109 protein-coding genes, 1 tRNA gene and 1 pseudogene (1 of these 111 only partly in view) are annotated in these 110,737 nt (G+C 72.0%); 57 read left to right on the forward strand and 54 right to left on the reverse strand.

Translation table 11 applies throughout. From position 1 onward, the window contains the following. Positions 1-812 (reverse strand): annotated as a pseudogene (locus ACGFIE_RS26595) (hypothetical protein); the annotation flags it as partial. 588 nt (positions 813-1,400) lie between these two features. On the opposite strand from ACGFIE_RS26595, the gene ACGFIE_RS26600 reads away from it, so the two are divergent. Then, positions 1,401-3,206 carry a glycoside hydrolase family 6 protein gene (locus ACGFIE_RS26600; protein WP_393299499.1) on the forward strand — a complete coding sequence of 602 codons (1,806 nt, stop codon included), beginning with the start codon at positions 1,401-1,403 and terminating at the stop codon, positions 3,204-3,206. A 127-nt stretch (positions 3,207-3,333) separates the two neighbouring features. On the opposite strand, the gene ACGFIE_RS26605 is transcribed toward ACGFIE_RS26600, so the two are convergent. From ACGFIE_RS26605 to ACGFIE_RS26625, 5 genes are all read right to left on the reverse strand, one after another. Further along, the gene (locus ACGFIE_RS26605) at positions 3,334-3,720 is read right to left on the reverse strand and encodes a hypothetical protein (protein WP_363679799.1); all 387 of its coding nucleotides are present in this window, start codon (positions 3,718-3,720) and stop codon (positions 3,334-3,336) included. A gap of 115 nt (positions 3,721-3,835) precedes the next feature. Further along, the gene (locus ACGFIE_RS26610) at positions 3,836-4,144 is read right to left on the reverse strand and encodes a hypothetical protein (RefSeq protein WP_393299502.1); all 309 of its coding nucleotides are present in this window, start codon (positions 4,142-4,144) and stop codon (positions 3,836-3,838) included. Positions 4,145-4,158: 14 nt separating this feature from the next. Next, the gene (locus ACGFIE_RS26615) at positions 4,159-5,817 is read right to left on the reverse strand and encodes a sodium:solute symporter family protein (protein WP_393299504.1); all 1,659 of its coding nucleotides are present in this window, start codon (positions 5,815-5,817) and stop codon (positions 4,159-4,161) included. Between the two features lie 199 nt (positions 5,818-6,016). After that, entirely contained in the window at positions 6,017-7,141 is a 1,125-nt protein-coding gene (locus ACGFIE_RS26620) for a hypothetical protein (RefSeq protein WP_393299507.1), read from the reverse strand. An 11-nt stretch (positions 7,142-7,152) separates the two neighbouring features. Further along, complete coding sequence (locus tag ACGFIE_RS26625) at positions 7,153-7,752, reverse strand: hypothetical protein (RefSeq protein WP_363679791.1); 600 nt, start codon at positions 7,750-7,752, stop codon at positions 7,153-7,155. A gap of 351 nt (positions 7,753-8,103) precedes the next feature. On the opposite strand from ACGFIE_RS26625, the gene ACGFIE_RS26630 reads away from it, so the two are divergent. From ACGFIE_RS26630 to ACGFIE_RS26660, 7 genes are all read left to right on the forward strand, one after another. Then, complete coding sequence (locus ACGFIE_RS26630; RefSeq protein ID WP_393299510.1) at positions 8,104-10,521, forward strand: nitrate- and nitrite sensing domain-containing protein; 2,418 nt, start codon at positions 8,104-8,106, stop codon at positions 10,519-10,521. Continuing rightward, a complete protein-coding gene (locus tag ACGFIE_RS26635; protein ID WP_363679787.1) occupies positions 10,521-10,943 on the forward strand; it encodes a roadblock/LC7 domain-containing protein in 423 nt (140 codons plus the stop codon). Before ACGFIE_RS26630 ends, ACGFIE_RS26635 begins: the two co-directional genes overlap by 1 nt. After that, the gene (locus ACGFIE_RS26640) at positions 10,933-11,322 is read left to right on the forward strand and encodes a DUF742 domain-containing protein (protein WP_393299513.1); all 390 of its coding nucleotides are present in this window, start codon (positions 10,933-10,935) and stop codon (positions 11,320-11,322) included. Before ACGFIE_RS26635 ends, ACGFIE_RS26640 begins: the two co-directional genes overlap by 11 nt. Beyond that, positions 11,303-11,905, forward strand: a complete 603-nt coding sequence (locus tag ACGFIE_RS26645; protein ID WP_363679783.1) for an ATP/GTP-binding protein — start codon at positions 11,303-11,305, stop codon at positions 11,903-11,905. Before ACGFIE_RS26640 ends, ACGFIE_RS26645 begins: the two co-directional genes overlap by 20 nt. Positions 11,906-12,055: 150 nt before the next feature. After that, positions 12,056-13,093, forward strand: coding sequence for a lactonase family protein (locus ACGFIE_RS26650; protein ID WP_393299515.1), 1,038 nt, complete (start codon positions 12,056-12,058; stop codon positions 13,091-13,093). Positions 13,094-13,262: 169 nt separating this feature from the next. Further along, positions 13,263-15,017: a substrate-binding domain-containing protein gene (locus ACGFIE_RS26655; protein ID WP_393299518.1), complete on the forward strand. Its 1,755-nt coding sequence runs from the start codon at positions 13,263-13,265 to the stop codon at positions 15,015-15,017. A 212-nt stretch (positions 15,018-15,229) separates the two neighbouring features. Beyond that, positions 15,230-16,714 carry a sugar transferase gene (locus ACGFIE_RS26660; protein ID WP_393299520.1) on the forward strand — a complete coding sequence of 495 codons (1,485 nt, stop codon included), beginning with the start codon at positions 15,230-15,232 and terminating at the stop codon, positions 16,712-16,714. A gap of 10 nt (positions 16,715-16,724) precedes the next feature. Here the strand turns inward: ACGFIE_RS26660 and ACGFIE_RS26665 are convergent, their stop codons facing one another. Then, entirely contained in the window at positions 16,725-17,855 is a 1,131-nt protein-coding gene (locus ACGFIE_RS26665) for a PP2C family protein-serine/threonine phosphatase (protein ID WP_393299523.1), read from the reverse strand. 57 nt (positions 17,856-17,912) lie between these two features. Here ACGFIE_RS26665 and ACGFIE_RS26670 point away from each other — a divergent pair, with 57 nt between their 5' ends. Continuing rightward, complete coding sequence (locus ACGFIE_RS26670; RefSeq protein ID WP_393299526.1) at positions 17,913-18,602, forward strand: MarR family winged helix-turn-helix transcriptional regulator; 690 nt, start codon at positions 17,913-17,915, stop codon at positions 18,600-18,602. A gap of 33 nt (positions 18,603-18,635) precedes the next feature. On the opposite strand, the gene ACGFIE_RS26675 is transcribed toward ACGFIE_RS26670, so the two are convergent. Further along, a complete protein-coding gene (locus tag ACGFIE_RS26675; RefSeq protein WP_393299529.1) occupies positions 18,636-20,309 on the reverse strand; it encodes a SpoIIE family protein phosphatase in 1,674 nt (557 codons plus the stop codon). Between the two features lie 118 nt (positions 20,310-20,427). Continuing rightward, a complete protein-coding gene (locus tag ACGFIE_RS26680) occupies positions 20,428-21,666 on the reverse strand; it encodes an ROK family protein (protein ID WP_393299532.1) in 1,239 nt (412 codons plus the stop codon). A gap of 77 nt (positions 21,667-21,743) precedes the next feature. Between ACGFIE_RS26680 and xylA the strand changes: the two genes are divergently transcribed. From xylA to ACGFIE_RS26695, 3 genes are all read left to right on the forward strand, one after another. Further along, positions 21,744-22,931: a xylose isomerase gene (xylA, locus tag ACGFIE_RS26685; protein WP_363679767.1), complete on the forward strand. Its 1,188-nt coding sequence runs from the start codon at positions 21,744-21,746 to the stop codon at positions 22,929-22,931. A 9-nt stretch (positions 22,932-22,940) separates the two neighbouring features. Continuing rightward, positions 22,941-24,365, forward strand: a complete 1,425-nt coding sequence (gene xylB, locus ACGFIE_RS26690; protein ID WP_393299535.1) for a xylulokinase — start codon at positions 22,941-22,943, stop codon at positions 24,363-24,365. Between the two features lie 84 nt (positions 24,366-24,449). Then, complete coding sequence (locus ACGFIE_RS26695) at positions 24,450-25,868, forward strand: MFS transporter (RefSeq protein ID WP_393299537.1); 1,419 nt, start codon at positions 24,450-24,452, stop codon at positions 25,866-25,868. A gap of 107 nt (positions 25,869-25,975) precedes the next feature. Here the strand turns inward: ACGFIE_RS26695 and ACGFIE_RS26700 are convergent, their stop codons facing one another. From ACGFIE_RS26700 to ACGFIE_RS26720, 5 genes are all read right to left on the reverse strand, one after another. Then, the gene (locus ACGFIE_RS26700) at positions 25,976-27,646 is read right to left on the reverse strand and encodes a glycoside hydrolase family 13 protein (protein ID WP_393299791.1); all 1,671 of its coding nucleotides are present in this window, start codon (positions 27,644-27,646) and stop codon (positions 25,976-25,978) included. Positions 27,647-27,741: 95 nt separating this feature from the next. After that, positions 27,742-28,788: a LacI family DNA-binding transcriptional regulator gene (locus tag ACGFIE_RS26705; RefSeq protein WP_393299539.1), complete on the reverse strand. Its 1,047-nt coding sequence runs from the start codon at positions 28,786-28,788 to the stop codon at positions 27,742-27,744. A 66-nt stretch (positions 28,789-28,854) separates the two neighbouring features. Next, positions 28,855-29,823, reverse strand: a complete 969-nt coding sequence (locus tag ACGFIE_RS26710; protein WP_363679759.1) for a carbohydrate ABC transporter permease — start codon at positions 29,821-29,823, stop codon at positions 28,855-28,857. 1 nt (position 29,824) lies between these two features. Continuing rightward, positions 29,825-30,871, reverse strand: coding sequence for a sugar ABC transporter permease (locus ACGFIE_RS26715; RefSeq protein ID WP_363679757.1), 1,047 nt, complete (start codon positions 30,869-30,871; stop codon positions 29,825-29,827). A 70-nt stretch (positions 30,872-30,941) separates the two neighbouring features. After that, the gene (locus ACGFIE_RS26720; protein WP_363679755.1) at positions 30,942-32,288 is read right to left on the reverse strand and encodes an ABC transporter substrate-binding protein; all 1,347 of its coding nucleotides are present in this window, start codon (positions 32,286-32,288) and stop codon (positions 30,942-30,944) included. A gap of 250 nt (positions 32,289-32,538) precedes the next feature. On the opposite strand from ACGFIE_RS26720, the gene ACGFIE_RS26725 reads away from it, so the two are divergent. Continuing rightward, entirely contained in the window at positions 32,539-33,312 is a 774-nt protein-coding gene (locus ACGFIE_RS26725) for a peptidoglycan DD-metalloendopeptidase family protein (RefSeq protein ID WP_363679753.1), read from the forward strand. A gap of 52 nt (positions 33,313-33,364) precedes the next feature. Here the strand turns inward: ACGFIE_RS26725 and ACGFIE_RS26730 are convergent, their stop codons facing one another. From ACGFIE_RS26730 to ACGFIE_RS26750, 5 genes are all read right to left on the reverse strand, one after another. Then, on the reverse strand, positions 33,365-33,859 hold the full coding sequence (locus ACGFIE_RS26730) for a TspO/MBR family protein (protein ID WP_363679751.1): 495 nt from the start codon (positions 33,857-33,859) through the stop codon (positions 33,365-33,367). A 156-nt stretch (positions 33,860-34,015) separates the two neighbouring features. Further along, positions 34,016-34,159, reverse strand: coding sequence for a GPGG-motif small membrane protein (locus ACGFIE_RS26735; RefSeq protein ID WP_007464364.1), 144 nt, complete (start codon positions 34,157-34,159; stop codon positions 34,016-34,018). Beyond that, on the reverse strand, positions 34,150-34,926 hold the full coding sequence (locus tag ACGFIE_RS26740; protein ID WP_393299542.1) for a metallophosphoesterase: 777 nt from the start codon (positions 34,924-34,926) through the stop codon (positions 34,150-34,152). Before ACGFIE_RS26740 ends, ACGFIE_RS26735 begins: the two co-directional genes overlap by 10 nt. A gap of 10 nt (positions 34,927-34,936) precedes the next feature. Further along, on the reverse strand, positions 34,937-35,212 hold the full coding sequence (locus ACGFIE_RS26745; RefSeq protein ID WP_363679747.1) for a hypothetical protein: 276 nt from the start codon (positions 35,210-35,212) through the stop codon (positions 34,937-34,939). After that, complete coding sequence (locus tag ACGFIE_RS26750; RefSeq protein ID WP_363679745.1) at positions 35,209-35,856, reverse strand: nucleotidyltransferase family protein; 648 nt, start codon at positions 35,854-35,856, stop codon at positions 35,209-35,211. The genes ACGFIE_RS26745 and ACGFIE_RS26750 overlap by 4 nt, the downstream gene beginning before the upstream one ends. 119 nt (positions 35,857-35,975) lie before the next feature. On the opposite strand from ACGFIE_RS26750, the gene ACGFIE_RS26755 reads away from it, so the two are divergent. Next, positions 35,976-36,731 carry a dTMP kinase gene (locus ACGFIE_RS26755; RefSeq protein ID WP_393299794.1) on the forward strand — a complete coding sequence of 252 codons (756 nt, stop codon included), beginning with the start codon at positions 35,976-35,978 and terminating at the stop codon, positions 36,729-36,731. Here ACGFIE_RS26755 and ACGFIE_RS26760 read toward each other — a convergent pair. Beyond that, positions 36,716-37,408, reverse strand: coding sequence for an SDR family NAD(P)-dependent oxidoreductase (locus ACGFIE_RS26760; RefSeq protein ID WP_393299544.1), 693 nt, complete (start codon positions 37,406-37,408; stop codon positions 36,716-36,718). The genes ACGFIE_RS26755 and ACGFIE_RS26760 overlap by 16 nt on opposite strands. Positions 37,409-37,512: 104 nt before the next feature. Between ACGFIE_RS26760 and ACGFIE_RS26765 the strand changes: the two genes are divergently transcribed. The 4 genes from ACGFIE_RS26765 to ACGFIE_RS26780 all read left to right on the forward strand — a co-directional run bounded on the left by ACGFIE_RS26765 (position 37,513) and on the right by ACGFIE_RS26780 (position 41,862). Beyond that, the gene (locus ACGFIE_RS26765; protein ID WP_393299547.1) at positions 37,513-38,529 is read left to right on the forward strand and encodes an NAD-dependent epimerase/dehydratase family protein; all 1,017 of its coding nucleotides are present in this window, start codon (positions 37,513-37,515) and stop codon (positions 38,527-38,529) included. A gap of 75 nt (positions 38,530-38,604) precedes the next feature. Then, complete coding sequence (locus tag ACGFIE_RS26770) at positions 38,605-39,519, forward strand: MurR/RpiR family transcriptional regulator (protein ID WP_363679738.1); 915 nt, start codon at positions 38,605-38,607, stop codon at positions 39,517-39,519. Further along, a complete protein-coding gene (locus ACGFIE_RS26775) occupies positions 39,516-40,472 on the forward strand; it encodes an N-acetylmuramic acid 6-phosphate etherase (RefSeq protein ID WP_363679736.1) in 957 nt (318 codons plus the stop codon). The genes ACGFIE_RS26770 and ACGFIE_RS26775 overlap by 4 nt, the downstream gene beginning before the upstream one ends. Before the next feature lie 400 nt (positions 40,473-40,872). After that, positions 40,873-41,862 (forward strand): sigma-70 family RNA polymerase sigma factor, encoded by a 990-nt coding sequence (locus tag ACGFIE_RS26780; protein WP_363679734.1) that lies wholly within the window; start codon positions 40,873-40,875, stop codon positions 41,860-41,862. 71 nt (positions 41,863-41,933) lie between these two features. Here the strand turns inward: ACGFIE_RS26780 and ACGFIE_RS26785 are convergent, their stop codons facing one another. Continuing rightward, positions 41,934-42,911, reverse strand: coding sequence for an NlpC/P60 family protein (locus ACGFIE_RS26785; protein ID WP_393299551.1), 978 nt, complete (start codon positions 42,909-42,911; stop codon positions 41,934-41,936). 525 nt (positions 42,912-43,436) lie between these two features. On the opposite strand from ACGFIE_RS26785, the gene ACGFIE_RS26790 reads away from it, so the two are divergent. Continuing rightward, on the forward strand, positions 43,437-43,919 hold the full coding sequence (locus ACGFIE_RS26790) for a DUF6232 family protein (protein ID WP_393299554.1): 483 nt from the start codon (positions 43,437-43,439) through the stop codon (positions 43,917-43,919). 16 nt (positions 43,920-43,935) lie between these two features. Here ACGFIE_RS26790 and ACGFIE_RS26795 read toward each other — a convergent pair whose 3' ends face one another. Together ACGFIE_RS26795 and ACGFIE_RS26800 are read right to left on the reverse strand one after the other, a co-directional pair. Next, positions 43,936-44,262 (reverse strand): DUF3817 domain-containing protein, encoded by a 327-nt coding sequence (locus ACGFIE_RS26795; RefSeq protein WP_007464337.1) that lies wholly within the window; start codon positions 44,260-44,262, stop codon positions 43,936-43,938. 28 nt (positions 44,263-44,290) lie between these two features. Further along, a complete protein-coding gene (locus tag ACGFIE_RS26800; RefSeq protein WP_393299556.1) occupies positions 44,291-44,725 on the reverse strand; it encodes a hypothetical protein in 435 nt (144 codons plus the stop codon). Between the two features lie 129 nt (positions 44,726-44,854). Between ACGFIE_RS26800 and ACGFIE_RS26805 the strand changes: the two genes are divergently transcribed. From ACGFIE_RS26805 to ACGFIE_RS26815, 3 genes are read left to right on the forward strand one after another with little or no spacing between them, the layout of a single operon-like run. Next, positions 44,855-45,193, forward strand: coding sequence for a DUF6158 family protein (locus ACGFIE_RS26805; RefSeq protein ID WP_393299558.1), 339 nt, complete (start codon positions 44,855-44,857; stop codon positions 45,191-45,193). Next, a complete protein-coding gene (locus ACGFIE_RS26810) occupies positions 45,193-45,519 on the forward strand; it encodes a hypothetical protein (protein ID WP_363679726.1) in 327 nt (108 codons plus the stop codon). Before ACGFIE_RS26805 ends, ACGFIE_RS26810 begins: the two co-directional genes overlap by 1 nt. Before the next feature lie 48 nt (positions 45,520-45,567). Beyond that, entirely contained in the window at positions 45,568-46,107 is a 540-nt protein-coding gene (locus tag ACGFIE_RS26815; protein ID WP_393299561.1) for a DUF1360 domain-containing protein, read from the forward strand. Between the two features lie 64 nt (positions 46,108-46,171). Here the strand turns inward: ACGFIE_RS26815 and ACGFIE_RS26820 are convergent, their stop codons facing one another. The 3 genes from ACGFIE_RS26820 to ACGFIE_RS26830 form a co-directional block, all read right to left on the reverse strand. After that, positions 46,172-46,366 (reverse strand): hypothetical protein, encoded by a 195-nt coding sequence (locus tag ACGFIE_RS26820; protein ID WP_363679722.1) that lies wholly within the window; start codon positions 46,364-46,366, stop codon positions 46,172-46,174. A 41-nt stretch (positions 46,367-46,407) separates the two neighbouring features. Continuing rightward, a complete protein-coding gene (locus ACGFIE_RS26825; protein WP_393299797.1) occupies positions 46,408-46,641 on the reverse strand; it encodes a hypothetical protein in 234 nt (77 codons plus the stop codon). A gap of 260 nt (positions 46,642-46,901) precedes the next feature. Continuing rightward, entirely contained in the window at positions 46,902-47,996 is a 1,095-nt protein-coding gene (locus ACGFIE_RS26830) for a 3-deoxy-7-phosphoheptulonate synthase (RefSeq protein ID WP_393299564.1), read from the reverse strand. Positions 47,997-48,270: 274 nt separating this feature from the next. Here ACGFIE_RS26830 and ACGFIE_RS26835 point away from each other — a divergent pair, with 274 nt between their 5' ends. Beyond that, positions 48,271-48,489: a hypothetical protein gene (locus ACGFIE_RS26835; RefSeq protein ID WP_393299566.1), complete on the forward strand. Its 219-nt coding sequence runs from the start codon at positions 48,271-48,273 to the stop codon at positions 48,487-48,489. Here the strand turns inward: ACGFIE_RS26835 and ACGFIE_RS26840 are convergent. Continuing rightward, complete coding sequence (locus ACGFIE_RS26840) at positions 48,456-49,205, reverse strand: phosphodiesterase (protein WP_393299568.1); 750 nt, start codon at positions 49,203-49,205, stop codon at positions 48,456-48,458. The two genes, ACGFIE_RS26835 and ACGFIE_RS26840, sit on opposite strands and share 34 nt — an antisense overlap. A 107-nt stretch (positions 49,206-49,312) precedes the next feature. Here ACGFIE_RS26840 and ACGFIE_RS26845 point away from each other — a divergent pair, with 107 nt between their 5' ends. From ACGFIE_RS26845 to ACGFIE_RS26860, 4 genes are all read left to right on the forward strand, one after another. Continuing rightward, complete coding sequence (locus tag ACGFIE_RS26845) at positions 49,313-50,605, forward strand: M16 family metallopeptidase (protein WP_393299571.1); 1,293 nt, start codon at positions 49,313-49,315, stop codon at positions 50,603-50,605. Beyond that, positions 50,602-51,945 carry a M16 family metallopeptidase gene (locus ACGFIE_RS26850; protein ID WP_393299574.1) on the forward strand — a complete coding sequence of 448 codons (1,344 nt, stop codon included), beginning with the start codon at positions 50,602-50,604 and terminating at the stop codon, positions 51,943-51,945. The genes ACGFIE_RS26845 and ACGFIE_RS26850 overlap by 4 nt, the downstream gene beginning before the upstream one ends. Positions 51,946-52,126: 181 nt before the next feature. Further along, positions 52,127-53,152, forward strand: coding sequence for an aspartate-semialdehyde dehydrogenase (locus ACGFIE_RS26855; RefSeq protein ID WP_393299577.1), 1,026 nt, complete (start codon positions 52,127-52,129; stop codon positions 53,150-53,152). A 158-nt stretch (positions 53,153-53,310) separates the two neighbouring features. Next, a complete protein-coding gene (locus ACGFIE_RS26860) occupies positions 53,311-53,751 on the forward strand; it encodes a PPOX class F420-dependent oxidoreductase (RefSeq protein WP_393299580.1) in 441 nt (146 codons plus the stop codon). A gap of 18 nt (positions 53,752-53,769) precedes the next feature. Here the strand turns inward: ACGFIE_RS26860 and ACGFIE_RS26865 are convergent, their stop codons facing one another. Next, positions 53,770-54,351 carry a nucleotidyltransferase family protein gene (locus ACGFIE_RS26865; RefSeq protein ID WP_393299583.1) on the reverse strand — a complete coding sequence of 194 codons (582 nt, stop codon included), beginning with the start codon at positions 54,349-54,351 and terminating at the stop codon, positions 53,770-53,772. 144 nt (positions 54,352-54,495) lie between these two features. Between ACGFIE_RS26865 and ACGFIE_RS26870 the strand changes: the two genes are divergently transcribed. From ACGFIE_RS26870 to ACGFIE_RS26890, 5 genes are all read left to right on the forward strand, one after another. Continuing rightward, positions 54,496-55,194, forward strand: coding sequence for a TMEM175 family protein (locus tag ACGFIE_RS26870; protein ID WP_363679702.1), 699 nt, complete (start codon positions 54,496-54,498; stop codon positions 55,192-55,194). Between the two features lie 90 nt (positions 55,195-55,284). Continuing rightward, positions 55,285-55,701 carry a CBS domain-containing protein gene (locus ACGFIE_RS26875; RefSeq protein ID WP_234582109.1) on the forward strand — a complete coding sequence of 139 codons (417 nt, stop codon included), beginning with the start codon at positions 55,285-55,287 and terminating at the stop codon, positions 55,699-55,701. A gap of 288 nt (positions 55,702-55,989) precedes the next feature. Beyond that, positions 55,990-56,361, forward strand: a complete 372-nt coding sequence (locus tag ACGFIE_RS26880) for an SCP2 sterol-binding domain-containing protein (RefSeq protein WP_363679700.1) — start codon at positions 55,990-55,992, stop codon at positions 56,359-56,361. Further along, entirely contained in the window at positions 56,361-58,421 is a 2,061-nt protein-coding gene (locus tag ACGFIE_RS26885) for a glycogen debranching N-terminal domain-containing protein (protein WP_393299588.1), read from the forward strand. Before ACGFIE_RS26880 ends, ACGFIE_RS26885 begins: the two co-directional genes overlap by 1 nt. Before the next feature lie 103 nt (positions 58,422-58,524). Beyond that, entirely contained in the window at positions 58,525-59,277 is a 753-nt protein-coding gene (locus ACGFIE_RS26890) for a lysophospholipid acyltransferase family protein (protein WP_363679696.1), read from the forward strand. Positions 59,278-59,386: 109 nt separating this feature from the next. Here the strand turns inward: ACGFIE_RS26890 and ACGFIE_RS26895 are convergent, their stop codons facing one another. The 6 genes from ACGFIE_RS26895 to ACGFIE_RS26920 form a co-directional block, all read right to left on the reverse strand. After that, entirely contained in the window at positions 59,387-60,100 is a 714-nt protein-coding gene (locus ACGFIE_RS26895; RefSeq protein ID WP_393299591.1) for a hypothetical protein, read from the reverse strand. Between the two features lie 71 nt (positions 60,101-60,171). Continuing rightward, positions 60,172-60,885, reverse strand: coding sequence for a response regulator transcription factor (locus ACGFIE_RS26900; protein WP_266245576.1), 714 nt, complete (start codon positions 60,883-60,885; stop codon positions 60,172-60,174). Further along, entirely contained in the window at positions 60,858-62,021 is a 1,164-nt protein-coding gene (locus tag ACGFIE_RS26905; protein WP_393299798.1) for a hypothetical protein, read from the reverse strand. Before ACGFIE_RS26905 ends, ACGFIE_RS26900 begins: the two co-directional genes overlap by 28 nt. Positions 62,022-62,064: 43 nt before the next feature. Further along, positions 62,065-63,243, reverse strand: coding sequence for a sensor histidine kinase (locus ACGFIE_RS26910; protein ID WP_393299594.1), 1,179 nt, complete (start codon positions 63,241-63,243; stop codon positions 62,065-62,067). A 118-nt stretch (positions 63,244-63,361) separates the two neighbouring features. Continuing rightward, complete coding sequence (locus ACGFIE_RS26915) at positions 63,362-63,757, reverse strand: VOC family protein (protein WP_363679688.1); 396 nt, start codon at positions 63,755-63,757, stop codon at positions 63,362-63,364. Positions 63,758-63,847: 90 nt separating this feature from the next. After that, a complete protein-coding gene (locus ACGFIE_RS26920) occupies positions 63,848-64,318 on the reverse strand; it encodes a hypothetical protein (protein WP_393299599.1) in 471 nt (156 codons plus the stop codon). A 163-nt stretch (positions 64,319-64,481) separates the two neighbouring features. Here ACGFIE_RS26920 and ACGFIE_RS26925 point away from each other — a divergent pair, with 163 nt between their 5' ends. Next, on the forward strand, positions 64,482-65,501 hold the full coding sequence (locus ACGFIE_RS26925) for a hypothetical protein (RefSeq protein WP_393299602.1): 1,020 nt from the start codon (positions 64,482-64,484) through the stop codon (positions 65,499-65,501). Between the two features lie 6 nt (positions 65,502-65,507). Here ACGFIE_RS26925 and ACGFIE_RS26930 read toward each other — a convergent pair whose 3' ends face one another. From ACGFIE_RS26930 to ACGFIE_RS26945, 4 genes are all read right to left on the reverse strand, one after another. Further along, entirely contained in the window at positions 65,508-66,401 is an 894-nt protein-coding gene (locus ACGFIE_RS26930; RefSeq protein ID WP_393299605.1) for a septum formation family protein, read from the reverse strand. A 133-nt stretch (positions 66,402-66,534) separates the two neighbouring features. Next, positions 66,535-67,047: a DUF3592 domain-containing protein gene (locus ACGFIE_RS26935; RefSeq protein ID WP_393299608.1), complete on the reverse strand. Its 513-nt coding sequence runs from the start codon at positions 67,045-67,047 to the stop codon at positions 66,535-66,537. Positions 67,048-67,112: 65 nt separating this feature from the next. Further along, entirely contained in the window at positions 67,113-67,490 is a 378-nt protein-coding gene (locus ACGFIE_RS26940) for a hypothetical protein (protein WP_393299611.1), read from the reverse strand. Then, on the reverse strand, positions 67,490-68,413 hold the full coding sequence (locus ACGFIE_RS26945) for an oxidoreductase (RefSeq protein ID WP_393299614.1): 924 nt from the start codon (positions 68,411-68,413) through the stop codon (positions 67,490-67,492). Before ACGFIE_RS26945 ends, ACGFIE_RS26940 begins: the two co-directional genes overlap by 1 nt. Positions 68,414-68,510: 97 nt before the next feature. Here ACGFIE_RS26945 and ACGFIE_RS26950 point away from each other — a divergent pair, with 97 nt between their 5' ends. Together ACGFIE_RS26950 and ACGFIE_RS26955 are read left to right on the forward strand one after the other, a co-directional pair. Continuing rightward, entirely contained in the window at positions 68,511-69,080 is a 570-nt protein-coding gene (locus ACGFIE_RS26950; protein ID WP_393299617.1) for a TetR/AcrR family transcriptional regulator, read from the forward strand. A gap of 72 nt (positions 69,081-69,152) precedes the next feature. Next, positions 69,153-69,842 (forward strand): hypothetical protein, encoded by a 690-nt coding sequence (locus ACGFIE_RS26955; RefSeq protein ID WP_393299620.1) that lies wholly within the window; start codon positions 69,153-69,155, stop codon positions 69,840-69,842. Here ACGFIE_RS26955 and ACGFIE_RS26960 read toward each other — a convergent pair. Beyond that, positions 69,790-70,095 (reverse strand): hypothetical protein, encoded by a 306-nt coding sequence (locus ACGFIE_RS26960; protein ID WP_393299623.1) that lies wholly within the window; start codon positions 70,093-70,095, stop codon positions 69,790-69,792. The two genes, ACGFIE_RS26955 and ACGFIE_RS26960, sit on opposite strands and share 53 nt — an antisense overlap. 268 nt (positions 70,096-70,363) lie before the next feature. On the opposite strand from ACGFIE_RS26960, the gene ACGFIE_RS26965 reads away from it, so the two are divergent. After that, a complete protein-coding gene (locus ACGFIE_RS26965; RefSeq protein ID WP_393299626.1) occupies positions 70,364-71,641 on the forward strand; it encodes a hypothetical protein in 1,278 nt (425 codons plus the stop codon). On the opposite strand, the gene ACGFIE_RS26970 is transcribed toward ACGFIE_RS26965, so the two are convergent. Further along, positions 71,621-72,655, reverse strand: a complete 1,035-nt coding sequence (locus ACGFIE_RS26970) for an NAD-dependent epimerase/dehydratase family protein (protein WP_393299629.1) — start codon at positions 72,653-72,655, stop codon at positions 71,621-71,623. The genes ACGFIE_RS26965 and ACGFIE_RS26970 overlap by 21 nt on opposite strands. Before the next feature lie 110 nt (positions 72,656-72,765). Here ACGFIE_RS26970 and ACGFIE_RS26975 point away from each other — a divergent pair, with 110 nt between their 5' ends. Further along, the gene (locus tag ACGFIE_RS26975) at positions 72,766-73,119 is read left to right on the forward strand and encodes a hypothetical protein (RefSeq protein ID WP_393299631.1); all 354 of its coding nucleotides are present in this window, start codon (positions 72,766-72,768) and stop codon (positions 73,117-73,119) included. Between the two features lie 155 nt (positions 73,120-73,274). Here the strand turns inward: ACGFIE_RS26975 and ACGFIE_RS26980 are convergent, their stop codons facing one another. From ACGFIE_RS26980 to ACGFIE_RS26990, 3 genes are all read right to left on the reverse strand, one after another. Beyond that, positions 73,275-74,213, reverse strand: coding sequence for an SMP-30/gluconolactonase/LRE family protein (locus ACGFIE_RS26980; RefSeq protein ID WP_393299634.1), 939 nt, complete (start codon positions 74,211-74,213; stop codon positions 73,275-73,277). A gap of 235 nt (positions 74,214-74,448) precedes the next feature. Continuing rightward, positions 74,449-74,928, reverse strand: coding sequence for a hypothetical protein (locus ACGFIE_RS26985; protein ID WP_393299637.1), 480 nt, complete (start codon positions 74,926-74,928; stop codon positions 74,449-74,451). A 245-nt stretch (positions 74,929-75,173) separates the two neighbouring features. After that, positions 75,174-75,246, reverse strand: a tRNA-Arg gene (locus ACGFIE_RS26990). Between the two features lie 158 nt (positions 75,247-75,404). Between ACGFIE_RS26990 and ACGFIE_RS26995 the strand changes: the two genes are divergently transcribed. Next, complete coding sequence (locus ACGFIE_RS26995) at positions 75,405-76,100, forward strand: hypothetical protein (protein ID WP_393299640.1); 696 nt, start codon at positions 75,405-75,407, stop codon at positions 76,098-76,100. 60 nt (positions 76,101-76,160) lie between these two features. On the opposite strand, the gene ACGFIE_RS27000 is transcribed toward ACGFIE_RS26995, so the two are convergent. Continuing rightward, the gene (locus tag ACGFIE_RS27000) at positions 76,161-77,258 is read right to left on the reverse strand and encodes an alpha/beta fold hydrolase (protein ID WP_393299643.1); all 1,098 of its coding nucleotides are present in this window, start codon (positions 77,256-77,258) and stop codon (positions 76,161-76,163) included. Positions 77,259-77,370: 112 nt separating this feature from the next. Then, positions 77,371-77,787 (reverse strand): HPF/RaiA family ribosome-associated protein, encoded by a 417-nt coding sequence (locus ACGFIE_RS27005; RefSeq protein ID WP_363679644.1) that lies wholly within the window; start codon positions 77,785-77,787, stop codon positions 77,371-77,373. Positions 77,788-78,092: 305 nt separating this feature from the next. Between ACGFIE_RS27005 and ACGFIE_RS27010 the strand changes: the two genes are divergently transcribed. The 3 genes from ACGFIE_RS27010 (at position 78,093) to ACGFIE_RS27020 (ending at position 81,795) form a co-directional block, all read left to right on the forward strand. Beyond that, entirely contained in the window at positions 78,093-78,869 is a 777-nt protein-coding gene (locus tag ACGFIE_RS27010) for a single-stranded DNA-binding protein (protein WP_393299646.1), read from the forward strand. 281 nt (positions 78,870-79,150) lie between these two features. Continuing rightward, positions 79,151-80,260 (forward strand): cobalamin biosynthesis protein, encoded by a 1,110-nt coding sequence (locus ACGFIE_RS27015; protein WP_393299648.1) that lies wholly within the window; start codon positions 79,151-79,153, stop codon positions 80,258-80,260. Then, a complete protein-coding gene (locus tag ACGFIE_RS27020) occupies positions 80,257-81,795 on the forward strand; it encodes a cobyric acid synthase (protein WP_393299651.1) in 1,539 nt (512 codons plus the stop codon). The genes ACGFIE_RS27015 and ACGFIE_RS27020 overlap by 4 nt, the downstream gene beginning before the upstream one ends. Positions 81,796-81,809: 14 nt before the next feature. On the opposite strand, the gene ACGFIE_RS27025 is transcribed toward ACGFIE_RS27020, so the two are convergent. Continuing rightward, a complete protein-coding gene (locus ACGFIE_RS27025; protein ID WP_039908933.1) occupies positions 81,810-82,211 on the reverse strand; it encodes a rhodanese-like domain-containing protein in 402 nt (133 codons plus the stop codon). A 506-nt stretch (positions 82,212-82,717) separates the two neighbouring features. Between ACGFIE_RS27025 and ACGFIE_RS27030 the strand changes: the two genes are divergently transcribed. From ACGFIE_RS27030 to ACGFIE_RS27050, 5 genes are all read left to right on the forward strand, one after another. Next, entirely contained in the window at positions 82,718-83,380 is a 663-nt protein-coding gene (locus ACGFIE_RS27030) for a uridine kinase (protein ID WP_393299801.1), read from the forward strand. A gap of 67 nt (positions 83,381-83,447) precedes the next feature. Beyond that, entirely contained in the window at positions 83,448-84,593 is a 1,146-nt protein-coding gene (locus ACGFIE_RS27035; protein ID WP_393299654.1) for a M48 family metallopeptidase, read from the forward strand. 36 nt (positions 84,594-84,629) lie between these two features. Further along, a complete protein-coding gene (locus ACGFIE_RS27040; RefSeq protein WP_393299804.1) occupies positions 84,630-85,973 on the forward strand; it encodes a dipeptidase in 1,344 nt (447 codons plus the stop codon). A 66-nt stretch (positions 85,974-86,039) separates the two neighbouring features. Beyond that, entirely contained in the window at positions 86,040-86,246 is a 207-nt protein-coding gene (locus ACGFIE_RS27045; RefSeq protein ID WP_007464240.1) for a hypothetical protein, read from the forward strand. Positions 86,247-86,333: 87 nt separating this feature from the next. Beyond that, on the forward strand, positions 86,334-87,926 hold the full coding sequence (locus tag ACGFIE_RS27050; protein WP_393299807.1) for an ATP-dependent DNA ligase: 1,593 nt from the start codon (positions 86,334-86,336) through the stop codon (positions 87,924-87,926). A gap of 46 nt (positions 87,927-87,972) precedes the next feature. On the opposite strand, the gene ACGFIE_RS27055 is transcribed toward ACGFIE_RS27050, so the two are convergent. Next, positions 87,973-88,794, reverse strand: coding sequence for an SURF1 family protein (locus ACGFIE_RS27055; RefSeq protein WP_393299657.1), 822 nt, complete (start codon positions 88,792-88,794; stop codon positions 87,973-87,975). A 172-nt stretch (positions 88,795-88,966) separates the two neighbouring features. Here ACGFIE_RS27055 and ACGFIE_RS27060 point away from each other — a divergent pair, with 172 nt between their 5' ends. Beyond that, positions 88,967-90,370, forward strand: a complete 1,404-nt coding sequence (locus ACGFIE_RS27060) for a cobyrinate a,c-diamide synthase (protein ID WP_393299660.1) — start codon at positions 88,967-88,969, stop codon at positions 90,368-90,370. Then, the gene (locus ACGFIE_RS27065; protein ID WP_363679631.1) at positions 90,367-90,936 is read left to right on the forward strand and encodes a GNAT family protein; all 570 of its coding nucleotides are present in this window, start codon (positions 90,367-90,369) and stop codon (positions 90,934-90,936) included. Before ACGFIE_RS27060 ends, ACGFIE_RS27065 begins: the two co-directional genes overlap by 4 nt. A gap of 9 nt (positions 90,937-90,945) precedes the next feature. Here ACGFIE_RS27065 and ACGFIE_RS27070 read toward each other — a convergent pair whose 3' ends face one another. Beyond that, positions 90,946-93,075, reverse strand: coding sequence for a transglycosylase domain-containing protein (locus tag ACGFIE_RS27070; protein WP_393299662.1), 2,130 nt, complete (start codon positions 93,073-93,075; stop codon positions 90,946-90,948). 122 nt (positions 93,076-93,197) lie between these two features. Here ACGFIE_RS27070 and cobC point away from each other — a divergent pair, with 122 nt between their 5' ends. From cobC to cobA, 3 genes are read left to right on the forward strand one after another with little or no spacing between them, the layout of a single operon-like run. Then, a complete protein-coding gene (gene cobC, locus ACGFIE_RS27075) occupies positions 93,198-94,277 on the forward strand; it encodes an Rv2231c family pyridoxal phosphate-dependent protein CobC (protein ID WP_393299664.1) in 1,080 nt (359 codons plus the stop codon). Next, a complete protein-coding gene (cobT, locus tag ACGFIE_RS27080) occupies positions 94,277-95,356 on the forward strand; it encodes a nicotinate-nucleotide--dimethylbenzimidazole phosphoribosyltransferase (protein WP_393299810.1) in 1,080 nt (359 codons plus the stop codon). Before cobC ends, cobT begins: the two co-directional genes overlap by 1 nt. 40 nt (positions 95,357-95,396) lie before the next feature. Next, complete coding sequence (gene cobA, locus ACGFIE_RS27085) at positions 95,397-96,662, forward strand: uroporphyrinogen-III C-methyltransferase (RefSeq protein WP_393299667.1); 1,266 nt, start codon at positions 95,397-95,399, stop codon at positions 96,660-96,662. Positions 96,663-96,796: 134 nt separating this feature from the next. On the opposite strand, the gene otsB is transcribed toward cobA, so the two are convergent. Then, positions 96,797-99,406, reverse strand: a complete 2,610-nt coding sequence (otsB, locus tag ACGFIE_RS27090) for a trehalose-phosphatase (protein WP_393299670.1) — start codon at positions 99,404-99,406, stop codon at positions 96,797-96,799. After that, positions 99,403-100,803 (reverse strand): trehalose-6-phosphate synthase, encoded by a 1,401-nt coding sequence (locus ACGFIE_RS27095; protein WP_363679622.1) that lies wholly within the window; start codon positions 100,801-100,803, stop codon positions 99,403-99,405. Before ACGFIE_RS27095 ends, otsB begins: the two co-directional genes overlap by 4 nt. Positions 100,804-101,232: 429 nt before the next feature. Between ACGFIE_RS27095 and ettA the strand changes: the two genes are divergently transcribed. The 4 genes from ettA to ACGFIE_RS27115 all read left to right on the forward strand — a co-directional run bounded on the left by ettA (position 101,233) and on the right by ACGFIE_RS27115 (position 104,788). After that, positions 101,233-102,909, forward strand: a complete 1,677-nt coding sequence (gene ettA, locus ACGFIE_RS27100) for an energy-dependent translational throttle protein EttA (RefSeq protein WP_363679620.1) — start codon at positions 101,233-101,235, stop codon at positions 102,907-102,909. Then, the gene (locus ACGFIE_RS27105; RefSeq protein WP_007464226.1) at positions 102,909-103,355 is read left to right on the forward strand and encodes a thioesterase family protein; all 447 of its coding nucleotides are present in this window, start codon (positions 102,909-102,911) and stop codon (positions 103,353-103,355) included. The genes ettA and ACGFIE_RS27105 overlap by 1 nt, the downstream gene beginning before the upstream one ends. After that, positions 103,352-104,071: a hypothetical protein gene (locus tag ACGFIE_RS27110; protein WP_393299675.1), complete on the forward strand. Its 720-nt coding sequence runs from the start codon at positions 103,352-103,354 to the stop codon at positions 104,069-104,071. Before ACGFIE_RS27105 ends, ACGFIE_RS27110 begins: the two co-directional genes overlap by 4 nt. 132 nt (positions 104,072-104,203) lie before the next feature. Beyond that, on the forward strand, positions 104,204-104,788 hold the full coding sequence (locus tag ACGFIE_RS27115) for a YbjN domain-containing protein (protein ID WP_363679616.1): 585 nt from the start codon (positions 104,204-104,206) through the stop codon (positions 104,786-104,788). A gap of 33 nt (positions 104,789-104,821) precedes the next feature. Here ACGFIE_RS27115 and ACGFIE_RS27120 read toward each other — a convergent pair whose 3' ends face one another. The 3 genes from ACGFIE_RS27120 to ACGFIE_RS27130 all read right to left on the reverse strand — a co-directional run bounded on the left by ACGFIE_RS27120 (position 104,822) and on the right by ACGFIE_RS27130 (position 107,992). Then, positions 104,822-105,211, reverse strand: coding sequence for a globin (locus tag ACGFIE_RS27120; RefSeq protein WP_363679614.1), 390 nt, complete (start codon positions 105,209-105,211; stop codon positions 104,822-104,824). 108 nt (positions 105,212-105,319) lie between these two features. Beyond that, on the reverse strand, positions 105,320-106,699 hold the full coding sequence (locus ACGFIE_RS27125) for an MFS transporter (RefSeq protein ID WP_393299678.1): 1,380 nt from the start codon (positions 106,697-106,699) through the stop codon (positions 105,320-105,322). 234 nt (positions 106,700-106,933) lie between these two features. Then, on the reverse strand, positions 106,934-107,992 hold the full coding sequence (locus ACGFIE_RS27130) for a mechanosensitive ion channel family protein (RefSeq protein WP_393299813.1): 1,059 nt from the start codon (positions 107,990-107,992) through the stop codon (positions 106,934-106,936). Positions 107,993-108,258: 266 nt separating this feature from the next. Here ACGFIE_RS27130 and ACGFIE_RS27135 point away from each other — a divergent pair, with 266 nt between their 5' ends. Beyond that, on the forward strand, positions 108,259-108,795 hold the full coding sequence (locus ACGFIE_RS27135) for an HNH endonuclease (protein ID WP_354860605.1): 537 nt from the start codon (positions 108,259-108,261) through the stop codon (positions 108,793-108,795). 34 nt (positions 108,796-108,829) lie between these two features. Here the strand turns inward: ACGFIE_RS27135 and ACGFIE_RS27140 are convergent, their stop codons facing one another. Next, complete coding sequence (locus ACGFIE_RS27140; protein ID WP_393299681.1) at positions 108,830-110,416, reverse strand: DUF6194 family protein; 1,587 nt, start codon at positions 110,414-110,416, stop codon at positions 108,830-108,832. A 54-nt stretch (positions 110,417-110,470) separates the two neighbouring features. On the opposite strand from ACGFIE_RS27140, the gene ACGFIE_RS27145 reads away from it, so the two are divergent. Then, a protein-coding gene (locus tag ACGFIE_RS27145; protein ID WP_393299684.1) for a TioE family transcriptional regulator crosses the window boundary here: on the forward strand, positions 110,471-110,737 show its start. The gene runs 513 nt beyond the window's last position; 267 of the gene's 780 nt are visible here — the first part of the coding sequence; it begins with the start codon at positions 110,471-110,473; its stop codon lies beyond the right edge, outside the window.

Here is a 110,737-nt window from a genome sequence, read left to right on the forward strand (position 1 = left end):
CGTTCGTCGTCCTTGGACTCCCAGCCCTTGTCGGAGCCGTACTCGTCGCCCTCGTCGGAGCCGTGCTCGTCCTTGGAGCCGTGCTCGTCCTTGGATTCCCAGCTCTTGCTGTCGTCGTCCTTGGACTCCCAGCCCTTGTCCGAGCCGTACTCGTCGCCCTCGTCGGAGCCGTGCTCGTCCTTGGAGCCGTGCTCGTCCTTGGACTCCCAGCCCTTGCTGCCTTCGTCCTTGGACTCCCAGTCCTTCTTGCCCTCGTCGCTGTCGTCCGCGTCCTGGGCGTGCTCCTCGCCCTTCCAGTCCTTGCTGTCCTCGTCGCCGTAGGCGTCAGCGGCAGCGCCGCCGCCCTGGCCGCCGGGCTGGGCGTCCTTGTCGTCCTTGCCCTGCTCGTCCTTGGACTTGTCGTCCTTGCCCTGCTCGTCCTTGGACTTGTCGTCGTCCTTGCCGTGCTCGTCCTTGCCCTGCTCGTCGCCCTTGTCGTCCTTGCCGTGCTCGTCCTTGCCCTTGTCGTCGTGGTCGTAGGAGTCCTCCTCCTCGCTCCACTCGCCGCGGTCCTCGCCCCGGTCGTCCCGTGCCGGCTTGAGCTTGACCTTGCCGGTGACCTTGGACCACACGTACGCGTGCTCCTGCCGATCCGGGCAGATCTCGAGGAGCTTGACCTCGTCGCCGGCCTTCACGACGTGCGGCTTGGCGTAGACCTTGCCGTCCTCGTCGTGGTGCCCGTCAGCGAACGCGATCCCCGGCGCGAACACCAGGAGCGACGCGCCACCGAGTGCGGCGCCCGCAACGACCTTCCCGAGCATCTTCTTAGCCATGACCTGCGTCACTCCATCCCTGTTGTCCTGAGCCCGGCGACAACCGAGCTAAGACCGACGTTAGACGGTTTCATGACTTATGAAGTGAAAGATTCGCGTTTTGACCTTTGCTGGTGGTAAGCGGCGATGGGGTGTTACGCGGCTTTCTCCCGCTCGCGGTGCCGTCTCAGGCACTGCGCACCGTTGCGGGCGACAGGCGGTGTTGCCGACCGGCAGTGCTCGACCCGCAGGGCTCATCCGGTAACGCGCGGCGGGTGCCGCTCGCGCCGGCCGGGGGTATCGTCCGAGTTGAGGGTGGGCCGCGCATCGAGCCATTGCCATGGAAGCGCTCCCATGCAAGAATCGGCGCACGCGGTTCGGGGAGCCACACCGCGCAGGCAGGGCGTCGAGGGCATCCGGTTCGCCGGACGACAACCGGCCGTCATCGGTCGGCCTCGCGCCGGCCAATCACCACCACCACCACCGCCCGTCCGGGTCGGGCACCCCCCAATGAATCCCGTGGCGCCGGAGGCCGTCCGTGCAGGACACCTACCGGGCCGTCTCGCCGGGCCGTACGTGAGCCCGGTCTCGCCCAAGGAGATCAGTGGCATGAATGTGTGGAGAAGGCTGTCCGGCCCACGCCGGACCCTGGCGCTCGCCGGGGCGGGTGTCCTGGTCGCCGGCGGGCTGGTGACGATCCCGGTCACCGCGGCGCAGGCCGCGACGCAGTGCGACATCGCGTACACGACCAACGACTGGCAGGGTGGCTTCACCGCCAACATCAGCATCAAGAACCTCGGCGACCCGATCAATGGCTGGACGCTGGGCTGGACGTTCCCCAACTCCAGCCAGCGGGTGCAGCAGGGCTGGTCGGCCGAGTTCAGCCAGTCCGGCAGCCAGGTCACCGCCCGCAGCCTGTCCTACAACGGCAGCCTCGCGACCGGCGCGTCGACCACCCTGGGCTTCAACGGCGCCTGGAGCGGCAGCAACCCGAAGCCGACCTCGTTCACCCTCAACGGCGTGGTCTGCAACGGTGGCGGCGGTAACCCCACCACGGCTCCGCCCACCACGGCCCCGCCGACCACGGCCCCGCCGACCACGGCCCCGCCCACGACGGCTCCGCCGACCACGGCCCCGCCGACCACGCCCCCTCCGGGCACCAAGGTCGACAACCCGTACGCCGGTGTGAAGGGCTACGTGAACCCGGAGTGGAAGGCCAAGGCGGACGCCGAGCCGGGTGGAAGCCGCGTCTCCAACAACCCCACCGCCGTCTGGCTGGACCGGATCGCCGCCATCAACGGCACTCCGAACAGCAGCTCGAACGGTGCGTTCGGTGTGCGGGAGCACCTGGACGAGGCACTGCGCCAGGGCGCCGGCTACATCCAGTTCGTGATCTACAACCTGCCCGGCCGTGACTGCTCCGCGCTCTCCTCGAACGGTGAGCTGGGCCCGGACGAGCTTCCCCGGTACAAGGCCGAGTACATCGACCCGATCGCGGCGATCCAGTCCGACTCGAAGTACCGGAACATCCGGATCATCAACGTCATCGAGATCGACTCGCTGCCGAACATCGTGACCAACACCTCGGGTCAGCCCGGCGGCACGGTCATGTGCGACACGGTCAAGGCCAACGGCGCGTACGTCAACGGTGTCGGCTACGCCCTCGCCAAGCTGGGCGCGATCGGTAACGTCTACAACTACATCGACGCCGGTCACCACGGCTGGCTCGGCTGGGACTCCAACTTCGGCCCGACCGCCGACATCCTGAAGACCGCCGCGGTCGCCTCCGGCAGCACTGTCAACAACGTTCACGGGTTCATCACCAACACCGCGAACTACTCGGCGCTCACGGAGCCGTACTTCAAGGTCACCGACAACGTGAACGGCCAGACGGTACGGCAGTCCAAGTGGATCGACTGGAACTTCTACGTCGACGAGCTGTCCTTCGCCCAGGCGTTCCGTAGCAAGCTGATCTCGGTGGGCTTCAACTCCAACATCGGCATGCTGATCGACACGTCCCGCAACGGTTGGGGTGGCTCCGCCCGGCCGACCGGCCCGGGTGCGACCACCAGCGTGGACACGTACGTCAACGGTGGTCGGATCGACCGCCGGGCCCACGCCGGCAACTGGTGCAACCAGGCCGGTGCCGGTCTCGGCGAGCGGCCGCGGGCGAACCCGGCGACGGGCATCGACGCGTACGTCTGGGTGAAGCCCCCGGGCGAGTCGGACGGCTCCAGCAAGGAGATCCCGAACAACGAGGGCAAGGGCTTCGACCGGATGTGTGACCCGACGTACGGCGGCAACGCCCGCAACGGCAACAACCCGTCGGGCGCCCTGCCGGACGCCCCGATCTCCGGAGCGTGGTTCTCCGCGCAGTTCCAGGAGCTCATGCGCAACGCCTACCCGGCTCTCTGAGCGGGTAGCTCACGCACCAACCCGCCGCCGGCAGTAGGTGAGGCACTGCCGGCGGCAGGTTCCCCCGGGGTCCCCGGTCCGACCGTCACGGTCGGACCGGGGACCCCACCCCCGTTCCGTACCCGGTTCAGGGCACGATGCGCTCGATCGCCGCGCGGCCCTGCTCGGCCAGGTCGCGGCGGGCCTTGTCCAGGTTCTCCGGGGTGAGGTCCTGGCCGCGGGCCATCACCAGGTCCTCCGGCTCCCAGGGCTGCTCCGCCCCGGTACGGATGTTGTCGCCGCCAGCGCCGGTGCCCGTTCCGGTCGCGCCGGTGCCGGCGCCGTACGGGTCCCCGATCAGGTCGTCGGTGTCCGGAGCGAGGTCCTCCGGCCGGTCGCGGGGCTCGGTGAAGGTAGGCGTGTCACGGTCGGGCCCGCCCCCGGTCCGCAACTGCGGGACGGTGCTGTCGTCGTCCACCGCAGCTGCCGTTTGCGGGCTCTCCTCCAGCGGCGGTCGGCGGTCGCGATCGGTCATGGTGCTGCCTCCTGTGTCCGACACGTTGCCTGATCCCCCTGGCGTACCCCGTGCGTCCGCGCCCATGCGCGCGCCGGCGCCGCCCGCGGGGACGGCGCCGGCGGCGGGCCTGGCGTCAGCTGTCGGGCTGCTGCTCGTTCGGGTTCGGCGCCTCGGCCGGGCGCACCCACTGCCAGAGCAGCATCAGCAGGCCGAAGGCGAGCATCACCAGACCTGCCCACAGGTTGATGCGGACGCCCTCGGCCTTGTCGATCTCGGCCCGGCTGTCGAAGACGCCGATAAGCGACACGATGATCCCGTACGCCACGAAGAGGCCACCGATCACCCGACGGATGTCGAACAGTCGGGCGGCGGCGGAGCGGCGCTCCTCGGCCTGCGTCTCGTCGATCAGCGGGTCCTGCGCCGGCTTGCCGTCGTTGCTCATCTGCCGACTCCTTTCTAGAAGACCGGGATGTAGAAGAGGGCGGCGAGCGCGACCGCGATCACGCCGAGCAGCACGGGGGAGCGGTACCAGACGGCGTCGCCGGCGAGCACGTCACCCTTCAGGTCGACGCCGCCCAGCCCGTAGACCAGCCCGCGCAGTTCCTCGTCGCGCTTCGCGGTGGTGAGCGGGGTGAGGATCGCGGCGACCACCGCCACGGTGACGAACGCGATGCCGGCGCCCCAGAAGCTCTCCTCCAGGTCGGAGTTGAAGCCGATCACGCCGCCCTTGTAGAGCAGGTAGGTCGCCAGCGAGGCCAGCGTGCCCAGCAGCAGCGACCAGAAGCCGGCCAGCGCGCTCATCCGCTTCCAGAACATGCCGATGATGAACGTGGCGAACAGCGGCGCGTTGAACAGCGAGAAGAGCGCCTGGATGTAGTTCATGATGTTGCTGAAGCCGGACGCGATGAACGCCGTCCCGATGCCGATCACCACAGCGGCGACAGTCGCCCACCGACCGATCCGCAGGTAGTACTCGTCGGACCTGCCGCGGCGGACGTACGCCTGCCAGATGTCGTACGTGAAGACGGTGTTGAAACCACTCACGTTGGCCGCCATGCCGGCCATGAACGAGGCGAGCAGGCCGGTGACCGCCACCCCGAGCACGCCGTTGGGCAGCAGATCCCGCATCAGCAGCGGGATCGCGTTGTTGTACTGCAGGTCGCCCTTGTCCGCGCCGAGCCCCTTCACCGTCACCAGGGCCACCAGGCCCGGGATGATCGTGACCAGGGGGATGAACAACTTCGGGTACGCGGCGATGATCGGCGTACGCCGGGCGGCGCTCATGTTCTTCGCCGACAGCGCGCGCTGCACCTCGGCGAAGTTCGTCGTCCAGTAGCCGAACGAGAGCACGAAGCCGAGGCCGAACACGATGCCGAGCCACTGCGCGCCGAGTGGGTTGTCGGTGCTGCCGGTGTCCTGCCAGGCGTGCAGACCCGCCTCGCCGAGCTTCGAGTCGCGGACCGCGTCCATCAGTCCGCTCACCCCGCCGACCTTGACCAGGCCGATCACGGTGACCGGAATGAGGCCGGCCAGGATGACGAAGAACTGGAGCACCTCGTTGTAGATCGCCCCGGACAGACCACCGATGGTGATGTACGCCAGCACGATCGCCGCGCCCACCACGATCGCGGTCCAGAGCGGCCAGCCGAGCAGCGCCTGCATGACCAGGGCCAGCGCGTAGAGGTTGACGCCGGCGATCAGCACCTGGGCGACGGCGAAGCTGAGCGCGTTCAGCAGGTGGGTCGGTCGGTTGAAGCGCAGCCGAAGGTACTCGGGCACGCTGCGGACCTTGGAACCGTAGTAGAAGGGCATCATCACGATGCCCAGGAAGACCATCGCCGGCACCGCGCCGATCCAGTAGTAGTGGACCGTCATGACGCCGTACTGGGCGCCGTTCGCCGCCATGCCGATGATCTCCAGCGCCCCCAGGTTCGCCGAGACGAACGCGAGGCCCGTCACCCAGGCGGGCAGGGAGCGGCCGGAGAGGAAGAAGTCGACGCTGGTCCGGATCGCCCGCCGGGCGGCGAAGCCGACCCCGAGGACTGTGACGAAGTACAGCGCAAGAATCAGGTAGTCCAGCCCGTTCATATTGAGCCGCAGACCGCCGCCGTCCATCCCGTCACCCCTCGTCCCGACGTTGGCACTGGTTTCGTGCGCGCGCCGTATTACCCACTACGCGAGGTTTCACGCCTACGCGTCCGAAGCGGCGCGTTCGCGCCCCCTCGCGCGGCTCGGCCGACGGTGTGCGTCACCCGTCAGGACGCCGAAGGGCGCCCCGGCCGGTAAGCCGGAGCGCCCTCTCGATCGTGTCGCCTCAGCGACCCAGTACGCGGTCCAGGAAGTCCCGGTAGTTGCGGACGGCCATCCGCAACTGCTCGGTGTCTGCCGAACCGGCGTCCTGCCACCCGCCCAGGGTGTTCTTCTGCGCGGCCAGTGCCGAGGCGAGAGCCTGGATGGCCTCCTCGACCAGGGCCTGCGCCTCGCCGGCCGCAGCATGCGGATCGTCGACGAAACGCAGCTGCACGTCCCGCCAGCGGTCCCGGAAACCCTGCGCGGTGTCCCCGTCGAGGAGCGTTGCCGGCTCGGCGGCGACTGTCGAACCGGCGGGCCGCGACGTCCCGGCGGACTCCAGCGAGGCACCGGTGGCCTCGGTGGTGACCGGTTCGGCGTCGGCGTCCGGGTCGACCATCTCCGGCGACGCGCTGCCGTAGCCGGCCGCGCCCGCGGTCGCCGCGTCCGGATCGCCGGCCCAGTCGGTCAGGTCGCCGCGCCGCTCGGCCGCGCCGTCCGTGCTGTCCGCGGCGACGACGGTCCGTGAACCCGTGTCGGTGTCCGCTCGCCGGTCGTCGACGTCCAGGCCGGCGGCCTCGTCGGTTGCCGGCGCGGCGTCCCGGTCGGTCTCCGGGCCGCCGTCGCGGCGGTGCAGCTCAGCGGTGGGGTCGGCGCGCAGACCCTCCCGCTCGCCGTCCTCGGCGCCGTCGCCCGGTTGGGCGGTCCGCTCGGCCCGCGGGTCCGGCTGGTCCTGCGGGTACGGGCTCGCCAGCGCCGACGCCGCCACCGCGTCGGCCACCGTGGTGGCGCCGAACGCGGTCGGGAGCGGCCCCGGCTCGTGGAAGCCACCCTCGTCGTCGGGCCGGTTCGGGCGCTCGGTGTCCTCGCCCCGCTGGTCGTCGGCCCACCCGCTGTCGGCGCGGTCGTCGGCGGCAATCCGGTCGTCGTCGGCCCGGTCGTCGTCGGCCCGGTCGTGCAGAGCGCCCGGGTCGGTGCCGTTGGCGCGCTCGTGGTCGGTGGTCGGGTCGTCGAACGTGCCCCGGTCGTCCAGGGCATCCTCGGGTACGTCCGAGCTGGCGGCCCGGTCACCGGTCGGCGGCACCGGCACCGGGGCGGACCGGACAGCCTCCGGATGGTCGTTGCTCACCTGCTGCTCTTCGTGGCGCATCGGTGGCCTCCTCAGCGGCTCGTGGCGTCGTGCGGAGTGTCCGGGTGGGAACCCTGTTCGGGCGTGCGCTGACCGACCGGCTCCTCACCGAGCAGGTCGGCGAAGAGGGCCCGGTAGTGCACGACCGCCTGGCGCAGCTCCTCGGTGCTCGCCTCCCCCCGGGAGTTGCGCAGGTGGATCTCGTGCGCGTCCCGGTAGTTCGTCAGCGTGCGGGCATGCTCGACGGAGAGGTGGGCGATCTGGTCGGAGAAGTCCCCGGTGGGGTAGCCCTGCTCCTCGATGAGCCGGGTGACCAGTTCGTCCGCGTCGCCCACGGTCTCGCTCGGCGAGTCGATGAAGCGGATCTGGAGCTCTTCCCAGGCGGCGGCGTAACGGGCCCGGGACTCCGGGCTGAGCGGGGTGAGCGTGAGCTCGGCGTGCCGGCGTTCCCGGTCGCGCAGCTCGCGCTCCGCGGCGGACCGGCTGTCCTGCTCCTGCACCACCCGGTCGTACTCCGGCCCGAACCGGCTGCGCAGCGCGCGGCGACGGCCGATCGTCCGGACGGCCACGGCGAGCGCCGCGACGATCACCAGCACGACGAGCACGATGACGATTATCTGCGTGGGCGACATGGCTCCTCCTTCGTCACCTGGTATTCCCTCCCCGCACTGATCGCCAATCCCGATCCGGGGCACTTTCCTCGCCGATCCCGATCCGCTGTCGCCACATACCGGCGAAAACCTGACTCATTCCAGATGACACCCCTGGGTGGTGAGGCACGACGGGCTCCGTCGTGCCGGTGGACGCGCATGTCGCAGCGTCGATGTCGGCGCGACGGGCGGTAGTGCAACCGGGCGCGATTACGTATCCTGCCCAAGGCGCCCGCGCCGGTGCCCGGCCTGACGACCGGGTGCGCGACCGGCGAGCGCGTTGCCCGGCGGTGCCGGCGCCCCTCCTGCCACCCCTGTACGGGCGAGGTCTGATTGAGAACCCGCGACTGGCCGATCCGCTCGAAGCTGACCGCGTTGGTCGTCGCTCCGGTGACCGCGCTCCTCGCGCTGTGGATCTTCGCGACGACGCTGACGTTCGGCCCCGCCCTCAACCTGCTCTCCGCGCGCACCCTGCTGTACGACCTGGGCCGCCCCGGCGAGGCCGTCGTCACCGAGCTGCAACGGGAGCGTCGGCTGTCGGTGGTGCAGCTCGCCGGCACCACCGAACTGCCCGCCCTGACCGAGCAGCGCCAGCGTACCGATCGGGCGGTCGCCGAGCTGCGTCGCCGGGTCGACGGAGAGGCGTTGCGCGACGCCGCCGACGACCTGTTGGAGGACCGGATCGACCGGCTGGTCGCCGCCCTGGCGGCGCTGCCGACCGGTCGGGACTTCATCGACGACGGTCTGATGGACCGCGCCGGCGCCCTCGGCCTCTACAGCGGCATGGTCTCGGCGGCCTTCCAGGCGTTCTCCGCGATGGCGAACCTGAGCGATCCGGCCATCAACCGACAGGCGCTGGCCCTCACCTCACTGGGCCGTTCCCGGGAGCTGCTCGGCCAGACCGACGCCATGCTGGCCGGCGTGCTGACCGCCGGAAAGTTCGCCGAGGGGGAGCACGCCCTTCTCGTGCAGGCCATCGGCAACCAGCGGTGGCTCACCGAGAGCGCGGTGGCCGACCTGCCCGAGGCCGGGCGCGCCGCGTACCAGCGACTGACCGAGGGGCCGGCGTTCACCAGTCTGCGCGCCATGCAGGACGCGTTGATCGGGGCGAACAGGTCCGGTCGGCCACCTGTGGACGCGGCGTCGTGGCAGGCCAGCCACGACGCCGTACAGCAGCAGTTGCGCGACTTCGAGCTGGCCGAGGCCGACGGGCTCACCGACCGTTCGGTGCCGATGGCCGTCTGGATCCTGGTCCGGCTGGCCGCCGCCGGGGTGCTCGGGCTCGCCGCCGTGGTGGTCTCCGTGCTGGTGGCGCTGCGGGTCGGCCGCACCCTGGTCCGGCGACTCAGCGGGGTCCGTACCGTCGCCCTGGAGTTGGCCGAGCACCGACTGCCGGACGTGGTGACCCGACTGCGTCGCGGCGAGCAGGTCGACGTCGCCCGGGAGGCCCCACCCCTGGAGTACGGCAACGACGAGATCGGCGAGGTCGGACGAGCCTTCACCGAGGTGCAGCGCACCGCCGTCCAGGCCGCCGTGGACGAGGTCACCCTGCGTCGGGGGCTCAACGAGGTGTTCCTCAACATCGCCCGGCGCAGCCAGGGCCTGGTGCACAGGCAGCTGCACCTGCTGGACCGGATGGAGCGTCGCGCCGAGGACCCGGACGAGCTGGCCGAACTGTTCCAGGTGGATCACCTGGCGACCCGGCTCCGCCGGCACGCCGAGGACCTGGTCATCCTCGCCGGGTCCGCGCCGGGTCGCGGGTGGCGCAACCCGGTCGCGATGGTCGACCTGGTCCGCGGCGCGATCAGCGAGGTCGAGGCGTACGACCGGGTGGACATCGCCAGCGTGCAGCCGGTCGGCGTGCTGGGCCGGGCGGTCGGCGACATCATCCACCTGCTCGCCGAGCTGGTCGAGAACGCCACAGCGTTCTCCCCACCGGACACCCGGGTGACCATCACCGGGGAGCAGGTGGCCAACGGGTACGTCCTGGAGGTCACCGACCAGGGGCTGGGGATGTCCGCCGCCGCGGTGGAGAGCGCCAACACCCGGCTGGCCAGCTCGCCCGAGTTCGATCCGGCGCAGAGCGCCCGACTCGGCCTGTTCGTGGTGGCCCGGCTGGCCGCCCGGCACGCCGTCCGCGTACGGCTGCGGCCCTCCGAGGCGGGCGGCGTCACCGCGGTGGTGCTGATCCCCACGGACCTGGTCACCACCGAGCCGCCGGCCGGCCCCGACCCCGCCACGCTGGCCGCCGCGCCCAGCGACAGGCGTCTGGCCCGACCCGCGCGCCGAGGCGCCGTGCCCCGGCCCCGCGCCGGCCGCACCAGCGCGGCCGCGATCGCGACCGATGACCTGCCCACCCTCGCCCTGCCCACCGGCCCGCAGCCCGACCGCCCGGGTGCCGATGCGTCGGTAGTCGACGGCGAGTCGCCGTCCGACGGAACGACGGACGACCTGGAGGGGCTGCCCCGCCGGGTGCGACGGCGTACCCCGACGGCCCTGCCCCGGTCCACCGTCGCCGACGCGCCGACGCCCCGATCGCCGGAGGAGGTCCGCCGGGTCATGGCGGCCCTCCAGGCCGGCACAGCCCGCGGCAGGGCCACAGTCGTCGCCCCGGGCTCGGCCGCGCGGGGCGACGCGCCCGGCACGGCCGTCCCGGCGAGCCGGCCGGATGCGACCCCGGCCGCGGCTGGCCCGGCTCCGGCGCCTCCGACGGCCTCCGAACCTCCGACCGCGACTGAGAGGGACGCCTAGTGCGGCAAACGACGAAGCAGAGCGACAGCCTGGACTGGTTGCTCGACGAGCTGGTGCAACGCGTACCGGCCGCCCGGGAGGCCGTGGTGCTCTCCGCCGACGGGCTGCTGCTCGGCGCCTCGGCCGAGCTGGAGCGCTCCGACGCCGAGCACCTCTGCGCGCTGGCCGCCGGCTTTTCCAGCCTGGCCCGGGGTGCGAGCCGACACGTGGACGGTGGTCCGGTCCGGCAGACCGTGGTGGAGATGGAGGCGGCGTACCTCTTCGTCACCGCCGCCGGGCAGGGTGCCTGCCTGGCCGTGGTGAGCGATGCCGACGCCGACATCGGCCTGGTCGCGTACGAGATGGCGATGCTCGTCATTCGGGTGGGGGAGAACCTCACCGCCGCCGCCCGACCGGCGACGGATGCCGGTGATGCGGACTGAGCCGCCCGGCCCCCAGCACGAGTGGCTGGACGGCGACGCGGGCCCGGTGGTCCGCCCGTACACGCTCACCGGCGGCCGGGTGCGCTCGGCCGTCGACGGGTTCGACCTGGTCGCGTTCGTGCTGGCCGGCGCGGACCTCGACCTGGCGGCCCACCCGCAGCTACCGCCGGAGCATCGGCGGCTGGTCACGCTGGCCGGTCGGCCGGTGTCGGTGGCCGAGCTGGCGGCCGAGCTGGACCTCGCGGTCGGAGTGATCCGGGTGCTGCTCGGCGACCTCCTCGCCCAGGGGCTGGTCGCGGTGCACGAGCCGCCGGCCGGCAGCGACCTTCCCGACGACGACATCCTCAAGGCGGTGGTCAGTGGACTCCGTGCGCTATGACCAGGCGGGCACCTCGGTCACCGTCCCGCTGGCACTGAAGATCCTCATCGCTGGAGGCTTCGGCGCCGGCAAGACGACGCTTGTGAGCGCGTTGAGCGAGGTTCGACCGTTGCAGACCGAGGAGGTGCTGACCGACGCCGGGCTCGGCACCGACGACACCTCCGGGGTGGAGGGCAAGTCGACCACCACGGTGGCGATGGACTTCGGCCGGATCACCATCAACGACGACCTCCAGGTGTACCTGTTCGGCACCCCGGGCCAGGACCGGTTCTGGTTCCTCTGGGACGAGTTGGCCTTCGGCGCCCTCGGCGCGGTGGTGCTCGCCGACACGCGGAGGCTCGCCGACTGCTTCCCGTCGATCGACTACTTCGAGCAGCGTGGCATCCCGTTCGTGGTGGGTGTGAACTGCTTCGAGGACGCCCGTCGGTTCGACCTGGAAACCGTACGCCGGGCGCTCGACCTGGATCCGGACGTGCCGATGGTGCTCTGCGACGCCCGGGACCGGCAGTCCGGCAAGCTGGTGTTGATCTCCCTGGTCGAGCACGTTGCCCGCCAGCGCGGTGAGCCGGTGCCGGCCGCCTGAGCCGGCTCCGCCGCGCGGGCGGCGGGCGGGGTGTCGTCCGTGCCGACGGGGATCCGCCTGCCGATCCGGCCCGCGGAAAGCCGGTTAGCGCGTCGGCTTCGTGGGCAGCTCTGGTTGGATCTACGGAGAATGCCGGCGGAGGGGTGCAGCGTGACTGGTCAGGGCGAGATCGTCCACATCGGGGGTTACACGGCGCAGAGCGGCGGGCGGGGCAGCGGCATCGTCGCCGCCCGCCGGGACCCGGCGACCGGGTCCCTGACTCCCCTCGGCACGGTGGCTGTCACGCCGTCGCCCTCGTTCCTCGTGCGGCACCCCACGCGTCCGGTGCTCTACGCGGTCAACGAGTTGACCGACGGGGAGATCAGCGCCTGGCAGGTCGGGCCGGACGGCGCGCTGGAAGCCCTCGGCAGCCGGTCGACAGGCGGCGCCGAGCCCTGTCACCTGGCCGTTCTGCCCGACGGTGAGCACCTGGTGGCGGCCAACTACGGCGGCGGCAGCGTGGCGGTCTTCCCGCTCGACGCGCAGGGCGTGCCCGGCGAGCGCACCGATCTGGTGGTGCACGAGGGGCACGGCCCCGACCCGGAGCGCCAGGACCGGGCGCACGCCCACATGGTCTCTCCGGGCCGGGGCCGACAGCCGCTGCTGGCGGTGGATCTCGGCACCGACTCGGTCTACCGGTACGACCTCGATGGCGCGAGCGGGCGGCTGGTGCCGCGCGGTCCACGGATGAGGACGACGCCCGGCGCCGGGCCCCGGCACCTGGCCCGCCATCCCGACGGTCGGCGCTGCTATCTCGTCGGCGAGCTGGACGGCACGGTGACCGCGTACGAGCTGACCGACGACGGGGCGCTGCACCAGCGTGGGCGGGTCGAGGCGAGTGAGCGGGCGGGCCACGTCCAGCCGTCGGAGGTAGCGGTCGACCCGGACGGCCGTTTCCTCTACGTCGCCAACCGGGGGGTCGGCACCATCGCCGTCTTCCACCTGACCGGCGAGCTGCCCGAGCTGGTGGCCGAAGTGGACACCGGTGGTGAGTGGCCGCGACACTTCGCGCTCATCGGGGAGCACCTGTACGTCGCCGACGAGCGGGCGGACATGGTGCGGGTCTTCCGTCGGGACGCGAGCACAGGCGTGCCGGCCCCGGTCGGCGAGCCCGTGCCGGTGGCGAGCCCCACCTGCGTGCTGCCCTGAGTCGTCGTTCAGGCGGCGGGGCCCGGACGTGAGGCGAAAACCGATTTGGCAACGCCGTGGGGCCAGCTCGTCACCCTCTGTTGGCAATCGGTGATCAACTGTTGCTCCTGCGTAACTTTAGTCCGAACGGATGTGGCAGAGACGGCACCTAATACGCAAGATGGTCAGCGTGTCAGCAGGCCGCCATCGCATGCGTTCGAAACTCCACCTCGCAGCCGCCGCCGCGACGGCGACGGTTCTCGTCGTCACCACCGGCGTCTGGTTCGGCTATAAGGAGCTGATCCAGCCCAGTTGTTCAGGGGAGATTCGACTCGCCGTGGCGGTCGCCTCCGAGCTGGCGCCCGCGGTGGACGCCGCCGCCTCCCAGTGGGTCAAGGACGGCGCCGCGGTCGGCCCCACCTGCATCCGGGTTGACGTCTCGGCGTCCGACCCGGTCGACGTGGCCGCCGTGGTGGCCGCGAAGCACGGCGCCGTGCTGGCCGGCGTCGGGCAGGCCAGCGGCACGGCCGTCACGCCGGACGTCTGGGTGCCGGACTCTTCGACCTGGCTGCTGCGGTTGAAGAAGGACGCGACGGCGTTCGCGCCTACCAACGGCGCCTCCATCGCCCGCAGCCCCGTCGTCGTGGCGATGCCCGAGCCGGTGGCGACGCGGCTGGGCTGGCCCAACGCCAAGTTCACCTGGACCGATCTGCTCAAGCAGGTGAACAGCAGCAAGCCGCTGCGTACCGGCATCGTCGAGCCGACCCGGGACGCGGCCGGACTGTCCGGCCTGCTCTCGCTGACCACGGCGGCCAGCGGCGCGGGCGGGAACGCCCAGCGCAACACCGTCGGCGCGCTGCGGGCGCTGGCCACGGGTCGCTCCTCGCTCCGCAACGACCTGATGGCCCGCTTCCCGACCGCCACCGACCCGACGTCCATCGCGAGCGCGCTCGGTGCGGCGGCGCTCTCCGAAGAAGACGTGATCGCCTACAACAGCAAGAAGCCTCCGGTGCCGCTCGCCGCGCTCTACCTGGAGCCGGCCCCGATGCCGCTGGACTACCCGTACGCGGTGCTGCCCGGCATCGAGCCGACCAAGGCGGCCGCGGCGAAGGTGCTGTTCGAGCTGCTCACCGCCCCCAAGTTCCGCGACCGCCTGGCGGCACAGTCGCTGCGCGGTCCGGATGGCAACTGGGGCGCCGGCTTCAACGCGCCGCAGGGTGCCCCGAGCCCGGCCGGCGGCGCGTCGACCGCCCCGGCGGCCGGCGGCACCGCGGCGGGCGGTCTGGACCCTGCCGCCATACAGCGTGTCGTCTCGAGCTGGTCGATCGCCACCCAGTCCGGTCGGATGCTCGCCGTCATCGACGTCTCCGGCTCGATGAAGAACGGGGTGCCCAGCGCCAACAACCGCACCCGGGAGGAGGTCACCGTGGACGCGGCCCGCCGCGGCCTCGGGCTCTTCGACGACTCCTGGTCCATCGGCCTGTGGACCTTCTCCACCAAGCTGGTCGGCAACCGGGACTACCGGGAGCTGGTCCCGATCGGGCCGCTCTCCGGCCAGCGGGCGCAGTTGGAGGGCGCACTCGCCACCGTCAAGCCGTCCAGCGGTGACACCGGCCTGTACGACACCCTGCTGGCCGCGTACCAGGCGGTGCAGGAGGACTGGCAGCCCGGCCGGGTCAACTCGATCGTGCTGTTCACCGACGGCAAGAACGAGGACGACAACGGCATCAACCAGCAGCAGCTGCTCGCCAAGCTCAAGCAGATCGCCGACCCGGAGCGGCCCGTGCAGGTCATCATGATCGGTATCGGCGAGGGCGTCAGCAAGACCGAGCTGGAGTCGATCACCAAGGTGACCGGCGGCGACGTCTTCGTCACCAAGGACCCGAGCGAGATCGGCAGCATCTTCCTCACCGCCATCGCGCGCCGCCCCCCGGCGCCGCGCTGACCGGCCGCCGAGCAGGAGGAACCCGCCGTACCGCGTCAGCGCTACGGCGGGTTCCTTTATGGCCGCCGGGTTGAAGAAAAGTGACGGCAATACGTCGGAAGCAATCGGCCGTCATAGTTATCAAGGCAGGATGGCGACGTGTTCCGGCATCGTCCGTCCGCCTCCGGCCCGACTCGTCGGCCGGGGCCGTCCTGAGCAGAGTGGGAGGGCCGGTGACCGCGGCGACACTGTTGACCCCCGCCAGCACCTCGGCCACGCCGGAAGGTCCGCCCAGCGGGCTGGTGGCGCGCGCCGACGAACGTTCCTACGTCCGGGTCCTGGTCGTGCTGGACACCACCATCCTCATCATCGCGCTGTTCATCGGGTACGTCGGCCGGTTCGGTGACGACGAGCCGGTGGGCTCCGAGATCCCGTACGTGCTGGTGGCCCCGGGGTTGGTCCTCGCCTGGCTGATCTCCCTCAAGGCGCTCGGCTGCTACGACGACCGGGTTGTCGGCTACGGGGCGGACGAGTACCGACGGGTCAGCTCGGCGAGCCTGCGGCTGGCCGGCGCGATCGCCATCGCCGGCTACATCGCCGACGTCGGCGTCTCCCGTGGTTTCCTCGGCATCTCGTTCGCGGTGGGCACCGTCGGGCTGGAGGTGACCCGGTTCGTCGTGCGCAAACGCCTGCACCGGGCCCGATCCAAGGGCGCCGGCTGGTCCCGCAAGGTGCTCGTGGTCGGCGACACGGCCCACGTCCTGGAGTTGGTGCACACCCTGCGCCGGGAGCCGTACGCCGGCTATCAGGTGGTCGGCGCGTGCATCCCCGACGCGCTGCTCGCGCCGGTGGCGCAGCGGCTCGGTGACGTGCCGGTGGTGGGATCGTTCCGGGGCATCCCGGAGGCGGCCACCGCGATCGGCGCGGACACCGTCGCGGTGACCGCCTCGGGTGAGCTGACGGCGACCCGACTGCGTCGGCTCGGTTGGCAGCTGGAGGGGACCGGCGTCGACCTCGTCGTGGCACCCGCGCTTACCGATGTGGCCGGCCCGCGGATCCACACCCGTCCGGTCGCCGGGCTGCCCCTGATCCACGTCGAGGCGCCCGAGTTCCGGGGTGCGCGCAAGCTGGTCAAGGGGTTCGTCGACCGGTCGGCGTCGTCGCTGGCGTTGGCGCTGCTGCTGCCGCTGATCGCGGTCATCGCGTTGGCCATCAAACTGGACAGCCGGGGGCCGGTGCTGTTTCGGCAGGTCCGGGTGGGTCGGGGCGGTCAGGAGTTCGGCGTCTTCAAGTTCCGGACGATGGTGGTCAACGCCGATGCGCTGCTCGCCGAGCTGGCAGCTCGCAACGAGACCGACGGCCTGATGTTCAAGATGCGCGACGACCCCCGGGTGACCCGGGTCGGTCGGCTGCTGCGCAAGTGGTCGCTGGACGAGCTGCCGCAGCTGGTAAACGTGCTGCTCGGCCAGATGAGCCTGGTCGGGCCGCGCCCGCCGCTGCCCTCGGAGGTGGCCCGCTACGACGGTGACGTGGCTCGACGGCTGCTGGTGAAGCCCGGCATGACCGGGTTGTGGCAGGTCAGTGGCCGGTCCGACCTGAGCTGGGAGGACGGCATCCGACTCGACCTCTACTACGTGGAGAACTGGTCGCTCGCCGCCGATCTCACCATCCTCTGGAAGACCGCCGGCGCCGTGCTGAACAGCCGCGGCGCGTACTGACCGCCGCCGTTCACGCCTGCGGGCCGGTCCAGTCCAGGCAGACCACCACGGCGTCGTCGACGAGGTCGCCGGCCACGAAGGCGCGCAGGTCACCGATCAGCGACCGGACGGCGTCCAGCGGCTCCATCGGGCCCGTCCGCCGCAGGAACCGGTCCAGTGCCGTCTCGCCGTAGCGCACGTTCCGCCCGGTGGCCTCCACCACGCCGTCGCTGACCACGAAGAGCCGGTCGCCGCGTTCCAGCGTGAACGTCTGCTCGTGGTAGTCGGTCGCCTCGAACATGCCGAGCGGGAACTGCGCCTCCAGCGGTTGCTCGGTGACCTCCCCGTCGCGCAGCAGGACGAGCCGTGGCGAGCCGGCGTCCACCACTGTCATCCTCCCGGAGCGCAGGTCCAGCTCCATCAACAGCACGGAGAGGTGCCGCTTGCCCCGGTACTCGTCGTAGATGGCCTGGTCGGCGAGGGCGGCCTGATCGCCCAGATCGAGGCCGGCCCGGCGGGCGTTGCGCAGCGCGTGGGTGGCAAGCGACGTGAGCAGGGACGCCGCGACACCCTCGCCGGTTCCGTTGACCGTGGAGAGCCAGAGCTTCTCGCCGTCGTCGGACCAGTCGAAGCTGTCTCCCCGCACGGCGTACGCCGGTTCCAGCTGGCCGGCAAGGCTGAACGAGGGCCGGATCCGGCTGCGGCCGGGGAGCAGGTCCCACTGCATCTCGGCGGCCAGCGTGAGCCGCTGGCTGCGTCGCGCGACGCTGTAGACGTCGGTGCCGGGGGACACGGCGGCCAGCTCGTGCGCGAGCGCGGTGGCGATGTCGGCCAGCTCGCCGAGCACGGCCGGGTCGTCGGCCACCGGCGCCAGGCGCAGGACGCCCCGGCGTTCGCCGCGCATGCTCACCGGCAACCAGGCGGTGCCGTCGACCAACAGGGGCGACTGGTGGTCGAAGGACCGCCAGGCCGGGTGCCCGGCCCCCCGGAGAGAGTCACCCTCGGTGAGTGGCAGCAGCTCCGAGAGGCGGTAGTCGACCTGGTACAGCTCGGTCTCGGTGATCCCGTACGCCTCGGCGAGGATCTTCCCGATGCCGTCCACGAGGCGGTCGGCGGGTGTCTCGTTCAGGCCACGTCGTGCCCGATTGACCGGTTCGCTCATCAGGCCTCCTTGATCAAAGCTCGACCACCAGTGGCTTCGGAGTATTCTCGGGCCACCATGGACGAGAAACATGGTCCGCCGGACCCTGCGACAAGTATGGCCGCCGCGTTGGACGCGGCGGCGGAAGCCCTGCTGGGCGTCTGGGATTCCGCCCGCGAGGCGACCGCCAGCCGGGTCTCCGGAGCCCAACTACGGGCTGTGATGGTGGTCGAGCAACACGACGGGATCAACCTACGCCGGCTCGCCAACCGCCTGGACATGTTGCTCAGTTCCGCCAGCCGGCTCTGCGACCGCTTGGTCGCGGCCGGCATGCTGGAACGCGAGCCGGGGCGCTTCGACAGGCGCGAGATCTCCCTGCACCTCACCCCGGAGGCCCGTCGACTCCTCACCGAGCTGCGCGCCGACCGTCAGGAGCGGATCGCCGCCGTGCTGGCGACGATGACCCCGGCCGGCCGTGCCGCGCTGGTGGACGGGATGCGGGAGTTCGACGAGGCCGCACGCCGGCAGCGGACGCTGAGCGGCTCGGCGCCGGACGACGGGGACCGGCCCCCTGGCCGGGGAGACCTGCCGGACGACGGGGAGCCGCAGGATCCGGACCGGCCCGCCGGGCCGGCGCGGGACTCGTCGGAGCACCCGGAGCGGTCGACCCGACAGGTGTGGCAGAGCGGGCCGACCGGCCCCGAGCGGGCGGTGGGCAGGCCGCACGACTGGCCCACCGGCGAGCCGCCGGTGGCCCGAACCGCCTGACTCGCCCCGCCGCCGTCGACAGGTCCGCCCGACTCAGGTCGGCGTCGACGCGCACACCGCCAGCATGGCGACATCGTCGTGAGTCTGCCCGCCCAGCCACTCGTCCACCACCCGGAGCAGCCTGTCGACCAGGGCGGCCGGAGGAAGCCCGGCCGCCGCGGCGAGCGCGGCGCGTAGCCGGTGCTCGCCGAACTTCTCGACGTGGACCGGGCCGCCGGTCGCCTCGGTCACCCCATCGGTGTACGCGAGGAGCAGGTCGCCCGGGTCGAGGTGCACCCGGGCCTCGGCGAACCGGGCGTCGACAAGTGCGCCGACAGGCATCCCGCCGACCGGAACCGGGACTACCGAACCGGCGGCGGTGACCAGCAGCGGCGCCGGGTGACCGCCGCCGGCGATCCGGATGTCCACCCCGGCCGGCCCGCGCTCCAGCGACCCGAGCAGCAGAGTGGTGAGCTGGCTGCGCCGTGCCGCGTCGGGCGCGTCGAACAGCGTGCGGTTGAGCAGGTGGATCAGCTCCAGCGGTCGCTGCTCGACCAGTCGTAGGGTCTGCAACGACTGGCGGACCCGGCCGGTCAGCACGGCCGCCCCGACGCCCCTGCCGGACACGTCGCCCACCGCGAACAGCGCGCCTCGCGAGTGCGGAAAGACCTCGTAGAAGTCGCCGCCGATGCGCAGCGTGTCCCCGGCGGCCCGGTAACCACCGGCCATGCCCACACCGGGCACCGTCGGCAGCTCCGGCGGGAGCAGGCTGGTCTGCAACACCCGGGCCAGGTGGGCCTGCTCGCCGTACAGCTCGGCGGCGGCCAGCGCCGCGCCGGCCCGCGCGGCGAACTCGCGGGCCAGCTCGACGTCGCGTGGGTCGAAGCCGGCGCGGCCGGCACGGCGGACCAACACCAGCGCGCCGGCCGACCCCCCGGGACCGGGCATCGGGCTGACCAGCACCGTGCCCGGCCGACCGAACCCCTGTGGAAGCACGGCGGCAAGGTCCGCGACCTCGGTGTCCGGCCAGGGGCTCGGCTCGGTGGGCACACCGTCGAGCGCCTCGTCGAGGCCGGGGACCGCGGCAATCAACTCCGGGCCGGCACGCCCGGTGACCGGGGCCGGCTCACCGTCGGCGTACCGCGTCCAGCGCGGGTGCGGCTCGGCCGGCGCGGGCGGCCGGAGCAGCGCCACGGCGGCGTCGGCCAGGTACGGCACGGCGAGGGTGGCTGTGGTGCGCAGTGTCTGGTCCCGATGCAGGGACAGCCCGAGCCGGCTGCCGGCCTGGGCGAGGAACGCGGTGCGGGAGCGCTCGGCCAGCAGGGCGTCGGTGCGGGCGTGCTCCTCGGTGACGTCGCGGACGTACCAGGCGTACCGGCTGCCGGCGAGCTGCCGTCGACCGCCCCGCAGGCGCCGGCCGTGGTGTTCGGCGTCGAAGCTCTCGGTGCCGTCGGAGACGGCCCGGGCCAGTGCGGTCACCGGGCACCGGGACAGCTCGACGCCTGCGACGATCTCCGGGAGCAGGTGGGCCGCCCGGGCGTTGACGAGGGTGACCCGGCCGGTCTCGTCGGTCGTCAGCACCGCCTCGGCGAGCCCGTCGAGCAGTTCGCGGGCCAGCGGCGAGTCGGCCGGCAGCGCACCACCGGCGCTCTGGCGGGTCGGTCGGGGCGGGGGCTGCCCGTCGCCGTCGACCGGACCGGCGAGGCCGCCCCGTCGGGTCGTGGTCACCGCCCGACGCCGGCCCGCGTCTGACGACCTGTACGCATGCTGCTCCTGCACTCCTCGCCTGCGGATCGTTGCCCGACGGCAAGCGTACCGAGCGGCACCGGGGCAAGCCCAGAGCGCGTCAGCCGGAGCGGCCCAGCCAGCCGGCGGGCCGGGCGACGATCCGCCGGACCACCGATTCGGCAGCGCCGACGGCGGCCGCCTCCGGACCGAGGGTCGAGGGCCGGACCGTGACCGGTGACCACGCGGCGGTGAGCACCCGGGCCGCGATCTCGGCGAGCACCGGCGGGCACAGCCAGGGTGCCAGCGGGGCGTACCCACCGCCGAGCACCACGGTGTCCAGGTCCAGCAGGTTGACCACGCTGGCGACCGCCACCCCGAGGGCCGCGCCGGCGTCGTGCAGTGCCCGCAGCGCGTCCGGGTCGCCGGCCTCGGCCAACTCGGCCAGCCGCGCCGTCGCGGTGTCCGCGGGAAGCTCCGCCCGCAGCAGTCCGGCGGCGGCAACTATCGCCTCCTGGCCGGCGTACTGCTCCAGGCAGCCACGACCGCCGCAGCGGCAGGGCCGCCCCTGCGGGTGGACCGGGAAGTGCCCGATCTCGCCGCTCCAGCCGCGCACCCCGCGGAACAGGGCACCGTCCAGGACGATCCCCGCGCCGATGCCGACCTCGCCGGAGATGTGCAGGAAGCTGGCCGGGCCGGGCGGCCGGGAGTGCAGCTCGCCGAGCGCCGCGAAGTTGGCCTCGTTGTCCACCACCAGGGTCGGTACGCCCGGCACCTGGTCGGTCAGGGCCGGGTGGCCGCTGAGCAGTTCGGGGACCGGAACGTCGCGCCAGCCGAGGTTCGGCGCGAGCCGGACCAGCCCGGCGTCGTCCACCAGGCCGGGTACGGCGAGCGCCGCCCCAGCCAGGGTGAGCCCCTGTCGGGCCGCGTCGGCTCGGGCCTGCCCGGCCAGGTCGACGAGGCGGGCCAGTGCGTCGGCGGGGGCGACCGGGCGCAGGTCGGCCCGGTGCACGGTGCGGTGCCGGACCTGCCCGGCGAGGTCGACGACGCACACCGTCAGGTAGTCGACGTTGACCTCCATGCCGAGTCCGGCCGGGCCCTGGTCGGCCAGCACCAGCCCGCGGGCCGGTCGGCCGGCGCCCGCCCGGGGCGCCGGGTCTGCCTCGCTTACCAGTTGACCAGCGAGCAGGTCCTCGACGACCGCCGAGACGGTGGCCCGCGTGAGGCCGGTGGCGGTGGCCAGGTCGGCCCGGGACGGGGGACGGTCGGCGGCGGCGATCCGGCCGAGAACCAGGGCGAGGTTGAGCTCGCGGAGGCTGCCCTGACGGGCTGCGCCGGCCGGGGCGTGGGTGGGGCTCACCCCTTGACAGTGCCATAGGGCGGGCAAATAATTCAATCGCTGAACAAATAGCTGACACCACCACCCGGAGGTAGCTCATGGCACCCCGTCCCACCCCCGCCGACAAGTTCTCCTTCGGGCTCTGGACCGTGGGCTGGCAGGCCCGCGACCCGTTCGGCGACGCGACCCGTCCCGAGCTCGACGCCGTCGAGGCGGTGCACCGGCTCGCCGAGCTGGGCGCGTACGGCATCACCTTCCACGACGACGACCTGATCCCGTTCGGGGCCGACGCCGCCACCCGCGACCAGCACATCGCCCGGTTCCGCAAGGCGCTCGACGAGACCGGCCTGGTGGTGCCGATGGTCACCACCAACCTCTTCACCCACCCGATCTTCAAGGACGGCGGTTTCACCAGCAACGACCGCGACGTCCGTCGCTTCGCGCTGCGCAAGGTGCTGCGCCAGGTCGACCTGGCCGCCGAGCTGGGCGCCAGCACCTTCGTCATGTGGGGTGGCCGCGAGGGCTCGGAGTACGACCTCGCCAAGGACGTGCGCGCCGCCCTGGACCGCTACCGCGAGGCGGTGGACCTCCTCACCCAGTACTCCATCGACAAGGGCTACGGCCTGCGGTTCGCCCTGGAGCCCAAGCCCAACGAGCCGCGCGGCGACATCCTGCTCCCGACCATCGGGCACGCGCTCGGTTTCATCTCCCAGCTGGCCCACCCGGAGCTGGTGGGTCTCAACCCGGAGGTCGGCCACGAGCAGATGGCCGGGCTCAACTACGCCCACGGCATCGCCCAGGCGCTCTGGCAGGGCAAGCTGTTCCACCTGGACCTCAACGGCCAGCGCGGCATCAAGTACGACCAGGACCTGGTCTTCGGCCACGGTGACCTGATGAACGCGTTCGCCCTGGTGGACCTCCTGGAGAACGGCGGCCCGAACGGCGGCCCCGCCTACGACGGCCCCCGGCACTTCGACTACAAGCCCTCCCGCACCGAGGACATGGACGGCGTCTGGGCTTCCGCGGCGGCCAACATGAGCACGTACCTGCTGCTCAAGGAGCGGGCGGCGGCGTTCCGCGCCGACCCCGAGGTGGTCGAGGCGCTCGCCGCCAGCAAGGTCGGCGACCTGAACACGCCGACGCTCAACGAGGGCGAGGGCTACGAGGAGTTCCTTGCCGACCGGTCCGCGTTCGAGGACGTCGACGTGGACGCGGTGGCCGAGCGGGGCTTCGCCTTCGTCCGGCTCAACCAGCTCGCCGTCGAGCACCTGCTCGGCGCTCGCTGAGGCCCCGCCATGCCGTTGGTCGCAGGCGTTGACTCGTCCACCCAGTCCTGCAAGGTGGTCATCCGGGACGCGGAGACCGGCGCCCTGCTCCGGCAGGGCCGGGCACCGCACCCGGACGGCACCGAGGTCGACCCGGAAGCCTGGTGGGAGGCGCTGCGTAGCGCCGCCGACGAGGCCGGCGGGCTGGCCGACGTCGCGGCGATCTCGGTCGCCGGCCAGCAGCACGGCATGGTCTGCCTCGACGAGGCGGGCCGGGTGGTCCGCCCGGCCCTGCTGTGGAACGACACCCGCTCCGCCGACGCCGCCGCCGACCTGATCGAGGAGGCCGGCGGCGGCGCGGCCGGACGACGGTTCTGGGCCGAGGCCACCGGCAGCGTGCCGGTGGCGAGCTTCACCATCACCAAGCTGCGCTGGCTGGCCCGGCACGAGCCGGAGCAGGCCGCCCGGGTGGCGGCCGTCTGCCTGCCGCACGACTGGCTGACCTGGCGGCTGGCCGGTGCGTCGGGGCTGGCAGCGCTGCGGACCGACCGGGGCGACGCCAGCGGCACCGGCTACTGGTCCCCGGCCACCGGCTCCTACCGTCCCGACCTGCTGGAACGGGCCTTCGGTCGGCAGCTCGTCGTGCCCGAGGTGCTGGGCCCGGCCGAGTCGGCCGGCACGCTCGCCGACGAGCTGGGTGGGGGCGGCGCGCTGCTCGGCGCGGGCACCGGTGACAACGCCGCCGCCGCGTTCGGCGTCGGCGCCGGCCCCGGTGACGTGGTCGTCTCGATCGGCACCTCCGGCACGGTGTTCAGCGTGGCCGACGTGCCGGCCGCCGACGAGAGCGGCGCCGTGGCCGGCTTCGCCGACGCGTCGGGCCGCTTCCTGCCGCTGGTCTGCACGCTCAACGCCGCCCGGGTGCTGGACGCCGCCGCCACGATGCTCGGTGTCGGCCTGGACGAGCTGGCCGATCTGGCGCTCTCCGCGCCGGCCGGCGCGGACGGGCTGGTCATGGTGCCCTACCTGGAGGGTGAGCGGACGCCCAACCGTCCGCTGGCCACCGGCGCGGTGCACGGGCTGACCCTGCGCACGTCGACCCCCGCGCACCTGGCCCGGGCCGCCGTGGAGGGCATGCTCTGCGCGCTCGCCGACGGCCTGGACGCGCTGACCGCGCAGGGTGCCACCGTCCGCCGGGTCATCCTCGTCGGCGGCGGGGCACGGTCGGCCGCGGTCCGCCGGATCGCACCGCAGGTCTTCGGCTGCCCGGTGGTCGTCCCGCCCGCCGGGGAGTACGTCGCCGACGGCGCCGCCCGCCAGGCCGCATGGGTCGCCCTGGGTGGTCCCACGCCGCCGCAGTGGGAGGTCAAGGGCACCGAGGAGTACGCGGCGGAGCCCGTCCCCGCCGTCCGTGAGCAGTACGCGGCGGCCCGCGGACTGGTCCTCGACCGCCGCTGACACCTCGCAGTCGACGCGGGTGGGAGCCGACCGGCACCCACCCGCGTGGCGACCCCGTCGTCGGAGTCTGGTTGGCTGCCGGTCATGACGGTGACCAGGGGCTGGCACGGCCGGGGCGGCGGCCGGACGCACCGGCTGTACAGCGTCGTGGTGTTCGTGCTGCTCGCCTCGCTGGACAACGTGGCGATCGGGCTGGTCCCACCGCTGTACGGGCCGATCTCCGACGCGTTCGACGTGTCGGGCGGGCTGCTCGGCCTCGTCACCGCTGTCAGCTTCCTGGTCAGCGCGGTGGCCGCGGTCGGCTGGGCGTACGTCGGCGACCGCACCAACCGCAAACCGCTGCTGATGGTGGGCACTCTGCTCTGGGCGGCGGGCACCGGAGGCAGCGCGCTCGCCGACGGCTACCTCATGTTCCTGACCGCCCAGCTCGTCGCGGCGGTCGGTCTCGGCGCGGTCGGCTCGGTGGGCTTCTCGGTCGTCACCGACCTGATCTCACCGACCCGGCGCGGGCTGGTGATGAGCTTCTGGGGGCTCTCCCAGGGCGTCGGCACGCTGGCCGGGACGCTTGTGGGTGGGCTGCTCGGGGCGACCGACTGGCGGCGACCGTTCTGGGTGCTGACCGGCGTGGGCGTGGTCGCCACAGTCGCGTACCTGTTCACCTACGACATCCGGCGCGGCCAGAGCGAACCCGAGCTGGCCGGCGCGTTGGACACCGGCGCCGAGTACGACTACCGGATCAGCCGCGCCGATCTGCCGCGCATCCTGGCCCGGCGGACCAACAGGTGGTTGATCCTGCAGGGCCTGACCGCGCAGGCTGCCTTCGGCTCACTGGTCTGGCTGCCGAGGCTCTTCGCCGAGCGGGCCGAGGCGCAGGGCTACTCGGAGTCGACAGCGGTGGTGGTGGGCAGCGTCTTCGCCACGCTGTTCCAGCTCGGCGGCGTGCTCTCCATCGTCGGCGGGCTGGTCGGCGACGCGGTGCAGCGGCGTACCCCTCGGGGTCGGGCACTTGTCGCGGCGGTCGGCATCCTGGCCGCGCTGCCGTTCTACCTGGTGCTGTTCTTCGTTCCGGTGACCATCGACGTGCCCGACGGCGGCAGTGCGGGCGCGGTCGTCGGCGCGGTGCTGTCCAGCGTGGTCACCGAGCCGTCGGTCGGTCTGAGCCTGCTCACCGCGGTGGTGGCGCTGGCGCTCACCTCGGCCAACTCGCCGAACTGGTTCGCGCTGATCGCCGACGTGAACCCGCCGGAGCACCGGGGCACCGTCTACAGCCTCGGCAACCTGGTCAACGGCGTCGGCCGGGCCGCCGGCAACGGGGTGGTCGGCGTCGCCTTCCAGGGGCTGCGCGCGGCGTTCCCGCCACCGCTGAACTTCGCCGTCGGGCTGGCCGCGTTCCAGCTCTTCTTCATCCCCACCGGCGTCATGTACTGGCTCGCCTCGCGGACCTCGCCGGCGGACATCGACGACGTGCACGACCTGCTGCACACCCGCGCCGACCGTCTCTGACGCCGCACTGCGCCCTGATCCGGGCAACATCAGGGAAAGTGCTGCCTCGGGCGAGCGTGAGGGGGCCAACATCCCTGATGTTGGCCCCTCACGGACTCGGGTCAGAGTCAGCGCAGCCAGACCGTCACGTCGGTCGGGACCGCGTTGTCGTCGTCCAGGGGTGCGCTGGTGGCGAGCACCTCGGCGCCGGCCGGAACCGGCACCGGCGCGTCGCCGAAGTTGGTAAGCACGGTCAGCTCGCCGTTGCGGAAGGTGAGCGTCTCGTCGCCCGAGGACAGCCACTCCAGCGTGCCCCGGCCCAGGCCGTGGGCGCGGCGCAGCCGCAGCGCCGTGCGGTACAGCTCGTACGTCGAACCGGGCACGTCGCGCTGCCGGTCCAGCGCGTACTCCGCCCAGGACGGGGGTTGCGGCAGCCAGCTGGCGTCGGTGGGTCCGAAGCCGTACGACGGGGCGTCGGCCTCCCACGGGATCGGCACCCGGCAGCCGTCGCGGCCCCGCTGGGTGTGCCCGCTGCGCGCCCAGGTCGGGTCCTGCCGGGCCTCGTCGGGCATCGTGGTGTGCTCGGGCAGGCCCAGCTCCTCGCCCTGGTAGAGGTACGCGGAGCCGGGCAGGGCGAGCATCAGCAGGGTGGCCGCGCGGGCCCGGCGCAGGCCGAGCGCGGCGTCCGGCTGCGGGTCGCCGATGCCGATGCCGTTGGGTCGGCCGCCGCCGACCGCAAGGCCGAGCCGGGAGGCGTGCCGCACCACGTCGTGGTTGGACAGCACCCAGGTCGTCGGCGCGCCCACCGAGTCGGTCGCCTCCAGGGAGCGGGTGATCACCGCGTACTGGGCCGGCGCGGTCCACGCGGCGAGCAGGTACTCGAAGTTGAACGCCTGGTGCATCTCGTCCGGGCGGACATAGCGGGCCAACCGCTCGGCCGGCTCCACCCACGCCTCGGCGACCAGCACCCGCTCACCGGGGTAGCTGTCCAGGACCCGTCGCCACTGCCGGTAGATCTCGTGCACGCCCTCCTGGTCCCACATCGGCGGGCGCGGCTTGTCGATCTCGTTGCCGGAGAGGATCTCCTGGGGCTCCTGCCAGTCGGCCAGGTCGGCCTGCTTGACGAGGCCGTGGGCCACGTCGACGCGGAAGCCGTCCACCCCGCGGTCCAGCCAGAACCGCAGGACGCCGAGGAACTCCTCGTGCACCTCCGGGTTGTCCCAGTTGAGGTCGGGCTGGCCGGTGTCGAACAGGTGCAGGTACCACTGGCCGGGCCGGCCGTCCGGGTCGACCGTCCGCGTCCAGGCCGGGCCGCCGAAGACGCTCTGCCAGTCGTTCGGCGGCTGGTCGCCGGCCGGGCCGAGGCCGTCGCGGAAGATGTACCGGGACCGCTGGGCGCTGCCCGGCGCGGCGGCCAGCGCGGCCTGGAACCAGCGGTGCGCCGACGAGGTGTGGTTCGGCACCAGGTCGACGATCACCCGCAGGCCCCGGGAGCGGGCCTCGGCGATCAGCTTGTCCGCGTCGGCGAGGGTGCCGAACAGCGGGTCCACGTCGCGGTAGTCGGCCACGTCGTAGCCCGCGTCGGCCTGCGGCGACGGATAGAACGGGGAGAGCCACACCGCGTCGACGCCCAGCTCGGCCAGGTGGTCGAGGCGGGCGGTGATGCCCGGCAGGTCCCCGATGCCGTCGCCGTCGGAGTCGGCGAACGAGCGTGGGTAGATCTGGTAGATGGCGGCCTCGGTCCACCAGCCGGTGATCGGGTGACCGGAGGAGGTCTGCTGGGTCGGATCGGTGTTCAGGGTCGTCTCCCGTGTCGCGCGGTGGGTGGACTGCCGGCGGTGCTGCTGCCGGCCGCGTCGCCGCCAGCCGCCGGCCGGCGGCGGATGGTTGGGGTTCAGTCTGCCCGGGGCGGCGCGGTGGACTCTCGCACCACCAGCCGAGTGGGCAGGATCACCGGTGTGTCCCCGTCGGCGGTTCGTTGGCCGACGATAGGGCTCAGGCTGCGGGCGCCCAGCGGGTCGAGCAGCATTCGGGCGGCCAGCCGGCCCTGTTCCGCGGCGGGCTGGGCGATGGTGCTGAGTCCGAGCACGCCTGCGAGGTCGTGGTCGTCGATGCCGACGACGCTGACGTCCTGCGGTACGCGCAGTCCGGCGTCGCGCAGGGCGGTCATCGCGCCCATCGCCATCTCGTCGCAGGCGGCGACGATCGCGGTCGGTGGAACGCCGCGGGCCAGCAACTCGGCGGTGGCCCGGTTGCCGCCGTCGATGGTGAACGACGACTCGACGTCCAGGCTCGGATCGGGTCGCAGACCGGCGGCTCGCAGCGCCGCCTGGTAGCCCCGGCGCCGGTCGAGGTGGGTGGTGAAGGCCAGCTCGTCGTCGGGATCTCCGGAGATGTGCGCGATCCGCCGGTGCCCGAGGTCGAGCAGGTGGCGGGTGGCCGTCCGCGCGGCGGCCACGTCGTCGATGCGTACGCACGGCCAGTTGGGGACCCTGCTCCCCGAGCTGATGGTCACGCCGGGCAGGTCCAGGGAGGCCAGCGCGGTCAGGTCCGCGGGGCGCAGCGGCGTGGCGACAAGCATCATGGCGTCCACCCGCTTGTGCAGGTTGGCGGTGCGCAGCACCCGCTGGCGGATCTGCTCCCGACCGCCCAGGTTGTAGAGCAGCAGGTCGTAGCCGGAGTGGTGCAGGTAGTCCTCGACCGCCTCGACGACGGTGCTGAAGAACCACCGGGTGATCCGGGGTACGACCACCGCGACCGTGCCGGTGCGGCCGCCAGCGAGCCGGGACGCGCTCGGCGAGACCGCGTAGTCGAGCTGCTCGGCGGCCGCGAGCACTCTGCGTCGGGTGGCGGCCGAGACCGTCGGCAGCCCGCGCAGGGCCCGCGAGACGGTTGCCGTGGACACCCCGGCCAACCGGGCGACATCATCAATCTTCGTCACGGTTCCCCCGCTCGGTACCCGTCGCCCGCCGCCGCCCTCAGGGGCAGGCGGCGGCGGGCAAGCGGGTCAGCCCTTGACGCTGCCGGCGAGCAGACCTCGCACGAAGAAGCGCTGCAGGGACAGGAATACGACGAGCGGTACAACGATCGAGACGAACGCGCCTGCGGTCAGCCGTTGCCATTCGCTGCCCCGGGTGCCGGCCATCTCGGCCAGGCGAACCGTGAGCGGGGCGGTCTCGTTGCCGCCACCGGCGAAGATCAGCGCGACCAGCAGGTCGTTCCAGACCCAGAGGAACTGGAAGATGCCGAACGCGGCAAGCGCCGGGGTGATCAGCGGCAACACGATGGTGCGGAAGATCTTCGGGTGGGTTGCCCCGTCGACCCGGGCCGCCTCCATCAGGTCGCCGGGGAGCTGCGAGATGAAGTTGTGCAGCAGGAAGACGGCGAACGGAAGCGCGAAGCAGGTGTGCGCGAACCACACCTGGGCGAACTTCTGCTCGTCGACCAGGTCCCACGCTGGCATCAGCGTGACGCCGCCGAGGGAGACGCCTGTGGAGAAGAACCTCAGCAGCGGCACCAGGGCCATCTGCAGCGGAACGATCTGCAACGCGAAGATCGCGATGTAGAGCCAGTCCCGCCCGCGGAAGTTGATCCACGCGAGCGCGTACGCGGCCAGGGACGCGAAGGCGAGCGGAAAGAGCACCGACGGGATGGTGATCGCCAGCGAGTTGATGAAGTAGCTGGCGAGCTGCCCGGACGAGGACGACCGCCCGAACAGGACCTGCTGGTAGTTCTCCAGCGTGAACTGTGGGTTGGTGAAGGCGGTCCACCAGCCGGTGGTCTTGATCTCGTCCTCCGGCCGGAGGGAGGAGACGAGCAGGCCGAACGTCGGGATGGTCCAGACCACCGCGATGACGATCGAGACGAGCGTGGCCGTACGGCTGTTGAGTCGCCGACGGACCCGCCCAGCGGTGGTGGACGGCGTGCCGTCGGTCTTCTGCGTACCGGCGGCGACGGTGGGCGTTGCGGTCGTCATGTCAGCCCTCCCGCTGTCGACGGAGGTTGCGGATCTGGTAGATCACGACCGGGATGACCAGGATGAAGAGGAAGACCGCGAGCGCGGAGCCCTGCCCGTTCTGGCCGTACCGGAACGCCTGGTTGTACATCTCGCTGGCGATCACGTTGGTGTCGTAGTTGCCGTTGGTCGCGGTCCGGACGATGTCGAAGACCTTGAGCGTGGCGATCGTGAGCGTCACGGCCACCACGATCAGCGCCGGCCGAATGCTCGGCATGGTGATCTGCCAGAACATCTGCCAGGGGCTGACCCCGTCGAGCCGGGCGGCCTCCACGATGTCGCCGGGGATCGCCTTGATCGCGGCGGAGAGCACCACCATGGCGAAGCCGGCCTGGATCCAGACCATGATGACGATCAGCAGCAGCGTGTTCAGGGGTGATTCGAGCAGCCACTGCTTCGGTTCGCCGCCGAGGCTGACCACGATCTGGTTGAGCAGACCGATCTGGTCCCCGTCGCCGCGGTAGGCGTAGACGAACTTCCAGATGATGCTGGCGCCCACGAAGGAGATCGCCATCGGCAGGAAGATGAGCGACTTGGCCACGGCCTCGAACCGGGCCTTGTCCACCAGGACGGCGTAGATCAGGCCGAACGCGGTCGCGACCAGCGGGACCAGCACCACCCAGACCAGGGTGTTGATCAGGACCCGGAGCATCGAGTTGTCGGAGAACATCCAGCCGTAGTTGCGCAACCCCACCCAGTCGGTGCTGCTCCCGTTCATCAGGGAGAGCAGCATGGTGCGGAGGGCCGGCACGACCAGGCCGATGGCGAGCAGCAACAGCGTGGGCAGCAGGAAGAAGATCGCGAAGATCCCCTCCCGCGGCTTGTACCGGCGGGGGAGAGGAGCTCCACTCGCCGAGGCAGCGACGAGCTGCGCCTCCCGTCGCCGGGCAAACCAGGCCGGCACGACGTCGAGCAGCAGGAGCAGACCGCCCACCACCACCACGAAGGCGATCAGCCCGTACATCAGCATGAGGAGCTTCGGCTGCTCCTCGGCGAAGTCGAACTCCATCAACCCTCCCTTCCGGGTCCGGTTCGAACGGTGGCCCGGCCCGCTGTCGCGGGCCGGGCCACCGTCGAGATCACTTAGGCCAGCTGCTCTCGATGCCCTGGAGCACCGGGGCGGTCTGCTTGCCGTTCAGCCACTCGATCATGCCCTTCCAGAACGTCCCCGCGCCGACGGCCGCCGGCATCAGGTCGGAACCGTCGAACCGGAAGACGCCGGTCTTGTCCTGAAGGATCTGGACGGAGAGCTTGTCGATCGGGCTGGCGACGTTGGCGATGTCCAGCTTGTTGTTCGCCGTGACCCAGTTGCCGAGCTTCGCGCGGCTGTTGACGTACTCGGCGGAGGCCAGGTAGGTCTGCACCGCCTGGACCTCGGGACGGTCGGCGTAGGCGACGACGAACTCGCCCGCGCCCAGCACCGGCTTGCCCTTGGCGGCGTCGATGGCCGGGAAGTAGAAGGCGAACGCGTCGCCGTCCTCAGCCACCTTGGTGCCCTCGGGGAACTGGTTGGCGTAGAACGACGCCTGACGGTGCATCGCGCACTTGCCGGTGGTCACCGGCAGGCCCGCCTCCTGGAAGGCGGTGGTGGTGATGCTCTTGACGCCGCCGAAGCCGCCGTTCATGTACTTCTCGTTCTTGAGGATCGTGCCGGCGCGCTCCACCGCGTCGACGACCCGCGGGTCGTTGAACGCGATCTGGTGGGTGGTCCACTGGTCGTAGACCTCGGCGCCCGCCGTCCGCAGCAGCACGTCCTCGATCCAGTCGGTGGCCGGCCAGCCGGTGGCGTCACCGGACTCGACGCCCGCGCACCACGGCTTCATGCCACTGGCGGCGATCTTGTCGCTCAGGGCGATGAGCTGATCCCAGGTGGTCGGGACCTCCCAGCCCTTCTCCTTGAACGTCTTCGGGGAGTACCAGACGAAGGACTTGACGTTCGCGCCGAGCGGCACGCCGTAGAGCGTCCCGTTGACGGTGCCGTACTTCAGCCAGTCGGCAGGCATGTTCTGCTCGGCCATGGTCTTGGTGTCGGCGCCGAGCTGCTTCAGCTTGCCGGCGTCCGCGAACCGCTTCACGAGGCCCGGCTGGGGCACGAAGGCGATGTCGGGCGCGTTGCCACCGTCGACCCGGACGGGGAGCTGGGCCTCGAACTCGCCGCTGCCCTCGTACGCGATCTTGATGCCGGTGCACTCGGTGAACTGGGACCACGACCGCTCGAGCAGGTCGGCCTCGGCGTCACGGATGGACGCGTAGATGGAGACCTTCTTGCCGTCGTTGCCCTGGTACTTCTCGTATGGGGCGCACTCCGCGGAGCCCGCCTTGTCGCTCTTCTTGTCGTCACCGGTACCGCAAGCGGTGGCGCTGAGCGCCAGCCCGAGCACACCGGCGATCACGAAGGCCTGGCGTGGTCTGGTAAAGACCGCCATGCCGTCCTCCTTCCTAGCCGGCGTGGTCTGCGCTGACGACCCTCGCCGGTCCGATTGGGCGTGCACACATGTAAGCGCTTGCATCGGGTCTGGTCCACCCCCTGTCAGACACGAGCGAGTAACAATCCCGAAACCTCGTGTCCGCCGTCTGGGCGGGCTGTCGGGCGAAGATCGGGACTCTTTCGAAGATTGGCGATATCTGTCAGGCTAGGGCCACCTCATCGAAGGTTTTCAACATAGGAGGATCTGGATGCGTAAGCGGTGGATCAGTCTGCTGGTGACGGGCCTGCTCGTCGGTGGAGTCCTCGCGCCGGCGAGCCCGGCGCTGGCCGCGCCGACCTTCAAGGTGCCGTTCCCGTGCGGTCAGTCCTGGTCCGGGCAGACCCGGTCGGACCACAGCCCGGCGAACGCGGTCGACTTCAACCGCACAGACGACCTCGGCGACCCGGTGGTGGCCAGCGCCCCCGGCACCGTCGACCGGGTCACGGACCTCGGTGGCACCAGTTACGGCAAGTACGTCCGGATCAACCACGGTGGCGGGTACTCGACCTACTACGCCCACCTCAACGGCTTCAACGTCTCGGTGGGGCAGACCGTCGGCTACGGCAAGGTGCTCGGCTGGGTGGGCAGCACCGGCGGGTCCACCGGCCCCCACCTGCACTACGAGCAGCGCCTCAACGGCAACGACGTCCAGGTCAGGTTCAACGGCACCCTCGGCCTGTACTGGGGCACCAAGACCTACACCAGCGACAACAACTGCAGCTCGGGCTCCGGCAACGCCACTGTCGACACCAGCGGCACGCCGCTGACCGTCCGCTCCGGCCCCGGCACGGGATACGCCTCGGTGGGCACCGTCGCCGACGGCACCCGGGTGACCATCGCCTGCCAGACCAGCGGCACCACTGTCACCGGCACGTACGGCACCAGCTCGATCTGGGACCGCATCGGCAGCGGCCGCTACATCGCCGACGCGTACGTCTACACCGGCTACGACGGCTACATCCCGAACGTGCCCCGCTGCTGACGCGCCAGCGGGCCTCCGGCGGGGCTGCCTCCCGCCGGAGGTCCGGCGTCGGTCAGGTGTTCAGTTGCCAGATCGACAGGTTGAGCGCGGCGGCGAACGTGACCCACGCCCAGTACGGCAGCAGCAGAGCCGTGGCGACCCGGGACACCCGGGTGAAGAGCACGACGGTGAGGCCGATCGCCAGCCACATCACCACGATCTCGGCGAACGCCAGCCCGTACTGCCCCGCGCCGAAGAACAGTGGCGTCCAGATGGCGTTGAGGACGAGTTGGGCCGTCCACGCCCAGAGCGCGGGGGAGAAGCCGACCCGACGCCACACCAGCCAGCCGGCGACGGCGATAAGCGCGTAGAGCACCGTCCAGACCGGCCCGAAGAGCCAGGACGGCGGCGCCCAGCCCGGCTGGCGCAGGCTCGCGTACTCGTCGGTGGTGCCCTGCACCCCCAGCCCGCCGATCGCCGCCGCGACGAAGACCGCCGCCGCGAAGCCGGCGAGCGCCCAGCGCGACCGTCGGCCGGAGGTGGGCCGTGCCTCGCGAGATATCTCCATGGTCGAGATATTGCCGCTCGACGGCCTGGTCAAACCCACAAAAAAGCGCCGGGGCCACCGCGGCCGGTGCTTCTGTCGGGAGGACGAAGCTCCGGCCACGGCGACCCCGACGGGTCTCGGTGTGGTGAAGGAGTGTTTGTTTAAGGGGTACGAACGTCAATTGAAGATGCTGACACCACCCGGGCCGACCAACAGCCCGACGACGATGAGGACGATGCCCCACAGGATCTGCCGGCGGAACAGCGCGAGGATGCCGGCGACCACGAGTACGACTGCGAGAATCCAGAGAATCAGCTCCATGACCTCTGTCTACCCGACCCTCCGATCGGGGAAACCTGGTCGGTGTCGAGTTGATCCCCGACGTGGAAGACGCTGTACGCCTGCTTGATCACCGGGTGCGCCACGTTGCGGACGCGTACCCCTCCCGGGGTGGTGCCGCGCTCGGTGCCGGCGTGCGCGTGCCCGTGCACGGCCAGCGCGGTGGGCGCCGAGTCGATCGCCTGCCCGAGTTGGTACGACCCCAGGAACGGGTAGATCTCCAGCGGCTCGCCGACAAGCGTGTCCGGAACCGGCGAGTAGTGGGTCAGCGCGACAAGCATGTCGCAGTCCAGCGAGCGCAGGGCCGCTCCGAGGCGATCCGCGCTCTCGTTTGTGGTCCGGACGAACGCCTTCATCTCCGGCTCGCCGAAGTCGCTCGCGCACCGGCCGGCGAACCCCCCGCCGAAACCCTTGACGCCGGCGATACCGAGCCGGCCGCCCGCGCAGTCCAGCACCACGCCGTCGCCCTCCAGCACGGTGATGCCCGCGTCTTCGAGCACCTTCACCACCTGCGGCACCTGGTCACACTGGTGGTCGTGGTTGCCCAGCACGGTCACCACCGGCACGGCCAACCCGCCGAACTCCTGCGCCACGCAGCGCGCCTCGGCCTCGGTGCCGTGCCGGGTGAGGTCGCCGGCCAGCAGCAGCACGTCGGCGCACTCCGGCAGCTCCTCGAGCGCCGGGCGGAACCGGCCGACCACGTCCTCGTCCAGATGCACGTCGCCCACGGCGGCGATCCGGATCACCATGAAACCTCCCTCAGGGCAGTTGCTCGATCTCCGTGGGCGCCTGGGCGCGGATCACACCGATGTCGCTGGTGATCGGCACGTCCGGGAAGCGCTCCGAGACCCGGCGCAGGATCTCCTCCCGCCGGTGCGGGCTCTCCACCTCGCCGTACAGCACGATGGCGCCTTCCCGCCGGACGACCGTGATCCCCTGTTCGGCGACGGCCGGATCCTCGGTGAGCAGCCGTTGAATCTCCGCTTCGACGTACTCGTCGGGTGGCGCCACGCCACCGGCCTGATCGTTCGTCACGGTGTCTCCTCTCCTGCCGGGGCGCCGGGTTCCGGCACCACCTCCAGCCGGTCCAACAGCACCAGGAACGCCTCGGCGTACGGCGAGTGCTGCGTCTCCTTGCGTACCCGTTCCCAGTCGATCTGCTCCCGCAGCGATCTGGCCAGCGGCAGGCCGCGGGCGAAGTCGCAGTAGTGCTGGGAGAAGCTCAGCAGCTTGTGCACCATGAGCTGGGTGGCGGACAGGACCGGCATGTGGATGGCGTCCACCGGCCGCACGACGGTGTCGGCGAACGTCTCCTCGGTCACCGGCGTCTCGATCGGCCGGTGGATCAGATCCACCATCCGCCCGTCGTCGAAGACCTTGACCAGCCAGTCCTCCGGCGGTCGCTCGGCGCGGAAACCCGCGGCCACGAGCGCTTCCAGGGACCGCTCGACGTCGGCCTCGCGGATCAGGAAGTCGACGTCGTGGTCGCTCGAGTGGCCGCCGTGGGCGTAGACGGCGAAGCTGCCGCCCAGGGCGAACGGGATCTCGGACTGCTTGAGCACGGCGGCGACCTTCTTCAGGGTGTGCACCAGACTCTCGTCCCCGCGCTCAGCCATCTGGATCTCCCGTCGGTCGTGTTGGTGGACAGGCGGTTGGATTCGAACTCCCGTACCCGGCATTCCGGTCGCCCACACCTGCTGTCGTCGCGGTCAGGTGTCAACGGGGACAAAGGGGTATAAACGTCGCGGGGCGCAAGCATGGGTCGGATAACCTGTCGAGGGTGGCCAGATCATCGGGGATGCGACGCGGCGGGGCCCGGTTGCGCACCGTCGCCCTGATCGGCATCGACGGCTCGGGCAAGACCACGCAGGCGCACCGGCTGGCCGACGCGCTCACCGCCGCGGGGCGTCCCGCCGCGTACCGTCGCAACGCCAGCGGGCGGCGCTGGCTCGGCCGGCTCGCGCACCGGCTCGGCCTCCCGGACGCGCAACGGCTCGTCGGACGGGACGGCGTCCTGGCGGTGGAGTCCGTGCTGCGCTGGCTCGCCATCGCCGTGGCCCTGCTCAGTTGCCTGCTCACCGGCCGGACGGCGGTCATGGACCGCTACTCGGCCTGCCAGTACGCCAGCATCCGCGCACACGGCGGGAACCGCTGGGAGCGGCTGGCCCGGGCCGGCTACCGCCTCTTCCCGACGCCGCAGGTGACCTTCCTGCTCGCCGTCGACCCGGCCGTGGCGTACCAGCGCATCGAGGAGCGCGGCACCGACCACGAGTCGATGGGCTGGCTCACCGCGGCGGACACCGCCTACCGGACCCTGCCCGAGTATCCGAGCTTCGTCCTCGTCGACGCGGGCCGTTCGGCCGAGGAGGTGACCGAGCAGATCCAGGCGCACCTGGCGACCTGGCTGCCGGAGGACGTCCGCCCCGACCCCACCCGATCGTCGGACGGGTCGGCGCCCACCGACGTACCGCAGCCGGCGCCCCCGGCCGCGCCGACCCAGGAGCGGGTCGAGCGCGGCGGCGTCGTGTCGCTGCTCGTTCAGGCGCGTCCGTAGACCGGAACGCTGGCCCCGGTGGTCGGCGCGGAGTCCGTCGAGGCGAGGAAGCGGATCACCGGCGCGATCTCGGCCGGCGTCACCCAGCGGGAGTGGTCGGCGTCGGGCTGCGCGGCGCGGTTCGCCGGGGTGTCGATGACGCTGGGCAGCACGGTGTTGCAGCGCACGTTGCGGGAGCGGTACTCCACCGCGACCGCGTTGGCGAAGGCGAGCACCGCCGCCTTGGCCGTGACGTAGCCGGCCGCGCCGGCGAACGGGCTCACCGCAGCGCGAGCCGAGACGCACACCACCGCGCCACCGCCGGCCGCCACGAGGTGCGGCAGCGCGGCCTGGGTGACCAGGTAGGTGGGTCGCAGGTTGACGGTGAGCATCCGCTCGAACTCGTCGACCGGCGTCTCGTGCACCAGGCCGCCGCTCGCGTACCCGCCGACGAGGTTGACCACCGCCCGCAGCGGCGCCGCCGGGTCGCCGAGGGCGGCCTCGACGACGGCTGCCGCGCCGGCCGGGTCGGTCAGGTCCGCGACGACCCGGACCAGCCCGTCCGCCGCCGGCTCCGACCCGGGCCGGGCTGCCCGCTGCGGTACGACCACCCGCCAGCCCGCGTCGACGAACGAGGCGACGACCGCCCCGCCGAGGCCACCCGTGCCTCCGGTCACCACCACGCTGCGCTCTGCCATGTGCCACACGCTAGCGCCCGGCGCGACTACCGATCGGCCGGCCGGCGCTCTGCCCACAGCAGAGTTCTTGGCGTGATCGGCGGTCGACGGCGCAGGATCGGCGGATGCGAATCCTGATTCTCGGTGGCACCCGGTTTCTCGGGCGGGCGCTGGCCCGACTGGCCGTCGCGCAGGGCCATGAGGTGACCTGCGCGGCCCGGGGCGTGTCCGGTGTCGTGCCGACCGGTGCGCGGTTCGTGCCTGTCGACCGCGACGAGCCCGCGGCGCTGGCGCCACTCGCCGACGACGGCTTCGACGCGGTGATCGACGTGACCCGTCAGGTCAGCCATGCCCGGTACGCCCTCGCCACGCTGGCCGACCATGTTGGTCACTGGTCGTTCGTGTCCACGATCTCGGTGTACGCGGACAACACCACCCCGGGTCAGACAGCGGCCGACGCGCCGCTGCTGCCGCCCGCTCCGCCGGACGTGGACGCTCCGGTCGGCCCCGACCACCGCTGGTACGGCGAGTGCAAGGTCAGCATCGAGTCGCTGGTCCGCGAGCGGATGGGCGCGGACCTGTCGTTCATCTGTCGCGCGGGGCTTATCGTCGGCGCGGAGGACCCGAGCGATCGCTTCCCGTACTGGGTGCGGCGGCTGGCGAACGGCGGGGAGGTTCTCGCGCCCGGCCGGCCGACCGACCGGGTGCAGTTCGTGGACGTCGCCGACCTGGCCGGCTGGTTGCTGCACGCCGCCGGCGCCCGCCTCGCCGGCACGTACGACGGCATCGGCCCGGCGCTGTCCCGTGCCGATCTGCTGACCGGTGTGGCGGCCGGCCTGGGCGTCGCCGACCCGCAGCTCACCTGGGTCGATCAGGACTTCCTGGCGGCGCGCGACGTACGCGAGTGGTCGGGGGAGCGGGCGCTGCCGCTGTGGGTGCGCCTGCCGGAGTGGGCTGGCCTGATGGATCGGGATGCCCGGCCTGCGCTGGACGCGGGTCTGACGGTCCGTCCGTTGTCGGACACCGTTCGGGCGACCGCGTCCTGGATGACAGCGCGGCCCGACACCGTACGGCAGGGTGGACTGGACCCGGCGGATGAGGCGGCGATCCTCAGGGAGTGGCAGGCTGTGCGAAACGCGTGATACGGGTCGTCGACACTATTCCCACCACATATGGTCATGGTTGACGCTCACGCCTCGTGAAAGTAAGTTTCACCCGTGGCGAAGAGTCCGAAGATTTCTGCGAGTCACGAGCCTGGTGGGCTGATCGTCCACATCAGCGGGCTGTTGCCATCGCTGTCGCCCGCCGAGCAGCGGGTCGCCCGGCTTGTCGTGTCCGACCCGGCCGCCGCCGCCCGGCGGACCATCACCGACCTCGCCACCGCAGCGGAGACGTCGGAGGCGACAGTCATCCGGTTCTGCCGATCGGTAGGCATGGACGGCTATCCACAGCTGCGCATCCGGCTGGCCGCCGAGGCCGCCCGGCGCATCGAGCCGCCGGACGCCCGCGTCGTCGGTGGTGACATTCCGCCCGGCGCCGACCTCGCCCAGATCATCGCCACCATCGCCTTCAACGACGCCCGAGCCGTCGAGGAGACCGCCGAGCAGCTCGACCCGGCCATCTGCGAGCAGGTGGTCGAGGCGATCGCTGGCGCCGGCCGGATCGACATCTACGGCGCCGGCGCCAGCGGGTTCGTCGCCTCCGACTTCCAGCAGAAGCTGCACCGCATCGGCCGGATCGCCTTCTACTTCCCCGACGTGCACACCGCGTTGACCTCGGCCGCCCTGCTCGGCCGCGGTGACGTCGCGATCGGCATCTCCCACACCGGCACCACCTCCGACGTCATCGAGGTGCTGGAGCAGGCGCGGACGCGGGGCGCAGCCACCGTGGCGCTCACCAACTTTCCGCGCTCGCCGGTCACGGAGGTCGCCGACTTCGTGCTGACGACCGCTGCCCGCGAGACCACCTACCGCTCCGGAGCGACGGCCAGCCGGCTCGCTCAGCTCACGGTCGTCGACTGCCTCTTCGTCGGGGTGGCCGCCCGCAACCGGTCCCGGGCCCGCAAGGCCCTCGAGGCGACCGCCGAGGCGGTCCAGTCGCACCGGGTGGGTGCCAGTCGGAGGCGGGCATGACGCCCGGCTCCGTGGAGCCGGACGAGGACATGTCAGCACCGCTCGCCCGCCCGACGGTCCGGGTGGGCGCGCCCACCGAACGACGTAACCCCCTCAGCGTCGACCTCGATCTGATGTCGACGCGGGACGTGCTCACCGTGATCAATGAGGCCGATCGGCGGGTGCCCGCGGCGGTCGCTGCGGTGCTCGACGAGATCGCCACCACCGTCGACCTGGCGGTCGCGGCGCTGCGCGGTGGCCACCGGGTGCACTACTTCGGGGCCGGCACCTCCGGCCGGCTGGGCGTGCTCGACGCGGCCGAGTTGGCACCCACCTTCAACTCGCCGCGGCACTGGTTCTGCGCCCACCTGGCCGGCGGCCCGGACGCCATGTGGCGGGCCGTGGAGGACGCCGAGGACGACGACCGGAACGGGGCGGCCGAGGCCGGCGGATGTGTGCGCGCCGGTGATCTGGTGGTCGGTCTGGCGGCCAGTGGACGCACCCCGTACGTCCTCGGGGCGCTCGCCGCGTCCCGCGCCGCAGGCGCCTCGACGGTGCTGCTGTGCGCCAATCCGGAGGCGGAGGCCGCCCGGTCGGTCGACGTGTTCATCGGGGTGGACACCGGACCCGAGGTGGTCACCGGGTCGACCCGGATGAAGGCGGGCACCGCGCAGAAACTGGTCCTGAACACGTTCTCGACAGCAGTCATGGTGCGGCTGGGTCGGGTCTACTCGAACCTCATGATCGATATGGTGGCCACCAACGCGAAGCTCCGGGGACGAATGATCTCGATCCTCATCGAGGCGACCGGCTGCTCTGAGGAGGTCTCCCGGCGGGCCCTCGGCGAGGCCGACGGCGACCTGAAGACGGCGTTGGTCTCGCTGGTCTCCGGAGCCGAGGTGGCCGCCGCCCGAGCAGCCCTGGCGCGCTCCGCCGACCAGGTTCGCGGGGCTCTCGCCCTGCTCGCCTCCTAGCTGGCCCCGCTCGGGAAGCGAACGGGGCTCCGGATTGTTCACCGGGGCGGGGGGTAATCACACCCCCGTGGATGAACCGACCGGTCCACCGCTGCGTATCTGACAGTGACCAGGATCGCAGCGCGGTGGTGACCCGGGTCGCTGCGTGAGCGCGGCGGGCGGTGTTGCCATGGTGCGGGCGATCGGCGATTCGTCGACCCGCCAACCCGTTCGAGGTGCCCAGCGGCGCGCCACCCGGCGGGTGCTGACAGCAAACATGGACCGTGCTCTCAGCTACTACTCAGGCATTCGTGACACTTTCGACTCACGACATGGAATCCCCGACACGTCTCATCTGTTGTGTAGGTGTCAGCGACGGTGGGCACAGCAGAAGTTACCAGGGGCTGACCGGACGTGGGGAATGGCAAGGAACCGGGCAACCGGCGCGAGCGAGGGGACCGTGGGCAACGTGGACAAGAACATCGGCATGCGGACCGACGAGGTTGCCGAGGAGCGCGACCTGGTCGGCGTCTACCTGCACGAGATCTCCCGGACGCCACTGCTGGACGCCGCCAAGGAGGTTGACCTCTCCAAGGCGATCGAGGCCGGCCTCTACGCCGAGCACCTGCTCGGCGAGGACGCCGTTCCCGACGGTGTCGACCGGGCCGACCTGGAGCGGCTGATCGTCGAGGGTGAGCGCGCGAAGGACCTCTTCATCCGCGCCAACCTGCGACTGGTCGTGTCGATCGCGCGTCGTTACGTGCGCTCGGGCATGCCCATGCTGGACCTGATCCAGGAGGGCAACACCGGCCTCGTCCGGGCCGTGGAGAAGTTCGACTACGAGCGTGGCTACAAGTTCTCCACCTACGCCACCTGGTGGATCCGCCAGGCCATCAGCCGGGCGATCGCCCAGCAGGAGCGCACCGTCCGTCTGCCGGTGCACCTGGTGGAGGACGTCAACCGGATGCGCAACGTGATCCGGCAGCTCACCCGTGAGCTGGGCAGCGACCCGGAGCCGGAGCAGATCGCCGCGTCGCTCGGCGTCACCGTCGAGCGGGTCAACGAGTTGCGCCGCTGGTCGCAGGACACCGTCTCGCTGGACACCCCGGTGGGCGACGACGGCGACACCAACCTCGGCGACCTGGTCGCCGACAGCGACGCGCCGTCGCCGGAGGACATCGTCCTCAGCGGCCTGGAGCGGCAGCGCATCGAGGGGCTGCTCAACCACCTCGACGACAGGTCCGCCGGCATCATGCGGGCCCGCTACGGGCTGGAGGACGGCCGTGAGCACTCGCTGACCGAGGTCGCGTCCCGCTTCTCGCTGTCCCGCGAGCGGATCCGGCAGCTGGAGATCCAGGCCCTCGGCCGGCTCCGGGAGCTGGCCCGGGCGGAGGGGCTGCAAGCAGCCTGACCTGGTAGTAATGACGGCGAACGGCCGGCGTCCGATAGGGGGACGCCGGCCGTTCGCCGTATCTGGTCGGGTCAGCTGACCCGGCCGTAGCCGTGGATGGACATCATGTTCATGCCACGCTTGAGCACGTTGCGACCGGCGCTCGGCGCGTCGATGACCTGGCCGCCGCCGACGTAGAGAGCGACGTGCCCGAGCCCGCTGTAGAAGATCAGGTCACCCGGGCGCAGGTCACCCCGGCCGATGTGGGCGACCGCGCCCCACTGCATCCGTGCGCTGTGCGGCAGTGATCTGCCGGCCGCGCGCCAGGCCGCGAGCGTCAGCCCGGAACAGTCGTAGCCGTTGGGCCCGTCACCGGCCCAGACGTACGGCTTGCCGATCGCGCCGAAGGCGTAGCGCACCGCCGTGCCGGCGTCCCCGGCCACCGCGGGCACGTTCTTGGCCTCGACCCCCGCCGCCTTGGGCGCGGGTTTCTCGGTGGCGGTGCCGTACGCCTGCCGGCGCAGCTCGTACAGCTTGGCCAGGTCACTCTCGATGCGCTTCTTGCCGGCCGCCAGCTCGCGGGCCTGCGCGGCCTGCCGGGCCAGCGTGGCGTCCAGGCGTGTCTTCTCGTCGAGCAGCCGCCGCTGGTTGTCCGTGAAGCCGGAGATGCGCTCCTGGCGTTGGCGGGTCAGCTGGTCGAGGGTGCCGAGCCGGTCGAGCAGAGCGACCGAGCCGCCGGGCCGCAGCAGCGCGTCCGCGGTACGCAGGCCACCGCTCTTGTACGCGGTGTTGGCGAGTGCCGCGACGTCGGCCCGGCTCTGCTCGGCCTGCTGTTCCAGGGGGCCGATGCGGGCCTGTAATCGGGCCGCCGCGGTCTTGTTGACCTTGATGTCCTCGGCGAGCTTGTTGTACGACTCCACGATCCGTTCCAACTCGGCGGAGGACGTCTCGATCCGCCGGGTCAGGTCGGCGGGGGACGGCTCGGCGTGTGCCACAGCCGTCGGGGCGATCAGCGCGGCCGACAGGCCGGCCAGCATCGCGGTGCGCAGCAGGGTTCTCAGGGATGACAAGAGCGAAGGGCCCCTCTCCCACGGCCGCCGACGGGGCTGCTGACGCCCTCGGCGACACCGGCCGGGGTCACCCGGGTGGGTGGCACTGGGCCGGACCGGCCTGCCCAACCTAACCCGGGACGGTTGTGTGGCGCAGTTGAAGCAGGGGCGAATGTTGACGAAGTGGCGAGAAGTGCCGCTGCTCCCGGTGACTCCAGCGGGGCTGTTGACTCCTGCGGGAGCACCTTTTCGCATCCGGTGCCCGATATCCGACTTTCGTCGTTCCGGGCGCATGCCGCCGGATGGCCACCGGCAATATCCGATAAAAACCGAAATGGATGCTGTTTCGCGGCCATGTCCCCCGGATGGGGCCGGGGGCGTATCGGTAAATGCCCAGGTGGAGTGGCGGTCCCCCAGAACAATGGAGCCGCAGCCGGGAATCCCGTCCCCGAGGCAGCGATGCCCCCCACGGACCCACCCCGGCAGATCGCCCCCACGGGAGGAACCGTGAATCGTGAAGGCGCACAGACGCGACCGCAACGAACGGTGCCCGGAGCCAGGTCCACGCTGCTGTACGCGCGACCCGGCATCATCGTCACCGTCGACCGGTTCACCGTCGGCCGCACCAGTTATCGCATCGTCGACCTGACCCACCTGCGCACCACCCGAGGCCCGCACGACCGGATCGCCGTCCGGGCCGTCGTGGTCACCGCATCCATGATCGGCGTGGTCGGCCTGCTCCTCGGCTTCAGCGGTGGCCTGCAACGGTTGACCGCCGAGGCGTACCTCATCCTCGGGGCGGTGCTCCTGCTGCCGGCGGCGCTCGCCCTGGTCGGCGACCGCTGGCGTCCACCGCCGTACGAGCTGTGGGGCTGGCACCGGGGCGCGGAGGTGCTCCTGTTCAGCGCCGACGACGAGCGGCAGTTCGGTCAGGTCACTCGGGCGCTGCTGCGCGCCCGGGAGGTCAACCGGTACGGCGGCTGGGTCGACCCGCTCGCCTCGGCCGACCCGTGGCGGCCCAGCCGCTGACCCACCGCCGGGCCGGTCAGCTGGCGACCGGCTCCGGCGTACGGGTCACGGGCCGGTCCAGCCAGGCGGTGACGCGACGCTCGGCGTAGAACGAGACGAACGGCACGGTGCCGGCCAGCATCACCAGGAGCATCCGCTTCAGCGGCCAGTCGGCCCGGCGGCTCAGGTCGAACGCGGCCACCAGGTAGATCATGTAGAGGAAGCCGTGCGCCGGACCGACCGTCTCCACCACGACCGGGTTGTCGAACGCGTACTTCAGCGGCATGCCGACAACGACCAGCAGGATCAGCACCACGCCTACGATCCAGGCGATCACGCGGTACCGGGTAAGGGCTGCGCCCACAGTCGTCCGTCCTTCCGAGCCCCGGGCTTCAGCCGGGATAGTCACCGGGCTTGGCGCCCGGATTGGCGTTCAACCATGACAGGTAGTCGTTGTAGGCGGCCAGGTCGGCGTCGTCACCGGGTGCCGCGGCGACCGGCACCCGGGCCACCCGCACCGGTCGGCGTACCGCCGGTCGGGCGCCGATGGTCGCGGCCGGCGCCGGCTCGCCGGCCGGTGCGTCGGCCAGGTCCGCCGGTGGCTCGGCGGCCGCCTCCGCGTTGCGGCGGGCCAGCCGCACCTCACGCCACCAGACGTACACCACGAAGCCGGCGAAGATCGGCCACTCGACCGCGTACCCCCAGCTGAGGCTGTTGCCGGCCGCGGCCCGGCTGATCTGCCACCAGCCCAGCCCGAGGAAGCCCACGACCAGCACGACCATGGCCACATGACGTGCGATCCACGCCGGGGTCCAGAGCCACCTCATGGCCTCGAGGGTACCGGGAACGGCGGCGCTCTCCGACACGGTGTCGTAGCTGCCACGCGGCGGGAGGGTTTGGCGTCATCAGGTGTGGGCATCCGTCTAGACGCCAGCCCAAACGAGACCAGGGGGGCGATGATGACCGGATCGGTACGCGAGGACGGCTTTCCGTCCAGCGGCAGCACGGAGATGAGCCCGGAGCAGCGGGTGCCCGAGTGGGGCGGCGACCACCTCGCCGACCCCGGGGGCGCCGACCTCGACGGCGACACGCTGGGCGTCGACCCGACGGAGCTGACCGACGACGATCTGATCCGCGAGATGCACAGCCTGCACCGCACCCGGCTGGACACCCTCCGGCACGCGGCGGACTCCGCGCTCGCCAACCACCTGCGGCGCACGGCGGAACTGGAGACCGAGTACCTCGCCCGGCACCCGGGCCGGGAGGTCGACCCGAGCCGCCTGCGGGACGCCTGATGCCGGCGCGAGCGGTGCGCGGCATGTCCGCGCCACCCGAGGTGGTCTTCAACACGGCCACCGATCCGGCTCGGGCCTCGGCCTGGCTCCCGGCGCCGCTGCGCGGGGACGGGAGCCCTCCCGCCGAGATCAGCGGCGAGGAGCTGCGGGCCCGCTGGGGCGACGCCGACTGGGCCGCCGAGATCCGCGTGGATCCGGCCGACTCCGGTGGGGCCCGGATCCAGCTCGACCTGTCCGACGGCTCCGGCGCCGACCCGGACCAGTTGGCCGACGAGGCGCTCACCAACCTCGCCCGCGAGGTCGCCGACAACCTCCAGGCCGGCTGAGACCCACCGCAGGCCACCTACGCGCCACGACGACATGTGAGGAGAACGGTGACCGACACCGGCCTGCGACAGAAGGCGGCACGGCTGCGGCGGGCGTACGCGCCGCACGAGCACCGGCCGCTCGGCGGCTACCTGGCGGCGATGGGCACCTACGCAGGGGTGACCGGGGTGCTCGCCGGCCTGGTCAAGGTGACCGGCCGCCCGGTGCCCGAGCGTCCCGCCCCCGCCGACGTCGTGTTGCTCTCCATCGCCACGCACAAGCTGAGCCGGCTGCTGTCCAAGGACGCGGTCACCAGCCCGCTGCGGGCACCGTTCACCCGCTACGACAGGCCGATCGGCAGCGGTGAGGTGATGGAGCAGGTCCGTGACTCGGGCAGCCCCACTCGGCACGCCATCGGCGAGCTGCTGAGCTGCCCGTTCTGCCTGGCGGTGTGGGTGGCCACGGGGCTGACCGGGGGCCTCGTTCTCGCCCCCCGCCTCACCCGCCTGGTGGCCACCGCGCTGACGGCGGTGGCCGCGTCCGACTTCCTCCAGATGGCGTACGCCACCGCGCAGCAGGCCGCTGAGGGCGGGCACGACGACGACTGAACGACACGACGAGCGCAGCGAGGCGGGGGCCGGCGAAATTCGCCGACCCCCGCCGTCGTACGCGTCAACGCTGCATACCGGACCAGCCGTGCGGCGACTCCGGCTCCCGTTCGTCCTCGTCCTCGCCGGTGATGATGTCCCGGTCCACAGCCGTGCGGTCGTGCTCATTGGCGAAGTCCGGCTCGGGCGTGGTGTCCCTGCCCTTCGGCGGCTGACCCAGCGCCGGGACCTTCTCGTCACGGTCCTCGTGGTGCGTCATGGTAGATGTCCCTTCGGGGTCGCTGGTTCCGCTGGTCCGGCTCACGCGACGGTGCCGCCCAGCTGGTCGCTGGCCTCGTCCACCGCGTACTCGCCCTCGGGCAGCGCGTCGATGCGCGCGAGCAGCCCCGGGGGAAGTTCGGCGGCCACCGCCCGGCGATAGATCTCCGCCTGGGTGACCCGCTCCTGACCTCGGAAGATGTCGTCGAGCAGGTCGTCGAGGGCTTCGGTGTCCGGCTCGTCGGCCACGGATGCGTCGTCGGTCACGCCGATCAGCTACCCGGGCCGGAATCGGTCAAACGTCGCGCCGGTGGCCCCGTACAGACAGCGCCGCCCCCGAGCCTTGTGGGCCGGGGGCGGCGCTGGTGTCGGTGTGTAGGTCGCCTCTCGGCGAGTGGCGCGACGCGGCTCCAGCCGAACGGTATTCCGCGAGGGCTATTTAGGTGAGGCCCGGGGACACTGAGCACACCGACACCTCAGTTAACCAGGCCCCGCCGTTCCGTGTTCCGCGCACCGCAGTGCCGGCCGTCACACCGTCACGCCGGTGTGGGAAGGGTGGCCCGGCGGGCCCGTACGGCGGTGGCCAGGTGGTCGAGCACCTCGGCGGTGTCGTCCCAGCCGAGGCAGGCGTCGGTGACCGAACGTCCGTACACCAGCTCGCGGGTCGGGTCGAGGTCCTGCCGGCCGGGCAGCAGGAACGACTCCAGCATCACGCCTGTGATGCCGCGCTGGCCGGCGGCCATCTGCGCCGCCACGTCCGCGGCGACCAGCGGCTGGTTTCGGTGGTCCTTGCCGCTGTTGGCGTGGCTGGCGTCGATCACCAGGCGCTCCGGCAGCCCGGCCGCCCGGAGCAGGTCGAGCGCGCCGGCCACCGACTCCGCGTCGTAGTTGGGCCGACCGCCACCGCCGCGCAGCACCAGGTGCCCGTCGGTGTTGCCGCGGGTGTGCATGATCGCCGGGGTGCCGGAGAAGTCGATGCCCGGGAAGACGTGCGGCACGCCGGCGGCGCGGATGGCGTCCACGGCGGTGCCGATGCTGCCGTCGGGGCGGTTCTTCATGCCGATCGGCATGGACAGGCCGGAGGCGAGCTGCCTGTGCACCTGGCTCTCCACGGTGCGGGCGCCGATCGCGCCCCACGCGACCGTGTCCGCGATGTACTGCGGGGTGATCGGGTCGAGGAATTCGCAACCCACCGGCAGGCCGAGGCGCAGGACGTCGAGCAGCAGCGCCCGGGCCCGGCGCAGGCCGGTGTTGACGTCGCCGCTGCCGTCCAGCCCGGGGTCGTTGATCAGGCCCTTCCACCCCACGGTGGACCGGGGCTTCTCGAAGTAGACCCGCATGACGATCAGCAGGTCGTCGGCGAGCCGGTCGGCGGCGGCGCGCAGACGCTCGGCGTAGTCGAGGGCGGCGGCCGGGTCGTGCACGGAGCACGGACCGACCACCACCAGCAGGCGGTCGTCCTCGCGGTCCAGCACGCGGCCCACCGCGCGCCGGCCGGTCAACACGGCCGCGGCGAGCGGTGCGTCCAGGGGTAACTCGTGGTGCAGGAGGGCGGGTGTGGTCAGCGGCACGACACGGTCGATCCGCTGATCGCTGACCCGATCGGTCTCCGGGGTCGTCACGGTGGGCATCCTTCCGCCGACCGTGCCCGGGGCCGGTGCCCGGGACGAGCCGGCTGCTCGTACGCAAAAGGGCAGGAACGACAGCTCCTGCCCAGCCGGCTCGGTTTGTGGTGACGTCAGTTCATGGTGAAGTCACCGGCCTGCGAGCCGGCTGCCTAAACCATGGATACGTCCGCGTCACGGGGGCCAGCGTACCCGACCGGGTGGGGATGCCCGCCCCGTCGTCCCAAGATGCGGGGTGAACATCGCGTGCCGAGGGCGGGCCGGGGGTAACAGCTGTGCCATGAGTGACGAGCAGAGCGATCAGGAGCGGGCGGAGTCCCGCGCGCACCACCTCCTTCCCGAGGAGGTGGCGGCGGGCAGCGACGACCCGCAGGCACAGGCGGAGGCCATCCTCGCCGAGTCGGACATCCGCGAGGAGGACCAGAACGCCGCCCCGGACACGGTGCTGGAGCGGCGTACCTCGGATCAGACGGTGGTCGCCGTCGAACCCCCGGACTGAGTCGTCGCGCCGCGGGCCCGGCGTGACCCCCGGTAGGTCTGCTCGCGCAGCCAGGCGAGCGGGCCGGCCGCCCGCAGGTCGGGTGGCAGGTTGCGCACCGGGTCGAACGCGAGCGCGGCGTCCTCCCGGGCGGTGAGCTGAGCGCCGACGGTCACCTGCCCGACCGGGTGCCACGGCCCCACGGCGGACGCGACCGCGAGCACCAGGCGCGGCGCGTCCGTCCGGGCCGCGGCCGCGACGGCGGCCAGACCGCGGCCGAGGTCGACCGCTTCCGGGTCCGCCAACGCGGCCAACCACAGACGGCGCCGGGCCGCGCGATAACCCATGATCGTGCTGTACGTCCCGGTGAAGCCGCGTCGGGGCAGCGGCAGGTTCCGCAGCACCGGCGCGGCGCCGCTGGAGCTGACCAGCAGGTCGAACGGGCGGCCGGCGTCGAGGTGCACGCGCACCGCCAGGCCCAGCACGTCCGGCCAGCCATCAGGTGTGGGCGTCCCCCTGGAGAGCCGGACGGTTGCCGCGTACCGGCCGGGGGCGTCCAGGAGGGCGACCCCGGTGGGCGGTCCGGGCGTACCCCACATCGTCACCTCGCCGGTGAACGAGCGACCGGCCGGATGCAGCAGCCGGCCGCGGCGCAGCCGGCCGAGCGCGACGGAGGCGCGTTCGACGGCGCGGGCGGCCGGTCGGCGCGCGGGCGGGGTGGGGGTCGGTGGGGTCATCCCTGCGCGGTACCCCGACGGGCGGACTCGATGCCCCGCCGGCGAGGCCGGCTCGCCGACCGGCCGCACGTCACCTTTCCGCCCGCGAGATCGGATAGCGTCGTGCCATGCCCGACAGTGGTTACCCCTGGCCCATCGAGACGTCCCGACTGGACAACGGCCTGCGTGTGGTGGTGAGCGAGGACCGCACCGCCCCCGCGGTGGCCGTCAATCTCTGGTACGACGTCGGATCCCGGCACGAGCCGGCCGGGCAGACCGGTTTCGCCCACCTCTTCGAACACCTGATGTTCGAGGGTTCGGTGAACGTGGCGAAGACCGAGCACATGAAGCTGATCCAGGGCTCGGGCGGCTCGCTCAACGCCACCACCAACCCGGACCGGACGAACTACTTCGAGACGGTCCCGGCCGAGCACCTGGAGTTGGCGCTCTGGCTGGAGGCCGACCGGATGGGCGGGCTGGTCCCGGCGCTGACCCAGGAGACGCTTGACAACCAGCGCGACGTGGTCAAGAACGAGCGCCGGCAGCGCTACGAGAACGTCCCGTACGGCGACGCCTGGTTGCGGCTGCTGCCGCTGCTCTACCCGCCGGGGCACCCGTACCACCACTCGACCATCGGCTCGATGGCCGACCTGAACGCCGCCGACCTGGCCACCTTCCAGGCGTTCCACGAGACGTACTACGTGCCGAACAACGCCGTGCTCACAGTCGTCGGCGACGCCCGGGCCACTGACGTGTTCGCGCTGGCCGACAAGTACTTCGGCGCGCTGCCCGCCCGCGACGACATCCCCGCCGCCCCGGACGGGCGCACCGTCGCGGCGACCGGCCGGCCCGCCGTGGAGACGGTGACCGCCGACGTGCCGGCGCCGCGGGTCTACGTCGCGCACCGCGGCCACCCGTTCGGCAGCCCGGGGTACGACGTGCTCACCGTGCTCGCCACAGTGCTCGGCAGCGGCCGGGGCAGTCGGCTCTACCAGCGGCTCGCCGACGGTGAGCGGATCGCCCAACCCGACCTGGTCGGGGCGTACGGGGTGGACCTGGCGCACGCCCCGGCGCCGCTGATCGCCACCGCCACCGCCCGCCCCGGCGTGAGCGCCGAGCGGTTGGCCGAGGGGCTGGCCGAGGTCGTCGACGAGCTGGCCACCGTGCCGGTCACCGCCGCCGAGCTGGACCGCGCGAAGGCGCTGCTGAGCACGGCGTGGTGGCGGCAGATGTCGACGGTGGACGGCCGCGCGGACACGCTCGGGCGGTACGCCACCCAGTTCGGCGACCCCGCCCGCGCCGCCGACCGGCTGCCCGCCTGGCTCGCGGTGACCGCCGAGCAGATCGCCGAGACGGCCGCCGAGGTGCTCGGCGCCGCCGACCGGGTGACCCTGACCTACCTGCCCGAGGAGACCGCATGACGCTGATCGCCGACCGTCCCGGCCCGGGTGCCGCTCGCCCGTACCGGTTCCCGCCGGTGGTCCGCCGCGCGGCCGGCGGTGGCCGGGTGGTCGCCGCGCACCTGCCCGGTCAGAACCTCGCGGTCGCGTTGCTGCTGCTCGACGCCGGTGCCGGCCGGGAGCTGACCGGCAAGGAAGGGCTGGGCGGGGTGTTGGCCAAGGCCCTGGAGGAGGGCACCGCGCAGCGGGACGCCACGGCGTACGCGCTGGCCATCGAGGCGCTCGGCACCGAGCTGGTGACCGGGCTGGACTGGGACTCGTTCCAGGTCAGCGTGCAGGTCCCGGTGGACCGGCTGACCGCTGCGGTGCAGCTGCTCGCCGAGGCCGTCCGGACGCCCCGGCTGGACCCGGCCGACGTCCGGCGCGTCCGCGACGACGAGGCCACCGCGCTGCGGATGGACTGGGCCAACCCCGGCCCGCGCGCCGACGCCGCGCTGCGTGCCGACCTGTTCGGCGCCGACAACAGGTGGGGACGACCGATGTACGGCGACCCGGACTCGGTTGCCGCCCTGGACGTGGAGGACATCACGGTCTTCCACTCCGAGTGGTTCCTGCGGCCGGGAACCCTGATCGTCGCCGGCGACCTGGACCGGATCGACCTGGACGCGTTGGCCGGGGCGGCGTTCGCCGGCACCGGAGGCGGTCCGGCCGAGCGGGGCGGCCCGATCGAGGTGCCGCTGCGCGCCGAGCGCCGGATCATCCTGGTGGACCGGCCCGGCTCGGTGCAGTCCACGCTGCGGCTGGGCCACCCGTCGCCGCACCGGGCGCACCCCGACCACGTGCCGATGACCCTCGCCGGAACGGTGCTCGGCGGGGCGTTCACGTCCCGGCTCAACCACCTGATCCGCGAGGTGCACGGCTACACCTACGGCATCCGGGGCGAGTTCGCCTCGTCCCGCCGGTTCGGGCGGTTCGCGGTCAGCTCGGGCGTCCAGACCGCCGTCACCGCGCCGGCCCTGGTCGAGGCGGTGGGCGAGATCACCCGTACGCAGACGGGCGGCGTGACCGAGGACGAGCTTGCGGTGGCCCGTTCCTGGCGGGCCGGTCAGCTCTCGGTCGAGTTGCAGAGCCCTCGGGCGATCGCGTCCGCGCTGACCACGCTCGTGGTGCACGACCTGCCGGACGACTACCACGCCCAACTGCGCGAGGAACTGCTCAACGCCGACGTCGACCAGGTCTCGAAGGCGGCGGCCACCCACCTGCACCCGGACGCATTGACCCTGGTCATCGAGGGCGACGCGGCAGCAATCCGCAACGACCTGGAATCGGCAAACCTAGGCCCCCTGCTAACCCACCCCTAACCCACCCCTAACCCACCCCGGACCACCCGAGACCCCGTTGATCATGAAGTTATTGTCACCCGGCGCGGCGTGTCGCGACGATAACTTCATGATCAACGGGGTGGGGGGTCCGGTGTGAGGTGGGACCCGGGGGTTGGGAAGGGGTGCCGGTTGTGGGGGCGGGGTCGGTAGCCTCGCGGGCATGAGGATCGGCATTGTGGGGGCCACCGGCCAGGTCGGTGGCGTGATGCGGCAGGTGCTGGCGGAGCGGAAGTTCCCGGCGGAGCAGGTGCGGTTGTTCGCCTCGGCGCGGTCCGCCGGGCGTACGCTGCCGTGGCGCGACGGCGAGGTGACGGTCGAGGACGCGGCCACCGCGGACTACTCCGGGCTGGACATCGTGCTCTTCTCGGCCGGTAAGGGCAGCGCCCTGGAGTTGGCGCCCCGGGTTGCCGAGGCCGGCGCCGTGGTGATCGACAACTCGTCGGCGTTCCGGATGGACCCGCTGGTGCCGCTTGTGGTCGCCGAGGTCAACCCGCACGCCGCCGCGAACCGCCCGAAGGGCATCATCGCCAACCCCAACTGCACCACGATGGCCGCGATGCCGGTGCTGCGCCCGCTGCACGCCGAGGCTGGTCTGGTGAGCCTGGTCGTCTCGACGTACCAGGCCGTCTCCGGCGCCGGGCTGGCCGGTGTTGCCGAGCTGGACGAGCAGGTCCGCAAGGTCGCCGAGCACGCCGCCGGGTTGGCCTTCGACGGGTCGGCCGTGGAGTTCCCCGCGCCGCGCTCGTTCGCCGAGCCGATCGCCTTCAACGTGCTGCCGCTGGCCGGCTCGATCGTCGACGACGGCTCGTTCGAGACCGACGAGGAGCAGAAGCTCCGCAACGAGAGCCGCAAGATCCTGGAGATCCCCGATCTGTTGGTCTCCGGCACCTGCGTCCGGGTTCCGGTGTTCACCGGCCACTCGCTCCAGATCAACGCCCGCTTCGCCCGCCCGCTCACCCCGCAGCGAGCCCACGAGCTGCTCGCCGACGCGCCCGGGGTCGCGCTGACCGCCGTACCGACACCGCTGCAGGCCGCCGGGCAGGACCCGACCTACGTGGGCCGCATCCGCGCCGACGAGACCGTCGAGTACGGGCTGGCGCTGTTCTGCTCCAACGACAACCTGCGCAAGGGCGCGGCGCTCAACGCCGTCCAGCTCGCCGAGTTGGTGGCCGCCGAGCGGCGCTGACCACGGCCATCCAGCGGCGCTGACCGTTGCGATCATTGCGGGCTCCCGGCCGATCGTGGCGGGGGCCCGCAGTCCGTGGTGGTGGCGGTCCATCGGGGGCGGGAGCCCGCCGGTCATGTTTGGATGGATGCAGCCGACCGTGCCACCTGGAGGAAACCGTGCCGGAGGACCCCACCCAGCAGGCGTTGACCGACCTGATCGCCGGCCGCTCGATGGGCGTGCTGGCCACCCTCAAGCGCGACGGGCGACCGCAATTGTCCACAGTGGTCTACGCGCACGACCGCGCGGCCGGCCTGATCCGGGTGTCCGTCACCGACGGCCGGGCCAAGACCGCCAACCTGCGTCGGGACCCGCGGGCCAGCTTCCACGTCGGCAGCGAGGACGGCTGGGCGTACGCGGTGGTCGAGGGGCGGGCCGAGCTGACCGCCCCGGCTGCCGACGTCGACGACGCCACGGTCGAGGAGTTGGTGGGGCTCTACCGGTCGCTGCGCGGCGAGCACCCGGACTGGGCCGACTACCGCACCGCCATGGTCGCCGACCGGCGGCTGGTGCTGCGCCTGCACGTCGAGCGGATCTACGGCATGCCGCCCCGCGCCTGAGCGGGCCGGCCTGCGTCGTCAGCCCGGCTCGATCACTGTCACGCCGGGCCAGCGTTGCGCGGGCCGGTGGCGAGCCAGTCGCTGCCGGGACAGTGCGACGTCCACCCGGGCCGGGTTGTGCCGCCACACCCCGCCCAGCAGATCCCCCAGGCCGTACGGCGCGCAGACCTCCAGCCCACCGGTCGGGCGCAGCCGCACGGCCACCGCAGTGGCGTACTCCGGCCAGGTGGCCACCGCCTCGGCGACGCTGCGGTACGCCGGGATCGGGTCGCCGCCGAACTTCGACGCGTACCAGGTGTGCACCGCCGCCTGGTTGCGTGCCTCCCACGGCGGCGCTGCCCAGGCCGCGGCGAGTCGGGCGGTGGCCCGGTGGTCGTCGTCGCGGGACAGCCTCATCGGGTCGAAGAAGACCACGTCCACGTCGCGGACCGTCGCCGGGTCGAACCCGTCGCCGTACCGCTCGCCCCAGACGAGGTCGCGGAGAGCGCCCGCCCCGATCCAGGCGTCCGGCAGCCCCGAATCGCGGACCACGCTCAGCGCCCGGGTCAGCCAGGCGTTAGCGGCGACTAGCTCCCGCAGCTCCCGTTCGCCCGTCAGCACCCCACCCACGCTAGGTGGTGCCGCCGACACGCGCCGCCCCGCGGCAACGGGGTGGCGAGGCCGTCGGCGGGTATACCGCGCTGCCGTGCCGGCGTCGCCCAGGCGGAGCGCCGGGGAGGATCGGCACCTCGGGGGAGGGGCGGAATGAGCACCGAGCAGGGCAGCGACGACGTCGGGCGGATTCGCGACGGCACCGGCGGCCCGGCCCTGCGGTCGGAGACGTCCCGCCTGCTCGCGTTCAGCGACGGGGTGTTCGCCATCATCATCACGCTCCTGGTGCTCGACCTCCAGCCGCCCCGGGTCGCCCGGGGTCAGCTGTTGCACGCGCTCGTCGAGCAGTGGCCGGCCTACCTGGCCTACGTCACGTCGTACCTGCTCGTGGCGATCACCTGGCTGAACCACCGGGCTGCTTTCCACCGGGTGGCGGGCAGCGGGAAGGGTCTGCAGTGGTGCAACCTCGGGGTGCTGTTCACGACGGCGCTGTTGCCGTTCGCGACCTCGATCGTCTCGCAGGCCGTGCGGCAGGGCGACCGGGCCGACGAGCGCACCGGCGTTGTCCTCTACGGTCTGGCCGGCATGCTGCTCTCGGCGAGTTGGTTGGTCCTGTACCACTATCTGACCCGCCGGCACGACCTGGTCGATCCGGCGGTGTCGCGGGGGTTCTTCCCCGCGGAACGGGCACGGGCCGCGGTCGGGATCCTGGGGTACGGGCTGGCGGCTCTCATCGGATTCTTCACCGACCCACTGTTCGCGCTGACGATCTTCCTGTTGCTGCCGATTTTCTTCAGCCTGACCAGCAGTGGTCTGTACGAGCTGCACCGCCTGCGCCACCGGCGCGGATAGCCGGCTCGCCGCACAGCGGTCCGGCCATCGGCGTTACCCCCTCCCGGGCGGCGGGTAGACGGGCCGTGCCGACACCGAGAGGGGAGCACCATGACAACGGTCGGAGAGTTCATGACGACCCGGTTGGTGACGATGGACGGCAACGACACGCTTATCGCCGCCGCTCAGGAGATGCGCGACAGCGCGATCGGCGACGTGGTGGTGACCGATGGCGACAGTGTCGTCGGTATCGTCACGGACCGGGACATCACGGTCCGTGGTGTCGCGGAGAACATGGACCCGGGCTCGACCCGGTTGAACGAGATCACCAGCCGCGACGTGATCACCGTGAGTCAGTACGACGACGCGGTGTCCGCCGCGGACCTGATGCGTACCTACGCCGTACGCCGACTGCCCGTGATCGACGACGGGCGCCTGGTCGGTCTGGTCTCGATGGGTGACCTAGCGGTCGAGCGCGAACCGCAGTCGGTGCTCGCCGACATCAGCGCCGACGACCCGAACAACTGATCGTCCGCCGCGGACGCGCCGGCCCTTCCCCGACGGGGGAGGGCCGGCGCCGTGCCGTTTCCCTGATTGGTGGCGGCTGAGCAACCCGACACGCCGAGCACCGCCCTGCTGAGCTGTCACCGATCGCCGGGCCGCGACCGACACGACGCTGCGGCTCACCCGAATCGGGCGAGGTTGACCGTGTGGGTCGGCGGGGACCCGTGCGGGGACGTGTGACGCCGGCCGTGCGCGTGACGCGAGCGCGCCGGGTGGGATCCCGGGCCCGGCCAACTGGGAGGAGTGGACCCGATGGTGGACGCGACCACGAGGTTCTTTGAGGACCTGGACCGGCGGGGGTACGAGCCCCTGTTGGCGAAGACCTCCGGGACAGTGCGGTTCGACCTGCACGAAGGGGCGCAGACCCGACACTGGCTGGTGGCGATCGATCACGGGCGACTCGACGTGACTCAGGAGGACCGGGAGGCCGACACGGTGATCGGCGCCAGCCCGGCGCTCTTCGACGACATCGCCACCGGCCGTGAGCACGGCCTGGCCGCCCTGTTGCGCGGGGACATGACGGTGACGGGCGACGCCCGACTGGTGGTGCAGGTGGAGCGGATCTTTCCCGGGTCGCCGGATGCCCTCGGGCCGCGTCGCCGCTTCGCGGGGGAGGTGCACTGATGGGCCAGAGCAACACGGTCCGGATCCTGGACGGCAACACGTTCGTCGTCTGCGAGGACACCGGTGACATCGAGGCGACGCCGAGCGAGCCGACGGGGCTCTTCTCCATCGACACCCGTTTCCTGTCCACCTGGGTGCTGAGCGTGAACGGTGAACGCCTCAACTCGCTCTCGTACGACGATCTGCAGTACTTCGAGTCCCGGTTCTTCCTCGTGCCAGGGATGGCCACGCACTACGTGGACGCGAAGTTGTCGATCATCCGGGAGCGGGCGGTCGGTGGCAGCTTCCGGGAGCAGCTCACCATCCTCAATCACGACGAGAAGGCGGTCGACCTCGAGGTACGGATGGACGCGGCGTCGGACTTCGCCGACCTGTTCCAGGTCAAGGACGAGATCCTGAACAAGAAGGGCGAGATCTACACCGAGGTCGAGGCCGACAAGCTGCGCCTGGGCTACCGCCGGGGCAACTTCCGACGCGAGACGATCATCTCCTCGTCGGTGTCGGCCCGGTACGACAGCCGGGGGTTCGCGTACACCGTTCGTCTGGAGCCGAACCAGCAGTGGGAGGCGACGATCGACGTGCAGACGCGCGCGGTCGGACCCGGGGACCGGGACCTGCGGATGGGTCTGCGGGTGCACGGCGGCGAGCGGCTGGCGCTGCAACACGATCTGGAGCAGTGGATCGCGGACGCTCCCAAGGTCAACAGTGAGCACGGTCGGGTGGCCAGCACGTACCGGCGCAGCCTGATCGACCTGGCGGCGCTGCGCTTCTCGCCGCTCTCGCTCGGCGGCGCGACCCTGCCCGCCGCCGGTCTGCCCTGGTTCATGACCATGTTCGGCCGGGACAGCATCCTCACCTGCCTGCAGACGCTGCCGTTCACGCCGCAGCTGTCGAAGACGACGCTGCGCATCCTGGCGTCCCTGCAGGGCAGCCGGTTCGACGACTTCCGGGACGAGGATCCGGGGCGGATCCTGCACGAGATGCGCTACGGCGAGACAGCCGCCTTCGAGGAGCAACCGCACTCGCCGTACTACGGGTCGGTGGATGCCACCCCGCTGTTCGTCGTGCTGCTCGACGAGTACGAGCGGTGGACCGGGGACGTGGCGTTGGTCAAGGAGTTGGAGCAGGAGTCCCGGGCCGCGCTGAGGTGGATCGACAACTACGCCGACCTGGTCGGTACCGGCTACATCTGGTACCAGCGGCGCAACACCGAGACCGGCCTGGAGAACCAGTGCTGGAAGGACTCCTGGGACTCGATCTCCTACTCCGACGGCACCCTGCCGCCCTTCCCACGGGCGACGTGCGAGGTGCAGGGGTACGCGTACGACGCGAAGGTCCGCGCGGCACGGTTGGCCCGCCAGTTCTGGGGTGACCCGGAGTTCGCCGACCAGTTGGAGCGGGAGGCGGCGGAGCTGAAGGAGCGGTTCAACCGCGACTGGTGGGTGGCCGACGGCGGGTACTACGCGCTGGCCCTGGATCCGGACGGTCGCCAGTGCGACGTCCTCAGCTCCAACATCGGCCACCTGCTCTGGAGCGGGATCGTCCTGCCGGAGCGTGCGGAGCAGGTCGCGCAGCACCTGGTGGGGCCCCGGCTCTTCTCCGGCTGGGGGGTGCGGACCCTCGCCGAGGGGGAGACGCGGTACAACCCGATCGGCTACCACAACGGCACGATCTGGCCGTTCGACAACTCCTTCATCGCCTGGGGTCTGCGCCGGTACGGCTTCGCCGAGGAGGCCGCCACCATCGCCAACGGCATCCTGGACGCGGCCACCTACTTCGACGGGCGGCTGCCGGAGGCGTTCGGCGGATACCCGCGGGAGCTGACGAAGTTCCCTGTCGAGTACCCCACGGCGTGCAGCCCGCAGGCGTGGTCGACAGGTACGCCGCTGCTGTTGCTGCGCACCATGCTCGGCCTCGAACCACACGACGGCCACCTCGCGGTCGAACCGCGGCTGCCGGTCGGGATGGGCCGGATCGAGGTGCTGGACATCCCGGGCCGCTGGGGCCGGGTGGACGCCTTCGCCCGTGGCCGGCTCGACCTGCACAGCCTCGCCGACTGAGCCCGGTCGGCGTACCGGCGGCGGCAGGCCACCCGCGTCGCCGCCGGTACGCCACCGGGTCGCCACCCAGCCGACCACCAGCCGGGCAGGGTAGATTCTGCGGATGCCGGAGCTCGTGTACCCGCCCGTTATCGCCACCGCCAAGACGCTGTTCCGGGTCCTCGACCTGAAGATCACCATCGAGGGCGCCCACCACGTACCCCGCACCGGCGGGGCGGTGTTGGCCAGCAACCACGTCAGCTACCTCGACTTCATCTTCGCCGGGCTGGGTGCGAACGCGTCGGGCCGGCTGGTCCGGTTCATGGCCAAGAACTCGGTCTTCACGCACAAGATCTCCGGCCCGCTGATGCGAGGTATGCGACACATCCCGGTGGACCGGCAGGCCGGCGCGGCCTCGTTCCGCGCCGCCGTGGGCGCGCTCAAGCAGGGCGAGGTCGTCGGCGTCTTCCCTGAGGCCACGATCAGCCGGTCGTTCACGGTCAAGGAGCTCAAGAGCGGCACGGTACGGATGGCCCGTTCGGCGAAGGTGCCGGTGTTGCCGGTCGCGCTCTGGGGCACCCAGCGGCTCTGGACGAAGGGCCGGCCCCGCACCCTGACGCGTCGGCACACCCCCATCACCATCCTGATCGGTGAGCCGATCCAGCCGGCGGACTTCCCGGACCCGAACGTGCTGGCCGATGAGCTGACCAGCCGGTTGAGCGCGCTTGTCGAGCGGGCCCAGCGCGAGTACCCGGATGCGCCGGCCGGCCCGGAGGACACCTGGTGGCTCCCGGCGCACCTCGGCGGCACCGCGCCGACGCCGGAGGAGGCCGCGGCGCTGGACGCCGCCGGGGAGGAGCGCACCCCCAGCGTGTGACGGCGACGCCCCGGACGCGGGCGTCAGCAGCGCCCGGACGCAGCGGCACCCGGACGCCGCGCCTCAGCAGCGCTCGAACGCGCGCCTCATGAGCGCCCGGACGCGCGCGTCACCAGCGCCCGGAGGCTGCGCCGCCGGCGAAGCCGTCCCAGGAGGTCGGCTCCGGCCCCGAGCGGTAGTAGTCGTCCCGGGAGCGGAACTCGACAGGCAGCGAGCCGGGCAGGGTGATCCGCGTTTCCCCGGCGAGCAGCGCGGGGCCGGCGCGCAGCAGCAGGACGTCGCGCTCCTGGGCGGAGAGGTCCACGAGTTGGGGTCGGGTGAGACGGAACATGGCCACCGCCCGGCGGACCTGACGCGCCAGCGCGATGACCTCACCCGGTGACCCACCGAGGGCCAGTGCCGGCTGCTGGATGGTGCGCAACGCGTCACAGACGATCATCAGCTGTGCCGGATCGGTGGGAGGAAGCTCCAGCCGGGACGGCCACTGCCAGCGGATCTGACCGGTCATCAGCCCGGTCAGCCGCCCCGCGAGCCGGGACCGCGGCGTGTCGTCCGCGACCAGCGACAGCTGCGAGCCGGTGCCCACCCAGCAGATCCGCTGGTCGGTGACGGTCACCGAGACCGGCCCGGGGAGCTGCCAGCCGCGTTGTGTCTCGGTCGGCCCGAGCAGGTAGCCCGCGACGAGCAGCCGGTGCCTGCCGAGCACCTTCTCGCCGAGCAGCGGGCGCATGTCGTAACGCCGGTCGAGGGTCGGGCCCACGTCGTCGTCCGTCGCGTCGAACCGGTGTGGGCCGATGAAGAAGGGGGACGCGTCGGCGTGCATCGTCACGACCTCCCGGTCAGCTGGCTGTGGGTTGAGCCTCGCCGATCCACCGGCCACTGTCATGACGCCCGTTAGGGGGTCGGCCGGTCGTGTGTCGCCTGTGACCGGTAGATGCCGATCTCCTCCGGGCGGACGAGCCCGTCCTCGATCGCACGGGCGAGCAGCGCCGCCTTTGTGGCTGCCGGCCGCCCCGCCCGGGTGTACTTGATCCGCGCACGGTCCACATACTGCTTCACCGTGTGCTCACTGATCTGCATGCGACGGGCCACCGACGCCTTGGACATCGACTGGAACCAGAGCAGCAGCGCCTCACGCTCCTTGTCGGACAGCATCGGCCGGTCCGGCCTCGGGTCGCCGACCATCGCGCCGGCCAGCGCCGGCGGCACGTACGGCCTGTCGCTCGCCGCGGCCAGTACGGTCGCCACGCAGTGCTCCCGGCCCTCGTGCTTGGCGAGGAACGCCACCGCCCCGGCGTCCAGCGCGGCAAGCATCGTCTCCGGGTCGGTGTGCTCCGAGTAGACCACCACCCGGCGCCCGGTCGCGCTCAACTCGGCCAGTTTGTCCAGCGCCATCCGGCCGTGCAGCCGCAGGTCGAGCAGGACGACGTCGGCGTCCGGCGCGGCCCGGAGCACCTCGTCCGGGTCGTCCCCGGTGGCCAGCACGGTCAGTCGCGGCTCGCTGGCGAGCCAGGCGCGCACCCCCTCGACGACCACCGGGTGGTCGTCGACGATCGCCACCCCGACCAGCCGGTCACCTGTCACCCCAACCACCGGGTCTGCGCCCATCTGATGTCCCCGTCCCGTTCGTAGAGGTGCTGCACCGGCCCGTCCTCGTGCTCCCCGGGCGGAGGGCCTGTCGTGTCCGGTCCCTCCCGGTCCGGCGTGACCAGACTGACCACCACTTCACCGGGGCCGGACACCACTGTCAGACGCGCCCACCCACGGCCGTCGGCGAGCAGCCCGGTGAGCGGGTCGGCCAGCCGGCGGCGGATCTCCACCGGCAGCGGCGGTGGATTGCCGATGGAGATCAGGTCGATCGGCAGCCCGTTGCGTTCGGCCAGGTCGGCGGCCGCGCGCAGCTCGTGCAGCAACGGGTCGGGCACGTCGTCGGACTCGGCGATCAGGCGCCGCAGCCGGCCCGCGGCCAGCACGCAGCGGCGCTGCACCTCCGGGTCGGCCGGGTCGGCCTCCCCGGCGGCCAGCTCGCCGAGGACGCGTCCGGCCGCCGCGCCGACCAGGGCGAGCCGGTCGCGGCGTTCCTGCCGGCCCCGCTCGGCGGCGGCTCGCTCGGCGGAGAGCGTGTGCATCGCGGCGGCCGCGGCGGCCCGGTCGCGGGCCAGGCCGACTATCACCGCGCTGCCCACGAAGACCGCCACCGGCAGCGAGAAGGTGCCGTAGACGTACATGGTGTAGCGGGCCAAATCGGCCGTTCCAGCGCCGTGCACGAGGACGGCGGCGAGCGCGATCAGGGCGTGCGTGGTCAGCAGCGCGACCAGACCGCTCACCCGCCGGCCCCACAGCGCCAGCACGAAGAACCAGCCGAGCGTGCCCCACACCCAGTTCGCGGCGGTGAACAGTTGCCCTGCGCCGACCCCGGCGAAGACGGCGGCGTCGACGGCGAGCAGCACCCCGGCGAGCGGCCAGGGCGGCAGCGGCCTGCCTCGCAGCAACCGGACGCCGGCCACCGCCCCGGTCACGGCGACCAGGAGCCAGCCGCCGAGCACCACCGCCGGCGCGGCGAACTGCGTCCGGGTCGCCAGCACCGCCGGCAGCCCGATCGCGACGTGCCAGGCCAACGCGATGGCGACGGCGACGATCCGGGCGCCCCGATCGGAGGCGTGCGCCACCGCGGCCGGCGCGGCGAGTAGCGCGGGCTCGGGCGGCTTCGGCCCGTCGACAGGGCTGGGGTGCGGCCCCAGGATGGTCGTCTCGCGGGTGCGGATGCGCTCCGCCGAGGCGCCGAGGTCAGCCGACACCGGGCCACTCCAGTCGGATCCGGGTGCCCGCACCGGGCGCGGAGCGCACCTCGGCCCGCCCGCCGACCGCCGCCATCCGCCCGTGGATCGACTCGCGCAGCCCGTACCGGTGCGGGGGGACGGTGGCCGGGTCGAAGCCGGGGCCGTCGTCGACCACCTCGACCACGACGGCGACCGCGTCGCGGGTCAGCCGCAGGGTGGCCGCTGCGCCCGGCGCGTGGCGGACCACGTTGGACAGGGCCGCGTAGGCGCTCTCGGTGATCGCGTCGGCTACCCCGGCGGGCACCGCGCAGGAGGCCAGCTCCAGGCCCACCGGCAGCTCGGGCAGCCGGTCGGGCACCGCCCGCAACCGCCCGTCGAGGGGCACCGGGCCGTCACCGGGCGTCGGACCGAGGTCGGTCAACGCGACGAGGGTACGCAGGTCGGCGGCGCACCGATCGCGGAAGGAGGCAGATGGGCCGCCCACCGCGCCGAGCCCCACCATGGTCAGCGTGCCGAGCACGGTGTCGTGCAGGTCCCGGTTCTGCTGGCGCTCGGCCTCCCGGGCGGCCCGGGCGACGAGCGCCTCCCGGGTCAGCCGCTGATGCTCCACGAACGCCCGGTCGGCCCGCCCGATCCGGCGGCGCATCACAGCCGTCATCATCGCCGTGCAGGCCGTCTGCACCAACAGTGTGGCGGCGTGCGCCCGGGACTCGGTGGGGTTGCCGGCGGCCTGCGCGCCCGCCACGTACGCGGCGGTGACCAGCAGTCCGGCCGGGACCGACCAGCGGGCCGGTGCGGTGGCCTGCGCGTTGATCACCGTGGTGCTGGCCAGGACCGCGATCCAACTGCCCTCACCGGGCAGCACCTCGGGCGCCACCAGGTGGGGGATGAGCAGGCAGGCCACTGCGGTGATCCCCACGTCACCGACGACCAGTGCCGGGGTGATCCCGTGGCGCAGCGCCCGGCCGGCGTACCAGAGCGACCATCCGGTCAGCGCGGCCACGCCGGGCAGCAGCAGGGCCTCGTCGACCGGCGGGGTACGCACCGACAGCGCCACCGCGCCGCCGACCAGCCCGCACGTCAGCCGCAGCAGCGCCGGCAGCGTGGTGAAGATGAGGCTGAACGCCCCGCCCGCCGGATTGTCCAGAGCGGGCGGTGGCACGGTCCGGGCGGCAGTCGCCGGCATCGGGAGGTGTCCTTCCGACAACGACCCGGTCCGGGTCCGCGCGGCAGAGATCGACATCGGAGAATAGCATGGCGGACAGTGAGCGTTCACCCACCGTGTGCGTCATGTCATCTTGTCGTCACTCTGCGACTCGCGGCTGGATCAGGTCCCACCGATTGCCGTACAGGTCGACGAAGACCGCCACCGAGCCGTACGCCTCGTGTCGTGGCTCCTCCAGGAACCGCACCCCGGCGTCGACCATCCGGGCGTGGTCCCTGGCGAAATCCTCGGTGTACAGGAACAGGCCCACCCGACCGCCGGTCTGGTCACCCACCCGTGCTCGCTGCTCCGCGCTGCTCGCTCGGGCCAACAGCAACGCCGTCTCCCGCGCCCCCGGTGGGCGCACCACCACCCAGCGCGAGCCGTCCGGACGGGCCGTGTCCTCCACCAACTCGAAGCCGAGGCCGCCCACGTAGAAGTCGATCGCCTCGTCGTACTCGCGCACCAGCAGCGCGACCAGTCCCAGATGTGCCATCCGGTCATCATGCCGACGGTTGCGCCAGCCCCGGCGGGCGGCGTCGCCCACGGTCGGCGACGTCACGCGCGCCCGGCGCGGCCGGCTCGGCTACGAGAAGACGATCGGGTGGGACTGGAAGTACCAACTGAGATGACGATTGTCCTGGCCGCGGTCTCTCCAGTAGTCGACAGCGGCGTACCGGCGTCCCTTCTCGGGCATGGTGAACCGCTGGTGCATCTCGGCGCCCGTCTGCGAGGTGGCGGTCAACTCGTGGCTGCCCGGCGCGAGCTTGATGGGGAACAGGATCCAGTTGTGCTGGGCAATCACGTCGAAGGGCTGATCGACGAGCCGGGTGCCGTCGATGCTGACGGTGACGGTGACCCGGTCGTCTTCGAACGACTGGTTGCTCACCAAGAGGTGCAGATCCGCCAGGTCCTCGTCGACGAGGCGGATGGCAGCCGAGCCTGCGCTTGGTGGCAGGTGCGAGACCACGGGAGTTGCTGTTTCGCTGCCGCGTGCCGCAGGAGGCGGCGGGTTCGATGACTCGACACAGCCCGCGGCGGCCAGCAGCGTCGTCACGGCGAGAGCGGCTGTACGGGTTACCGTCTTCGCGTCCATCCCGATCCGACGTCGCAGGACCGGTACGAGTTCCCGGCCCCGGTCGAATTCATCCGCCGGAGTTCCACGAAACCGCCGGGTGGCGGGGTGCGTCCCATCTTTTGGTGGAGAGGTGGTGAGCCGGATGCGCTCGGGCGCAACGACACTGGTGGCGGCGCTGCTCGGCATGGGGCTGTGCGGCATGGCACTGAGCGGCTGCGCGGGCTCGGCCAACACGCCCAACGATCCCGGCCCGGCCGAGATCGTCGAGAGGTGGACCTCCTGCGCCGAGAGCGCACCGCGGGCCGGTGTCGTGCTCCCCGTACCGCCGGGGTCGGCCGAGCCGACGGCGGCGACGCCGACCGTGGTGGAGCCCGAGATCGGGCGGATCGACCCCGCGTTCGTACCGGTCGCCGTCGTGATCTGCCGTCGCGAGGTGCGGCCAGGTGCCGGTGGCGGCCGCGAGCAGGTGACCACCGAGCGTCGCGCCGACGACATCGGCGCGCTGGTGGCCGCGTTGCGCCTGTCCGACGAGGTCCGGGGCCGGAGAGAGATCGCCTGCACTCTCGACCTGGTCATTCCACCCTGGCTGGCGCTGCTCGACGACCGGGGCCGGTGGCTGCGGCCGTACGTGCCGACGGACGTCTGCGGCAAGCCGCTCCCGGAGGTGCGTGCCGCGCTGGACGGGCTGCGCCTGACCACTGTCGACAGTCGTACCGTCGGGCCTGTCGAAGCGTCGGCGGCCGAGACCGTCGGCTGCGCGCAGCGGTGGTCCGACATGGTGTGGGTCGAGACCCACCTCGGCCGTCCCGGACGCGTCGTGGCCGGCGCGAGCCCGACGGCCGGGCCGCTGCGTCTCTGCGTCTACGCGGTGCCCCCGTTCGAGCGGGGCGACGGCAAACCGGCAGGTGACTTCGTGTACGGCGGGCCGCTTCCACCCGAGCGGCAGGCGAAGGCGCTCCGGGCGCTGGCCACCACTCGGCCCGCGGCCGACTGTGCCACCCCGGCGTCCCGCTTCGCGGTGCTGCGGTCCCTCGACGGCGGTGGGCCCGAGTGGTACGTCGAACTCGACGCCTGCCGGCGGTTCCTGGTCGTGGCACCACCCGGCGGGACACAACTCGGGCAGGGCGACGCCGCGTTGGCGGCGCTGCTGGGCCCGATCTGACAGGCCTCAGCGAATCGGCAGCGCCTTCGTGCCACCGCCGGCGATCGACCGCTTGACGGCGGCGCCGCCGGACCAGAAGTAACAGCGCACACCGCGGTCGCCGCGTGCCCACAGTGGGCGGCTCGGGAAGCGGTACGAGGTTCCGGTGCGGTAGGGCAGGTTGCTGTCCACAGGCACCTTGGCGTACCGGGCGATGACCGTCCGGCAGGCCGAGTGGATGGGGTCCTCGTCTCGGGTCGCGTCCGCCCAGGAACGGTCCGGCGTGGTCCAGATGCCGGCGTACTCGAACTGATGCCCGGTAGTGCACGCGACCGGCCGCAGCAAGCCCCACCTGTCCTCGTTCATGCACCCGAGGTGGAGTGGGGAACGGCTGGCCAGGGCGTTACGCAGCGAACCGGCCCGCTCCATCGCCGCATCGCCCTCGCCGTTCGGGCCGCGGATCTCGTCCAACTCGAAGACGTCGCACCGGTACCAGCGGGCACCACCCTCCCAGCCGGCTGGCGACGGCGGCGCGACCTGCACCGACAGTCGGGCATCGCGCCAGTCGCCGCCCACGAACTGCTTGGCCCGGGTGTCGCAGTCGGCAAAGGTCGACCGCATCGTCGCCGACTGCACGCTGGGAGGGGCACTTCGGGCCGCCAGGGTGCCGGTGAACGTGCCCACGTGGAAGGTCTCCAACCTGTGGGTCTTCGTGCAGTCGACAGGGGAGTAACTGCTCAGGTACGAACTGGGTGTGGGAATCAGGTGGCACTCGCCGGCCTGCGGGGCGAACTGCCGCGCCGCCGCCATTGCCGGCCAGCCGTCCAACAGGTCACCGTCCGTGCCGGCCGGCGTGCCGCAGCCCGTCAGTGTCACCGTGAGGATCGCAGCCGTCAGCGCTGCCCTGCCGTGCCGCCGCATGTGAGTCTCCCCGTGGCCCCGTGTGAACGCGGGCAGCATATGGCAGCGGTGCGGCTGCCCGGCATCCGCTTCCGGTGGGGTTCGAACCGCCGATCGCCGTACCTGGTCGGGCCAGGTCGGTGCCGCAGTGGCGCTACCGCCACTGATCGTCGCGGGTGCGGATGACCAACACCAGCAGGAAGGCGCCGAGGGCCGCGAAGGCGACACCGGCCGGGATGACGGTCCAGGCCATCAGGAACGACAACGAGCCGTTGGTGTGCCCGTTCGCCGCCACGAACTTCTGCGGAGCGGCCGGGTCCACCCACACGTCCATGGTCGGGCCGGGAGTCCGGTGGCAGCCGGTCCCGCCCGCGCAGGGGATCCAGGTGCTGTACGACCTCTGCTCGTACAGGTAGGAGATCTCGATCCGGTCGATCCCGCTGCCCCGGCCGTGGCCCCCGGCCCGGTCGGACACCTGGGCCGTGACCGGTATGCCGTCGGCCCGCAGACGGTCCGCCTCCGACGACACGTGCCAGCGGTAGGCCCCGGCGCCGACGGCCAGGCCCAACCCGGGCAGCAACATGGCCAGCGCGATCAGCAGGATCTGCACGCGCGGACGTAGGCCGGTCGGAGCGGGTGTCGGCGACTGCCGCCGTCGTTTGGTCACCGTGCCATCGTCGACGGCGGGCGCAACAGCCGGTGACGCCATGGCGAGTACGTGCTGAACACCCTTCACGCGAGCTGGGGCGGGCGGCGCAGGAAGTGGCAGAGGCTGAAAGCCAGAACCAGTGCCGCGTGGATGGCCACACCGCTCCAACCGCCGGCACCGATCGTGCCGTCGACGATGGCGATGGCGTTGACCACGCCGAGCGCGGCGTTCAGGAAGACGTTGGCGAGGACCGCGCCGGCCGGTGCCCTGGTGCTGGCGCTCGCCGACCAGTTCAGGATCGCGACCGTCAGCAGGATCGCGCCGATGGTTCGCGTGGCGAACACGTCGAACGGCGTCAACGGTTGGCCCAGGCCGGATGCTGCGGCCTGCGGGACGAGCAGCGCGGCGGTGCCGAGAACGCCGAGGTAGATCGCCGTGATCCTGAGCAGCCAGCGGAGCATCAGGCGGCCGCGCCGGTGAATGGGTACGTCACCCCGGTCAGCCGCTCGGACTCCGCCCACAGGCGGCGCTGGGTGTCCACGTCGTGTGACGCCTGGCTTGACCGGGTCGGCACCGGGTGACCCGATGCGTTCAGCAGTCGACCGTCGGGGGCGTAGTAGTCGCCGCCGTTGACCGTGGGGTCGGTGGCGGCGCGCAGGGTGGCGAGAGCGCCGGCCGCCGGGGTGGGTTGGCCGATCAGCTTCCCGACCACCGCGACACCGATGGCCATCGCGCCGGTGACGTGGCGTTGGAGGCCGGTGGAGACGATGCCGGGTTCGACAGCGACCGCGATGGGTTGGGCCTTCGCCGCGGTGAGGCGGCGCTGGAGCTCGTACGTGAACAGGATGTTGGCGAGTTTCGACTGACCGTAGGCGGTCGGCGGCCGGTAGCGGCGGCGCTGGAACTGGAGGTCGTCGAAGTCGATATGCCCTTGGCGGTGCGCGGAGCTGCTGACGGTGACGATGCGGGAGCCGGGGCTGGCGAGGAGCCGGTCGAGAAGGAGCCCGGTCAGGGCGAAGTGGCCCAGGTGGTTGATCCCGATCTGGAGTTCGAACCCGTCCTCGGTGCGGCCGAGCGGCGGCATCATCAGGCCCGCGTTGTTGATGAGCAGGTCCAGCCGAGCGTGGCGCGACCGGAGCTCGTCCGCAGCGCGACGGATCGAGGCGAGCGAGCCCAGGTCGAGGTCGAGCGTGGTGACGTCCCCGCCGGGCAGGGCTGCCGCCGCAGCCGTGGCCCTGTCACGATCGCGGCAGGCCAGGACGACCGAGGCGCCTCGGGCTGCGAACACCCTGGCAGTCTCGTACCCGATGCCGCTGTTGGCGCCGGTGATGACGACGGTGCGGCCATGCTGGTCGCCGACGTCGTCGGCGGTCCATCTGGGCATGGTGGCCCTCCCGATCCCTATAATCGGGACCATCGTCCCGGATGGAGTGAATATACGGGATGGTCATCCCGTTTGGACAGGTAGGAGATGGAACTCGATGACGGGCAAGCCTGCGCGGGCGCCGCGTGCCGATGCCCGGCGCAATCGGGCGTTGGTACTGCGGGCGGCGGCGGAAGCATTCGCCACCGAGGGGCTCTCCGTACCGGTCCACGAGATCGCGCGACGTGCCGGGGTGGGCACCGGCACTGTCGGCCGCCACTTCCCGACGAAGGAGTCCCTGTTCGCGGCCGTCCTGCTCGATCGCATGGCAGTGCTCACCGCGCGGGCGGATGCTCTGGCGACGACGGAGGAGCCGGGGGCGGCGTTCTTTGCCTTCTTTGCCGAGCTCATCCACGAGGGCGCCGACCACCGTGGGTTGGCGGAGTCGCTGGCCGGTGCCGGATTCGACATCGAGTCGGCTGCCGTCGAGGCCGGCAGCGACGTGTCAGGTCGGCTGCACGCCCTGCTGAAGGCCGCCCAGGATGCGGGCGCGGTACGGGATGGAATCACCTTCGCCGACGTGAAAGCCCTGATGAGCGGCTGCCTGGCGCGGGAGGTCGACCCGACCGACACCGGCGCCCGCGACCGCGTCATCGCCGTCGTCTGCGACGGTCTACGCGCCACCTGACCATCCCGCTCAGCCCGTGCGCCACCAGGGGTTCGGCTGTACAGATGGCGGTACGGCAACCAGGATGCGATTGTGGCCGTCGAACCAACGATGCTCCTCGTCCACAGCCCGCTCCTCACCTGGGCGACGTGGGACGCACTGCGTACACCTCTCGAAGCGGCGGGGTGGCGCGTGGTGGTCCTGGACCTTCGCCCCCTGATCGAGTCGCCGTCCTTCCATTCGGCTGTCTGCGGGGCGGCTGCCACCGTCACCTCCGATTCGCCTACCGTCGTCGTCGGCCACAGCCGCGCGGGCGCCTACCTGCCGGGCATCGCCGACGCCGTCGGCAGTGACCGGCTCGACGTCGTCTTCCTGGATGCCCGCCTGCCGCATCCGGGCACGAGCTGGATCGGATCACTGACGCCGGAACGGGCCACGTGGTTGCGGGAGATGGTGGTGTCGGGCCGGCTGCCACGGTGGAACACCTGGTTTCCCGGGGCCTCCCTGGCCGATGTCCTGACGGACCCCGAACAGCGGCGACGGGTGCTCCACGACATACCCGAACTACCGTGGCAGGTCGTCTCCGAGGTGCTACCCGCACCGGGCGAGGCATGGTATTCGGCCCGACACATCTACCTCCGGTTGAGCGCCGCGTACCAGTCCACGGCACAGCAGGCGGAAGAACGCGGCTACCGGGTCCGGAGCGTGGAAGCTCATCACCTGGCGATGGTCACGCATCCGGCGGAGGTGACGGATCTGCTCCTGTCGGCACTGCGGCCATAGGCGGCACACGATCGGCCGGGGCGTCGCCGAGGGCGCCGGTCGGGAAGACGAACACATGGCCGCAGGACCGCTCGACGTCGGGTGCCATGCCGAGCAGGTGGGCTTCCAGCCCGGCGCGGGCAGCGGCCGCCGTCGCGCGGATGGTGTGGTCCACGCAGGTGTACGCACAGGCGTCCAGGGAGTCTGCCGAGTACAGCTCGATGCGGATCGTCGCGGGTTCTCCGCAGGCGGGCAGTTTGGGTACGGTGCTCACGGGTCGCCTCCTCGTTAGGCGATCAAGGCCCTCGATCGGCGTGGCTGCGCTGGTCGAGGGCCGCCTTCATATTGGGTACGACAGACACGCTCGATCCCGGTCTGGTCCGCATGGCCGCCCCAGGCCGTGTCTTTGGTGCTGGTCACCGCATGTCCTCTGGTGCTTGTATCGGCTTACTGAATCCAGTGAAGTCGAAGTCGGACGATGCGCCCATGCAAAGCTGGTGCAACGAGCGGCAATCCGATGCAACGCAGGCGCGGGAGGCGCGATGGCGAGGATGGAGCAGTGGACTGGACGCTTCGCCTGTGCGCTGCAAGCTGCCGCCGGGATGACGAACGAGGGGTTCGCGGCCTGGCTGGGCATCGCGGTCAGAACTGTGGCGTATTGGCACAGCCGACCGGAAACGGTGCCCGGCAGCGCGAACCAAGAGTTGCTGGACGCCGCCGTCGACAGGCTTTCGGACGCGGTCAGATCGCGGTTCTTCCAACACATCGACGGCGTTGCCCGAAAGCAGGGAGGCGCTGGTAGTGGCAGTGATCTTGGTGATGCCGTGAGTGATGCCGCGGATGCAGTCGCCCATGACTCATTGCTGTCGAGCGCCGGGGTGCCGTATGACTCGATTGAAACCTTGCAGCAGGACATGAGGGTCCTCGCGCGGTCTGTTGGAATGGCAGCCTTCGACACGTTCTCAAGCGCTCGGCGGCTGCGTGACGATGCTCGAGCACTCGCCGACCGGACGCGGCGGCCGGGAGACCTGGCTGACCTGTTCGTGGTCATCGGCCAGGGCGTAGCACTCATGGCCTCCACCGCTTTCGACCTCGGGCACTGGAACGAGTCGGCGACGCTGGCCAGGGCAGCTACGCAGTACGCAGATCTTGCCGGTCACGCGTCGTTGAAGGCATGGACGTACGGGCTGCAAATGACGTTGGCGAACTGGCGCAACGAGCCGGATGCGGCACTCAGCTACTTCGGTCGAGCGATGCGGGTGGCCCCTGACGGTGAACCGAAGCTGCGGCTCCGCTACATCGCTGCTTGTTCTCATGCTCTGCTCGATGACCCCGTATCGGTTGTCGCCGTGCTGGACGCCGCCCAGCGAGACAGCGAGGCGGCGGAACGTAGGCCCGACGAGCTGGCTGTGACGACCGGTGGGGAGTTTGCGTTCGGAGCTGCACGCGCCGCAGCCTGCGCTGCCGCTGCCTGGCTCGACCTCCGCAACGGCGAGCAGGCCGCACAGTACGCGGGCGATGCACTGCGCGTCTATCAAGCGCTGCCGGCAGCGCGGCGGCCGCACTCGCAGATCAAGGGTACGAAGATCGACATGGCCGCCGCTCACCTAGACATGGGGGACATGGACGGGGCTACGGAGGCGTTGCGTGCTGTGCTGGCTCTGCCGCCGCAGAGGCGCAACGTCTCGCTGACCGGTCGGCTGGATCGGATGGAACGCCTGCTGAACGAGGCACCGTGGAGCGGTGATGCCGAGGCACGGCAGCTTGGTGAGCGCATCGCGGCGTGGCGGTCGGAGACCTCAGCTCGACCGCTTGTCTGAGCGGTGCCAGGCGGCTAGAACCTGTGCTTCCTTCTCTCGGCTGATTCCGATTTCGGCGGCGCGGTCGTGGTTGCTGATGTCTCCGCCTTCGACCAACCATCGCCAGGTGTCCCGAACGGTCAATTCGAGCGGCCGGGTCCGGAGGCCAGCGGCCTGCGCGGCAGCGGTGTCGACGTTCCACACGCCGTCGAAGGTGCGCCAGAGCGGCAGCTCGGACCACTGCCGGACGCCCTGCGCGAGCAGAAAATCATCAGGCACCCAGGTGAAGGACGCGTCGGCGTGCGTCGAGTGGCCGCAGTGCGTGAGCAAGTCTCCGAAGGTCGCGCTGCCAATGGGAGCGCAGACATTGAATGCGCCAGACGACTGGTCACGGATGGCTTGCAGGGTGAACGCGGCCAGGTCGCGGACGTCGACCGGCTGAATGGCCCGGTCTGCCGAGCCTGGCGCCAACACCTCCCCGCTGGCAGCCACGCGGCGCAGCCACCAGGGCAGGCGGCCCACATACTCACGCGGGCCAACTATGACGCCGGGCCGCAGGACCGTGGTCCGGTCAGCCCCGAAAACGGCGACTGCCGCAGCCTCACAACCTGCCTTCTGGTAGCCGTAGCTGGTTGGCCCGTCCTCGGTGTCGGTGCCGAAGTCTGCGCCGGCGTCCGGCGGGCAGTCGAGCACCTCGGACCGCTCATTCAACGGCTTGACCGGCCAGTCTCGGTACACGCTGAGCGTCGACATGAAGACGTAACGGGCGGCGACGGGCGCGAGTGTGCGGGCGACGGCGAGGGTATTGCTCGGGACGTAGCCCGACGTGTCGACCACGGCCTCCCAAGGGCCAGCGGCGGCAAGGTCAGCCAGGTCTTCTGGGTGGGTTCGATCACCCCGTACGAGCCGAGCGGCCTCCGGGAAGGCGCTCGATATGCCTCGATTGAACGTGGTCACCTCCCAGCCGGCACCGATAGCCGCCCTGACGATCGCGTGACCGACAAACCACGTTCCTCCGAGCACCAACAAACGCATAGGCTTATCACCCCAGAGAACCGGCAATTTGGCGCGGGAGTCACTAGTGTCGCGTGTCTGAATAGGTTTGGCGGTACCGAGCCGTCGTACCGGGCTGTCACGATGCAGACGTGGATGACGCGTTGAGGGTGCTGAGGCGAGAGTTCGAGTCCGTGGAGGAGGGCTTCCTGCTCCGACTGCGCGGTGAACTCGTCTGGGACCAGGCGGCGTTCAGCCGGTTGGAGCAGGCGATGCGGGTGGGTTGTGAGCAGTACGAAGGTCATGACGACCTGCCACGCTGGATGGCTGAGGGGTTCTACGAGGTCTCACACTTCGTGGCGGAGTGGACCGCGCACCCGAACTTCCCTCGGCCGCAGCCTGCGCAGTACTACCAGGATTGCCGGGAGCGGTTGCGGGATCTGACGGACTGGTTCTTCCGCGGGTGGCATGCCTACCAGGAGCCGCACGTTTGGCGTGATCTCTAACGTCACGCGGAATGCGGCAGGTCAGCCAGCGCGGCAATCCTGCCGGCCTCATACCGAGCCCGCCAAACGATCACCGTCTGCCGCGTCATCCCGGCCGGCGGGACGTGGGCGTACGGGTGCCCAGCGACCCGCCGGCGTACCTCAGGTTGGGCTTCTCAGTGGGCGCGGACCGCGACGGCCGTGTACGGCGTGGTCGGGGTCGGTGGCGTGGTGAAGCGGCCGTTGGGCAGGTAGAGCCGGCCCAACGCCTCGGCAACTGTGGTGGGCACGTCGAATCCCGGGTCGGTGATCGTGCCGGTGACCGTTCCGGCGGTGCCGGCGCGGTTCAGCGTTGCCACCGCGATCTGGTTGAGGCTGTTCTGTACGACGTAGAGGGTGCGGCCGAGCAGCAGGAGGCCGTCGCCGTTGGTGAAGGTGTAGCCGGGCACGGCCACGACTGTGGTCGCACCGGTCGCCGGGTCGACCCGGAACAGCGTGCCCGTGTTGGACTGGACGACGATCAGCGCCCTGCCGTCCGGTGTGGCGACGATGCCGTTGATGTTCACGCCGGTGCCGACCTGATCGTATGCGCCGGTCAGCGGGATGGTCGTGAAGCCGTCGGCGGGCGGCAGCGCGCCACCGCGACCGAGCGGCAGCCGGTAGAGCACCGGCCGGTTGGAGTCGGTGAAGTACGCGGCGTCGCGGGTCAGGACGACGTCGTTGACGAACGTCGGGGCGGTGGCGAACTGGTAGCGCGCCAGCACCTCGCCCGTGCGGGGGTCGAGCACGCGAGCGTCACCGGCCGTGCCGCCGGCGACGAACAGCCGCCCGCGCGGGTCGATCTTGAGGCCGAGCGACGGGGTGCCGGTGGGTGCGCTGATCGTCGTGCCCCGGCCGGTCACCAGGTCGGCCCGATAGATCTCGCCCGTCGCGCGGGAACCGAAGTACGCGTAGCGGCCGGCGGTGGCGATGCCCTCGGGCTGGAATCCGTCCGGCAGGTCGATGACGGCCGGCGGTCGGCTCCCGGCGTGCGCCTGGGCGGGCGCGACGGCGACGGAAATCAGGAGGGCGGCGGTCATGGCGACGCCGAACGCGGTCCTGAGGGGTCGGTTCACTGTGCTCCTTCCGGGCGGGCGGAGGGGAACACACCCGCCACGATCACTGGGGCCAGGACGTTCCCCACTGTACGACCGTCGATGGATTGAGGCTGTCCGCGGCCATGCCGCGGGGTATCGAGCTGCCCTCTCGACACGCCACCTAGGGTCGTCGACGCGGGGCATCGCTGCGGGCGAGGAGGCCGCAGTACGAGTCGCCGCTGCGGTCGGCGGTGCACCGACCCCTCGACCGTTCTTATAGGCAGATCCAGCAGTAGATGCTCTCCCCGCTCGTGCGTGCTCTGCGGGCCAGTCCAACAAATTCCCGCAGACGCGACAGCATGACCTCCGGCTGCGTGTCGCTGTAGTAGGACAGCTCCTCGATCTGTGACCACCGTTCGGCCAGGCCCGACAAGTGGTCGTCGGGGATTTCGGCAAGCGCATCCCAGGCGCGCTCGCTCAGTACGACGACCCAGGGGCCTTCGTACTCAGGGTCCTCACCAGCGTCGTCCGGCCAGACAAGTCGTTGCCCGGTCAGGTCGGCGGCCCATGGCACGTCGAGAGCGAACGAGACGACCTTGCCGAGGACTACGGACGGGTCGATCCCCTTGCCGTCCACGGCATCCACGCCAGGAAAATCTCCCTCCCGCACCACGGGGCCACCGTCCGTAGCGGCCATCAGCTTCGCGGCAGCCTCGTCGTCAGGAGCGCGGAAGTAGTCGTACAGAGCACCCACAAGAAGCCTCCCGATCGGTGCCATGCCGCCCGCCGGGGCGACCGGGAGAACATATAGCTCGACCGCCAGGCAGTCTGGTAGCCCTTGTGGTGCCCAATGAGGTGATCCGCAGCGGCATCTGCGGGCCGCCGTGGACGAGGCCGCGAAGCACCCCTTCAGGTGACGTGGCGGTATGAATAGCTGTCCGAATTCGTGGTGGTCGGCGGGGTTGGGCGTGCCAAGCCGCCGAACTGCGGTGATGGGGGTGCGCCCGGTAGGGTTCGAACCTACGACCTTGGGATTAGAAGTCCCCTGCTCTATCCGCTGAGCTACGGGCGCGTGGCGTGGATGTCGCGCCAGAAGGGTACCGCCGACCCCGGGCACGCCGGGGTAAAGGGTGCCCCCGTCCGCGTCGTCGAGCAGGGTCTCACGAAGGCCGGGCGGCCGGCATCCGGGTTCTCGCAGGTCGACCACTCGGCAGCCCGTACCCTCGGCTGGTGTTGCTGGACCCCGACGCCGAGAGCGGCGTCGCCTATGAGCTGTGCCAGGTCGTCGGTCGCGCCATCCTGCCGTACCGCACGGCCGACGCCTACGGCACCGCCTTCTTCTTCCAGGACGGCGACGACCCGGTGGGGGAGGCGCTGCTGACGGCGGCCGACCTGGTCGGCGCTGCGGGCGGTGAGCTGGGCCTGCGGGCGAGCGTCACCGAGCCGGCAGGCGTCGCGCCGGACGCCGTCGCGGAGAGCGAGATCGTGCCCGGCTGGTCCCGCTTCCCGAGCGACGGGGTCGCGGTGCTGCCGACCGCCGGCCTGCACCGGTACGCCAGCGACGGCGGCTGGCGGTGGCGCGTGCAGCCGGTCCCGGCCACGATCGCCGCCGGTCCCGAGGCCATCGCGGCCCTCGCCGCCGACGGCAGTTCCGCTTTCGTGCTGGCCCATGGGGTACGCGAAGACGACTCGCGCCCCCTGGAGGTGGGGATCGAGCGCGTGGTCCGCGACGGGGACGACGTGCGGATCACAAGCGAACTGCCAGCGGGGTACGTCGGAGCGCCCGTCTTCGTCGTGCAGCCCGACGCCACCGGTGAGGTGGCACTGTACTGCCTGGGCCTGGTGCTGCCCGGCGTCGACTGTCACCCGGTCGCGACCTTCGACCGGATCCGGGCCGTCCTCCCGGCCACACCCGGCGACGCCTGAAACGGGGACCTCCGCTCGGTCCCGGCCGGCCGCCTCGGCTCGGGGCGGGCCCGGCGTGTGTCAGTCGCCGACGGGCGTCGCCTCGGCGCGACCGGCCGTCGGCCGACGGCTGCCCGGCACCCGAGGTCCGTCGCCGGCCGGGACGGGGGCCGTGGAAGCGGTTTCGATCGGATTCGCCTCGGTCGTCGCGGGGTCGGCCGGGGCGGTCGGGCCGGCGGCCAGGAACGCCTCGGCCCACCGGCCGACCTCGTCGAAGACCTTCTTGCGTACGGCGGGGCCGGAGAGCGTGAGGTCGTGCAACCCGCCGTCGAAGCGGGCCAGTGTGACGTGCCGGCCGAGGCGGGGCGCGTAGCGGACCATGTGCTCGACGTCCAGCACCGCGTCTGCAAGTGTCGCGTTGTCGTGCCACCTGGTGCCCCGGAAGGAGCGCGTCGAGCAGGCCAGCAGCACCGGAACCGGAATGTCCAGGCCGGCGCGCAGTCGGCGTTGACCGGCGCGGATCGCGTTCACCCAGCCGGCGTGCACCGGGAACCCGGCCAGCGGCTTCCACGCCAGGTCGTAGGTCCACTCACCGCGGTGGTCGGCGTGCAGGCTCTCGCCGTACACCGTGCCCAGACCTAACGGCACGATGCGGTGCGGCGCCCCGCGGCCCAGCCGTGAGACGGCGGCCGCGAGGGGTCGACGGACCGCCCAGGGGGCGTTGAAGTCGAAGAAGGGGCTGTTGAGGACCAGACCGTCGACGGTGCCGGCGTCGCGGCGGGCGTCCGCCCAGAGCGAGAGGATCAGGCCGCCGGTGGAGTGGCCCATCGCCAGCAGGGTGTCGTGCCCGTCGTCGGACCGGATGATCTCGGCGGCGGCATCCAGTTCGGGAAAGTAGTCGCTGATGTCGCGGCAGAAGTTCGGCGTCTGGTGCGCGAGCAGACTGCGGCCGTACTTGCGCAGGTCGAGGGCGTAGAAGTCCCAGCCGCGCTCGGCGAAGAAGTCGGCCAGGTGGGTCTGGAAGAAGTAGTCGACGAAGCCGTGCACGTAGAGCACCGCCCGCCCGGTGGCGCGCTCGGCCCGCCGCCGGACCAGCGTCGCGACCACCGGGCCTTCGTCGTCGGTGCCCAGGTCGATCGTCTGCCGCTCGTAGGGCGGCCCCAACACGTCCGGTTCCACGGACGCGACGCTACGCCGCCGCTCTACCCGTCGGTAGCCCTGGTCGGCGTCCCGCGATCCCACACTCCCTGGCGGGAGCCGAAAGTGCGGGATCGCGGGTGCGGAGCGTGGGTCAGGCCGTTTCCGCGTCGGCGCGAGCCGGGTCCTCGGACTCGTCGATCTCGGCCTGCGGCTGGGGTACGTCCCGCAGGTGCTTGTTGTGCCGGGGCTCCTGCCGGGTCTTGGCGTCGTTGAGCCGCCGGCGCAGGTCGTCGCGGACGTCGTTGAGGGCGGCGTGCAGATCCTCCTCGGCGGAGGTGGTGACGATCTTCTGTCGGCCGGCGATCCAGCACTCCAGGGTGACCTTCTGACCCCGGGCCTCCCGGTCCTTCACCGACACCTCCAGCTCGGTGGCGTCGGCGTGGAAACCGGCCAGCCGGGCGTCGAGGGTGGCGAACTGCTCGGCGATCCAGTTGCGGTCGCCCTGGGAGAACCCCGCGCCCACCCGCAGGCACTCACCCACGGTCGCCGGGTTCGCCACGGCGCTCATCGCCGCACCTCGGAAGCGGTTGCGGAGCCGAAAGTAGTGATCATCATGGCGCTGACCTCTCGTCCACGTGGAGCTTGTCGGTGGTGCGTTGATCAAATCCATACCCAGTTCGGGCGGCTCCGGAACCGTCGGCGCCCGGACAGGTGGGTCGGCCGTACCACATCGGGGATGTGATCAGGGCGTTGTCCACAGGTGGCCTCGTCATCCACAGGTCGGAGATGGGCGCTCGCGGTGGGCGCACCCGGTGTCGATGCTCGATGTCGAGTCGACTCGCGCAGGCAGACCCCGGATCCCCTGGAGGGACGATGTTCGACACGTACGTCACGATTGTCGGCAATATTCTCACGACGCCCGAGTGGCGGCGTACGACCCAGAGCAACACGCTGGTGGCCAACTTCAAGGTCGCCTCCACCGCCCGCCGGCTCGACCGCGACAGCGGGCGGTGGGTCGACGGCAACTCGCTGCGCGTCCGCGTCAACTGCTGGCGCAAGCTCGCCGAAGGCGTGGCCGCCTCGGTGATGGTCGGCGACCCGGTGGTCGTCTGCGGTCGGCTCTACACCCGCGACTGGACCGACGACGCCGGCAACCACCGCACCCTCTACGAGCTGGAGGCGGTCGCCGTCGGCCACGACCTGTCCCGGGGGCGGGCCCGCTTCCTGCGCAACCGGCCGACCACGACCACAAGCATCGTCGAGGACGGGGCCGCCGAGAGCCGCGTACACGGCGAACCGACCGACCCGGTGCCCGACGAGCAGGCGCCGGCGCTGCTGGACGACCGCCCGCTCGACGACGATTTCGAGCTGCCCGAGTACGGCTTGCCGCGTACCAGCCCGCTGGGTCACGGCCCGCTCGACGACATCTCTCTCGATGGCGGTGACCTCGACGACGGCTTCTCCGTCGGCGGCGGGGATGGGCGTGCGGCAGTCGACGACGAGTTGGCCCTCACGGTGAGCGCGGACGACGTCGACCCGGAGGACGAGCCCGACGACGAGTTGGGGCCGGTGCCCGACGAGGGTCGGCCGGAGGTCCCGCCGCCCGGTCGGGGCCGGCGGGGGCGAGGGCGGGTTCCGCAGCCGGCCTGACAGGTCGGCCCGATCGGCGGCGGCCGGGCTGTCGACGGGTAGGGCGAGAGCCCTGGCTGCCTGGGGTCGGTGTCGGCCGGTGACGGTCGAGCGGTTGTTTGTCGCCTGAGGTTGGTGTCGACGACTGTGTGCGCCGGCGCACGACGGGGGCGGGGTGGCGACGCGACAGGCGTCGTCACCCCGCGTGACGGGAGCTGGCGGAGGTGGAGTCGATGGCGGACGGTGGTCGCGGACGGCGCACCTGCCGCTCGTCTAGGCTGGCCGGCCGGGGGGTGGTACGCGTGCGACGGACAGCGCCGGTGGCGAACGCGGTGGGCCTGGTGGCCGGTTACGCGCTGGACAGGCTGTTCGGCGACCCTCGACGGTGGCATCCGGTCGCCGGGTTCGGCCAGGTGGCGGGCGCTCTGGAACGTCGCCTGCACCGGCCGGACCGGACGGCCGGCGCGGTGTTCACGGCACTTGCCGTCGGTGGGCCCGTGGTGCTCGGTGCGGTCGCCGCAGCGGCCACCCGGCAGAGGCCGGTGACCCGCGCGGTGCTCGTCGCCGCTGGCACCTGGACCGTGCTGGGTGGTCGTACGCTCCGACGCGAGGCCGCCGTCATGGGTCGAACGCTGCGTGACGGTGACCTGCCCGCCGCCCGACGGCGGCTCGGCAACCTCTGCGGGCGCGACCCGTCGACGCTCGACGAGTCGGAGTTGGCCCGGGCGACAGTCGAGTCGGTCGCGGAGAACACCTCCGACGCGGTGGTCGCGCCGCTGCTCTGGGGTGCGGTCGCCGGCCTGCCCGGGCTGCTGGGGTACCGCGCCGCCAACACCCTCGACGCCATGGTCGGGCACCGCTCGGAGCGCTACGCGCGGTTCGGCACGCCGGCCGCCCGACTGGACGACCTGCTCAACCTGGTGCCGTCCCGGCTGACCGGGCTCCTCACCATCGCCGTCGCGCCGGTCGCGAACGGCGACCGGGAGCGGGCCTGGCGGGTGTGGCGACGGGACCGCAACGACCACCCGAGCCCCAACGCCGGCCAGTGCGAAGCGGCGATGGCAGGCGCGCTCGGCGTCCGCCTCGGTGGCCGCAACATGTACTTCGGCCGCTCCGAGGTCCGCCCGTTCCTCGGCGACGGCCCCCGTCCCGAGGCGCGACACCTCAAGCGGGCGGCCCGCATCTCCGGCGCTGTCGGCCTGGCCGCACTCGGCCTGGCGGCCGCGTACCCGGTGACCGTGGGCCGCCTGGCCGGCGCCGTCGCCCGCCGCAGCCTGCGGGCCGTCGGCCCTCGGCCCGGGAGCGGCCCGCTGTCCGGCCGGGCCGGGTCTGCCAGCGGCCTGCTCTCCGGCCGGGCCGGGTCGGGGCGTCGCCTGGTTCGTGGCGCGGCGGGGCCGGTGAGCGGGCGGTGAGCGGGCTGTTGGTCGCCGGCACCACCTCCGACGCCGGCAAGAGCGTGCTCACCGCCGGCATCTGCCGATGGCTGCACCGCCAGGGCGTGAAGGTGGCGCCGTTCAAGGCGCAGAACATGTCGAACAACTCGGCAGTCGTCGTCGGGCCGGACGGGCGCGGCGGCGAGATCGGCCGCGCCCAGGCCATGCAGGCCGCCGCCTGCGGGCTCGCCCCGGACCTGCGCTTCAACCCGGTGCTCCTCAAGCCCGGCAGCGACCTCGCCAGCCAGGTGGTTCTCCTCGGTACGGCTGTCGACACGATCACCGCCGGCACGTTCCGGCAGTTGCGGCCGAGGCTCGCCGAGACCGCGTACGGGGCACTGGCCGAGTTGCGGTCGGCGTACGACGTGGTGATCTGTGAGGGCGCCGGGAGCCCGGCGGAGATCAACCTGCGGGCCGGGGACTACGTGAACATGGGGCTCGCGCGGCACGCCAATCTGCCTGCCATAGTGGTCGGCGACATCGACCGAGGTGGCGTCTTCGCCTCGATGTTCGGCACGGTGGCTCTGCTCGACCCGGCGGACCAGGCGCTCATCGCCGGCTTCGTGATCAACAAGTTCCGCGGCGACCTCGGTCTGCTCCAGCCGGGGCTGGACATGCTGCGGCACGTGACCGGCCGTCCCACGTACGGGGTGCTGCCCTGGTCGCTCGACCTCTGGCTCGACGCGGAGGACTCGCTCGCCTACGGCCGGGTGCTCGGCCGTCCCGCCGCCCCGCACGGCGCCGACTGGTTGGACGTGGCCGTCGTCCGGCTACCCCGCATCAGCAACGCCACCGACGTGGAGGCCCTGGCAACCGAACCGGGCGTGCGCGTACGCCTCACCGTCGAACCGGCCGAACTGGCCGCCGCCGACCTGATCGTCCTGCCCGGCTCGAAGTCGACAGTCGCGGACCTCGCCTGGCTGCGCGAGACCGGCCTCGCCGACGCGGTCCTCGCCCACGTGGCGGCCGGCAAGCCGCTGCTCGGCCTCTGCGGCGGCTTCCAGATGCTCGGCCGGGCGATCCACGACCCGGTCGAGAGCCGGCAGGGCAGCGTGCCCGGGCTCGGCCTGCTGCCCATCGAGATCACCTTCGATCCCCGCAAGACCGTCCGGCAGTCGGTCGGCACCGGCCCCGGCGACGTCGCCGTCCGCGGCTACGAGATCCACCACGGGTACGTCTCGCAGACCGACCCGGCCCTGACCCCGCTGCTGACCGGTGTCGACGGCAGCGGTGAGGGCGCGGTACTCGGCGCGGTGCACGGCACGCACTGGCACGGGGCGTTCGAGTCCGACGGGTTCCGCCGCTGGTTCCTCACCGAGGCGGCCCGGCTGGCGGGGCGCACCGGGTTCCGGGTCGCGCCGGCCACCAGCTTCGCCGCCGTCCGGGAAGGCTCGCTCGACCTGCTCGGCGACCTCGTCGAGGAGCACCTGGACACCGACGCCCTCTGGCGCCTCATCGAGAGCGGCGCACCCCCCGGGCTCCCCTTCATCCCACCCGGCGCCCCGCCGACCTGAGCCTGGTCGGGGGTTCAGGGGCGGATGTCGGCGGGGCGGTCCGTGGTGGGCAGGCCGGCCGCCAGCCACGCGTCGACGCCGCCGATCATGTCGGTGGCCCGGCGCAGGCCCAGGGTCTGCAGGCTGGCGGCGGCCAGGCTGGAGCTGTAGCCCTGGCGGCACACCACCACGATCTCCCGGTCGTAGGCGGTGGCCTCCGGGATGCGCCAGGCGCTGGCCGGATCGAGCCGCCATTCCAGCACCGTACGGTCGATGACGACCGCCCCGGGCAGGTCGCCCTGTTCGCGGCGCTGTGTGTCGGTACGGGTGTCGACCAGCAGAGCGCCACCGCGGACCGCCTCGACGGTCTGCTGTGGAGTCAATCGGTGCAGCCCGGCGCGGGCCTGTTCGAGGAGGGCGTCAATGCCGGGGCTCATCACGTCTCGGAGCACCACCCGATCATGCCGACTCGGGTATCGGCCCGCGCGCCGAACGGGCCGCCCGTCACCCGTCGCCGCCCCAAATCCCCCGGACGTGAGAATGACCGACCCGGGCGTCAGCCCGGATGTGTCATCCCGCCGAAAACGCCGTGATCAACTCGGGTTTCCTGAAGTCGGGGTGTCCTGGTCGACCGAACACCCCGGAATCGGTGAACCCGAGTTGATCACGATGGCGGACTCCCGCCTCGGAGGCGGGGGCCGGGGCATACTGCGGTCGTGTACCGGCTCGGGGCCAGAGGGCTGGCCCCCGCGAGGCCCGGCAACGGCCCAGCCCCGACAGCACGGGTGCACGGAGGACCACGGCCGTGGGCAGGGCGAGGTCGTGGGCCAGGGCGGGGACGAGGGCTTGGGCCAGGGCGCGGGGCGAGGGAGTGGGCGAGGTCGTGGGCCAGGGCGGGGGCGAGGGCGTGGATTCGGCCGGACGCGAGGGCGGGGGCGTGGGGATGGACGTCGGCGGGCCGACCGGGCGATCCGCCGCGCTCGTGCCGCCGGTGGTGGTCGTCGAGGCGTACGCCGAGATGGCACGTCGGGTGCTCGCGGGCCCGGCGCGGTTGGGGCGGACCCGGCTGGTCGCTGTCGACGGGCCGAGCGGCGCGGGCAAGAGCCGGTTCGCCGCGCACCTCGCGGACGCCCTGGCGACGCTGCCCGGTGGTCGGCCGCCGGTGGTGCACACCGACGACCTGCTCGACGGTTGGGACGACCAGCTCACGTTCTGGTCCCGGCTGGACGCCGAGGTGCTGGCCCCGCTGCGCCGACAAGAGCCGGGGGCCTACCGGCGCTACAGCTGGGTGCGGCGGTGCTTCCTGCCCCGCCCGGTGCCGGTGCCGGTGACGCCGGTGCTGATCGTGGAGGGGGTCAGCGCGGCCCGTGCCGCCGTCCGACCGGAGCTGACCCTCTCCGTCTTCGTCACCGCGCCCGCGCCGCTGCGGCTGGCCCGTGCGGTCGAGCGGGACGGGTCGGAGATCCTGCCCGAGCTGCGCCGCTGGCATGCGGGGGAGCGGGCACACTTCGCGGCCGACGACACCGCAGGGCGGGCCGACCTGGTGGTCGACGGCGGGCCGACGCTGCCGCTCGACGCGTCCCGGTACTACGTGCGGATCCGCTGACCGGGGCATGGACGCCTGTCACCCGCTGGGGCACGATGCGAGGAGTCACGGCGAACGGGGACCCATCATGACGGCAGCGGACGCGCCAGCTCGGCGCCGCATCACCCTCACCGGCATCAGCTCGCGGGCCTGGGAGCATCCGGCCGACCGGGGCGCCCTGGTCGCGCTGCGGGAGCTGCGTGGTTTCGACGACGTGGTGCGGGCGTTCTTCGGCATGTGGAACGAGCGGGGTTTCCGGTTGTCCGTGCTGGCGTCCGGCATCCGCGTCGATCACCGGCAGTATCCGGCCGTGTGGCAGCGCTACACCGAGGCCGCGGCGGCGCTCGACGTGGCGGAGCTGCCCGAGCTGTACGTGACGCAGTCGCCGTGGTTGGGCGCCGAGGCCGTCGGCCTGGAACGGCCGTTCATCGTGCTGAACTCCGCGTGCGTGCAGCAGTTGGACGAGGACGAGCTGCGCTGCCTGCTCGGCCACGAGCTGGGGCACGTGGGCAGCGGGCACGCCGTCTACAAGACGATGCTCACGATCCTCACCCGCTGGGCGGCCAACCTGAGCTGGTTGCCGGTGGGGGCGTTCGCGCTGCGGGCGATCATCGCGGCGATGCTGGAGTGGTGGCGCAAGGCGGAGCTGTCCGCCGACCGGGCCGGACTGCTCGCCGGCCAGGACCCGGCGGCCGCGCTGCGGCTGCTGATGAAGCTCGCGGGCGGTGGTGACCTTTCGCAGGTCGACACGACAGCCTTCCTGGAGCAGGCAGCCGAGTACGCCGGTGGCGGCGACCTGCGCGACAGCCTGCACAAGATCCGGATGACGGCGTGGAGCACGCACCCGACGCCTGTGGCGCGGGCGGCGCAGCTGCGGCAGTGGATCGACTCCGGGGCGTACGGGCGGGTGTTGGCCGGGGACTATCCGCGCCGCGACGACGACGCCTCGACAAGCGTCTCCGAGGAGATCAAGGCGGCCGCCGAGTCGTACCGGGAGGAGTTCAGCAGCTCCACCGACCCGCTGGTCGGGTTGCTGCGCCGCCTCGGCGACGGCGCGAGTGACGTCGGGGAGTGGGTGGGCGGCACGGCCGGGCGGGCCCGCTCCTGGATGGATGCCGCCACCGACGCCGCCGCTCGCGCACACCGTGCCGGCCGGGCCGCGCCGGGCGCACGGGCGGGCTCCGGCCCGGCGGGCGGCGGTGACCCTACGGGCTCCGCCGGCACGCCTGGGTAAGGCCGGCATACGATGCCGGTCATGACCTCACCGATCATGTCCGAGTCCGAGGTGCGGGCCGCCGTCGAGCGGGAGATGCCCGGCGTACGCGCCGACCTGGAACGTCTCGTCCGCATCCCCGGCATCGCCTTCGAGGGCTTCGACCACTCACACGTGGAGCGTTCCGCCGAGGCGGTGGCCGAGCTGCTGCGCGGCTGCGGCCTGGACGTCGACATCGTGCGCTCCGGCGGCCAGCCCGCGGTGATCGGCCGTCGGGCCGCCCCGCCCGGCGCGCCCACCGTGCTGCTCTACGCCCACCACGACGTGCAGCCGGTCGGCGACCGCTCACTGTGGGAGTCCGACCCGTTCGAGCCGGTGGAGCGCGACGGCCGCCTGTACGCCCGGGGCGCGGCCGACGACAAGGCAGGCATCATGGCGCACGTGGCGGCGCTGCGGGCGTACGGGGACGCGCTGCCGGTCGGTGTGGTGCTGTTCATCGAGGGCGAGGAGGAGTACGGCTCCGACTCGCTCGAGCGACTGCTGATCGAGCACCGCGACGAGATCACCTCGGACGTGATCGTGATCGCCGACTCCGGCAACTGGGACATCGGCGTACCGGCGTTGACCACCTCGCTGCGCGGCGTCGTCAACTGTTTCGTCGAGGTGCGCACGCTGGACCACGCGGTGCACAGCGGCATGTTCGGCGGTGCCGTGCCGGACGCGCTGACCGCCCTGGTCCGCCTGCTGGCGACCCTGCACGACGACGCCGGTTCGGTGGCGGTGGACGGGCTGGTCGCTCGCGAGGGGGCCACCGTCGACTACCCGGAGGACCGGATCCGCGCCGAGGCCGGGCTGGCCGAGGGCGTCGAGTTCATCGGTACCGGCCGGATCACCGACCGGCTCTGGACCAAGCCCGCCGTGGCGGTGCTCGGCATCGACGCGCCGCCCACCGGCGAGGCCCCGAACGCCCTGGTGCCGGCCGCGAAGGCGAAGCTCAGCATCCGTCTCGCCCCGGGCGACGACCCCAAGCGGGCGTACGCGGCGGTGCGCGCGCACCTGGAGAAGCACGCGCCGTGGGGCGCCCAGGTGACAGTCAGCCTGGAGCACGACGGCAACCCGTGCGTGATCGACGCGTCCGGGCCGATGTTCGACGCCGCCCGTTCGGCGTTCCGGGCGGCGTGGGACGGCACCGACCCGGTGGACGTGGGCATCGGTGGTTCGATCCCGTTCATCGCCACGTTCCAGGAGATGTTCCCGGACGCGGCGATCCTGGTGACAGGTGTGGAGGACCCGCACGCCCGCGCGCACGGCCCGAACGAGAGCCTGCACCTCGGCGAGTTCGCGAAGGTCTGCCTCGCCGAGGCGCTGCTGCTGGGCAAGGTGGCCGAGGCGGGGATCTAGACATCTTTCGACCCTGATCAGGGGTTTTCGGCGTGTCGCCGGACGGGTTGTTATAGCCTTTCGAACATGAGTACGAACGAGGTGATGGCCCGGTTGGGGGCCGCCGTCAGCGCACTGGGGGACGTCGACGTCTCCGCGTGGTCCGAGGACACGCTCAACGACCAACTCGGTGAGCTGTCCGCCGCCCTGGTCGCCCTCGACTCGGTGCTCTCCCGGGTGGCCGGCGAGGTCCGCGCCCGAGGGCTGCGCATCGAGGAGCCCGTCTCCGCCTGATTCCCGCCGCCCCTCGTGGGCTGCGGCACCGCGCCGACACCGCCCGGGCACGGCAATGCCCGGGCGGTGTCGGAGGTGGCTGGCAGGATGGGCTTCGTGCGGTTCATCGACCTGGCGGCAACCTCCGCCGCCGTGGGCGCCACCAGTGGCCGGCGGGCCAAGGTGGAGCTGCTCGCCGACGCGCTGCGCCGGCTCGACCCGGCCGAGGTGGAGCCCGGCGCCGGCTATCTCGCCGGTGAGCTACGCCAGCGGCAGACCGGCGTGGGCTACGCGAGTCTGCGTGACCTGCCGCCACCGGCCGCCGAGCCGACGCTTACCGTGGCCGCCGTCGACGCGGCCATCGAGCAGATCGCCGCCGTGCAGGGCACCGGGTCGCAGGCCCGCCGCCGGGCTCTGCTCGGCGCCCTCTACGCGGCGGCCACCGCCGACGAGCAACGGCTGCTCACCGGCCTGTTCGGTGGTGAGCTGCGGCAGGGTGCCCAGGCCGGGCTGCTCGCCGACGCCGTGGCCCGGGCCGCCGAGGTGCCGGTGGCGACCGTCCGTCGGGCGCTGCTGCTCGCCGGCGACCTTCGCGCCGTGGCGGTGGCCGCGCTGACCGGAGGGGCCGCCGAGCTGGCCGGCTTCGGTCTACAGGTCGGCCGGCCGCTGGCGCCGATGCTCGCGCAGAGCGCTCCCTCGGTCGACGAGGCGCTCGCCGCGACCGGCACGCCGGCGGTGGTCGACGTGAAGCTCGACGGCATCCGCATCCAGGTGCACCGCTCCGGCGCCGACATCGCCGTGTTCACCCGCAGCCTCGACGAGATCACCAGCCGGGTGCCGGAGGTGGTCGCGGCGGTTCGCGCCCTGCCCGGCCGGGAGCTGGTGCTCGACGGCGAGGCGATCGGCCTGGACGAGACCGGCCGCCCGCTGCCGTTCCGGCAGACGTCCAGCCGGGCCGCCCGGCGCACCACACCGAGCACCACCGGCCGGACACCTGTCGCCCCGGCGGTGCTCGCGGCCGCCGCCAGCACCGGCGCGACAGTGCTCACTCCATACTTTTTCGACCTGCTGCACCTCGACGGCCAGGATCTGATCGATCTGCCCGGCCGGGAGCGGTGGGCCGCCCTGGCCGGTGCGGTCGATTCGTCGCTGCTGGTGGGGCGGATGGACGTCGACGGCCCGGAGCAGGCCGGTGCGGCGTTCGCCGCCGCGCTCGACGCCGGCCAGGAGGGCGTGGTGGTCAAGGCGCCGGACGCCCCCTACGACGCCGGCCGGCGCGGCGCCGCCTGGGTCAAGGTCAAACCGCGGCACACCCTCGACCTGGTGGTGCTCGCCGTCGAGTGGGGCAGCGGCCGGCGCAAGGGCTGGCTGTCCAACCTGCATTTGGGCGCCCGCGACCCGCGCACCGGCGACTTCGTGATGCTCGGCAAGACGTTCAAGGGGCTCACCGACGAGCTGCTGCGGTGGCAGACCGAGCGTTTCCTCGGCCTGGCCGTGGAGCGCGGCGACTGGGTGGTCCGGGTCCGGCCCGAGCAGGTGGTGGAGATCGCCTTCGACGGGGTGCAGACGAGCACCCGCTATCCGGGCGGGATGGCGCTGCGGTTCGCCCGCGTGGTGCGCTACCGCGACGACAAGTCCGCCGCCGAGGCGGACACCATCGACGCGGTCCGCGCCATCCACGCCGGTCGGCAGAGCGGCTGAGTCGGCAGAAGCGGCTGAGCGCGCAGAAGCGGCCGAGCCGGCAGAGTCAGGCGGACGGGCTCGCCGTCGGCTCGGCCGCCCGGTCCAGCGGGGCCCTCGGGTTGTCGAGGCCGGCCGCCCGGCGTGCCTCGCGGCGGGCCACCCAGCCGTAGCCGAAGAGCGCCATCGCGGCGAACAGCCACCACTGCACGACGTAGCCGAAGTTCTGCCAGTTGTTGGTGTGCCCGACCGGCACGGCCTTGAACACCGCGTCGGCGGCCGGGGTCTGCTCGTCCAGCAGCAGGTAGCCCCCGTAGACCGGGTAGGGCAGCTCGCGGGCCAGACGCGGCACGGCGATCCGCCGCGTCTCCAGCCGGCCGTCGCGGCGGTCCACCGTGCCGGCGCCGCTCTCGGTCTCGTGCACCCGGCCGTTGACAGTCACGTCGCCGCCCGGCGGGGTGGGCACCGACGGCTGGGCGGTCGCCCCGCCCGGCGCGGGCGGGATCCAGCCCCGGTCCACCAGCAGCGCGCTGCCGTCGGCGAGCACCAGCGGCGTGAGCACCTCGAAGCCGACCCGGCTGTCGACAGTCCGACCACGGACCAGGACGGTGTTCGACGTGTCGTACCGGCCGGTGGCGGTGATCCGGGTCCAGACCCTGTCCTTCGCGGGGGCCGGGCCGGCGGTCCCGGGGCCGCCGGTGGGCGCGCGGAACGCCTCGGCCAGCGGGGCCGGGGACATCCGCTCGCCCGCGTCGATCCGCTCGTTGATCTCGGTACGACCTCGGTAGCGGTCCAGCTGCCAGTTCCCCAGCCACACCATGACGGCGGAGGCGACCAGGGTCAGCGCGAGGGCGCCCAACCAGCGTGGGCTCAGCAGGAACCGGTACACGGCACCGAGGCTACCCGTATGACCGGGGCCACTGACCTCGACCGGGCCAGGCGGTGCCGGTTGGCGTGGGTTGGTGGTGCTCGCCCGTCGGGGCGGGCGGGTATCGTCACGCGGACGGCTCGGCCCCCCAGCCGGTCGTCGCGTACCCGCCGCCGCCCGCGAGGAGTCGCTGATGACAGTCGTGCCGCGCCTGGTGCTCAGCGCCCCGTCCTCCGGGCACGGAAAGAACGCGCTGGCGATCGGGCTGCTCGCCGCCCTGGCCGAGCGGGGTGTCGACGTCGCCGGGTTCAAGCTCGGCCCGGACCACGTCGACGCCGCGTACCTCGGTCTCGCCGCCGGTCGGCCCGGTCGGGTGATCGATCCCCGGCTGGTAGGCGTCGACCGGCTCGCCCCGCTCGTCGCACACGGTGCCGCCGGGGCCGCGCTCGCCGTGGTGCAGGGCAGCATGGGCCTGTACGACTCGGTCGGTGGCCGCCCGGAGCAGGAGTCCACTGCCGCCGCGGCCGCCGCGCTGCGTAGCCCTGTGGTGCTGGTGGTCGACGTGGCCGCGATGGGGCAGTCGGTGGCGGCCCTCGTGCACGGTTTCCGGTCGTACGACGAGCAGTTGTGGCTCGGTGGGGTGATCCTCAACCGGGTGGCGTCGTCGCGGCACGAGGCGATGCTGCGCGAGGCGCTCGACGACGTGGGCGTTCCGGTCTACGGCGCGCTGCGTCGCCAGGACCTGCCGGCCGTGCTGCCGTCGCGCCGGCACGGGGTGGCGCCGGTGGTCGACGCCTCGGCCGACGCGCTCCGTGCGGTGAGCCGGCTGGGCGAGGCCGTCGCCGCCACCGTCGACCTGGAGCGGCTGCTCGGGCTGGCCCGTTCCGCTCCGCCACTGCCGGCGGCGGCCTGGTCGCCGCGGGAGGCGCTCGGTGAGCTTGTCGTTGCGGCGCAGCGCCCGCTGGTGGCGCTGGCCGGTGGGCCGGGTGGCAGCTTCAGCCACCCGGAGACCGCCGAGCTGCTGGCCGCCGCCGGCGCCGAGGTGGTCACGGTCGATCCGCTACGCGACGAGACGCTGCCGGCCGGCACCCGCGCGCTTGTCGTCGGGGGCGCGCTGCCCGAGTCGTACGCCGAGCAGTTGTCGGCCAACCGGCGGCTCTGCATCGCGGTGGCCGAGTTGGCCCGCACCGGCCGGCCGGTGGTCGCCGAGGGCGCCGGCCTGCTGTGGCTGGCCCGGGAGCTGGACGGGTTGCCGATGTGCGGTGTGCTGGACGCGGTGGGTGTGAGCCGCGACGGCCTGGTGGTGGGCTACCGGGAGGCGACCGCCCAGACCGACAGCGTGGTCGCCGCGCGCGACACGGTGGTGGTGGGGCACAAGGAGCATCGGGCGGTGCTCACCCCGCGCGCCGGTCAGCGGCCGGCGTGGAGCTGGGACGGCGGCACGCCTGAGGGTTTCGTGTGGCGCAACGTGCACGCCTCGCAGCTCACCCTGCACTGGGCGGGGCACGCGGCGACGGCCGCCCGGGTGGTGGCGGCGGCGGTCAGCGAGCCGGCGGCCGAGGCCGTGCCCGCGCAGCCTCCCGTGGTGCCCGCGTGATCGGTGAGTTGGCGGTCCGCCGGTTTCCGGCGTTGACCGTCTCGACCCCGCGTACGGAGGTGCGTCGGCTCACGGCTGCGGACGCGCTCGTGGCCGGAGAGATCTTCGCCGACAAGCTGACCCGGCGGTGGCTGCCGCTGGCCGACGACTCGGGCCCGATCGACGGCCACGCCTGGTGCACGGATCTGGCCCGGCAGCGGCGCGACAGCGGCGAGGGCGACCACTACGCGGTGGTCCGTCGGGAGGACGACCAGATGGTCGGCTCCCTCTGGACGCGGCGCACCGACTGGGGCGCCCGGCTCACCGAGGTCTCCTACGCGATGGCACCCCACGCGAGGGGGTTCGGCCTGGCCGCCGAGGCGGTGGACGCGGCAGCCATCGCGCTGATCCTGGAGCACGGTTTCCAGCGGGTCGAGCTGCGGGTCGCTCCCGGAAACCTGGCGTCGCGCCGGGTCGCCGAGAAGGCTGGCTTCAGCTACGAGGGGCTGCTGCGCAACGCCGGTTTCGTCGGCGGTGGCCGGGTCGATCTCGAACTCTGGTCGTTCGTGGCGGCGGATCTGCGCTGAGCCGCGCCGTCATCCCACGATGGCGTCCGACGGTGGTGTGAACTCACGGGTAGGCGTTCCCTTCAGGCCGTCGCGCAGGGTCTCGGCGACCGCCGCGATCGGGATCTGGGACTGCCCGTCACCGACCGCGTTGAACGGATTGTCCGGGTCGGAGATGAAGCTCGCCGCGGCCAGCTCCGGCGTGTAGCCGACGAACCAGGCGGACCGGGTGCTGTCGGTGGTGCCTGTCTTACCGGCGACCGGGCGGCCGACCGTACCCCGGACGCTGTCGGCGGTCGACCAGCCGCCGCAGCCTCCGCGTGCCGGCCGGTCGCCGGTCGGGCAGCGGGCGGCGTCGGTGGCCGCGCGGGCGGCGTCGGCGCTGACCACCTGGCGGCAGCGCGGCTTGGCCACCTCCCGGTGCAGGCCGCCCGGAGTGGCGTACGTGGCCGGTGTGCCGTCCCGGTTCATGATCGCCTGCACGGGGATCGCCTCGCAGTAGCGGCCGTCGGCCGCGACGGCGGCGTAGGCGTTCGCCATCTCCAGCGGCGTGGCGTCGGAGACGCCCAGGGTGAACGCGCCCCACTTCTTGGCCTTGCCCGGGGATGCCTGATCCCGGTCGACGTCGGTGCGCCAGCGCAGCCCGAGTTGCTCGGCCAGCCGGACCGCCCGGTCCGCGCCCACCCTCTCCTCCAGCCACACGAAGTACGTGTTGACGGACTTGCCGAAGCCGGACCACATGGTCTGCTGGCCGGTCATCGCGCCGCTGGCGTTGGAGGGCGCCCAGCCGTCGTAGACGTTCGACTTGTAGCGGTACGGGGCGTTGAACGAGGTGGACAGCGTCATCCCCGAGTCCAGCGCGGCCAGCATCGGGAACATCTTGAACGTCGACCCGGCCTGGTAGCCCGGCAGGTCACCGCCGCCGAGCAGCGGCGCCACCGTGTTCGGATAGTTGGCCTTCACCTTCGGCCCGGCCTCGGGGTTGGAGCTGGGCGGGTTGTCGGCCAGATCCAGGGAGTAGTTCCGGTTCACCGCCATCGCCTTCACCCGCCCGGTGCCCGGTTCGGAGACCACGATGCCGTTGGCGAACGGGCTGCCGGTGCCCTCCTTGGCGCCGACGTTCTTCTCCGCCGCGGCCTGGATCTTCGGGTCGATGCTGAGCACGATGCGGTAGCCGCCCCGGCGCAGCTTGTCCATCCGTTCCAGCCGGTTCGTACCGAACGCGGGTTGCGAACTCCACCAGTTCTTCAGGTAGTCGCAGGCGAAGCCCCAGCTGTTGTACTTCTCGATGATCGAGGCGCAGTCGCTCGGCGGGGTGGTGAGTTTCAGCCGGATCGGCTCGGTCTTCGCGGCGGCGGCCGAGTCGGGGGAGAGGTAGCCGAGCTGGCTCATCCGGTCCAGCACGTAGTTGCGCCGCCCGGTGGCCTCCTTCTGGTCGGAGTCGGCCGGGTCGTACTCGGAGGGGGACTTGACCAGCCCGGCGAGGGTGGCCGCCTCGACCGGGGTGAGGTCCTTCGGGGTCTTGGAGAAGAAGATCTCGCTGGCCGCGTAGATGCCGTACGCCCGGTGACCGAAGTACGCCGAGTTCAGGTACCGCTCCATGATCTGTTCCTTGCTCATCTCCTTCTCCAGGTCCAGCGCCATCCGCATCTCCTTGACCTTGCGAATGCTTGTCTGCTGGGTGGCCTCCTGGACCTCCTTGGGCGTGGTCGCGCTGTCCCGCAGGGCCATCCGGACGTACTGCATGGTCAGCGTCGACGCGCCCTGGGAGCCGCCGGAGCGGGCGTTGGACACGAAGGCACGGGCCACGCCCTTGGGGTCGACGCCGTGGTGTTGGTAGAAGCGGGAGTCCTCGGCGGCGACGATCGCCTGCTGGATGTTCGGCGACATGTCCGACAGCTTCGTGTACTGCCGGTACTCCTCGTAGAACATGGTCAGCACGGTCTTGCCGTCCGGGGCGTAGAGGTAGGAGGTCTCGGCGGGCAGGGCGGTGGTCAGCAGCCTGGTCTTCTGCTCCACGGCGTGCGCGGTGGCCTTCGCGCCGAGCCCGGTGAGGGCGACCAGCGGGTACGCGGCGGCGGCGACCACGATCGCGGCGATGAGTCCGGCACGGAGAAGAGGAACGAGTCGACCAGCGGCAGCAAGGGGTCGGTTACTCACGTGGTCAAGTTATGACATTTCCGATTCATTCATGAGAAGAACTCATAAACCCGCGAGGTGGTGACGTGGCTTACGCCGACATCGACTGTCCCGCCGGCCGCCTTCCCGGCAGGATCGCGGACATGCCCGATCAACCGACCGCACCGGCTCCGATCACCGGGGTCGAGCCGGACCTCGCACACCACGGCGACGCGGAGGCGACCGCCGGGCTGATCGACCTCGCCGTCAATGTCCGGCAGGCGCCGCCGCCGGCCTGGCTGGCCGCCCCGATCGCCGCCACCCTCGCCGACCTGGCCCGCTACCCCGACCCGGCGCCGGCCCGCGCCGCCGTCGCCGCCCGGCACCGGCGTCACCCGGACGAGGTACTGCTCACCGCCGGCGCCGCCGAGGGCTTCGTGCTCATCGCTCAGGCCCTGCGCGGCATCCGCCGGCCCGTGGTGGTGCACCCGCAGTTCACCGAGCCGGAGGCGGCGCTACGGGCCGCCGGCCACCCGGTCGAGCGGGTGCTGCTGGACCCGGCCGACGGGTTCCGGCTCGACCCGTCCCTGGTGCCCGTCGACGCGGACCTGGTGATGATCGGCAACCCGACGAATCCCACGTCGGTGCTGCACCCCGCGCGGACCGTGGCCGCTCTCGCCCGTCCCGGCCGGGTGCTGGTGGTCGACGAGGCGTTCGCCGACACCGCCGCCGGGCACACCGGCGAGCCGGAGTCGCTGGCGCAGCGGCGGGATCTGCCCGGCCTGCTCGTCCTGCGCAGCCTCACCAAGACGTGGGGCCTGGCCGGGCTGCGGATCGGCTACCTGCTCGGCGCCCCGGAACTGCTGTCCCGCCTGGCCGCCGTCCAGCCGCTCTGGGCCGTCTCCACGCCCGCGCTGGCCGCCGCCGCGGCCTGCGCCACTCCAGTCGCGGTCGAGGCCGAACGCGCGATCGCCGCCGACCTCGCCGCCGACCGCGACCACCTGGTCGCGCGCCTGGCCGACCTGCCCGGTGTACGCGTCGCGGGCCGCCCGGCCAGCTCGTTCGTCCTGCTGCACCTGGCCGACGGGAACCGGGTCCGGGAGGCCCTGCGCGACCGGGGTTGGGCGGTACGCCGCGGCGACACCTTCCCCGGGCTCGGCCCGGACTGGCTACGGGTGGCGGTACGCGACCCAAAGACCACCGACGCGTTCATCGAGGTGCTGCGCGAGATCATGGAGGCATGATGCTGGAGACCACGATCGCGGCCATCCGGCCACTGGACGAGGCGGCGATGGCTGCTGCCCGCGAGCTGCACGGTCGGCTGACCAAGCCGGCGGGCTCGCTGGGCCTGCTGGAGGACCTGTCGGTACGCCTCGCCGGGCTCGCCGGAGCCTGCCCACCGCCGATCCCCGAACCGGCCGCCGTGGCGATCTTCGCGGGCGACCACGGTGTGCACGCTCAGGGCGTCAGCCCGTGGCCGCAGGAGGTCACCGCGCAGATGATCGGCAACTTCCTGGCCGGCGGCGCGGTCGTCAACGCGTTCGCCCGGCAGGCCGGCGCCTCGGTCACCGTTGTCGACGTCGGGGTGGCCACCCCGCTGCCGGTCGGCGAGGTTCCCGCTTCGGCCGACCCGTCCGCGCCCCGGCTGGTCTCCGCCTCGGTGCGCCCGGGCACCCGGGACCTCACGGTGACCGCCGCGCTCACCCGGGACGAGGCGCTGGCGGCCGTGCGGACCGGCATCCGGATCGCCGACGAGCTGGTCGACGCCGGTGCCGGCATCCTGCTCACCGGGGACATGGGCATCGGCAACACCACCCCGGCCGCCGCGCTGATCGCCGCGTTCACCGGTGCCGACCCGCTCGACTCCACCGGCCGGGGCACCGGGATCGACGACCCGACGTACGCCCGCAAGGTGGCCCTGGTGCGGGCCGCGCTGGCCCGGCACGCACCCGATCCGGCCGACCCGCTGGGCGTGCTCGCCGCCGTCGGTGGCCTGGAGCACGCCGCGCTGGCCGGGCTGATCCTGGGCGCCGCCGCCCGCCGGACGCCGGTCCTGTTGGACGGCGTGATCGCGGTGTCCGCGGCGCTCGCCGCCGCCGCGTTCGCACCGGACGCGGTCGCGGCCATGGTCGCGGGGCACCGCTCGGCCGAGCCGGGCGCGACGGTCGCGCTGCGTCACCTCGGCCTCGATCCGCTCATCGACCTGGGACTGCGCCTCGGCGAGGGCACCGGCGCCCTGTTGGCGTTGCCGGTGGTCACCGGCGCCGTCCGCGTGCTGCACGACGTGGCCACCTTCGACTCCGCGGGGGTGGCCGAGAAGTGACGGTGTCCAACGAGTGGGCGGCCCGGCCCGGTGGTGCGGCGTGAGTGCCAGCCCGTACCCTCTCGGCCTGCGGCTCGACGGGCGGCGCGTGGTCGTGGTGGGCGGCGGCGCGGTCGCCACCCGCCGGGTGCCGGCGCTGCTGGACGCCGGCGCGGACGTCCTGCTGGTGTCGCCGGAGTTGACCCCGGCGCTGCGGGCCCGGGTGGACGCGGGCCGGCTGCACTGGGTGCCGCGCCGGTTCGCGCCGGAGGACCTGGACGGGGCGTGGCTGGTCCAGGTGGCGATCGACGACCCGATGGCGGCGGCCGCGGTGAGCGCCGTCGCCGCCGAGCGGCGGATCTTCTGCGTACGGGCCGACGACCGGACAGCCGCCACGGCGTGGACCCCGGCCGTGACCCGACACGGGCCGGTCACCGTGGCCGTGTTCGGCGGCGGCGACCCCCGGCGGGCGATGACCGTCCGCGACGCCGTCCGTGACCTGCTCGCGGCCCGCGTGGTGTCGGACGGCGTCGCTCCGCCGCAGGGCCTGCCCGGCGGTGCGGCGGGTGCCAGCGGTGCCGCCGGTGCGGCCGGGACGACCGCCGGGCGGGTGGCGCTGGTCGGGGCGGGGCCGGGTGACCCGGAGCTGATCACCGTGCGGGGCTGGCGGCTGCTCACCGAGGCCGACGTGGTGGTCGCCGACCGACTGGTCCCCGGGTTGCTCCTGGACGAGCTGCGCGCCGACGTCGAGCTGGTGGACGCCTCGAAGATCCCCTACGGGCCGTCCCGAGCCCAGGAGGAGATCAACCGGATCCTGGTCGACCGTGCCCAGGCCGGTGCCGTCGTGGTCCGGCTCAAGGGCGGCGACCCGTACGTCTTCGGTCGCGGCGGCGAGGAGCTGCTGGCCTGTGCGCAGGCCGGTGTGCCGGTGACCGTCGTACCGGGGGTGACAAGCTCGATCGCCGCTCCGGCGGCGGCCGGCATCCCGGTCACCCACCGGGGGGTGGCGCACGAGTTCACAGTGGTCTCCGGGCACGTGGCACCCGACTCGCCGGCCTCGCTGGTGCGCTGGGACGCTCTCGCGGGCCTGCGCGGCACGCTGGTGATCCTGATGGGGTTGAAGAACCTCGCCGCCATCGCCGAGACGCTCATCGCGCACGGAAGGTCGCCGCAGACCCCGGCCGCCGTGGTCCAGGAGGGCACGACAGGCGCCCAACGGACGCTGCGGTCCACGCTGGGCGCGGTGGCCGCCGACGCGCGCACAGCCGACGTCCGCCCACCGGCCGTCGTGGTGGTGGGCGACGTGGTGCACACCCTCGACACCTGAACACCCCCACCACAGTTACAGATCTTGGACAGTTTCCGTTCGGGCGGAACGGAAACTGTCCAAGATCTGCCCTGCCTGACGCGACGGGGCCGGAGGCGCTTGCGCCTCCGGCCCCGTCGTCGTACGTGCTGTCGTTACTGCTTGAGCATGTTGTCCAGCAGCAGGGCACAGCGGATCAGACCCAGGTGGCTGTACGCCTGCGGGTGGTTGCCCAGGCCGCGCTCGGCGAGCGGGTCGTACTGCTCTGGGAGCAGCCCGGTCGGGCCGGCGGTGAGCACCATCTGCGCGAACAGCTCCTCGGCGTCGGTGCGGCGGCCGGTGCGCAGGTACGCCTCGATGAGCCACGCCGTGCAGATGTGGAAGCCACCCTCGCGGCCGGGCAGGCCGTCGTCCCAGTGGTAGCGGTAGACGACCGGGCCGCTGCGCAGGTCCGCCTCGATCTTCAGGACCGTGGACAGGAAGCGCGGGTCGTCGCCGGGGAGCAGGCCGGAGAGCCCGATCCAGAGCGACGAGGCGTCCATGTCCTCGTCCCCGTACGCGACGCTGTACGCCTCGACGTCGGAGTGCCAGCCGTGCTCCAGCACGTTGGCGCCGATCCGGTCGCGCAGGTCCTTCCACTCGGACCGGTCCTCGCCGCCGTGCTGGCGCATCACGTGCAGCGCCCGGTCGACTGTCATCCAGCACATCACCTTGGAGAAGACGTGGTGCCGGGGTGGCAGCCGGGCCTCCCAGATGCCGTGGTCGGGCTCGTGCCAACGGCGGCGGACCGCCTCGACCATGTTCTCCAGGACCCGCCACTCGTCGTCACGGACCGAGCCGCGCGCGTCGGCGACGGCCGCGATCAGGTCGGCGATCGGGCCGAACACGTCCAACTGGAGCTGGTGGTTGGCGAGGTTGCCGACCCGGACCGGCCGGGAGCCGGCGTACCCGGGCAGCGTGTCGATGACCGCCTCGGCGCCCAGCTCGTAGCCGTCGATGGTGTAGAGCGGGTGCAGCCGCTCCGGGTGGCCACCGGTGCGCTCGATGCAGCCGTCGACCCAGCGCAGGAACGCCTCGGCTTCCTCGATGGAACCGAGGTCGACGAGCGCGCGGGCGGTCAGCGCGGCGTCGCGCAGCCAGCAGTAGCGGTAGTCCCAGTTGCGGACGCCGCCCAGCTCCTCGGGGAGCGAGGTGGTGGCGGCGGCCAGGATCGAGCCGGTGGCCTCGTGGCAGAGCCCGCGCAGGGTGAGCGCGCTGCGGGCCACCAGGTCGCGGGAGGTGGACGGCAGTCGCAGCGACGCCACCCAGTCCTTCCACGGCTGCTCGGCCGCGGCCTGCCGCTCGTGGATCGGCACCCGGTGGTGCTCCAGGCTGTGCGTGCCGAAGCGCAGCTCCAGCACGACCTGCCCACCGGCGGCGGAGAGGTCGACGACAGCCTTGGCGGTCTCGTACCCGCCGTCGTTGTTGACCTGCCACTCCACCCCTGGGGAGTAGAGGGCGACCGGCTCGTTGGAGCCGAGCACCAGCAGGCCGTCGCCGAGCGGCTGCATCTGCACGGCGACCTGACCGAACTCGGGTCGGGGCGCGAACTCCAGCCGCACCCGGCCGCTGCCGGTGAGCACCCGGACCAGTGTCGAGTCGCCGGTGATGACCGCCGGGCTGTCGTCCGGAGTGGTCTCCCGGGCCGGCTTGTCCAACCAGTCGGTGACGGTGAGCCCGGACCACCGGGTCTCGACTGTCATCGTGCCGGAGCGGTAGCGCTGGCCCAGCGGGATGCCCCCGCGCTCCGGGGCGACGCTGAAGTGCCCGGCCGGGCTGCCACCGACCAGGTCGGCGAAGATCGCCGCCGAGTCCGGCTTGGGGTGGCAAAGCCAGCTGACCTTCGCCTCCGGCGTGAGCAGCGCGACCGTACGACCGTTGGCCAGCATGGAGTGCCGCTCGATGGGCACCGCCCGCTCGCCGAACAGCCAGTGTCGACGGGTCTCCAGCAGCAGCCCGAGCGCGCGGGCGGCCTCGATGGGCTCGGCCACCCGGAAGCCGGCCTTGGTCTCGCCAGGGCCGATCTTGATGCCCAGGTCCGGGCCGTGCAGGTTGCCGAAGGCGTTCTCGTCGGTGACGTCGTCGCCGATGAAGAGCACCGCGCTGGCCGAGAGCTGGGTCCGGAGCTGGTCGACGGCGGTGCCCTTGTGGGTGGCCACCACGGACAGCTCGATGACCTCCTTGCCCTGCGTCACAGTGACGCCGTCGAAGCTGGCCGGACCGTTGCGGACCGCCTCGATGGCCGCGGCGGCGACCTGCGGGTCGACGCCCCGGGTGTGCACGGCGACGCTTGCCGGCTTGCGTTCCAGCCGGATGCCCGGGTGCTCGGCGGCGATCTCGCGCAGCGCGTTACGCACCTGGGTGCGGACGGCTACCAACTCGGGCGAGAGGCGCTCGACGAAGCCGATGTCGAACTCGGAGCCGTGGCTGCCGACGAGGTGCACCTCGCTGGGCAGCCGGGAGAGCGTGGCCAGATCCCGCAGCGCCCGGCCGGAGACCACCGCCACGTTCGTCTGCGGCAGCGCGGCGAGCGCGCGGATCGCCGCCACCGCCTCGGGCAGCGGTACGGCGGTGCTCGGGTCCTCCACGATCGGCGCGAGTGTGCCGTCGTAGTCGCAGGCGATCAGGAGCTGGGGAACCCGGGCGATCCGGCCGATGGCGGAGCGCAGCTCCGGGTCCAGCACCCCGGTGGCGATCGCCGCTCCGTCGTTGACGGACGTGTTCACGCGGCCTCCGCCTCGGGAACTCCGAGCTCGGAGAGGAAAGACTTGGCCCAGTGCCCCACGTCGTGGGTACGCAGGTGACGTTGCATTGTCCGCATCCGGCGGCGCGCCTCGCTTTTTTCCACGTGCACGGCCCGGAGCAGGGCGTCCTTGACCGCGTCCGGGTCGTGCGGGTTACACAGAAAGGCCTGGCGCAGCTCCGTTGCGGCGCCGGCGAATTCACTGAGCACGAGCGCACCGCCCTGGTCGGCACGGGATGCGACGTACTCCTTGGCCACGAGGTTCATGCCGTCTCGCAGCGGGGTCACCATCATCACGTCCGCAGCAACGTACATCGCGGCCAGTTCACTGCGACTGTACGACTGATGGAGGTAATGCACGGCAGGCACGCCGACTCGGCCGAATTCGCCATTAATCCGACCAACCTCGCGCTCCACCTTGACCCGAAGTGCCTGGTAGTGCTCGACGCGCTCGCGGCTCGGCGTGGCCACCTGCACCATAACGGCGTCCGGAACTGTCAACTTTCCGTCAGCTAGCAACTCGCGGAACGCCTTGAGCCGCAACTCGATGCCCTTGGTGTAATCCAGCCGGTCCACGCCCAGGATGATCGTCTTCGGGTCGCCCAGCTCGGCGCGAATCTGCTTGGCCCGCGCCTGGATCGCCGGGTCGGCGGCCATCCGCTCCATCTCCTGCGTGTCGATGGAGATCGGGAAGGCGCCCGCCTTCACCTGTCGACCGTCGACCTGGATCATCTGCCCCTCGTAGCGCAGCCCGAGCAGGTGCCGGGCCAGCCGGACGAAGTTCTGCGCGGCCAGCCGCTGCTGGAAGCCCACCAGGTCCGCGCCGAGCAGGCCCCGCAGGATCTCGGTGCGGAACGGCATCTGCATGAACAGCTCGATCGGCGGGAACGGGATGTGCAGGAAGAACCCGATCCGCAGGTCCGGGCGCAGCTCGCGGAGCATCGCCGGGACGAGCTGGAGCTGGTAGTCCTGCACCCAGACCGTCGCGCCCTCGGCCGCCACGTCCGCAGCGGCCTCCGCGAACCGCGCGTTGACCAGGCGGTACGCCTCCCGCCAGCGCCGCTTGTACGCCGGTGTCTCGACCGCGTCGTGGTAGAGCGGCCAGATCGTCGCGTTGGACTGGCCCTCGTAGTAGCGCTCCAGCTCCTCGGCGCTGAGCGGGACCGGATGCAGCCGGATGCCCTCCAGGTCGAACGGCTCGGGGGCGGCGCCGGTGCCGCCGGCCCAGCCGACCCAGGTGCCCTGGTGTTCGGCGAGCACGGGATGCAGCGCGGTGACCAGCCCGCCGGGGCTGCGTCGCCACTGCCGTCCCTCGGGTGTGCTCACCTCGTCGACCGGCAGACGGTTCGCCACTACGACAAAGGAGCTACGGACGGTCACGATCGGCCACCTCCGGGTGCTGACGGGTCCACCGCGATGAGCGTACTGAGCGTAGCTGCGGCGTCTTGTGCCCCGTGCCGGAGTCTCCTACCCGCCTCGTACTCCTCGAAATCCTGAGGGTGATCTTGTCGACAGCCGCGTCGGTCAGAGGTCGATGATCACCGGGGTGATCGACTCCGGTTTCTTGAAACCGGTGCATCCAGGCGCGGGGGACGGCCCGATTTCCACAAAGTCGAGTGGATCATGGGTTGGCGATCGCTCTCCGCGTACTCCTGGGGCGGGGTGATGTGGGCGAAGCGCGCCGTACCTGTCAGGATTGACGATGGCGTGCGCGCGGCCGGCTCCCGGCCGGCGGCGGCGGGTGCAGGTCCCAGCCCGCGCCGCGCCGCCGACTCAGGCGACAGCAATCCGACGGAGGTAGCCCGCACCGTGGCCCAGTACATCTACGTCCTGGAAAAGGCGCGCAAGGCGCACGGCGACAAGGTCGTGCTCGACAACGTGACGCTGAGCTTCCTGCCGGGGGCCAAGATCGGTGTGGTCGGCCCGAACGGCGCCGGTAAGTCCAGCCTCCTCAAGATCATGGCAGGGCTGGACAAGCCGAGCAACGGCGAGGCCCGGCTGATGCCCGGCTACACCGTCGGCATGCTCGCCCAGGAGCCCCCGCTCAACGACGCCAAGACGGTCCTCGGCAACGTCGAGGAGGCGGTCGCCGAGACCAAGGCCAAGCTGGAGCGGTTCAACAAGATCGCCGAGCAGATGGCGACGGACTACTCCGACGAGCTGATGGAGGAGATGGGCAAGCTCCAGGAGGAGCTGGACCACGCCGACGCGTGGGACATCGACTCCAAGCTCGAACTCGCCATGGACGCGCTGCGCTGCCCGCCGCCGGACGCCGACGTGACCCAGCTCTCCGGCGGCGAGCGCCGCCGGGTGGCGCTCTGCAAGCTGCTGCTGGAGGCGCCCGACCTGCTGCTGCTCGACGAGCCCACCAACCACCTGGACGCGGAGAGCGTCTCCTGGCTGGAGCAGCACCTGGCCAAGTACGCCGGCACCGTCATGGCGATCACCCACGACCGGTACTTCCTGGACAAGGTGGCCGGCTGGATCCTGGAGCTGGACCGGGGCCGCGCCATCGGATACGAGGGCAACTACTCCACCTACCTGGAGAAGAAGGCCGCCCGGCTGGCCGTCGAGGGTCGTCGCGACGCCAAGATGAAGAAGCGCCTCACCGAGGAGCTGGAGTGGGTCCGCTCCAACGCCAAGGCCCGGCAGACCAAGTCCAAGGCCCGCCTGGACCGGTACGACGAGATGGCCAACGAGGCGGAGAAGACCCGCAAGCTGGACTTCGAGGAGATCCAGATCCCGCCGGGCCCGCGCCTGGGCAGCACGGTGATCGAGGCGAACGACCTCAGCAAGGGCTTCGGCGACCGGCTGCTGATCGACAACCTGTCGTTCTCGCTGCCGCGCAACGGCATCGTCGGCATCATCGGCCCGAACGGCGTCGGCAAGACCACGCTGTTCAAGACCATCGTCGGGCTGGAGGAGCCGACCGGCGGCGAGGTCCGCGTCGGCCCCACCGTCTCGCTGTCGTACGTCGACCAGAACCGGCAGGGCCTCGACGGCGACAAGACCGTCTGGGAGGTCGTCTCCGACGGTCTGGACTACCTGATGGTGGGCAAGGTCGAGATGCCGTCGCGGGCGTACATCGCCGCGTTCGGGTTCAAGGGTCCGGACCAGCAGAAGCCGACCAAGGTGCTCTCCGGCGGTGAGCGCAACCGGCTCAACCTGGCGCTGACCCTGAAGATCGGCGGCAACGTCATCCTGCTCGACGAGCCGACGAACGACCTGGACGTGGAGACGCTCTCCAGCCTGGAGAACGCCCTGCTGGAGTTCCCCGGCTGCGCCGTGGTCATCTCCCACGACCGGATGTTCCTGGACCGGGTCGCCACGCACATCCTGGCCTGGGAGGGCGACGACCAGGACCCGGCCAAGTGGTTCTGGTTCGAGGGCAACTTCGAGGCGTACGAGAAGAACAAGATCGACCGCCTCGGCGCGGAGGCTGCCCGGCCGCACCGGGTGACCTACCGCAAGCTGACCCGCGACTGATGTCCGACCGGTTCGTCTACCACTGCACGCTGCGCTGGTCCGACCTGGACGCGTACGGCCACGTCAACAACTCGCGCTTTCTCACGCTCTACGAGGAGGCGCGGGTGGCGTTGATGTTCGCCGGCGGCCGGGCGTGGGGAGTGGGCTCGTTCGCCGACGGAGTGGTGATCCGCCGGCACGAGGTCGACTACCTGCGCCCGGTCGACTACGCGCTGGGTCGGGCCACCGCGGAGGCCGCGCCCACCGTCCGCATCGAGCTGTGGGTGGAGGAGATCAAGGCGTCGCGGTTCACAGTCGCCTACGAGCTGTACGACGGCGAGGTGCTGGCCAGCCGCGCCCGCTCGGTGCTGGTGCCGTTCGACCTGACCCGCCAGGTGCCCCGGCGGATCACCGCCGAGGAGCGGGATTTCCTGCTCACGTACGCCCCGCAGGGCGGCGGGGCGTGACGCGGCCGGGCGCCGCCGGCCCGGACCGGGTGGCGGCGTCGCCGTCCGCGCACGGCGTGACAGGCGTGGCCGACGCGGGCGCCTTCCTGGCCCGGCTGGTCCGGCTGGACGCGGCGGCGCCGGTCCGGCTGCGGCCGGCCGGCGCACCCGGCCGGGTCACCCTGTTCGCCCGGTTGCCGTGGCAGGTGCTGGTGACCCGCACTGTCGCGGGTGCGGCGGCCGGAGACGTCACGGTGGGGGCCGCCGACCTGCTGGCCGAGCTGGAACGCGGTGGCGCGGCGCTGCCGGCCCGCCGCGACGCGCAGTGGCGCTGGCCGCTGCCACCGGCGCGCAGCGAGCCGGTGGAGGTACTGCCCAGCGTGGAGCTGCGACGGATCGCCGAGGCGGCGGCGGGCACCCTGCGCACCGCGAGCGAGCAGGGGGTGGCGGGCCGCGCGGTGGGTCAGCGCGCGTTGCGCGACGCGCTGCTCGACCATGTGGCCGTACGGGTCACGCCGGACGATCCGCCGGGCCCCGCCGTCGAGGTGCCGCAGCGGCTGGTGCAGGGGCTGGTCCGGATGGGTTTCCTCGGCGCGGCCGACGCCCCGGCGGGCTCCGAGGTGCAGGTGCGGGTGGCGGGCCGTTGGGTGGGTCTGGTGGCACCATACGGAGCGGCTTGGTTGCAGAAGGCCACCGATCTTGCCGTGACACCCCTCACAACTCATCCGTTCGGATGACCCCAGCTCATTCTTCTGGGCTGGTGCGGCCGTTGGGGGGATGCTTCAACCCGGCTGTCCGGGTACCGTCCATCCTCGGATCCAACGCACCGTAGGCGTCTGGATCCGCTGGGGAGTGAGGTGCGACGAGCGATGCCGTGGTGGTCATGGCGCCCCGGTCCCGCCGACGGCGGCGATCCGGAAACCCGAAGCGGGATCACAGTGGAGAGCGCGGTCCGGGTCGGCCCGCCGAGCCCTCGCCAGCCGGGGGACGACTGCCCCGGCAGCGACCGACCCGTACTGACCGAGATGCCGGCGACCATCGAGCCGGTGAGCCTGCGCCGTGTCTGTGACGCACTCGACCTGCTCGACGTGCGCTACCTGGCCGACGGCGACGGCAACCTGCTGGCCATGTGGGAGCGGCACGCCGTGCTGGTGACCCTCGAGGGCCCGGAGGACGAGATCCTGGTGATGCGGGCCCGCCCGCACGCCACCGTTCCGCCGGACTGGGCCGACCGGGCCTACCGGGTGGTCAACGAGTGGAACCACACCCGCCGCTTCTGCAAGGCGTACATCGGCGACCCCACCGAGCGGGGGCAACTGCCGATCTACGCCGAGTTGCAGGTGCCGCTGGGCGCCGGCACCCACGACGCTCTGCTGGTCGAGATGCTCGACTGCGGGGCGGCCGTGGCCACCAGCTTCGTGGACTGGCTGCACGACGAGGGCGCACTGCTCTGAGGCAGGCCGCGGCGTCCGTGCCGGAGCGCGCCGTCAGGCGCGCCCGGCCGGGTCCTCCATCATGTTGACCATGAAGTACGCGGCCCGCTCCAGGTAGTCCCAGAGGGCGACGGCGAGCGGCGGCTCCAGGTCGAGCCGGTCCACCGCCTGGCGCATGTGCCGCAGCCAGGCGTCCCGCTCGGCCACGCCGATTCGGAACGGAGCGTGCCGCATGCGCAGCCGCGGGTGCCCGCGCTGCGCCGAATACGTGTTCGGCCCACCCCAGTACTGCATCAGGAACAGGGTCAACCGGTCGGCCGCCGGACCCAGGTCCTCCTCGGGGTACATGGGACGCAGCAGCGGATCGCTCGCGACGCCGACATAGAACTCGTCCACCAGCCGACGGAAGGTGGGTTCACCGCCGACCGCCTCGAAGAGGGTCATCGACGCATCGGGACGGTCGGATTCACCTGCGGGGTTCACCGTTCCATCCTGCCAGGCGCGTCGGCCGCCGGCCCGACCCGGAGACCGTGCGTCGGCTCACGCCGCCGATCAGGTGACCGCGTGCCGGCGACGGTCAGCGACGGGCCCCGGGTCGCTGCCCGCCGCCGTGCCCTCAGCGGCGGTGCCGTCCGGCTCGGGGATCGCCTCGCCGTTCGCGGCGGCGGCGGCCGCCACGGCGTCGTCCACCGTCTGCTTGTCCGGCCAGCGCAGGGCGGTGACCGTCATCAGCAGCACTCCGGCCGCGCTCCACACCCCGACCACCACCGGAATGGAGAACCGTTCGGCGAGCAGCCCGGTGACCAGCACCGCAAGACCCTGGATGACCTGGACGCCGGTGGCCATCACGCCATACGCGCGGGCCCGGAACCCGTTCGGCAGCGCCCGGATGAAGAGCCCGTTGGCCATCGGCGTCATCCCGGCGACCGCGAACCCGCACAGGGCGGCCAGTAACGCCACCACCAGTGGTGGCGGGTCGAACAGCGCCGGCACCAGCACCAGGGGGGAGAACACCGCGAGGGGCCGCATCAGAGCCAGCCGGCGGGCCGGGCCGAAGATCCTGCTGACCAGCAGCCCACCCAGGATGAAGCCCACCGGGTTGGCGGCCATGATCACTGCCTGGGCGGTGCCCGCGTCCATGCTGCCCTTGGTGCCCTCGTTGGCCCACGCTGCCGCCAGCCCCTCGGGGACGATCGAGAAGAGCATCGCGCTGTAGACGAGCACTGCGATGGCCCGCAGCACCGGTGTGCCGAACACGATCTGGAACCCCTGGCCGGTCTCCCGGAGCAGGTGCGAGCGGTCCGCGCTGGTCATCGCCGCCGGCCGGTGCCGCACACCGAGGCGGACGAGAAGCGCGGAGAAGCCGAACGTGGCCGCGTTGAACAGCAGTGCCGCCGAGGGATTGATCGACGCGACACCGGTGCCGAGCAGGTAGCCGACGACCTGCGCGGCCTGCCCGATGCTGGCGTTCAGCGACAACCCGACCACCAGCCGGTCCCCGGCGAGGATCTGTGGCATCAGCGCCGACTTCGCGGCCTGACTCGGCGGGTTGGCCAGCGTGGTCGCGAAGAGGAGCACCAGCACCGCCGGGACCGGCAGGTTCGGGATGGCGATGAGCAGCATCAGCGCCATCCGGATCACGTCGCACGTCACCATCACCCGCCGGTACGGGTGCCGCTCGGCCAGCGCGGCGAGCAGAGGGCCGCCGAGCAGCCACGGCAGGTAGCTCACCGCGAACGCGGTGGCGGAGAGCGCGACGGAACTGGTCTCCTGGTAGACGAGGAGAGTCACCGCTGCCTTGGCGACGTAGTCACCGACCCAGGACAGTGTCCCCGCAGTGAAGACAGCACGGTACTCGCGCTGGGCGAACACTTCGCGAAAAGTGGCCGGGCCTTCCGCGGAAGGTCGCTCGTCGGGCACCGTCGCCTCCATCGGCCCCCGGAACGGCAACTCGTGGCGGCCGGCCCGGAAACTCTCGTCAGATCTACGGATCAGCGAGGATGTGACCACGCTCCGGCGGGAACGCGTGCTCCGGATTCTGCCCGATCGTCTGACAACTAGCTAGTGCGAACGGATCGTTCGTCGCATCCCCGACTGAACGAACGGACGATACCTGAGGGGCCGGGCGGCTCGCGACCCCTGTATCGCCGGCCAGTGTCGCCGACGTCAGGTGGCACCACCCTGGCCGGTCTCACCCTCCGGCAACGGCCGGCTCGACACACCGGGATAGATGCGGGCGGCGGCGATCTGCGCGGTGATCCCCGAGTTCTCCAGCGCCTCCGCCAGCCTGCGGCGCAGCTCCCGGCCCACCGCGAACTGACCGTCGGCGGTCGTCTTCACCACCGTACGGAGCACGGCGCCGTCCACAGTCATCTGCTCGACGCCCAACACCTCCGGCGCCTCCACGATCTCCGGCGACAGCTCCGGGTCCAGCGCGACAGAGGCGGCGGCCGTCCGCAGCACGGCGCTGGCCTCCTCCGTACCGCTGAAGCCGATCGGCAGGTCCACCACCACCAGCGCCCAGCCCTGGCTCTTGTTGCCCACCCGGACGATCTCGCCGTTGCGGATGTACCAGAGCACGCCGCGTCCGTCACGGACAGTGGTGACCCGCAACCCGACCGACTCCACGACACCCGTCGCCTCGCCCAGGTCGACGTTGTCGCCCACGCCGTACTGGTCCTCGATGAGCATGAAGAGCCCGGCGATCAGGTCCTTCACCAGGCTCTGCGCGCCGAAACCCAGGGCGACGCCGGCGATCCCGGCGCTGGCCAGCAGCGGGGCCAGGTCGAAGCTGAACTCGCGCAGGATCATCAGCAGCGCGATGCCGAAGACGAAGGCGGTGGTCAGGCTGCGCAGCACCGAGCCGATCGCCTCGGCCCGTTGCCGGCGGCGCTCCGGCACGAACTCGGCCGGGTCGACGGCCGCCGTGGGCACCCGCTCGCGCAGCGGCCGCAGCATGGTCGGCACCGCGCCGTCGGTGGTCGTCCGGACCAGCCGGTCGATCGTCCGGTGCAGCGCCCAGCGGGCCACCATCGCCAGCGCCAGTATCAGCAGCACCCGCAGCGGTTTGAGCAGGATCCAGTAGCTGCCCTCGGCGAACCAGGCCGACCTGGTGATCCCGTAGATCCACTCACAGTAGGTGCTGCCCTGGCAGTTCACCGACACGGCGTCGGACAGGGCAAGGGGCGTCTCGCTGGCGGCACTCACCCTGTCTTCGTACCGCAATGCCCCGGACCGACCGCCGCCGACCCACCGGCCGGGTGAGATGCGGCCGAGCGCCGGATCGGACCGGGGCGAACCGGCCATCGTGACAGGTGCGGGAAAGAGCTTCATGTCCGACCCCGGATTAGTACGTGCAATCCGGGGTCCGATCAGGGACTATTGGCGCAACGGACGTCGGTGATCGAACGGGCGTCGACGGTGCGGGCCCTCGTGCCCGGCTCCGGTCGGCGGCGTTTCGCAGCAGCCGCTGAACCGGGAGGGTGAGCGCGATGCCTGACATACGACCCACGGTGGGCTCCGGCGCGCTGGTCCTCAACGCCACCTACGAGCCCCTGTGTGTCGTGTCGGTGCGTCGCGCCGCGATCCTCGTCCTCTCCGCCAAGGCCGTCTGTGTCGCCGACGGCGACGGCATCCTGCACAGCGCGCGCGACGCGCTGCCGGTGCCGTCGGTGGTCCGCCTGACCCGCTTCGTCCGGGTGCCCTACCGCACCCACGTCGGCCTGTCCCGCCGGGCGATCTTCGCCCGGGACGGCTGGCGGTGCGCCTACTGCCGGGGGCCGGCCGAGACCATCGACCATGTCTTCCCGCGCAGCCGGGGCGGCCGGCACGCCTGGGAGAACGTGGTCGCCGCGTGCGCCCGGTGCAACCACACCAAGGGCGACAAGACCCCGGCGGAGCTGGGTTGGCGACTGCACGCCCTGCCGACCGCGCCGAAGGGCACCGCCTGGCGGGTCCTCGGGCACCGCGCTCCGGACCCGCGCTGGGCCGACTGGCTCGACCTGCGCGAGCCCGAGGCGGCCGCCTGACCCCGCGCCCCGACGCGCAGGAGCGCGGGTCGGCTCAGTCCCGCTGGCCGGCTGCCCGCCGCGTCGCGCGTTCGTGCCGGTCGACCGCCCGGCCGTGGGCGATCGCGAGTAGCCGGTCGACCTCGGGCAGCATCTGGGGACCCGGCATCACGATGCTGGCGAAGCCGTGCAGCGCGTACCCCGGGTGCGGCGTGACCGTGTCCAGCCGCGCGAAGTCGAATGCGTCGCGGTGCTCCTCGAACGCCTTCGGTGGGAAGCCGAACTCCCTCTCGAACTCGGCCCGGCCCAGGTCCAGGTTGAGCCGGAAGACGCCGGGGCGGTCCAGCTGTGCGGCCTCGTCGAAGCCGGGCACGTCATGCTCGACGACAGTGGCGAACGGCTGGCGGTGGTTCGAGCCGACGAAGAAGAACCGGTCGCCCCAGGCGCCTTCGGGTGACCCGTTCTCCTCGCTCGCCACCACCTGCTCGACGCCGGGCAGCGCGAGGATCCGGTCGGCGAGCACTGCCGCGTCGACTCCGGTCGGGATGTGCAGCACCGCGTCGGCGTGGTCGATGGTGGCCTGGTCCAGTGGGAAGTAGCGGTAGTCGTGCGCTCTCCGCTCGGCCGGCCCGATCTCGGCCGTGCGGACGTACCCGGGAAGGGTGACCTGCTGTTCGAGCCTGCCCTCGTAGGTCGACGCGGCGGGCGAGGAGATGCCGAGCGCGGGGCTCGCGCCGAGGCTGCCGACGATCACCGCGTACCGCTCGCCGAGCAGCGCTCCGACGATCGCGCCGGCACCGGCCCACGACACCTGCGTCGCGCCCGCCGTCATCGTGCTCGAGTGGCGTTGGAGGTGCGTGTTGTGCGCGAAGACAAGCGTGGGTCCACGGTGTGCCTCGGCCGCCCGGATCGCGAGCAGGTTCTCGGCCATCAGCGCGTCCCGCACACCGGCCAGACGGGCGAAGCGTTCCTCCTTTGGTAGTGGCGCCGCGGCCGCCGCGTGGTAGCGCAACAGCGCGACCGCCGACGTGGCGTGGACGAGTGCCGCCGGCCAGCCCGCGGATCGTCGGTGCGCCTGCAGATACAACTCGGTCAACAGGTCGTCGGCGAGCACCCGCAGTCGCTGCGCGTCGGACGAGCGTCCGATCGACCGTCCCGGCTCCCAGATCGCGGCCGTGTCGCTCCACCGGACCTCGTCCCCGACGAGGTCGTCGATCTCCGCCGATCGGTCCAGGTCGAGGAAGTCGCACACCCGCATCAGGTGACGTCGCGGGCTCGGGGCGCCCTCGATCTCCAGTGGGGCGTCGAAGCCATGAAGACTCAGGCGCTCGGCGGCGGGCCTGCCGTCGTTCCACTCGCGCATCCGCAGCAGCAGGTCACGGTTGGCCGGTGCCGCGCCGAACCCGTGGCTGAACCCCTCGCCGAGGGCGCGGTCGAGCGGCACGGCCCCGCCCTGCACGAACTCGTCGGCGAGCAGTCCCGCGGCCCGGTCGCTCTCCAGCGCGATCGACCGGTAGCCGTGCTCGGCCAACGTCAGGAAGGAGTCGTTGCGGATCTGGAGGAAGGCGGATTCGCCGTGCGTCGGCTCACCGAGCGCGAGCACTGTCGGCGAGCCGGCGAGCAGGTCGAGAAGGTTGGTCATTGCATCAACCGTATCGTTGCACCAGCGGTGGAGACTTCAGAGCGAGGGAGCGCGGTGACAACCCCAAAACCCTCAAACCCGCGGGTACGCCGGCCGGTCGACCTCGCCCGCCGGCACGGGCTGTCGGCGCAGGCCGTCCGCAACTACGAACGAGACGGTGTGCTGCCACCTGCCGAGCGCACCGCGAACGGCTACCGCCGGTTCACCGAGGTGCACGCCAAGGCCCTGAGCGCCTACCTCGCGCTCATCGCGGGTCACGGTCACGCGGCCGGCGGCGACATCATGCGGGCCGTCAATCGGGGCGAGATCGAGACGGCGTTG

The organism is Micromonospora sp. NPDC049275, assembly GCF_043197115.1.
Taxonomy (GTDB): domain Bacteria; phylum Actinomycetota; class Actinomycetes; order Mycobacteriales; family Micromonosporaceae; genus Micromonospora.

Bases quoted from the DNA above. Each gene is read 5' to 3' on its own strand.
- ACGFIE_RS26600 (WP_393299499.1), top strand. From the start codon at position 1,401: ATGAATGTGTGGAGAAGGCTGTCCGGCCCACGCCGGACCCTGGCGCTC.
- ACGFIE_RS26605 (WP_363679799.1), bottom strand. From the start codon at position 3,720: ATGACCGATCGCGACCGCCGACCGCCGCTGGAGGAGAGCCCGCAAACG.
- ACGFIE_RS26610 (WP_393299502.1), bottom strand. From the start codon at position 4,144: ATGAGCAACGACGGCAAGCCGGCGCAGGACCCGCTGATCGACGAGACG.
- ACGFIE_RS26615 (WP_393299504.1), bottom strand. From the start codon at position 5,817: ATGGACGGCGGCGGTCTGCGGCTCAATATGAACGGGCTGGACTACCTG.
- ACGFIE_RS26620 (WP_393299507.1), bottom strand. From the start codon at position 7,141: ATGCGCCACGAAGAGCAGCAGGTGAGCAACGACCATCCGGAGGCTGTC.
- ACGFIE_RS26625 (WP_363679791.1), bottom strand. From the start codon at position 7,752: ATGTCGCCCACGCAGATAATCGTCATCGTGCTCGTCGTGCTGGTGATC.
- ACGFIE_RS26640 (WP_393299513.1), top strand. From the start codon at position 10,933: ATGCGGACTGAGCCGCCCGGCCCCCAGCACGAGTGGCTGGACGGCGAC.
- ACGFIE_RS26665 (WP_393299523.1), bottom strand. From the start codon at position 17,855: ATGAGCGAACCGGTCAATCGGGCACGACGTGGCCTGAACGAGACACCC.
- ACGFIE_RS26670 (WP_393299526.1), top strand. From the start codon at position 17,913: ATGGACGAGAAACATGGTCCGCCGGACCCTGCGACAAGTATGGCCGCC.
- xylA (WP_363679767.1), top strand. From the start codon at position 21,744: ATGGCACCCCGTCCCACCCCCGCCGACAAGTTCTCCTTCGGGCTCTGG.
- xylB (WP_393299535.1), top strand. From the start codon at position 22,941: ATGCCGTTGGTCGCAGGCGTTGACTCGTCCACCCAGTCCTGCAAGGTG.
- ACGFIE_RS26695 (WP_393299537.1), top strand. From the start codon at position 24,450: ATGACGGTGACCAGGGGCTGGCACGGCCGGGGCGGCGGCCGGACGCAC.
- ACGFIE_RS26710 (WP_363679759.1), bottom strand. From the start codon at position 29,823: ATGACGACCGCAACGCCCACCGTCGCCGCCGGTACGCAGAAGACCGAC.
- ACGFIE_RS26715 (WP_363679757.1), bottom strand. From the start codon at position 30,871: ATGGAGTTCGACTTCGCCGAGGAGCAGCCGAAGCTCCTCATGCTGATG.
- ACGFIE_RS26720 (WP_363679755.1), bottom strand. From the start codon at position 32,288: ATGGCGGTCTTTACCAGACCACGCCAGGCCTTCGTGATCGCCGGTGTG.
- ACGFIE_RS26725 (WP_363679753.1), top strand. From the start codon at position 32,539: ATGCGTAAGCGGTGGATCAGTCTGCTGGTGACGGGCCTGCTCGTCGGT.
- ACGFIE_RS26730 (WP_363679751.1), bottom strand. From the start codon at position 33,859: ATGGAGATATCTCGCGAGGCACGGCCCACCTCCGGCCGACGGTCGCGC.
- ACGFIE_RS26735 (WP_007464364.1), bottom strand. From the start codon at position 34,159: ATGGAGCTGATTCTCTGGATTCTCGCAGTCGTACTCGTGGTCGCCGGC.
- ACGFIE_RS26740 (WP_393299542.1), bottom strand. From the start codon at position 34,926: ATGGTGATCCGGATCGCCGCCGTGGGCGACGTGCATCTGGACGAGGAC.
- ACGFIE_RS26750 (WP_363679745.1), bottom strand. From the start codon at position 35,856: ATGCCGGGTACGGGAGTTCGAATCCAACCGCCTGTCCACCAACACGAC.
- ACGFIE_RS26755 (WP_393299794.1), top strand. From the start codon at position 35,976: ATGCGACGCGGCGGGGCCCGGTTGCGCACCGTCGCCCTGATCGGCATC.
- ACGFIE_RS26760 (WP_393299544.1), bottom strand. From the start codon at position 37,408: ATGGCAGAGCGCAGCGTGGTGGTGACCGGAGGCACGGGTGGCCTCGGC.
- ACGFIE_RS26765 (WP_393299547.1), top strand. From the start codon at position 37,513: ATGCGAATCCTGATTCTCGGTGGCACCCGGTTTCTCGGGCGGGCGCTG.
- ACGFIE_RS26775 (WP_363679736.1), top strand. From the start codon at position 39,516: ATGACGCCCGGCTCCGTGGAGCCGGACGAGGACATGTCAGCACCGCTC.
- ACGFIE_RS26780 (WP_363679734.1), top strand. From the start codon at position 40,873: ATGGCAAGGAACCGGGCAACCGGCGCGAGCGAGGGGACCGTGGGCAAC.
- ACGFIE_RS26800 (WP_393299556.1), bottom strand. From the start codon at position 44,725: ATGAGGTGGCTCTGGACCCCGGCGTGGATCGCACGTCATGTGGCCATG.
- ACGFIE_RS26805 (WP_393299558.1), top strand. From the start codon at position 44,855: ATGATGACCGGATCGGTACGCGAGGACGGCTTTCCGTCCAGCGGCAGC.
- ACGFIE_RS26810 (WP_363679726.1), top strand. From the start codon at position 45,193: ATGCCGGCGCGAGCGGTGCGCGGCATGTCCGCGCCACCCGAGGTGGTC.
- ACGFIE_RS26820 (WP_363679722.1), bottom strand. From the start codon at position 46,366: ATGACGCACCACGAGGACCGTGACGAGAAGGTCCCGGCGCTGGGTCAG.
- ACGFIE_RS26830 (WP_393299564.1), bottom strand. From the start codon at position 47,996: ATGCCCACCGTGACGACCCCGGAGACCGATCGGGTCAGCGATCAGCGG.
- ACGFIE_RS26835 (WP_393299566.1), top strand. From the start codon at position 48,271: ATGAGTGACGAGCAGAGCGATCAGGAGCGGGCGGAGTCCCGCGCGCAC.
- ACGFIE_RS26840 (WP_393299568.1), bottom strand. From the start codon at position 49,205: ATGACCCCACCGACCCCCACCCCGCCCGCGCGCCGACCGGCCGCCCGC.
- ACGFIE_RS26845 (WP_393299571.1), top strand. From the start codon at position 49,313: ATGCCCGACAGTGGTTACCCCTGGCCCATCGAGACGTCCCGACTGGAC.
- ACGFIE_RS26850 (WP_393299574.1), top strand. From the start codon at position 50,602: ATGACGCTGATCGCCGACCGTCCCGGCCCGGGTGCCGCTCGCCCGTAC.
- ACGFIE_RS26855 (WP_393299577.1), top strand. From the start codon at position 52,127: ATGAGGATCGGCATTGTGGGGGCCACCGGCCAGGTCGGTGGCGTGATG.
- ACGFIE_RS26870 (WP_363679702.1), top strand. From the start codon at position 54,496: ATGAGCACCGAGCAGGGCAGCGACGACGTCGGGCGGATTCGCGACGGC.
- ACGFIE_RS26875 (WP_234582109.1), top strand. From the start codon at position 55,285: ATGACAACGGTCGGAGAGTTCATGACGACCCGGTTGGTGACGATGGAC.
- ACGFIE_RS26880 (WP_363679700.1), top strand. From the start codon at position 55,990: ATGGTGGACGCGACCACGAGGTTCTTTGAGGACCTGGACCGGCGGGGG.
- ACGFIE_RS26885 (WP_393299588.1), top strand. From the start codon at position 56,361: ATGGGCCAGAGCAACACGGTCCGGATCCTGGACGGCAACACGTTCGTC.
- ACGFIE_RS26890 (WP_363679696.1), top strand. From the start codon at position 58,525: ATGCCGGAGCTCGTGTACCCGCCCGTTATCGCCACCGCCAAGACGCTG.
- ACGFIE_RS26895 (WP_393299591.1), bottom strand. From the start codon at position 60,100: ATGCACGCCGACGCGTCCCCCTTCTTCATCGGCCCACACCGGTTCGAC.
- ACGFIE_RS26900 (WP_266245576.1), bottom strand. From the start codon at position 60,885: ATGGGCGCAGACCCGGTGGTTGGGGTGACAGGTGACCGGCTGGTCGGG.
- ACGFIE_RS26910 (WP_393299594.1), bottom strand. From the start codon at position 63,243: ATGCCGGCGACTGCCGCCCGGACCGTGCCACCGCCCGCTCTGGACAAT.
- ACGFIE_RS26915 (WP_363679688.1), bottom strand. From the start codon at position 63,757: ATGGCACATCTGGGACTGGTCGCGCTGCTGGTGCGCGAGTACGACGAG.
- ACGFIE_RS26925 (WP_393299602.1), top strand. From the start codon at position 64,482: ATGCGCTCGGGCGCAACGACACTGGTGGCGGCGCTGCTCGGCATGGGG.
- ACGFIE_RS26930 (WP_393299605.1), bottom strand. From the start codon at position 66,401: ATGCGGCGGCACGGCAGGGCAGCGCTGACGGCTGCGATCCTCACGGTG.
- ACGFIE_RS26940 (WP_393299611.1), bottom strand. From the start codon at position 67,490: ATGCTCCGCTGGCTGCTCAGGATCACGGCGATCTACCTCGGCGTTCTC.
- ACGFIE_RS26945 (WP_393299614.1), bottom strand. From the start codon at position 68,413: ATGCCCAGATGGACCGCCGACGACGTCGGCGACCAGCATGGCCGCACC.
- ACGFIE_RS26950 (WP_393299617.1), top strand. From the start codon at position 68,511: ATGACGGGCAAGCCTGCGCGGGCGCCGCGTGCCGATGCCCGGCGCAAT.
- ACGFIE_RS26965 (WP_393299626.1), top strand. From the start codon at position 70,364: ATGGCGAGGATGGAGCAGTGGACTGGACGCTTCGCCTGTGCGCTGCAA.
- ACGFIE_RS26970 (WP_393299629.1), bottom strand. From the start codon at position 72,655: ATGCGTTTGTTGGTGCTCGGAGGAACGTGGTTTGTCGGTCACGCGATC.
- ACGFIE_RS27005 (WP_363679644.1), bottom strand. From the start codon at position 77,787: ATGAGCGCCGTGGCGAACCCGGCGACCGTGGGTGAGTGCCTGCGGGTG.
- ACGFIE_RS27010 (WP_393299646.1), top strand. From the start codon at position 78,093: ATGTTCGACACGTACGTCACGATTGTCGGCAATATTCTCACGACGCCC.
- ACGFIE_RS27025 (WP_039908933.1), bottom strand. From the start codon at position 82,211: ATGAGCCCCGGCATTGACGCCCTCCTCGAACAGGCCCGCGCCGGGCTG.
- ACGFIE_RS27030 (WP_393299801.1), top strand. From the start codon at position 82,718: ATGGACGTCGGCGGGCCGACCGGGCGATCCGCCGCGCTCGTGCCGCCG.
- ACGFIE_RS27035 (WP_393299654.1), top strand. From the start codon at position 83,448: ATGACGGCAGCGGACGCGCCAGCTCGGCGCCGCATCACCCTCACCGGC.
- ACGFIE_RS27040 (WP_393299804.1), top strand. From the start codon at position 84,630: ATGTCCGAGTCCGAGGTGCGGGCCGCCGTCGAGCGGGAGATGCCCGGC.
- ACGFIE_RS27045 (WP_007464240.1), top strand. From the start codon at position 86,040: ATGAGTACGAACGAGGTGATGGCCCGGTTGGGGGCCGCCGTCAGCGCA.
- ACGFIE_RS27050 (WP_393299807.1), top strand. From the start codon at position 86,334: ATGGGCTTCGTGCGGTTCATCGACCTGGCGGCAACCTCCGCCGCCGTG.
- ACGFIE_RS27060 (WP_393299660.1), top strand. From the start codon at position 88,967: ATGACAGTCGTGCCGCGCCTGGTGCTCAGCGCCCCGTCCTCCGGGCAC.
- cobC (WP_393299664.1), top strand. From the start codon at position 93,198: ATGCCCGATCAACCGACCGCACCGGCTCCGATCACCGGGGTCGAGCCG.
- cobT (WP_393299810.1), top strand. From the start codon at position 94,277: ATGCTGGAGACCACGATCGCGGCCATCCGGCCACTGGACGAGGCGGCG.
- ACGFIE_RS27105 (WP_007464226.1), top strand. From the start codon at position 102,909: ATGTCCGACCGGTTCGTCTACCACTGCACGCTGCGCTGGTCCGACCTG.
- ACGFIE_RS27115 (WP_363679616.1), top strand. From the start codon at position 104,204: ATGCCGTGGTGGTCATGGCGCCCCGGTCCCGCCGACGGCGGCGATCCG.
- ACGFIE_RS27120 (WP_363679614.1), bottom strand. From the start codon at position 105,211: ATGACCCTCTTCGAGGCGGTCGGCGGTGAACCCACCTTCCGTCGGCTG.
- ACGFIE_RS27125 (WP_393299678.1), bottom strand. From the start codon at position 106,699: ATGGAGGCGACGGTGCCCGACGAGCGACCTTCCGCGGAAGGCCCGGCC.
- ACGFIE_RS27135 (WP_354860605.1), top strand. From the start codon at position 108,259: ATGCCTGACATACGACCCACGGTGGGCTCCGGCGCGCTGGTCCTCAAC.
- ACGFIE_RS27140 (WP_393299681.1), bottom strand. From the start codon at position 110,416: ATGACCAACCTTCTCGACCTGCTCGCCGGCTCGCCGACAGTGCTCGCG.